Annotated in this window: 103 protein-coding genes and 2 tRNA genes; 50 read left to right on the top strand and 55 right to left on the bottom strand. The window is 61.2% G+C overall.

Annotated features, from left to right (window positions below; all coding sequences use genetic code 11):
• A partial coding sequence (gene uvrA / locus ACFE72_RS08115) for an excinuclease ABC subunit UvrA (protein ID WP_375412569.1) occupies positions 1–2,317 on the bottom strand: 2,317 nt, incomplete at its 3' end.
• A gap of 354 nt (positions 2,318–2,671) precedes the next feature.
• On the opposite strand from uvrA, the gene ACFE72_RS08120 reads away from it, so the two are divergent.
• On the top strand, positions 2,672–3,166 hold the full coding sequence (locus tag ACFE72_RS08120) for a single-stranded DNA-binding protein (RefSeq protein WP_375412570.1): 495 nt from the start codon (positions 2,672–2,674) through the stop codon (positions 3,164–3,166).
• Positions 3,167–3,553: 387 nt separating this feature from the next.
• Positions 3,554–6,304: a DNA gyrase subunit A gene (gene gyrA / locus ACFE72_RS08125; protein WP_375412571.1), complete on the top strand. Its 2,751-nt coding sequence runs from the start codon at positions 3,554–3,556 to the stop codon at positions 6,302–6,304.
• A gap of 351 nt (positions 6,305–6,655) precedes the next feature.
• On the opposite strand, the gene ACFE72_RS08130 is transcribed toward gyrA, so the two are convergent.
• Positions 6,656–8,560: a potassium transporter Kup gene (locus ACFE72_RS08130; protein ID WP_375412572.1), complete on the bottom strand. Its 1,905-nt coding sequence runs from the start codon at positions 8,558–8,560 to the stop codon at positions 6,656–6,658.
• Positions 8,561–8,739: 179 nt separating this feature from the next.
• Positions 8,740–8,988 (bottom strand): hypothetical protein, encoded by a 249-nt coding sequence (locus ACFE72_RS08135; RefSeq protein WP_375412573.1) that lies wholly within the window; start codon positions 8,986–8,988, stop codon positions 8,740–8,742.
• A 281-nt stretch (positions 8,989–9,269) separates the two neighbouring features.
• Between ACFE72_RS08135 and coaD the strand changes: the two genes are divergently transcribed.
• From coaD to tgt, 6 genes are all read left to right on the top strand, one after another.
• Entirely contained in the window at positions 9,270–9,773 is a 504-nt protein-coding gene (gene coaD, locus ACFE72_RS08140; protein ID WP_375412574.1) for a pantetheine-phosphate adenylyltransferase, read from the top strand.
• A 74-nt stretch (positions 9,774–9,847) separates the two neighbouring features.
• Positions 9,848–10,390: a peptidylprolyl isomerase gene (locus ACFE72_RS08145; RefSeq protein WP_375412575.1), complete on the top strand. Its 543-nt coding sequence runs from the start codon at positions 9,848–9,850 to the stop codon at positions 10,388–10,390.
• A gap of 6 nt (positions 10,391–10,396) precedes the next feature.
• Positions 10,397–10,831: a hypothetical protein gene (locus ACFE72_RS08150; RefSeq protein ID WP_375412576.1), complete on the top strand. Its 435-nt coding sequence runs from the start codon at positions 10,397–10,399 to the stop codon at positions 10,829–10,831.
• On the top strand, positions 10,807–11,271 hold the full coding sequence (locus tag ACFE72_RS08155) for a peptidylprolyl isomerase (RefSeq protein ID WP_375412577.1): 465 nt from the start codon (positions 10,807–10,809) through the stop codon (positions 11,269–11,271). The genes ACFE72_RS08150 and ACFE72_RS08155 overlap by 25 nt, the downstream gene beginning before the upstream one ends.
• A gap of 107 nt (positions 11,272–11,378) precedes the next feature.
• The gene (gene queA / locus ACFE72_RS08160) at positions 11,379–12,461 is read left to right on the top strand and encodes a tRNA preQ1(34) S-adenosylmethionine ribosyltransferase-isomerase QueA (RefSeq protein ID WP_375412578.1); all 1,083 of its coding nucleotides are present in this window, start codon (positions 11,379–11,381) and stop codon (positions 12,459–12,461) included.
• On the top strand, positions 12,458–13,591 hold the full coding sequence (tgt, locus tag ACFE72_RS08165; RefSeq protein ID WP_375412579.1) for a tRNA guanosine(34) transglycosylase Tgt: 1,134 nt from the start codon (positions 12,458–12,460) through the stop codon (positions 13,589–13,591). Before queA ends, tgt begins: the two co-directional genes overlap by 4 nt.
• Positions 13,592–13,603: 12 nt before the next feature.
• Here the strand turns inward: tgt and ACFE72_RS08170 are convergent, their stop codons facing one another.
• Positions 13,604–13,819 (bottom strand): hypothetical protein, encoded by a 216-nt coding sequence (locus ACFE72_RS08170; RefSeq protein ID WP_375412580.1) that lies wholly within the window; start codon positions 13,817–13,819, stop codon positions 13,604–13,606.
• Positions 13,820–14,028: 209 nt separating this feature from the next.
• On the opposite strand from ACFE72_RS08170, the gene cysK reads away from it, so the two are divergent.
• Both cysK and ACFE72_RS08180 read left to right on the top strand, forming a co-directional pair.
• On the top strand, positions 14,029–15,012 hold the full coding sequence (cysK, locus tag ACFE72_RS08175; protein ID WP_375412581.1) for a cysteine synthase A: 984 nt from the start codon (positions 14,029–14,031) through the stop codon (positions 15,010–15,012).
• Positions 15,013–15,014: 2 nt separating this feature from the next.
• A complete protein-coding gene (locus ACFE72_RS08180; protein ID WP_375412582.1) occupies positions 15,015–15,254 on the top strand; it encodes a BrnA antitoxin family protein in 240 nt (79 codons plus the stop codon).
• A 23-nt stretch (positions 15,255–15,277) separates the two neighbouring features.
• Here the strand turns inward: ACFE72_RS08180 and ACFE72_RS08185 are convergent, their stop codons facing one another.
• Entirely contained in the window at positions 15,278–16,114 is an 837-nt protein-coding gene (locus tag ACFE72_RS08185; protein ID WP_375412583.1) for a DMT family transporter, read from the bottom strand.
• Positions 16,115–16,365: 251 nt separating this feature from the next.
• Between ACFE72_RS08185 and ACFE72_RS08190 the strand changes: the two genes are divergently transcribed.
• Together ACFE72_RS08190 and ACFE72_RS08195 are read left to right on the top strand one after the other, a co-directional pair.
• Positions 16,366–16,764 (top strand): RidA family protein, encoded by a 399-nt coding sequence (locus ACFE72_RS08190; RefSeq protein WP_375412584.1) that lies wholly within the window; start codon positions 16,366–16,368, stop codon positions 16,762–16,764.
• Positions 16,765–16,795: 31 nt separating this feature from the next.
• Positions 16,796–17,008: a hypothetical protein gene (locus ACFE72_RS08195; protein WP_375412585.1), complete on the top strand. Its 213-nt coding sequence runs from the start codon at positions 16,796–16,798 to the stop codon at positions 17,006–17,008.
• 37 nt (positions 17,009–17,045) lie between these two features.
• On the opposite strand, the gene ACFE72_RS08200 is transcribed toward ACFE72_RS08195, so the two are convergent.
• The 3 genes from ACFE72_RS08200 to ACFE72_RS08210 all read right to left on the bottom strand — a co-directional run bounded on the left by ACFE72_RS08200 (position 17,046) and on the right by ACFE72_RS08210 (position 18,677).
• Entirely contained in the window at positions 17,046–17,609 is a 564-nt protein-coding gene (locus ACFE72_RS08200; protein ID WP_375412586.1) for a hypothetical protein, read from the bottom strand.
• Complete coding sequence (locus ACFE72_RS08205) at positions 17,554–17,913, bottom strand: hypothetical protein (RefSeq protein WP_375412587.1); 360 nt, start codon at positions 17,911–17,913, stop codon at positions 17,554–17,556. Before ACFE72_RS08205 ends, ACFE72_RS08200 begins: the two co-directional genes overlap by 56 nt.
• 167 nt (positions 17,914–18,080) lie before the next feature.
• Positions 18,081–18,677, bottom strand: a complete 597-nt coding sequence (locus tag ACFE72_RS08210) for a formyltransferase family protein (protein ID WP_375412588.1) — start codon at positions 18,675–18,677, stop codon at positions 18,081–18,083.
• 417 nt (positions 18,678–19,094) lie between these two features.
• Here ACFE72_RS08210 and ACFE72_RS08215 point away from each other — a divergent pair, with 417 nt between their 5' ends.
• Both ACFE72_RS08215 and ACFE72_RS08220 read left to right on the top strand, forming a co-directional pair.
• The gene (locus ACFE72_RS08215; RefSeq protein ID WP_375412589.1) at positions 19,095–19,832 is read left to right on the top strand and encodes an autoinducer binding domain-containing protein; all 738 of its coding nucleotides are present in this window, start codon (positions 19,095–19,097) and stop codon (positions 19,830–19,832) included.
• Between the two features lie 81 nt (positions 19,833–19,913).
• Positions 19,914–20,528 carry an acyl-homoserine-lactone synthase gene (locus ACFE72_RS08220; RefSeq protein WP_375412590.1) on the top strand — a complete coding sequence of 205 codons (615 nt, stop codon included), beginning with the start codon at positions 19,914–19,916 and terminating at the stop codon, positions 20,526–20,528.
• A gap of 566 nt (positions 20,529–21,094) precedes the next feature.
• Here ACFE72_RS08220 and ACFE72_RS08225 read toward each other — a convergent pair.
• The gene (locus ACFE72_RS08225) at positions 21,095–21,829 is read right to left on the bottom strand and encodes a LuxR family transcriptional regulator (protein ID WP_375412591.1); all 735 of its coding nucleotides are present in this window, start codon (positions 21,827–21,829) and stop codon (positions 21,095–21,097) included.
• 720 nt (positions 21,830–22,549) lie between these two features.
• Here ACFE72_RS08225 and ACFE72_RS08230 point away from each other — a divergent pair.
• Positions 22,550–22,996 carry a DMT family transporter gene (locus ACFE72_RS08230; RefSeq protein WP_375412592.1) on the top strand — a complete coding sequence of 149 codons (447 nt, stop codon included), beginning with the start codon at positions 22,550–22,552 and terminating at the stop codon, positions 22,994–22,996.
• 6 nt (positions 22,997–23,002) lie between these two features.
• Here ACFE72_RS08230 and ACFE72_RS08235 read toward each other — a convergent pair whose 3' ends face one another.
• Positions 23,003–23,632, bottom strand: a complete 630-nt coding sequence (locus tag ACFE72_RS08235) for an FMN-binding negative transcriptional regulator (protein WP_375412593.1) — start codon at positions 23,630–23,632, stop codon at positions 23,003–23,005.
• 399 nt (positions 23,633–24,031) lie between these two features.
• Here ACFE72_RS08235 and ACFE72_RS08240 point away from each other — a divergent pair, with 399 nt between their 5' ends.
• Positions 24,032–24,772, top strand: a complete 741-nt coding sequence (locus tag ACFE72_RS08240) for an outer membrane protein (RefSeq protein WP_375412594.1) — start codon at positions 24,032–24,034, stop codon at positions 24,770–24,772.
• A 240-nt stretch (positions 24,773–25,012) separates the two neighbouring features.
• Here ACFE72_RS08240 and ACFE72_RS08245 read toward each other — a convergent pair.
• The 3 genes from ACFE72_RS08245 to ACFE72_RS08255 all read right to left on the bottom strand — a co-directional run bounded on the left by ACFE72_RS08245 (position 25,013) and on the right by ACFE72_RS08255 (position 28,700).
• Positions 25,013–25,088 (bottom strand) — tRNA-Lys (locus ACFE72_RS08245).
• Between the two features lie 139 nt (positions 25,089–25,227).
• Complete coding sequence (locus ACFE72_RS08250; protein WP_375412595.1) at positions 25,228–27,909, bottom strand: glycosyltransferase; 2,682 nt, start codon at positions 27,907–27,909, stop codon at positions 25,228–25,230.
• Positions 27,910–28,091: 182 nt separating this feature from the next.
• Positions 28,092–28,700: a beta-1-3, beta-1-6-glucan biosynthesis protein gene (locus ACFE72_RS08255; RefSeq protein WP_375412596.1), complete on the bottom strand. Its 609-nt coding sequence runs from the start codon at positions 28,698–28,700 to the stop codon at positions 28,092–28,094.
• Between the two features lie 271 nt (positions 28,701–28,971).
• On the opposite strand from ACFE72_RS08255, the gene ACFE72_RS08260 reads away from it, so the two are divergent.
• Positions 28,972–30,570, top strand: a complete 1,599-nt coding sequence (locus tag ACFE72_RS08260) for a beta-(1-6) glucans synthase (protein ID WP_375412664.1) — start codon at positions 28,972–28,974, stop codon at positions 30,568–30,570.
• On the opposite strand, the gene ACFE72_RS08265 is transcribed toward ACFE72_RS08260, so the two are convergent.
• Both ACFE72_RS08265 and ACFE72_RS08270 read right to left on the bottom strand, forming a co-directional pair.
• Positions 30,530–30,910: a hypothetical protein gene (locus ACFE72_RS08265; protein ID WP_375412597.1), complete on the bottom strand. Its 381-nt coding sequence runs from the start codon at positions 30,908–30,910 to the stop codon at positions 30,530–30,532. The two genes, ACFE72_RS08260 and ACFE72_RS08265, sit on opposite strands and share 41 nt — an antisense overlap.
• Positions 30,911–31,025: 115 nt before the next feature.
• Positions 31,026–32,216: a hypothetical protein gene (locus tag ACFE72_RS08270; protein ID WP_375412598.1), complete on the bottom strand. Its 1,191-nt coding sequence runs from the start codon at positions 32,214–32,216 to the stop codon at positions 31,026–31,028.
• Between the two features lie 274 nt (positions 32,217–32,490).
• Here ACFE72_RS08270 and glmU point away from each other — a divergent pair, with 274 nt between their 5' ends.
• Positions 32,491–33,846: a bifunctional UDP-N-acetylglucosamine diphosphorylase/glucosamine-1-phosphate N-acetyltransferase GlmU gene (glmU, locus tag ACFE72_RS08275; protein WP_375412599.1), complete on the top strand. Its 1,356-nt coding sequence runs from the start codon at positions 32,491–32,493 to the stop codon at positions 33,844–33,846.
• On the opposite strand, the gene ACFE72_RS08280 is transcribed toward glmU, so the two are convergent.
• Complete coding sequence (locus ACFE72_RS08280) at positions 33,843–34,037, bottom strand: hypothetical protein (protein ID WP_375412665.1); 195 nt, start codon at positions 34,035–34,037, stop codon at positions 33,843–33,845. The two genes, glmU and ACFE72_RS08280, sit on opposite strands and share 4 nt — an antisense overlap.
• A 219-nt stretch (positions 34,038–34,256) precedes the next feature.
• Here ACFE72_RS08280 and ACFE72_RS08285 point away from each other — a divergent pair, with 219 nt between their 5' ends.
• Positions 34,257–35,297 (top strand): LysR family transcriptional regulator, encoded by a 1,041-nt coding sequence (locus ACFE72_RS08285; protein ID WP_375412600.1) that lies wholly within the window; start codon positions 34,257–34,259, stop codon positions 35,295–35,297.
• Here ACFE72_RS08285 and ACFE72_RS08290 read toward each other — a convergent pair.
• Together ACFE72_RS08290 and ACFE72_RS08295 are read right to left on the bottom strand one after the other, a co-directional pair.
• The gene (locus ACFE72_RS08290) at positions 35,260–35,481 is read right to left on the bottom strand and encodes a hypothetical protein (RefSeq protein ID WP_375412601.1); all 222 of its coding nucleotides are present in this window, start codon (positions 35,479–35,481) and stop codon (positions 35,260–35,262) included. The two genes, ACFE72_RS08285 and ACFE72_RS08290, sit on opposite strands and share 38 nt — an antisense overlap.
• 32 nt (positions 35,482–35,513) lie before the next feature.
• Positions 35,514–36,233 carry a GNAT family N-acetyltransferase gene (locus ACFE72_RS08295; protein WP_375412602.1) on the bottom strand — a complete coding sequence of 240 codons (720 nt, stop codon included), beginning with the start codon at positions 36,231–36,233 and terminating at the stop codon, positions 35,514–35,516.
• Positions 36,234–36,408: 175 nt separating this feature from the next.
• On the opposite strand from ACFE72_RS08295, the gene ACFE72_RS08300 reads away from it, so the two are divergent.
• From ACFE72_RS08300 to ACFE72_RS08320, 5 genes are all read left to right on the top strand, one after another.
• Positions 36,409–36,858, top strand: coding sequence for a helix-turn-helix domain-containing protein (locus tag ACFE72_RS08300; protein WP_375412603.1), 450 nt, complete (start codon positions 36,409–36,411; stop codon positions 36,856–36,858).
• 7 nt (positions 36,859–36,865) lie between these two features.
• Complete coding sequence (locus ACFE72_RS08305; RefSeq protein ID WP_375412604.1) at positions 36,866–37,243, top strand: helix-turn-helix domain-containing protein; 378 nt, start codon at positions 36,866–36,868, stop codon at positions 37,241–37,243.
• A gap of 688 nt (positions 37,244–37,931) precedes the next feature.
• Entirely contained in the window at positions 37,932–38,633 is a 702-nt protein-coding gene (locus tag ACFE72_RS08310) for a Crp/Fnr family transcriptional regulator (RefSeq protein ID WP_375412605.1), read from the top strand.
• A 318-nt stretch (positions 38,634–38,951) separates the two neighbouring features.
• Entirely contained in the window at positions 38,952–40,778 is a 1,827-nt protein-coding gene (gene glmS, locus ACFE72_RS08315; protein ID WP_375412606.1) for a glutamine--fructose-6-phosphate transaminase (isomerizing), read from the top strand.
• A 232-nt stretch (positions 40,779–41,010) separates the two neighbouring features.
• Positions 41,011–41,787, top strand: a complete 777-nt coding sequence (locus ACFE72_RS08320) for a DUF502 domain-containing protein (RefSeq protein WP_375412666.1) — start codon at positions 41,011–41,013, stop codon at positions 41,785–41,787.
• Positions 41,788–41,951: 164 nt separating this feature from the next.
• Here ACFE72_RS08320 and recG read toward each other — a convergent pair whose 3' ends face one another.
• Positions 41,952–44,060, bottom strand: coding sequence for an ATP-dependent DNA helicase RecG (gene recG, locus ACFE72_RS08325; protein WP_375412607.1), 2,109 nt, complete (start codon positions 44,058–44,060; stop codon positions 41,952–41,954).
• 227 nt (positions 44,061–44,287) lie between these two features.
• Between recG and ACFE72_RS08330 the strand changes: the two genes are divergently transcribed.
• Together ACFE72_RS08330 and mfd are read left to right on the top strand one after the other, a co-directional pair.
• Positions 44,288–44,575 (top strand): succinate dehydrogenase assembly factor 2, encoded by a 288-nt coding sequence (locus tag ACFE72_RS08330; RefSeq protein WP_375412608.1) that lies wholly within the window; start codon positions 44,288–44,290, stop codon positions 44,573–44,575.
• Positions 44,572–48,090, top strand: coding sequence for a transcription-repair coupling factor (gene mfd, locus ACFE72_RS08335; RefSeq protein WP_375412609.1), 3,519 nt, complete (start codon positions 44,572–44,574; stop codon positions 48,088–48,090). Before ACFE72_RS08330 ends, mfd begins: the two co-directional genes overlap by 4 nt.
• Positions 48,091–48,204: 114 nt before the next feature.
• On the opposite strand, the gene ACFE72_RS08340 is transcribed toward mfd, so the two are convergent.
• From ACFE72_RS08340 to ACFE72_RS08350, 3 genes are all read right to left on the bottom strand, one after another.
• Entirely contained in the window at positions 48,205–48,600 is a 396-nt protein-coding gene (locus ACFE72_RS08340) for a PRC-barrel domain-containing protein (protein WP_375412610.1), read from the bottom strand.
• 98 nt (positions 48,601–48,698) lie between these two features.
• Positions 48,699–50,201 carry an AMP-binding protein gene (locus ACFE72_RS08345; protein ID WP_375412611.1) on the bottom strand — a complete coding sequence of 501 codons (1,503 nt, stop codon included), beginning with the start codon at positions 50,199–50,201 and terminating at the stop codon, positions 48,699–48,701.
• Positions 50,202–50,205: 4 nt separating this feature from the next.
• The gene (locus ACFE72_RS08350) at positions 50,206–51,969 is read right to left on the bottom strand and encodes an extracellular solute-binding protein (protein WP_375412612.1); all 1,764 of its coding nucleotides are present in this window, start codon (positions 51,967–51,969) and stop codon (positions 50,206–50,208) included.
• Between the two features lie 331 nt (positions 51,970–52,300).
• Here ACFE72_RS08350 and ACFE72_RS08355 point away from each other — a divergent pair, with 331 nt between their 5' ends.
• Positions 52,301–53,122, top strand: a complete 822-nt coding sequence (locus tag ACFE72_RS08355; protein WP_375412613.1) for an invasion associated locus B family protein — start codon at positions 52,301–52,303, stop codon at positions 53,120–53,122.
• A gap of 117 nt (positions 53,123–53,239) precedes the next feature.
• Here ACFE72_RS08355 and hspQ read toward each other — a convergent pair whose 3' ends face one another.
• On the bottom strand, positions 53,240–53,572 hold the full coding sequence (hspQ, locus tag ACFE72_RS08360; protein ID WP_375412614.1) for a heat shock protein HspQ: 333 nt from the start codon (positions 53,570–53,572) through the stop codon (positions 53,240–53,242).
• 121 nt (positions 53,573–53,693) lie between these two features.
• Between hspQ and ACFE72_RS08365 the strand changes: the two genes are divergently transcribed.
• Positions 53,694–54,644 carry an AEC family transporter gene (locus tag ACFE72_RS08365; protein ID WP_375412615.1) on the top strand — a complete coding sequence of 317 codons (951 nt, stop codon included), beginning with the start codon at positions 53,694–53,696 and terminating at the stop codon, positions 54,642–54,644.
• Here ACFE72_RS08365 and ACFE72_RS08370 read toward each other — a convergent pair.
• Positions 54,616–55,845 carry a UbiH/UbiF family hydroxylase gene (locus ACFE72_RS08370; protein ID WP_375412616.1) on the bottom strand — a complete coding sequence of 410 codons (1,230 nt, stop codon included), beginning with the start codon at positions 55,843–55,845 and terminating at the stop codon, positions 54,616–54,618. The genes ACFE72_RS08365 and ACFE72_RS08370 overlap by 29 nt on opposite strands.
• 136 nt (positions 55,846–55,981) lie before the next feature.
• Here ACFE72_RS08370 and pcsA point away from each other — a divergent pair, with 136 nt between their 5' ends.
• The 3 genes from pcsA (at position 55,982) to ACFE72_RS08385 (ending at position 58,494) form a co-directional block, all read left to right on the top strand.
• Positions 55,982–56,716 carry a phosphatidylcholine synthase gene (pcsA, locus tag ACFE72_RS08375; RefSeq protein ID WP_375412617.1) on the top strand — a complete coding sequence of 245 codons (735 nt, stop codon included), beginning with the start codon at positions 55,982–55,984 and terminating at the stop codon, positions 56,714–56,716.
• The gene (locus ACFE72_RS08380) at positions 56,713–57,435 is read left to right on the top strand and encodes a TerC family protein (protein ID WP_375412618.1); all 723 of its coding nucleotides are present in this window, start codon (positions 56,713–56,715) and stop codon (positions 57,433–57,435) included. The genes pcsA and ACFE72_RS08380 overlap by 4 nt, the downstream gene beginning before the upstream one ends.
• 84 nt (positions 57,436–57,519) lie before the next feature.
• Positions 57,520–58,494 carry a quinone oxidoreductase gene (locus tag ACFE72_RS08385; protein WP_375412619.1) on the top strand — a complete coding sequence of 325 codons (975 nt, stop codon included), beginning with the start codon at positions 57,520–57,522 and terminating at the stop codon, positions 58,492–58,494.
• A gap of 85 nt (positions 58,495–58,579) precedes the next feature.
• Here the strand turns inward: ACFE72_RS08385 and ACFE72_RS08390 are convergent, their stop codons facing one another.
• Both ACFE72_RS08390 and rimO read right to left on the bottom strand, forming a co-directional pair.
• Entirely contained in the window at positions 58,580–59,776 is a 1,197-nt protein-coding gene (locus ACFE72_RS08390; protein WP_375412620.1) for an acetylornithine transaminase, read from the bottom strand.
• A 225-nt stretch (positions 59,777–60,001) separates the two neighbouring features.
• Positions 60,002–61,327, bottom strand: a complete 1,326-nt coding sequence (gene rimO, locus ACFE72_RS08395; protein WP_375412621.1) for a 30S ribosomal protein S12 methylthiotransferase RimO — start codon at positions 61,325–61,327, stop codon at positions 60,002–60,004.
• Positions 61,328–61,440: 113 nt separating this feature from the next.
• Here rimO and ACFE72_RS08400 point away from each other — a divergent pair, with 113 nt between their 5' ends.
• The 5 genes from ACFE72_RS08400 to ACFE72_RS08420 all read left to right on the top strand — a co-directional run bounded on the left by ACFE72_RS08400 (position 61,441) and on the right by ACFE72_RS08420 (position 67,248).
• Positions 61,441–62,031, top strand: a complete 591-nt coding sequence (locus tag ACFE72_RS08400) for an ANTAR domain-containing response regulator (RefSeq protein WP_375412622.1) — start codon at positions 61,441–61,443, stop codon at positions 62,029–62,031.
• Positions 62,028–63,200 (top strand): CmpA/NrtA family ABC transporter substrate-binding protein, encoded by a 1,173-nt coding sequence (locus tag ACFE72_RS08405; RefSeq protein ID WP_375412623.1) that lies wholly within the window; start codon positions 62,028–62,030, stop codon positions 63,198–63,200. The genes ACFE72_RS08400 and ACFE72_RS08405 overlap by 4 nt, the downstream gene beginning before the upstream one ends.
• A 321-nt stretch (positions 63,201–63,521) precedes the next feature.
• The gene (locus ACFE72_RS08410) at positions 63,522–65,309 is read left to right on the top strand and encodes a NirA family protein (RefSeq protein ID WP_375412624.1); all 1,788 of its coding nucleotides are present in this window, start codon (positions 63,522–63,524) and stop codon (positions 65,307–65,309) included.
• Positions 65,306–66,910, top strand: a complete 1,605-nt coding sequence (locus tag ACFE72_RS08415) for a sulfite reductase subunit alpha (RefSeq protein ID WP_375412625.1) — start codon at positions 65,306–65,308, stop codon at positions 66,908–66,910. The genes ACFE72_RS08410 and ACFE72_RS08415 overlap by 4 nt, the downstream gene beginning before the upstream one ends.
• Before the next feature lie 185 nt (positions 66,911–67,095).
• Positions 67,096–67,248 (top strand): hypothetical protein, encoded by a 153-nt coding sequence (locus ACFE72_RS08420; RefSeq protein ID WP_375412626.1) that lies wholly within the window; start codon positions 67,096–67,098, stop codon positions 67,246–67,248.
• Here ACFE72_RS08420 and ACFE72_RS08425 read toward each other — a convergent pair.
• Genes ACFE72_RS08425 through pxpB form a run of 3 tightly spaced genes read right to left on the bottom strand, consistent with a single transcriptional unit; the run spans position 67,245 to position 69,815 of the window.
• Positions 67,245–68,015: a LamB/YcsF family protein gene (locus ACFE72_RS08425; RefSeq protein WP_375412667.1), complete on the bottom strand. Its 771-nt coding sequence runs from the start codon at positions 68,013–68,015 to the stop codon at positions 67,245–67,247. The two genes, ACFE72_RS08420 and ACFE72_RS08425, sit on opposite strands and share 4 nt — an antisense overlap.
• Positions 68,016–68,043: 28 nt before the next feature.
• Entirely contained in the window at positions 68,044–69,090 is a 1,047-nt protein-coding gene (locus ACFE72_RS08430; RefSeq protein WP_375412627.1) for a biotin-dependent carboxyltransferase family protein, read from the bottom strand.
• A complete protein-coding gene (gene pxpB, locus ACFE72_RS08435) occupies positions 69,087–69,815 on the bottom strand; it encodes a 5-oxoprolinase subunit PxpB (protein WP_375412628.1) in 729 nt (242 codons plus the stop codon). The genes ACFE72_RS08430 and pxpB overlap by 4 nt, the downstream gene beginning before the upstream one ends.
• Positions 69,816–70,049: 234 nt before the next feature.
• On the opposite strand from pxpB, the gene ACFE72_RS08440 reads away from it, so the two are divergent.
• Together ACFE72_RS08440 and ACFE72_RS08445 are read left to right on the top strand one after the other, a co-directional pair.
• Entirely contained in the window at positions 70,050–70,748 is a 699-nt protein-coding gene (locus tag ACFE72_RS08440; RefSeq protein WP_375412629.1) for a ribonuclease activity regulator RraA, read from the top strand.
• A gap of 25 nt (positions 70,749–70,773) precedes the next feature.
• The gene (locus ACFE72_RS08445) at positions 70,774–71,181 is read left to right on the top strand and encodes a cupin domain-containing protein (protein WP_375412630.1); all 408 of its coding nucleotides are present in this window, start codon (positions 70,774–70,776) and stop codon (positions 71,179–71,181) included.
• Between the two features lie 120 nt (positions 71,182–71,301).
• On the opposite strand, the gene ACFE72_RS08450 is transcribed toward ACFE72_RS08445, so the two are convergent.
• The 7 genes from ACFE72_RS08450 to ACFE72_RS08480 form a co-directional block, all read right to left on the bottom strand.
• Positions 71,302–71,640 (bottom strand): hypothetical protein, encoded by a 339-nt coding sequence (locus ACFE72_RS08450; RefSeq protein WP_375412631.1) that lies wholly within the window; start codon positions 71,638–71,640, stop codon positions 71,302–71,304.
• Positions 71,641–71,769: 129 nt separating this feature from the next.
• Positions 71,770–73,194 carry an amidase gene (locus tag ACFE72_RS08455; RefSeq protein ID WP_375412632.1) on the bottom strand — a complete coding sequence of 475 codons (1,425 nt, stop codon included), beginning with the start codon at positions 73,192–73,194 and terminating at the stop codon, positions 71,770–71,772.
• Between the two features lie 71 nt (positions 73,195–73,265).
• A complete protein-coding gene (locus ACFE72_RS08460; RefSeq protein WP_375412633.1) occupies positions 73,266–74,255 on the bottom strand; it encodes a hydroxyacid dehydrogenase in 990 nt (329 codons plus the stop codon).
• A gap of 34 nt (positions 74,256–74,289) precedes the next feature.
• Entirely contained in the window at positions 74,290–75,390 is a 1,101-nt protein-coding gene (locus ACFE72_RS08465) for an ABC transporter ATP-binding protein (RefSeq protein WP_375412634.1), read from the bottom strand.
• A gap of 5 nt (positions 75,391–75,395) precedes the next feature.
• Complete coding sequence (locus ACFE72_RS08470; RefSeq protein WP_375412635.1) at positions 75,396–76,310, bottom strand: carbohydrate ABC transporter permease; 915 nt, start codon at positions 76,308–76,310, stop codon at positions 75,396–75,398.
• Positions 76,310–77,248 carry a carbohydrate ABC transporter permease gene (locus tag ACFE72_RS08475; RefSeq protein WP_375412636.1) on the bottom strand — a complete coding sequence of 313 codons (939 nt, stop codon included), beginning with the start codon at positions 77,246–77,248 and terminating at the stop codon, positions 76,310–76,312. The genes ACFE72_RS08470 and ACFE72_RS08475 overlap by 1 nt, the downstream gene beginning before the upstream one ends.
• Positions 77,249–77,408: 160 nt before the next feature.
• Positions 77,409–78,749: an ABC transporter substrate-binding protein gene (locus ACFE72_RS08480; RefSeq protein WP_375412637.1), complete on the bottom strand. Its 1,341-nt coding sequence runs from the start codon at positions 78,747–78,749 to the stop codon at positions 77,409–77,411.
• A 447-nt stretch (positions 78,750–79,196) separates the two neighbouring features.
• On the opposite strand from ACFE72_RS08480, the gene ACFE72_RS08485 reads away from it, so the two are divergent.
• Positions 79,197–79,850, top strand: a complete 654-nt coding sequence (locus ACFE72_RS08485; protein WP_375412668.1) for a Spy/CpxP family protein refolding chaperone — start codon at positions 79,197–79,199, stop codon at positions 79,848–79,850.
• Here the strand turns inward: ACFE72_RS08485 and ACFE72_RS08490 are convergent, their stop codons facing one another.
• The 3 genes from ACFE72_RS08490 to ACFE72_RS08500 all read right to left on the bottom strand — a co-directional run bounded on the left by ACFE72_RS08490 (position 79,851) and on the right by ACFE72_RS08500 (position 80,872).
• Positions 79,851–80,072 carry a hypothetical protein gene (locus ACFE72_RS08490; RefSeq protein ID WP_375412638.1) on the bottom strand — a complete coding sequence of 74 codons (222 nt, stop codon included), beginning with the start codon at positions 80,070–80,072 and terminating at the stop codon, positions 79,851–79,853.
• Positions 80,073–80,193: 121 nt separating this feature from the next.
• Positions 80,194–80,460, bottom strand: coding sequence for a hypothetical protein (locus tag ACFE72_RS08495; RefSeq protein WP_375412639.1), 267 nt, complete (start codon positions 80,458–80,460; stop codon positions 80,194–80,196).
• Between the two features lie 322 nt (positions 80,461–80,782).
• Positions 80,783–80,872 (bottom strand) — tRNA-Ser (locus ACFE72_RS08500).
• A 236-nt stretch (positions 80,873–81,108) separates the two neighbouring features.
• Between ACFE72_RS08500 and ACFE72_RS08505 the strand changes: the two genes are divergently transcribed.
• From ACFE72_RS08505 to ACFE72_RS08535, 7 genes are all read left to right on the top strand, one after another.
• The gene (locus ACFE72_RS08505) at positions 81,109–82,047 is read left to right on the top strand and encodes a septal ring lytic transglycosylase RlpA family protein (protein ID WP_375412640.1); all 939 of its coding nucleotides are present in this window, start codon (positions 81,109–81,111) and stop codon (positions 82,045–82,047) included.
• A gap of 159 nt (positions 82,048–82,206) precedes the next feature.
• Positions 82,207–83,397 (top strand): D-alanyl-D-alanine carboxypeptidase family protein, encoded by a 1,191-nt coding sequence (locus tag ACFE72_RS08510; RefSeq protein ID WP_375412669.1) that lies wholly within the window; start codon positions 82,207–82,209, stop codon positions 83,395–83,397.
• A gap of 2 nt (positions 83,398–83,399) precedes the next feature.
• Positions 83,400–84,092 carry a dTMP kinase gene (gene tmk, locus ACFE72_RS08515; protein WP_375412641.1) on the top strand — a complete coding sequence of 231 codons (693 nt, stop codon included), beginning with the start codon at positions 83,400–83,402 and terminating at the stop codon, positions 84,090–84,092.
• Positions 84,089–85,135, top strand: a complete 1,047-nt coding sequence (locus ACFE72_RS08520) for a DNA polymerase III subunit delta' (RefSeq protein WP_375412642.1) — start codon at positions 84,089–84,091, stop codon at positions 85,133–85,135. The genes tmk and ACFE72_RS08520 overlap by 4 nt, the downstream gene beginning before the upstream one ends.
• 66 nt (positions 85,136–85,201) lie before the next feature.
• Positions 85,202–86,770, top strand: a complete 1,569-nt coding sequence (gene metG, locus ACFE72_RS08525) for a methionine--tRNA ligase (RefSeq protein ID WP_375412643.1) — start codon at positions 85,202–85,204, stop codon at positions 86,768–86,770.
• 4 nt (positions 86,771–86,774) lie between these two features.
• Complete coding sequence (locus ACFE72_RS08530; protein ID WP_375412644.1) at positions 86,775–87,551, top strand: TatD family hydrolase; 777 nt, start codon at positions 86,775–86,777, stop codon at positions 87,549–87,551.
• Positions 87,548–88,345, top strand: coding sequence for an MBL fold metallo-hydrolase (locus ACFE72_RS08535; protein WP_375412645.1), 798 nt, complete (start codon positions 87,548–87,550; stop codon positions 88,343–88,345). The genes ACFE72_RS08530 and ACFE72_RS08535 overlap by 4 nt, the downstream gene beginning before the upstream one ends.
• 79 nt (positions 88,346–88,424) lie before the next feature.
• Here ACFE72_RS08535 and ACFE72_RS08540 read toward each other — a convergent pair whose 3' ends face one another.
• The 12 genes from ACFE72_RS08540 to ACFE72_RS08595 form a co-directional block, all read right to left on the bottom strand.
• Entirely contained in the window at positions 88,425–90,071 is a 1,647-nt protein-coding gene (locus tag ACFE72_RS08540; RefSeq protein ID WP_375412646.1) for an acyl-CoA synthetase, read from the bottom strand.
• A 21-nt stretch (positions 90,072–90,092) separates the two neighbouring features.
• Positions 90,093–91,979 (bottom strand): TRAP transporter large permease subunit, encoded by a 1,887-nt coding sequence (locus ACFE72_RS08545; protein WP_375412647.1) that lies wholly within the window; start codon positions 91,977–91,979, stop codon positions 90,093–90,095.
• A gap of 9 nt (positions 91,980–91,988) precedes the next feature.
• Positions 91,989–93,008 carry a TRAP transporter substrate-binding protein gene (locus tag ACFE72_RS08550; RefSeq protein WP_375412648.1) on the bottom strand — a complete coding sequence of 340 codons (1,020 nt, stop codon included), beginning with the start codon at positions 93,006–93,008 and terminating at the stop codon, positions 91,989–91,991.
• A 605-nt stretch (positions 93,009–93,613) separates the two neighbouring features.
• Positions 93,614–94,507 carry a diiron oxygenase gene (locus ACFE72_RS08555; RefSeq protein ID WP_375412649.1) on the bottom strand — a complete coding sequence of 298 codons (894 nt, stop codon included), beginning with the start codon at positions 94,505–94,507 and terminating at the stop codon, positions 93,614–93,616.
• 21 nt (positions 94,508–94,528) lie between these two features.
• A complete protein-coding gene (locus ACFE72_RS08560; protein WP_375412650.1) occupies positions 94,529–95,335 on the bottom strand; it encodes a hypothetical protein in 807 nt (268 codons plus the stop codon).
• Positions 95,332–96,180 (bottom strand): SAM-dependent methyltransferase, encoded by an 849-nt coding sequence (locus ACFE72_RS08565; RefSeq protein ID WP_375412651.1) that lies wholly within the window; start codon positions 96,178–96,180, stop codon positions 95,332–95,334. The genes ACFE72_RS08560 and ACFE72_RS08565 overlap by 4 nt, the downstream gene beginning before the upstream one ends.
• 1 nt (position 96,181) lies before the next feature.
• On the bottom strand, positions 96,182–96,649 hold the full coding sequence (locus tag ACFE72_RS08570) for a MaoC/PaaZ C-terminal domain-containing protein (protein WP_375412652.1): 468 nt from the start codon (positions 96,647–96,649) through the stop codon (positions 96,182–96,184).
• Between the two features lie 10 nt (positions 96,650–96,659).
• Positions 96,660–96,938 carry a hypothetical protein gene (locus ACFE72_RS08575; protein ID WP_375412653.1) on the bottom strand — a complete coding sequence of 93 codons (279 nt, stop codon included), beginning with the start codon at positions 96,936–96,938 and terminating at the stop codon, positions 96,660–96,662.
• A gap of 291 nt (positions 96,939–97,229) precedes the next feature.
• Positions 97,230–102,473 (bottom strand): AAA family ATPase, encoded by a 5,244-nt coding sequence (locus tag ACFE72_RS08580; protein WP_375412654.1) that lies wholly within the window; start codon positions 102,471–102,473, stop codon positions 97,230–97,232.
• Between the two features lie 70 nt (positions 102,474–102,543).
• On the bottom strand, positions 102,544–103,767 hold the full coding sequence (locus ACFE72_RS08585) for a S8 family serine peptidase (protein ID WP_375412655.1): 1,224 nt from the start codon (positions 103,765–103,767) through the stop codon (positions 102,544–102,546).
• Between the two features lie 89 nt (positions 103,768–103,856).
• On the bottom strand, positions 103,857–105,059 hold the full coding sequence (locus ACFE72_RS08590) for a trypsin-like serine peptidase (protein ID WP_375412656.1): 1,203 nt from the start codon (positions 105,057–105,059) through the stop codon (positions 103,857–103,859).
• 261 nt (positions 105,060–105,320) lie between these two features.
• On the bottom strand, positions 105,321–106,124 hold the full coding sequence (locus tag ACFE72_RS08595; RefSeq protein ID WP_375412657.1) for an enoyl-CoA hydratase/isomerase family protein: 804 nt from the start codon (positions 106,122–106,124) through the stop codon (positions 105,321–105,323).
• Between the two features lie 110 nt (positions 106,125–106,234).
• On the opposite strand from ACFE72_RS08595, the gene nthA reads away from it, so the two are divergent.
• Genes nthA through mazG form a run of 4 tightly spaced genes read left to right on the top strand, consistent with a single transcriptional unit; the run spans position 106,235 to position 108,735 of the window.
• The gene (gene nthA / locus ACFE72_RS08600; RefSeq protein ID WP_375412658.1) at positions 106,235–106,864 is read left to right on the top strand and encodes a nitrile hydratase subunit alpha; all 630 of its coding nucleotides are present in this window, start codon (positions 106,235–106,237) and stop codon (positions 106,862–106,864) included.
• A complete protein-coding gene (gene nthB, locus ACFE72_RS08605) occupies positions 106,861–107,520 on the top strand; it encodes a nitrile hydratase subunit beta (RefSeq protein WP_375412659.1) in 660 nt (219 codons plus the stop codon). Before nthA ends, nthB begins: the two co-directional genes overlap by 4 nt.
• Positions 107,520–107,897, top strand: a complete 378-nt coding sequence (locus ACFE72_RS08610; RefSeq protein WP_375412670.1) for a nitrile hydratase accessory protein — start codon at positions 107,520–107,522, stop codon at positions 107,895–107,897. Before nthB ends, ACFE72_RS08610 begins: the two co-directional genes overlap by 1 nt.
• A 22-nt stretch (positions 107,898–107,919) precedes the next feature.
• Entirely contained in the window at positions 107,920–108,735 is an 816-nt protein-coding gene (mazG, locus tag ACFE72_RS08615) for a nucleoside triphosphate pyrophosphohydrolase (protein ID WP_375412660.1), read from the top strand.
• Between the two features lie 99 nt (positions 108,736–108,834).
• On the opposite strand, the gene ACFE72_RS08620 is transcribed toward mazG, so the two are convergent.
• From ACFE72_RS08620 to ACFE72_RS08635, 4 genes are all read right to left on the bottom strand, one after another.
• The gene (locus ACFE72_RS08620; protein WP_375412661.1) at positions 108,835–110,271 is read right to left on the bottom strand and encodes an NAD-dependent succinate-semialdehyde dehydrogenase; all 1,437 of its coding nucleotides are present in this window, start codon (positions 110,269–110,271) and stop codon (positions 108,835–108,837) included.
• 130 nt (positions 110,272–110,401) lie between these two features.
• The gene (hflX, locus tag ACFE72_RS08625; protein WP_375412662.1) at positions 110,402–111,781 is read right to left on the bottom strand and encodes a GTPase HflX; all 1,380 of its coding nucleotides are present in this window, start codon (positions 111,779–111,781) and stop codon (positions 110,402–110,404) included.
• Between the two features lie 23 nt (positions 111,782–111,804).
• Positions 111,805–112,053, bottom strand: coding sequence for an RNA chaperone Hfq (gene hfq, locus ACFE72_RS08630; protein WP_006020546.1), 249 nt, complete (start codon positions 112,051–112,053; stop codon positions 111,805–111,807).
• 555 nt (positions 112,054–112,608) lie between these two features.
• Entirely contained in the window at positions 112,609–113,979 is a 1,371-nt protein-coding gene (locus ACFE72_RS08635) for a sigma-54-dependent transcriptional regulator (protein ID WP_375412663.1), read from the bottom strand.
• Between the last annotated feature and the right edge of the window lie 184 nt (positions 113,980–114,163).

Consider the following 114,163-nt stretch of genomic DNA (forward strand, 5'->3'; position numbering starts at 1 on the left):
AGGTCGCAGGGTTCGATCGCGGGGTGCGGCCGATCGGCGACTGGTCGATGTCGATGATCTTGTCGATATGCTCCAGCCCCTCGATGCGGTCGTGGGGCGCTGCGCCTTCGCTGGCGTTGTTGAGTTTTCGCGCGATCGCCTTGTAGAGCGTGTCGATCAAGAGCGTCGACTTGCCGCCGCCGGAGACGCCGGTGACGCAGGTGAACAGCCCGAGCGGGATTTCAGCCGAGACGTTTTTCAGATTGTTGCCGCGGGCGTTGACCACCTTGATGGTGCGGCGATGGTTCGGCGGCCGCCGCTCCGGCACGTCGACCGAACATTCGCCGGTAAGATATTTGCCGGTCAGCGACTTTGGATTGCGCATGATCTCGGCCGGCGTGCCCTGCGCCACGATATGGCCGCCATGCATGCCGGCGCCGGGGCCGATGTCGAGCACGTGGTCGGCGAGCCGGATCGCGTCCTCGTCGTGCTCGACCACGATCACGGTGTTGCCGAGGTCGCGCAGCCGCTTCAACGTATCCAGCAGCCGCGCATTGTCGCGCTGGTGCAGGCCGATCGACGGCTCGTCCAGCACATAGAGCACGCCGGTGAGGCCGGAGCCGATCTGCGAGGCGAGGCGGATGCGCTGGCTCTCGCCGCCCGACAGGGTGCCGGAGGCGCGCGCCAGGGTCAGGTAATTGAGGCCGACGTCCAACAGGAACGACAGCCGCTCGCGGATTTCCTTCAGCACCCGCGCGGCGATCTCGTTCTGCTGGGCGTTGAGCGCTTCCGGCACGGTCTCGAACCATTCACCGGCTGATCGCACCGACAGTTCGCTGATCTCGCCGATATGCTTGCCGCCGATCTTGACGCACAGCGCCTCCGGCTTGAGCCGATAGCCGCGGCAGCCTTCGCAGGGCACGTCGGAGAAATATTTGGCGAGTTCCTCGCGCGCCCATTCGCTCTCGGTTTCGCGATAGCGGCGGTCGATATTGGTGATGACGCCTTCGAACGGCTTCTTGGTGTCGTAGGAGCGCACCCCGTCTTCGTAGGAAAACTTGATCTCGTCGTCGCCGGAGCCGTGCAGGAGGGCGGCCTGCGTCTTCTTCGGCAGGTCCTTCCATCTGGTTTCCAGCGTGAACTTGTAGAACTTGCCTAGCGCCGTCAGGGTCTGGATGTAATAGGGCGAGGACGATTTCGCCCACGGCGCGATGGCGCCGCGGCGCAGCGTCAACTCCTTGTCGGGAATGACCAGCTCTTCGTCGACATGCTGCTCGACCCCGAGGCCGCCGCATTCCGGGCAGGCGCCATAGGGATTGTTGAAGGAGAACAGCCGCGGCTCGATTTCCGGAATCGTAAACCCGGACACCGGGCAGGCGAATTTCTCCGAGAACAGGATGCGCTCGGGGCCGCTCTTGTCGTGGATCTTTGCGGTTTTCTTTTTTTCACCCTCGCCTGCAAGGGGAAAGTCGGCCCGCAACGCCGGGGTGGGGTCACCGTCCGCAACCGGACCTGCACCCGACCGCTTCGCGCTCGACCTCCCCCTTTCAGGGAGAGGAGAAGAAGAGGGGGACGGCGCATCGGCATATTCGATCACCGCCAGCCCGTCCGCCAGCTTCAGCGCGGTCTCGAAACTTTCCGCCAGCCGCTGGCCCATGTCCGGCCGCACCACGACACGATCGACCACCACGTCGATGTCGTGCGGGAATTTCTTGTCGAGCACGGGCGCATCCGCGAGTTCATGAAAAGTGCCGTCGATCTTGACGCGCTGAAATCCCTTCTTGAGATATTCCGCCAATTCCTTGCGGTATTCACCCTTGCGGCCGCGCACCACCGGCGCCAGCAGGTACAGCCGCGTGCCTTCCGGCAGCGCCAGCACCCGGTCGACCATCTGCGACACGATCTGGCTCTCGATCGGCAGGCCGGTGGCGGGCGAATAGGGCACGCCGACCCGCGCCCATAACAGCCGCATGTAATCGTAGATCTCGGTGACGGTGCCGACGGTGGAGCGCGGGTTTTTCGAGGTGGTCTTCTGCTCAATCGAAATGGCCGGCGACAGGCCGTCGATCTGGTCGACATCCGGCTTCTGCATCATCTCCAGGAACTGGCGCGCATAGGCGGAGAGCGATTCGACGTAACGCCGCTGTCCCTCGGCATAAATGGTGTCGAACGCGAGCGACGACTTTCCGGAGCCGGACAGGCCGGTGAACACCACGAGCCTGTCGCGCGGAATTTCCAGATCGACGTTCTTGAGATTGTGTTCGCGCGCGCCGCGGATGGTGATCGCGCGCATCCCCGACCCGGCCTGCTGACGCTTGGCCCTTAGAATTTCGTCCATGATCGGCATTTCCAGACGCGCTTGCGCCGCATGAGGCGTGCATCGCCCGAACCTCGCGACGTGCCGCCATATGGATGGAGTATCCGAAACGTAGGTAGAACCGGCCGCGATTTCCAGTGCCGCGTTGCAGCCATCAACCGTTTGTTGGCCACGGCCTGGCGCGTTCCCGAAAAGCCCGAATCGGCCTGAAACTCCTTGCTCCGTGATCACCTGTATGATAGAACAAAAACAGAACAATGTAAAATGTCCCAGCACCACCCGTATTGGAGCGTGGACAACTGCCTGGGCCCCCGCGCAGTCGCGGATGCGAAGGGGTAGGGTGCTTCAGGCAAGCGATAGTATGGAGAGTTTGAGATGGCGGGTTCGGTCAACAAGGTCATTCTGATCGGCAATCTGGGAGCCGATCCTGAAATCAAGCGAACCCAGGACGGCCGGCCGATCGCCAATCTGCGGATCGCGACGTCGGACACCTGGCGCGACAAGAACACCGGCGAACGCAAGGAAAAGACCGAGTGGCATCGCGTGGTGATCTTCAGCGAAGGCCTGTGCAAGATCGCCGAACAGTATCTCAAGAAGGGTGCCAAGGTGTATATCGAAGGCCAGCTACAGACGCGGAAATGGACCGACCAGAGCAACGTCGAGCGATATTCGACCGAAGTGGTGCTGCAGAATTTCAATTCCACGCTGACCATGCTGGACAGCCGCGCCGGCGGCGGCGGTAATTTCGGATCCGACGACTCCGGCGGAGATTTCGGATCGGGTGGTCCTTCCGGCGGAGCGCCTCGCCGCGCCGTAGCCGCCGGCGCAAGCTCCCGCAACAGCGACATGGACGACGATATTCCGTTCTGAGAACTCCGCGTTTCTCGTGCTCCGGACGCATTTGCACCACGGTTTTGCTTCGGCTTGTCGGCGCGCAGCGCGCCCGCACGGCGGGGTGCGCTGAAGAGCGGGGTCCGTCATGAACGCGTGCGTCCGGTATGGGCTCGGCGGAGCGGCATGATCGGCGATGCTTTGCGTCGCCCTGGAATGCCCGCCCCGCATCCGGGAGACGAGATTTTTTGCTGCCTCGTAACGGCGCTGCGCGGCGCCGGAACGGCGCGAAATCCCGCTATGTCAGATAGCGCCTAAGTATTTGTAAAAACGAAGGGAAAAAGCCCCTGCCGAGAGCTGTTCGAGGTGGTTTTTCGACCCCCGATACGCTATATGATTCTTAGCAAAAATTGACCGGATTCCCCCTTGTCGGACACTGACGATACAAAACCCGGAGAGCCGCCGGCTCATTCCGATATTCGGCCCGTTTCGATATTAGACGAAATGAAACGCTCCTATCTCGATTACGCCATGAGCGTGATCGTGGCCCGGGCGTTGCCGGATGCGCGCGACGGGTTGAAGCCGGTGCACCGGCGGATTCTGTACGCCATGTACGAAAACGGCTTTGAGTGGAACAAGCCGTACCGCAAGTCGGCGCGTACCGTCGGTGACGTGATCGGCAAATATCATCCGCACGGCGATCAGTCGGTCTATGACGCGCTGGTACGCATGGCGCAGGATTTCTCCATGCGCGTGCCGCTGATCGACGGGCAGGGCAATTTCGGCTCGGTGGACGGCGATATGCCGGCGGCGATGCGCTACACCGAGTCGCGGCTGACCAAGGTGGCGCAGTCGCTGATCGACGATATCGACAAGGATACCGTCGACTTCCAGGCCAACTACGACAATTCGGAACGCGAGCCGACGGTTCTGCCGGCGAAATTCCCGAACCTGCTGGTCAACGGCGCCGGCGGTATCGCCGTCGGGATGGCCACCAACATCCCGCCGCATAATCTCGGCGAAGTCATCGACGCCTGCACCGCGTTGATCGACGATCCCGCTCTGGGCATCGACGACCTCATCAACATCATCCCCGGACCGGATTTTCCGACCGGCGGCATCATCCTCGGACGTCAGGGCATCCGCTCGGCCTATCATCTCGGCCGCGGTTCGATCGTGATGCGCGGCAAGGTGTCCATCGAGCCCGCCCGCAAGGATCGAGAAGCGATCATCATTTCTGAAATTCCGTACCAGGTGAACAAGGCCACCATGGTCGAACGCATCGCCGAACTGGTGCGCGACAAGAAGATCGAAGGCATTTCGGATTTGCGTGACGAATCCGACCGCGACGGGTTTCGCGTCGTCATCGAGCTTAAACGCGACGCGGTGCCCGAAGTGGTTCTGAACCAGCTCTACCGGTTTACCCCGCTGCAGACCAATTTCAGCGCCAACATGGTGGCGCTCGACGTCGGTCGGCCGCAGGTGATGAACCTGAAGGACCTGCTAGGGTTGTTCGTCGCCTTCCGCGAGCAGGTGGTGTCGCGGCGCACCAAATTCCTGCTCAACAAGGCGCGCGACCGCGCCCATATCCTGGTCGGCCTTGCCATTGCGGTGGCCAATATCGACGAGATCATCCGCGTGATCCGCACCTCTCCGGACCCCAACACGGCGCGCGAAACCCTGATGGCGCGCGACTGGCCGGCCAAGGACGTCGCCGCGATGATCACGCTGATCGACGATCCCCGCCACCGGCTCGCCGCCGACGGCACCGCGCGGCTGTCGATGGAGCAGGCCAAGGCCATTCTCGACCTGCGGCTGCAGCGGCTTACGGCACTGGGCCGCGAGGAAATTTCCGAGGAACTCGACAAGCTCGCGCTGGAGATCGCCGACTATCTCGACATCCTGCGCTCCCGCGCGCGCATCCAGAGCATCATCAAGGCCGAGCTTCTGGCGGTCAGGTCCGAATTCGCCACGCCGCGCAAGACCGTGATCATCGACCAGGAGAACGAGGTCGAAGACGAAGACCTGATCCAGCGCGAGGACATGGTGGTGACGGTGTCGCACGCCGGCTATGTCAAGCGGGTGCCGCTGTCGACCTATCGCGCGCAGAAGCGCGGCGGCAAGGGCCGCTCCGGCATGCAGACCCGCGACGAGGATTTCGTCAGCCGGCTGTTCGTGGCCTCGACCCATACGCCGGTGCTGTTCTTCTCGTCGCGCGGACAGGTCTACAAGGAAAAGGTCTGGCGGCTGCCGGTGGCGCCGCCGAACGGCCGCGGCAAGGCGCTGATCAACATCCTGCCTCTCGAACAGGGCGAGCGCATCACCACCATCATGCCGCTGCCCGAGGACGAATCCTCCTGGGCCAATCTCGACGTGATGTTCGCCACCACCGGCGGCAACGTCCGCCGCAACAAGCTGTCGGACTTCTCCGATGTGCGCCGCTCCGGCATCATCGCCATGAAGCTCGAAGACAACGAGGCGATTGTCGACGTGCAGATCGCCAGCGAGAAGGACGACGTGCTGCTCACCTCCGCCGACGGCCAATGCATTCGCTTCGCGGTGGGCGACGTGCGGGTGTTCCAGGGGCGCTCGTCGATGGGCGTGCGCGGCATCAACCTTGGAGAAGGGGACCGCCTTATTTCTCTGTCGATCCTGCACCACGTCGACGCCACCGCGGACGAGCGCGCGGCATATCTGAAAAAGGCCAACGCGGTGCGCCGCAGCGCCAACGCCGACCCGGACGAGATCGCGGATGCAGAACCCGAGGCCGAGGAGACATCGGGGGCGATCGAGCTTGGCGAGCAGCGTTACGTGGAAATGTCGGCCGCCGAGCAATTCGTGCTGACGATATCCGACCGCGGTTTTGGCAAGCGGACGTCGTCCTACGAATATCGAACCACCGGACGCGGCGGCAAAGGCATTGTCGCGATGGACAATCGCGAAAAGGACGGCAGCATCCGCGCCAAGATCGGCCGGCTGGTGGCGTCGTTCCCGGTCGACGAGTTCGACCAGCTCATGCTGGTGACCGACGGCGGCCAACTGATCCGCTGCGGCGTCTCCGACGTCGGCATCAAGGGCCGCAAGACCCGGGGCGTCATCGTGTTCGACACCGCCGAGGACGAACACGTGGTGTCGGTCGAGCACATCGGCGAGGAAGAGAACGGCAATGGCGGGTAGGCGGCGCCACGTGCATCGCCGTCATCCTGAGGTGCTCGCCGTCTCGGCGAGCCCCCGGAGGATGCGCCGCAGCCGCTGCTGGCCATCATCCTTCGAGACGCCGCGCAAGCGCGCGGCTCCTCAGAGCCTGACCGAAAAAACAGTCAATATTTCGCTCGCCGCGGGTTGAAAATGGTCCACTTTCGTCATGGCCGGGCTTCGTCCCGGCCATCCACGTCTTTCTTGCTTCAGCGCCTTTGCGACGTGCATGCCCGGCACAAGGCCGGACATGACGAACCAATGGCGACGCCTGATGTCATTGGATGCTTTTCGGTCAGCCTCTCAGGATGACGGCGGCATGTATGGCGGCAGCTAAATCTCGATCTCGGTCCCGAACTCCACCACCTGCCGTGTCGGCACGCCGAAGAACGCCGCGGAGCGTTCGGCGTTGCGCTGCAGGAAGGCGAACACGGTTTCGCGCCACACCCACATGCCGGGGACGTCTTCGCGCGGGATGATGGTTTCGCGGCCGATGTAATAGGTGATGTCGGAAAGATCGATGCCGGGCAGCTTGCCCTGGCCGCAGGCGAGACTCAACCCTTCCCAGATGGTCGGGTACTGCATGAAGCCGTAATGCAGGATGACGCGGGTGATGCCGGGGATCACTTCGATGACCTCGGCGCGGTCTTCGTCCGATATCCGCGGCGCCTCCTCGATCAGCACGGTGACCAGCACGACGCGCTGATGCAGGACATGGTTGTGCTTGACGAATTGCGTCAGCGCCAGCGGGACGCCCTTCGGCGCCGAGGCCAGGAACACCGCGGTGCCCGGAAGCCTCGCATGGCACCTGCTGATGGCGGTTTCCACCAGGTCCTCTTCCGGCTGGCGCAACTTGGCGCGGGCGCGCTCGACCAGCTTGACGCCGCTGCGCCAGGTCAGCATCAAGAACGCCACGACGGCGGCGAGCACCAGCGGAAACCAGCCGCCCTCGAAAAATTTCGCCGAATTCGCCGCAAAGAAAATGCCGTCGATCACGAAGAAGAAGCCGTTGCACGCAATCACGATCAGCGGCGGATAACCCCATTGGATCGCCACCAGCGCCGCCAGCAGCGTGGTGATCGCCATCAGCAGCGATACCGCGATGCCGTAGGCGCCGGCCAGCGCATCGGAGGTGCCAAAGCCGAGCACCGCGCCCAGCGTCGCCGCCGCCAGCATCCAGTTCACCAGCGGCACGTAGATCTGGCCGATCGAATGGCTGGTGGTGTGCTTGATCTGCATGCGCGGCAAAAAGCCGAGCTGGATCGATTGCTGCGTCAATGAAAACACGCCGGAGATGATGGCCTGCGATGCGATCACCGCCGCCACCGTCGCAAACGCCACCAGCGGGTAATGCAGCCAGTCCGGCGCAAGCTGGTAAAATGGATTTTCCAGGGCCGTCGGATCGGTGATCAGCAGCGCCGCCTGGCCAAAATAGTTCAGCACCAACGCGGGAAGCGCGATGGCGAACCACGCCAGCCGGATCGGCACCCGGCCGAAATGACCCATGTCGGCGTACATGGCTTCACCCCCCGTCACCGCAAGGAAAGCGGCGCCGAGGATGGCGAAACTGACGTGGAAATCCTGATGGATCAGGAAATTGAACGCATAAAACGGGCTTACCGCGGCGAGCACACCGGGCGATTTGACGATGCCGTGGATGCCGAGCAGGGCGATCACCAGAAACCATGCCAGCATCACCGGTCCGAAGATGTTGCCGATGAAGCCAGCGCCTTTCTTCTGCACCAGAAAAAGCCCGATCAGGATGACGACGGTCAGCGGCACCACGGCCGGCGCCAGCGACGGCGCATCGACCTTCAGGCCTTCGATCGCCGACAGCACGGATATCGCCGGGGTGATGGCGCCGTCGCCGTAGAGCAACGCGGCGCCGATCAGGCCCACGATCAGCAGTTGCGCGCGCCAGGTGCCGGCTTGCGCGTTGCGCGCCGACAGCAGCGCCAGAAGCGCTACGATGCCGCCTTCGCCGCGGTTATCCGCGCGCAGGATCAGCAACGCATACTTCATCGAGATGATCAGGATCAGCGCCCACAGGATCAGCGACACCACCCCGAGCACCGCGGCGGATGTGAGCGGTCCGCCGTGGGTCGCGGCCTTGGCGGCTTCCTTGAGCGCATAAAGCGGGCTGGTGCCGATGTCGCCATAGACCACGCCGAGGGCACCGATGGTCGCGGTCAAAGGAAGGGCGGAGGAGTGCGACGCTGCGGCGGGAATGGAGGTCATTGGCGATCCCCAGAACGGTCGCGCCAAGCCTAACCGGGCGCGAAAGCGCAGTCTGCGACGCGCTGAGGCAAATTGCTATGGAATTTCTACTTTCGTCGATGCTGGAATCAGAAACCGCCGGACGAGGCCGGCGGTTCTGGGCTTGGAGGTCCGGCGGGCATGCCGGATGGGAAAATGGTTCAGCGGCGTTCGGCGGTCACCAGGCGGGCTTCGCGAACCAGCGTTTTGGAGCCGGGGACGCGGAGGCAGGACGCCTCGATGTTCGGCCAGGATTGCTGCGCGCAGCCGCCGGAGCGGACATCCAGCCGGTCGGCCTTGGCCAACGGAGCAGGCACGCTGGCTTCCACCTGAGGGGCGAAGCCGGGCAGGACGGTGAGCGCGGCTGCAATGAACGCAGCAATGGCGATTGCGGAAAGTGCCTTGATCATGACGATCCCCTGTCGTGGGCCTTGGCGGCCCGTCGTTTCGTTAACGAATTGATACCCAGCTCCGGTTTCAGCCTGTCTTCGCGATCCCGAATTATGGTTTCGTCGCGCCGGAGATTTGTTTCGTCGCCCATCCCGGGATGAAACAATCCGCCGGCCTTGCAGAACAGACGCGCCGCCCCGGCGATGGTTCGAAAGCGACTGAAAAATAAAAGCCTGGCCGATGCGGGCAGGCGCTGGAACCATCCGCTTGCGAGCTTACGCGCGGCAAGGTAGACGGGTTTATGCCTCGTATTGCCCTGTATCCCGGCTCTTTCGACCCCGTCACCAACGGCCATCTTGATGTCGTCCGGCGAGCGGTCGGACTGTGCGACCGGCTTATCGTCGCAATCGGGGTCCACCCCGGCAAAAAGCCGTTGTTTTCCATCGAAGAGCGGCTGGACATGGTCGAGGCGGTCTTTGCCCCGGTTGCATCGGTCGCCGGCTGTGCCTTCGATTGCACGACTTACGACAATCTCACCATTGCCGCGGCGCAAAAGAGCGGCGCCGCCATCCTGATTCGCGGCCTGCGCGATGGCACCGACCTCGACTATGAGATGCAGATCGCGGGCATGAACGAAACCATGGCGCCGGACGTGCAGACCGTGTTTATTCCGGCCTCGGTCGGCACTCGCCCGATCACCGCCACACTGGTGCGCCAAATCGCGGCCATGGGCGGTGACGTCTCGGCTTTCGTTCCCGAGGCGGTGGCGTCCAGGCTGAAAGCCAGATTCGCAGGTAGCGCGTAGTCCGCGAAGCGGACAGCGGTTCTGCGATAAATACGCGTGACTTAATGTTCCGTCCTCTCTGATCCGGAGTTTTCATGGTTCGAATTCTTGCCGTTCTCGCGGCGCTGGTATACGCGGTTCCCGCAATGGCGCAGCCGCTGCCCGCCAATCTCGACAAGACGAATGCGGTCGTCATCGACACCACCAAGGGCCGCATCGTCGTCAAGCTGCGTACCGACCTTGCGCCGCAGCACGCCGAGCGCATCAAGACGCTGGCGCGCGAGGGCTATTACAACAACGTGCCGTTCCACCGCGTGATCGACGGCTTCATGGCGCAGACTGGTGACGGCAAGAATTTCAACGGCACCGGCGGCTCGAAATATCCCAACCTGACGGCCGAATTCTCCAACGTGCCGTTCAGGCGCGGCATTGTCGGCATGGCGCGTTCGGCGAGCAACGACTCGGCGAACTCGCAGTTCTTCATCATGTTCGGGGACGGCTCGTTCCTGAACGGCAAGTACACGGTGGTCGGCGAAGTGGCGTCGGGCATGGATGTCGTGGACAAGATCAAACGCGGCGAACCGGTCCAGGATCCCGACAAGATGGTGAAGGTGCAGGTCGCATCCGACATCAAGTGAGCGGCGGTGGCGCGGTTCCGCAAGCTTCCGCTTGGGCTCGCGGTCTCGCTGCTGTCATGGATTGCGACAGCCCATGCCGAACCAGGGCAGGTTGACAACATCAAGGAAGCGTTCGCGCGCTTGCGAACGTGCTGGAAACCGCCGCCGGCATCGCAAGCCAATCCGGACGTGGAGATCACCGCGATCGTGACCTTCACGCGTGACGGAAACATCCTCGGGCACCCGAGAATTACCTATGAATCCGAAAACGCTACGGATAATGACCGGCTGCTGTATCGCATCGCCGTCATGGAGGCGTTGCAACGCTGCACGCCGATGCCATTTACCGGAGGGATGGGCGGCGCCGTAGCCGGCCGGCCCTTTGCAGTCCGATTCCAACTTCGCAAACCTCCACCCAAACCGATAGAGAAGAGAGCATGGCTGACAACGACAATACGTTGATCCTCGAAACCACCCAGGGACCCGTCACCATCGAGATGCGGCCCGATCTGGCCCCGGGCCACGTCGCGCGGATCAAGGAACTGGTGCGCGAAGGATTTTATGACGGTATCGTATTCCATCGCGTGATCGACGGGTTCATGGCGCAGACCGGATGCCCGCAAGGCACCGGCACCGGCGGATCCGGCAAGAAGCTCAAGGCCGAATTCAACAAGGAGCCGCACGTGCGCGGCACCGCATCGATGGCGCGCGCGGCGAGCCCGGATTCCGGCGACAGCCAGTTTTTCATCTGTTTCGGCGATGCCGCGTTCCTCAACAACCAATACACGGTATGGGGCAAGGTGACTGAGGGCATGGAGAACGTCGACAAGATCAAGCGCGGCGAGCCGGTGCAGAATCCCGACAAGATCATCAAGGCGCATATGGCCGCGGACGCGGCTTGACGTCGCTCGTCATGCGCGGGCTTGGCCCGCGCATCCATCCATCTTCACAAGAGTCTTACGAAGCGTGATGGATTGCCGGGTCAAGCGCGGCAATGACGAGTTCAGTGATGCGCACCGATCTCTTCGACTTCGAACTTCCAGCCGGCAGCATCGCACTGAGGCCGGCGAGCCCGCGCGATTCGGCGCGCATGCTGGTGGTGCAGCCCGGCGGGGTATTGCGGGATCAGGGCGTTGTCGATCTACCGCAATGGCTGCGGCACGGCGATCGACTGGTGGTCAACGACACCAGGGTGATCCCGGCGCAACTCAGCGGCCGCCGCATCGGCCGCGGCGCCGAAGCGAAAATCGCGGCGACGCTGATCGAGCGCCTCGACGGTTCGCGCTGGCGGGCACTGGTCAAACCGGCCAAAAAACTCGATGAGGGCGATATCGTCCGCTTCGGCAGCGAGGGAAAAGTATGCCTGCTCGGTCATCTCGATGCGCAGGTCGAGCGCAGGGGGGCCGACGGCGCGATCACCCTGTCGTTTTCATTCCACGGGCCGGCGCTGGATCAGGCGATCGCCGATCTCGGCGCGCCTCCGCTGCCGCCTTACATCGCCTCCAGGCGGGCGCCCGATGAACGCGACGCAGCCGACTACCAGACCATGTTCGCCGCTCATGAAGGCGCGGTCGCGGCACCCACGGCCGGCCTGCATTTTACGCCGGGACTGGAGCAGGCGCTGTACGAACGCGGCATCGGCATCAACCGGCTGACGCTCCATGTCGGTGCGGGAACATTCCTGCCGGTCAAAGTCGAGGACACCACCGCCCACAGGATGCATTCGGAGTGGGGCACAATCGGACGGGAAACCGCCGATGCACTTAACGCGGCGCGCGCCAACGGCGGTCGGATCGTCGCCGTCGGCACCACGTCGCTGCGGCTGCTGGAAAGCGCGGCGGCGGAAGACGGCACCATAAGACCGTTCGCCGGCGACACCGCGATCTTCATCACCCCCGGCTATCGCTTTCGCGCGGTCGATATCCTGATGACCAACTTCCATCTGCCGCGCTCGACGCTGTTCATGCTGGTGTCGGCCTTCAGCGGCATGGACGCGATGAAGCAGGCCTATCGCCATGCGATCGCCGGCGGTTACCGGTTCTATTCCTATGGCGATGCCTGCCTGTTGTTTCATGATAAACCGGCCGCATGAGTCTTCCCAATCATTTCGAGCTGCTGCATTGCGACGGCGCCGCCCGTAGCGGGCGGCTGACGACGCCCCATGGCGTGGTGCGGACGCCGGCCTTCATGCCGGTCGGCACCGCCGGCGCCATGAAGGGCATGCACTGGCGCGAGGTGCGCGACGCCGGCACCGACATCGTGCTCGGCAACACCTATCATCTGATGCTGCGGCCGGGGGCCGAGCGCATCGCCGCCCTCGGCGGCCTGCAGGCATTCACCGGCTGGAACGGGCCGATGCTGACCGACTCCGGCGGTTTCCAGGTGATGTCGCTGTCCGAACTGCGCAAGGTGAGCGAACGAGCGGTGACTTTTCGCTCGCATATCGACGGCGCCAAGGTCGAACTGTCGCCGGAACGCTCGATCGAGGTGCAGCGGCTGCTTGGCGCGGATATTGTCATGCAGATGGACGAATGCATCCGGCTGCCGGCAGAGCCCGGCGATATCGAGCGCGCGATGCAGCTGTCGCTGCGCTGGGGCGAGCGCAGCAAGCGCGCATTCGAAAGCGCTCCGGACGGCGCCATGCTGTTCGGCATTGCGCAGGGCGGCGACGTAGCGGAGCTGCGACGGGCCAGCGCACGCGGAATGGTCGATACCGGTTTTCACGGCTATGCCATCGGCGGCCTTGCGGTAGGCGAACCGCAGGCAGTGATGCTGGCGATGATCGGGGAGGTCGCGCCGATCCTGCCGCGGGATCGGCCGCGCTATCTGATGGGCGTCGGTACCCCGGAAGACATCCTGGAGGCCGTGGCCCGCGGCATCGACATGTTCGACTGCGTGATGCCGACCCGGAACGGGCGCCATGGCGTCGCATTCACGCGGTTCGGCGCGGTCAATTTGCGCAACGCGCGCCACGCCGACGATCCGCGGCCGCTCGATGCGGAAAGCGCATGGCCGTCGACGCAAGGCTGCGCCCGGGCCTACCTGCACCACCTCATGAAGGCCGGCGAAACGCTGGGCGCGATGCTGCTCTCTGAGATCAACGTCGCTTATTATCAGGATCTGATGCGCGGCATTCGCGAAGCAATTTCGCAAGGAACCTTCGAACAATTCCGTGACCGGACCCGCGCCGACTGGGCGCGGGGCGATATCACGCCGCGCTAAACCTTGCTGACGTCAATTGCGCCCAAACCGGCCGAACGAATGCTTGGTCACGAAACCGTAACCGCAGGTATCGCAGGTCCACAAATAACTGACAGCGTTATCGGACAGAAATGCGGACGCTTCGGCGGCTACCATTGAATCGGCGCAAACGACACAAACCGGCAGATCGCTGCCGCGCGGCGCGGAACGAGGCACACCGGTCGACAGCACTTCAGCAATCGCTGGCATCGTGACCTCCTCGGATTCTGGTCTGCCACCAAACATACACTGCGTTGTTTGACGATGTCGCAACACAAATGCGTTCCTTTTAGGAATTCTTGGATTTTGCAATGCAGCGAATGGGAGCCCGGGCGGCGGTTGCATGCGCACGCGCTTCGGCGCAGTCTGACTCAAGCTTTCCGATCTGTCGCATCTTTGTTCGCCAAAAAGGATTCACCATGGATATGCCGTCGGCCACCAACGCGACGCCAACGCATCGGCCCGGGCGCGGGCGGGTTTTCGACAGCATCGTCGAGGCCGTCGGCGATACTCCGATCGTACGCCTGCGGAAATTGCCGCAGCAGCACGGCGTGAACGCGACGATTCTCGCCAAGCTGGAATATTTCAGTCCGGCGGCGAGCGTGAAGGACCGCATCGGCGCCGCCATGATCATCGCAATGGAGCAGGCCGGCGTGATCGATGCCGACACCGTGCTGATCGAGCCGACATCGGGCAATACCGGGATCGCGTTGGCCTTCGTGGCGGCGTCGCGCGGCTACCGCTTGAAACTGGTGATGCCGGACTCGATGTCGATCGAACGCCGCAAGATGCTGGCGTTTCTCGGCGCGGAAATCGTCTTGACGCCGGCGGCGCAGGGCATGAAGGGGGCCATCGCGACCGCCGAAGAAATGGTGCGCACGACCACGAACGCGGTGATGCCGCAGCAGTTCAAGAACCTCGCCAACCCCGCAATTCACCGCCGCACCACGGCGGAAGAAATCTGGAACGACACCGGCGGCAAGCTCGACGTCTTCGTCGCCGGCGTCGGCACCGGGGGCACCATCACCGGGGTCGGCCAGGTGCTGAAGCCGCGCCAGCCATCGCTGCGGATTGTCGCGGTCGAACCGGAAGAAAGCCCCGTGCTGTCGGGCGGCACCCACTCGCCGCACAAGATCCAGGGTATCGGCGCCGGCTTCATTCCGGATGTGCTCGACCGTTCGGTGATCGACGAGATCGTCAGGGTCAACAGCGCGGCGGCGATCGACATGTCCCGCGCGCTGGCCCGCACCGAAGGCATTCCCGGCGGCATTTCGTCGGGCGCCGCCATCGCCGCCGCGCTGCAAATCGGCAAGCGGCCGGATAGCGCGGGTAAAACCATTCTGGCGATCGTGCCTTCGTTCTCGGAGCGCTATCTGTCGACCGTGCTGTTCGAGGGAATTTGATCATGCCGGACCAACCGAGGCGGCCGCGAACCCTGAACGACGCCCGTACCGAGGCCGAGGCAGCGTTCAAGAAAACCACGACCAGGGCCGCCGAGGCGCCGCCGAAAAAGGCCGCGCTTCCCGGCGTCAAGGAGCTCGTGTCGTTGCGGATCGACCAGGACGTGCTCGAACACTTCCAGGAGGGCGGTCCGGGCTGGCAGGACCGCATTAACGACGCGTTGCGAAAGGCGGCGGGAAAGTAACATCTCGCGCGCGGGCCGATGCGTCAGGTCCGGGCGCCTGCGGCTGGACCGGCGGTCTTCAGGTTGAGCAGGTTGCCGGCCAGGATCAGCGCGGCTCCAAGGACCGTGAACCCGTCCAGGCCCTCCGCATAGATCAGCCAACCTGCCATGGCAGTGAGCGGAACGCGCAGGAAGTCCATCGGCACCACCACCGTCGCATCGGCATGGACCATCGCGCGCGCCAGGCAGTAATGCGAAAATGTGCCGCAGAACGCGATCACGACGATCCAGCCCCAGGCGTAGGCGGACGGCCAGTGCCAGGCGTAAAGCGCCGGGATAAAGCCGGCGGTGCCCTGAATGACAATCATCCAGAAGATGATGCGCAGCGTCGATTCGGTCCGCGTCAGGGACTTCATCATGGCGATCGAGGTGCCGAAGCCGACCGCCGCGCCCAGCGCGATCAACTGGCCCGGATTGATCTCGGTGACGCCCGGTCGGACGATGACGGCGACGCCGACAAGTCCCAGCATGATCGCGAAAACTTTCCAGACGGTCATGCGCTCGCCAAGGAAGCTGGCAGCCAGGATGGCGGTCCAGATCGGCATGGTGAATTCGATCGAAACCACCTGGCCCAGCGGAATCAGCGTCAATGCGAAGAACCAGCCGAGCTGCGCGGCATAATGGACGAGGTTGCGTCCGGCGTGCTGAAGCGGCCGCGATGTCTTCATCGCCGCCAATCCCCCGTTGAGGCGGATCAGCGGAACCAGCATGAAGAAGCCGAGCACCGAGCGCAGCTCCATGATCTCGAAAACGTTCAGCTCGCGCGTGGTCTCGCGGCCGGCAACCGCCACGATCAGCATCAGCGTGAGCCAGCCGGCCATCCACAGCGCGGCTCTTGGTATGGAAGGGCTTCGATCCGTCAACGGCGAGGTCCGGGGTTTGCCTTGCCGCGTCGCGCGCAACATTCGAGGCGGGAGTGAGCGATGCCCTTATCGGCGACCCCACCGCTTTGCAACGCTCAAATCTGCCGATGCTGCGATGCGCTGGCCGATTCAATATGGGATCATCGGGCTGATCGGTGTTAAAACCGATTGTTCCGGCACTGCCGGACTTCGCCTTTGGAGATTTTCTCATGCGTGTCTTGCAGCCGGCCGAGTGGTCAAAACCCCGCGGCTTTTCCCATGGCGTCGTGGTCGACGGCCCGGGCAGGTGGATCATGCTTGCCGGCCAGACCGGAGGCAACGAAAAGGGCGACTATTCAAGCGATATGGCCGGGCAGGTGGGTACCGCCCTGAAACGCATCGTCAAGCTGCTAGATGACGCCGGCGCCGGGCCCGAGCACATCGTTCGCCTGACATGGTACCTGACCAGCAAGGAGGATTACGAGGCGGCGGGCGGCGGGATCGGTGCGGCATGGAAGGAGACCCTGGGCCGCAACTTTCCACCCTCGACCTTGCTCTACGTCTGCGGACTGGTCGATGCGCGCGCCAAGGTCGAGATCGAAGTCACGGCGTTCGTGCCGGCGACATAATCCCAGACTGTTACGACAGGATATACGACAGATGACCGAGCAAGCACAGCGATCCACGTCCGCAGATTTCGTTACCGCCTTCGCGACCGGCTGGCCGGAAAACCAGCCTGACGTCATGATCCTGTCGTTGACCACGCAAAAAGGCATTCAGGATTTCGCACTCAACAGGGAGCAGGCCCTGTTGATCGCCAAAACCATGAAGGAAACCGCAGCCCAACTGGAAAAACGCAAGACCGGGAGCTGATGGCCGCCGCTCCCGGGAAGACGCCGAGCGCTCGGATTTACGAGCGCGTCAGCGAAATCGACGCGCCGCGGAACTGGCTCTCCGCCCGGATGACGACGGACTGCTTGTTGCCGGTTGTTCGCAGCGTAATGTTCGCCGTGAACCCCGGCGAACTCGCAACGATCTCGAAATTACCGCCGCTGCCGCGTCCTTCGAGGTTGCCGCTGACGCCCCGGCTGGATTCGCTCCACGTTCCCGACAGCGATCCGCCGTTGGCGACGACGTTGCTGGAAAGATTGAACCGGTAGCTGTCGCTGGCGCAGTTCAGGCTCTGATTGAGGGTCTTGCCACCCGCGCCGACGGCGTAAGTCGCCCGGCACCGGATGCGTTCGCTGGATCCGTCATCCAGTGTTACGGTGCCGCCGCCCGACCATGTCCCCGCCATTCCGGCAAACGGGCCTGATTGGGCATAACCGATCGAGGGAGCGCCTAAGGATGCGAGCGATACAGCGGCCGCAGCAAGCAGCGGCCGCACTGCACCACAGATCATCGCTGGCCAGAACGCCTTATTGACGGGAAGCTTCCCATCGGCCGCTACACGCAATTCCACCAGACGCCCCATTCCATTTTCCCGATCCGCTGTTGCCGCTAAGCTGGCCGTTTGCATGAGCACCGGAGATGGAAACGCGAACATTGCCTTCCCGTCCGACACTGCCGGAAACGTCTGCACCGGCAGCGGAAACCTTACCATCGGCAACGGTGAGAGGATAGCGTGCCGACGGCTCGCACGATCCCGTCTTGGTCACGATGGTCACGCTCCACAGCCCGTCATATGGCGACTGGGCGACAGCGGGGACGGAGGCAACCGCAGCCGCAGCCACGACGAAGGTAGAGACAAAGCCGGTACGAATGCGGTCAAGGCGCATGAATCATATCCCCGAGGTATGCGATGCGGCAGCTTATGGGCAACCAATGTGTCCAAAATTTGCTGCATCGCGTCAAACAATATCGTTGCACCCGACATCAATCAACCTGGTTCCTTTACGTTCCACTGCCATGAGTTATTTACGTTAATCCCGCAGCGGGCGAACGCTCAATGCGTATCCGCAAGTGCGGGCGCCCTGGTGGCGAACTGCTCGTCCTGCGGCGTGGCGGGTAGCGTTTTGTGGGCCTTGGCGTAGTCGATCACCTCGGCCAGCAGCTTCTGCCCCAGCGGCGCCAGTGCACGCTCCCACAATTCCCGCGCGGTTTCGCCCTTTCGCACAAAACACCATTCCTGCGCAGCAATGGCGCCGGCATCCATGCGGTCGGCCAGATGATAGACCGTGCCGCCCGCGATCGGATCGCCTTCGCGCACCGTCCACTCGATCGCGGCAATACCGCGATGCCGCGGCAGCAGGGAGGGATGGTAGCCTATCCCTCCCAGCCTGGCCGCGCCGAGGGCTTCCTTGCTGATCCGGGCGTGACTGTGGGCGGTAACGATCAAATCGGTATCCGCGGCGATTTCGTCGGCCACGACCCGTTTGGGATCGGCCTGCACCGTCACCTCGATACCGGCGGCATGCGCTGCGGCGGCCAACCGGTCGCCGGCGTCGGCGACTACCACCCGGACGATCTCGACCCCGCGGCTTCGCAGCATGTCGAACGTCGTCACGCCGAAGTGGCGGGAGCCGACGAGAGTGATGCGCATGATGTCGTTCCGTTAGCGGGCAGGTGAGCGTGCGGACGGCCCATGTTAGCCTTGCCGCGTCGTTGCGTCGATAGCACACGGCAAATGCACGTAAAGCGGCGTCGCTCCGGGTTATCAACAGGACGCGGCGGGGAGGCTGACCAAGTCGAATGCTGCATCAGCCGAAGAAACAATCTTTGGTGTACAACCTCGCTAGCCGTGGATAAGAAGTTGCCATTTTACCGCCGCTAATACCATAGACAGCCGAAATTGCAGATGTTCTAATTCTATCTTCGTCTGCACACATTGGAAATAAATCGAAGCCAGCATCAAGGTACGAACAAGCAAGGTCGTCTGGACCTGCGTAGCAGTTACATCAACCGTATGTAGTCTGCCGGGAAAGCACTCGATTCGGGATCTTACATCTGGGGCCGTACAATGGGGTCTTTACGAGGGAAGCATTTTCAGGCGGCTCTTGACGCCATCGAATCCATTGGACAGGCAGAAACTTCTTCGGATGTCTGCGGTGCAGTTTCTGATTTGACCGGATCGTTCGGCTATAACCATATCTGCTTTCTTACATCCTGTGATTGCAAGGAGCAAACTTTTGATGATAGGGTTGTGCTGAAGCTCTGGCCAAGAGCATGGGCGGAGCAATATTCATTATCGAACTTCTACGCATTCGATCCAATCGCGCCGCGCATAAGACAGCGGCCCGAATCGTTCACTTGGGCCGAGATCTACCCAAGCAGCACCAACAAAATAGCTAATTCTATTATGGAGATAGCGACAACTGACTATGGTTTAAAACACGGATTGTGCATCCCCGTGCACGGCATGAACGGTTATCAGGCGGGGGCATCTGTTGCGGGACGAGAAGTTGAAGGTACGCAAGAAGCGCGTGCGGCGATCGAGCTTGTTACGATGTATGCGTTCAATCGCCTGACAATAATAAAATCGCGGCAGCCAGCGAAACCCATGGTTCTTACCCCGCGCGAGCGTGAAGTAATGACTTGGGTGGCTGCAGGAAAGACAGCATGGGCTACGAGCGCAATTCTGAAGATTTCCGAGGATACTGTGAATAAAATGGCCTCCACAGCGATGCAGAAGCTGAACGTACACACCCGGGCACAAGCAGTCGCCGAATGTATAAGACGCGGTGAGATCGAGCTCTAAGTGTCAATAACATGCCCACGTAATGGCCTGATGCTTTAACGAAGTTAAAAACTCTCTCGCAAGAGGCGGGGGGAGTTTTTGATGATCCGAGTGGTTCATAGCGGCAACAAGAGCCGATTTGCGAAACTACTGGATCGTCAGTTCCGGTTGCGGCACGAGATATTTGTGAAAGGCCGCGGCTGGAACGAATTTGAAGTCGACGGCATCTACGAAAAAGATCCTTATGACGACGAATTTACCTCATATGTCATTGCTGTCGATCAGTCAGACAATGTCGCAGGGGGGTTTCGGTTGTATCCGACGATTCTGCCTCACATGCTTTCTGAACAATTTCCAAATTTAGTCGATCGCCATATTATTCAACGAAGAGATTTGCTGGAATTAACGCGTTTCGCAATGCGCAAAACAGAACGTCGAAGCTCGCACTATTTTGAGCTCTTACTCGCCATTCAAGAGCATGGCCTCGCAGAAGGCTTGATGGGTTATACCTCGGTCATCAACACGTTGCGAATCCCTGTCCTCCAAAGTTTTGGCTTTGATATCGAGCCGCTTGGACTTCCCCAAACGATAGACGGCGAGACAGTAATTGCCGTTCTTTTCCACGTCAGTGAAGATTGTTTCTCCCGTGTCCGCAAGGCGGTCAACATCCATACATCCGTCTTGGAAAGCACGATCATGGAACGTCAGATAGCGTGAGGTGAGCCATGCCCGATCTAAAAGTAGTTGAAGGCGGAAAGGACGAGGACTTGGCAATGGTCCTCATGCGCGCGATTAGACTGGCTGAGTCATGTCGGTCCAGTACAACTACATATCTTCTCAAAATGGCGCTGCTGAACGAAGGTATTCGACTCGCGGCCGATCTCTCGAAAAAAGAGGCGGTTCCAGCGGTCCGGAGCGAGACATCTTCTGCATTGAACGCGAATGCCGCCAATGTTGACCGGACAGTAGGCTGTCAGTTGCCTAATCTCCTTTCTGCTCGGCGAGTAATCGCTCGGCCAAGGTAATCACTCGCAGTCGATCATGCGTATCCTGAAGCTTGCGAAACGTACTTGTCAACCGAAGGCCCTGCTCAACAAGCACATCTGACCGCAAGCTCTCCTTTTGCGATGGCTTTGATTTTTCCGACATCATTCGACCCCAAATCAGTAATGTCGACGCGCCGCGCTAAATTGAGGTTCGCCATCAATTGTAGACGCACTCGACGATGCGAAGCATTCGTCATCGAAATTATCTTGACGATTCCTTGAAAGCGGAATTGACAATCAGGGTATAATTTCGCCGCGGCGGATGGATTCAGCCACGACTTGCGCCCGGGTATGGGCGTCGAGCTTGCGCATCGCAGAGGCGATGTGCTTGTTTACGGTATCTTCGGCTATTTTGAGAATACTGCCGGTATCCCAGGCCGTTTTACCGGCAGCTGTCCACCGAAGCACCTCCCGCTCGCGTTCCGTCAGTATTCCGCGTTCCCTGCGTGTAGATTTGAGGTTTGCCAGACGATTGAATGCGTAAATTCCTATCAATTCTAGAGTGGCATTCACCTCCATCCCGTCCTCGACGTCAAATCCGGCCAACGAAATTGCAGCATGAAATCCGTCCAGACCGTGAATAGGAACGCAGAACCCGCACCGCATACGATAGTCGCTGGAGGAGATGATCATTACTGATTTTGCAAGTTGATCATGCGCCGGAATTGGAGCCTCCAGCCATTTAAAGGCTTTGGTCTGTATCCGGGCAAAAGCAGCCACAGGGTCATGAGCGTTAAAATTCGATTTTCGATATTGCTCAAGCCAACCCTGCGGCCAGCTGACCAATAGCGCTTTCTGCTCAAAGGATTGCCGATGAACGGTTGGAGCAGATACGCAGCATAAATGCTGATAGCCAAAAGATGCGATAGCTTGAGCAAACTGGTGCCGAAGAGCTACTTCAGTGTCAGCGCGATTGAATTGCTCGATGGCGTCCAATGCCGCTTGGAAATGACGTCGTTGGAATGCTGCCATCTCCAGAATCCCCCTTATGGGATCAGCAAGGGCAAAAGATTCGGCGCCGTTCTACCTTGCGTTCCTTACAGCTTATTCGGCAACTTTTTGTATTAGAAATCAATGACCATCAAGCAATGTGGCTTCATCGAATCCGTGTCCAGGCCGGATGCCGACCCCCCACGGCCGGTTTGCATTTCCGATAAAAGCAGTAATTATCTCAATAAATCAATGTTTTATCAGTATCTCCCTTGCAATTCCCCGTTGTACATCGTTTCTAACTGTTGCGTGTGCATGAGCCGGTTTGTGGCGACCGATGCGGTGGACGTGACGAAGCGGGCAACGCCACGGCGGCCGAAGCCATACTCGCCGACCAAGAGGCGAGGGGCCTCGGGGCGCGGAGGTGATCTACCGGCGCCGCCTGACGATGTTGTTGATCACGGCGGTCGAAATGCGTTCAGTGCCCGCTCAGCGCCAGCGTCTTGACGGGATGCAGCAAGGCCTGGATGCGCAGCAGCATCGCATGCACGCACCCTCAGCCCCCCCCCCGGCAGGAAGGACAGCCTTTATTGGCGCTCGTCCGACAGCGGCCGGAGCCCGCTCGGCGAACCGGCCGCGCAAGCTTCGACAGAAGCATATAAGGTCGGGATCAATATCCTTATCACGGCTGCCACTTCCGCACCTGACGCGGCAAATCCGGCCCGGATAGTGAGAGCTGAACTCGAACCGTCGAGCATTCCCATGCGAAATTTCGTGGTTTCCGCCGTTTTGGCAGTAGGTGCCGGGGTAAGCGTTCTCATCCAGCAAGTCTTGAACACGAACCTTCGCGCCGACCTTGGCTCGGCTGCCTGGTCCGGCCTTGTCAGTTATGCGCTCGGCATTGTCTGCATGCTATTCCTCGTGGCCGGTCTGCGTGACCCTATCCCCTCCGGTGCGGTCATTGCAGGCGTGCGGTGGTGGGCCTGGAGCGGAGGGCTGTTCGGCGCAATCTTCATCGGACTTGCGATCGTTCTCGTTCCGAAGCTCGGCGGCGCAGCCTTCATCGCGCTCCTGGTCGCCGGCCAGATGATGGCTGCATTGGCGTTCGATCATTACGGATGGCTCGGCATACCACGGCGGCCAATCGATCTTCCGCGCGTGATCGGCGTTGCTCTGTTGGTCGGCGGCGTCGTGCTGATCCGCCGATAAGCGGCTCTACTGGCGAAGCCGTTCGGCCACGATCTCGGCCATGGCTGCCGATCGGCCTTCAGCCCGCAGGCCGCTGACCACCGTCCGGCGGTCGTGTTCAGAACGGTTCTGGCTCACCTTCCACTTGCCTTCGATCCGGCTGATCGGAATTTCGAGGCCGACGATGCCTCGGAGTTGCGAAGTGACGAACGTCTCCGGCGCATCGGTCACGTTCCAGGGCTCCGCGCGCGTCCGCTCCTGCTTTTTCGTGAGCTCGTCGGTCTGGACGCGAAGCCATTCGAAATCGTCGATGACCTGAGGCGTACCCCACACCAGCACGACCACGTAATTCCACGTCGGCAGGACTTCGCCATGCTCCGCCTTGGAAGCGTACCAGGACGGCGTGATGTAATGTTCCGGTCCCTGGAAGATCACCATCGCTTCCTGTCCTCGGCGCAACATGCCGAGCTGATCGTTGCCCTTTGCCATATGAGCGCGCAGCACCCCTTTGTCGCCGCGATCAGACGCGATCGTGAAGGGCACAAGGTTGGCGTCCAGACCACCCGCCGCCGTGACAAGCGTTGCGAGCGGATGATTTCGAATCAACGCATGCATCACGTCAATGCGATCTTCTCGAAAAGCAGGCGGTCGGTACATGTGGCACCTCCACGAGGCCTCGCCCCACCCGTGCCGGCAAAAGTCGCAAGGAAAAAACCGGAAGTTCCAGAGGTACCCCGTTCATGTACTCGCTCCGGCCCGGCGAGCAGCGCTTGAATGGGCCACCATTTCATGGGGAGACCGCGATATACCCATGGATCATCCTAGCGCAAGCCGGGATCGGAACCAATGGTCTTGCGCGGCTGCTTTCTTGCTGGCGAACTTCGGCAAGGGCGGCAGTTCTCCTATTGTCCCCAGAATAAGTGAGCAATTTTATACACTGAGCATCGACAAGTATTATCCGTACTGCGGTTAATTAGTCACAGGATTATGCCGCCGATCGCGATACATTGTCTCAAGCAATTTCAATTGTGAAATGCTCTTCCGTGGGAGTAAGCGATGAAAAAGGTTCTTCTTAGTACCGTCGGGCTATTGGCGCTATCGCTATCAGGGCCCGTGGTTGCTGCCGATATGGCAGCGCGCCCGTACGCTAAGGCACCGATGATGGCGCCTTCGCCGATCTATAACTGGACCGGCTTCTACATCGGCGGCCACATTGGCGGCGCGTTCAGTGACAACAACAATAATTTCGGAGCGACCGTTACCGGCGGCAACGACAACGATGGTCGGTTCCTGGGCGGTGTTCAAGTTGGTGGCGACTATCAATTTGCAAACACGAGTTTTGTAGTTGGCGTGGAAGGTCAGTACAGCTGGCTCGACCGCAACAACAACAATGCTTTTGTGTTTCCCGGCGGCTTCAGTTATTTCCACAACCAGCGCGCACTTGCTTCGGTCACCGGCCGGGTAGGCTACGCCTGGGGTCCGGCTCTCGTTTACGCCAAGGGCGGTTATGCCTATTCCGATTCCCGCGATCAAGTGTCTCTGGCAGGGGCGCCCGTCGCTTTCAACTTCGATCGCAGGCACCGCGACGGTTACACCGTCGGCGGCGGTATAGAATACATGTTCACTCCGAATTGGTCAGCCAAGGCAGAGTACATGTATTATAACTTTGATCGCAGCACTTTCGTCACGCCAGTCGCGCTGGCCCCGTTCGGAAGCTTCCGCGATGACGAGCATACGTTCAAGGTTGGCCTGAACTATCGCTTCGGCTGGGCTGGCCCCGTCGTTGCGCGCTACTGATCAATTTAGAACTTAGCCAACGAAAGCCCCGGAGTGTCCGGGGCTTTTTTGTGCGTTCATGGTTCCGAAGACCCGGACGCATGGGCGGCCTCTGCAACGAGGCGGAGGCTACTCTGGAGGCTGGACGACGGCGATGAATGGCGGAGCGACGGCGCCGACGCTCTTGGTGTGTGCAGCAACAAGAGGATCAAAAGGCGCGGATGAGCGGCTCTTGCAAAATATTGAAATGCCTCGATTAATTGGTGAGCGCGGAGGGACTCGAACCCTCGACCCCATGATTAAAAGTCACGTGCTCTACCGCCTGAGCTACGCGCTCACTTGCCGCGCTGTGTAGGGGGAGGGCTCTTGCGGGTCAATAGCCCGGCGGCTTGTCTGCACCGCGGTGGAAAGCAGGATTTGGACGCATTTACAGTTCATTAGCGAGGCTTCTGATCGATCCCCGGCGGTCGGTCCGCCTAGCCGGCTTCCCGATGGATTTCCGATGCCACCGGCTGCGACGTCCCGATCGCGGTCGGCATCGTCACCGGACGCAGCCCGATCAGTTCGGCGGTCCGCACGCCGGTGTTGCGCCAGAACGAAAACGCGTTGATTCGGGAGTTTTCCAGGATCGCGATTGCGACCGCCGACAGGAACGGCAGGCTTTCCAGCACCAGCACGGCCGCGAAGACGTAGATCTCGCGGACTTCCTTGAAACTGTTGGTGACGATCAGAACGGCGGCGCCGACCAGCAGCAGCACGCCGATTACCGCTTCCCAGAACGCCTGGAATTCGACCGACATGATCGAGAAGCCGCCTTTGGACGTGCGCGCAAAGGCCAGATGTTCGGTGATGAGACCCTGGGCCACCGCCCGCGACACCGTCCATTGCACCGACATCGCGGCGACCATCGCGCCGAGCATCTGGCCCGTCTTTACAGGAACGCGGAGCCGGTACAGCGCCACAAAATGGATCAGCGAAACCAGGAAGGCGGCGATGATCGGCAGGGTCAGGATCTTGTCAGGGATCGCAATGTCGGCGAAGGCGACGATCGGCACCCAGATCAGGTTCAGGATGGCGACGAGAACGCCGAGGCTTTCGGCGCCGAGCCAGTTCAGCCATCCCAGCGCGAATTCCCGCTTCTGATCCGGCGACAACCGGCTCGCGCCGGGCAGGAAGCGGCGCCAGTGCTTTTTGACGATCTGGAAACCGCCATAGGCCCAGCGGTGGCGCTGCTTCTTGAACGCCTCGTAGGTGTCGGGCAGCAGGCCGTAGCCGTAGCGGTCGTTGGTGTAATGCGTCAGCCATCCATGCTCGATGATCGCAAGGCCGAGGTCGGTATCTTCGCAGATGGTATCGCCGGCCCAGCCGCCGGCCATGTCCATGGCGGCGCGTCGGATCAGGCACATCGTGCCGTGAACGATGATGGAATTGGTCTCGTTGCGCTGGACCATGCCGATATCGAAGAAGCCGGCATATTCGCCGTTCATGATGTAATGCATCAAAGATCGGTCGCCGTCGCGATGGTCCTGCGGCGCCTGCACCAGACCGACCCGCGGATCGGCGAACGCCGGCACCAGTTCCTTCAGCCAGTCCGGCTGCACCACATAGTCGGCGTCGATAATGCCGATGATCTCGGCATCGGCCGCGGTGCGGTCCATGGCGATCCGCAGGGCGCCGGCTTTGAAACCGTCGACCTTCTCGGCATTGATGAACTTGAAACGCTCGCCGAGCGTGCGGCAGTGGTCCTGAATCGGCTGCCAGAACTCCGGATCGGGCGTATTGTTGATGATCACCACGCATTCGAAATTCGGATAATCCAGCCGCGAGACGGCATCGAGCGTCTGCTTGAGCATATCCGGCGGCTCGAAATAAGCGGGAACGTGGATCGAAACCTTGGGCAGCGTTCCGCTGCAATCCGAAGCAGCCATCGGCACCATCGCCAGCCCCTTGACCAGCAGCCGGCGCGGGCTTCGGCCAAAGGCGATGGCGGCAATCTCCTCAATCCGGGCCATGGCGATCAGCACCAGCGGCACCAGCAGGATCAAACCAAGGGTCAATGCGAGCGCTGATCCGAACACAAAATAATGCCCGGTCCAGTAGGCGAACACGGTCGCAACCCATGCCCCGACGCCATTGGCCGCCGCCGATAGCACCAACGCCTGCATGACCGTAGGACGGACCAGCCGGAGAATCGGCAGCGACATCAGGACGCCGACCAGAAGCGCGATACCGGCGAGTTTCCAGTAAGCCGGGTCCTCGACCGGGCCGGTCCACGCAAATTTGGGCTCGCGCGCGGCGTTCAGGATGCCCCAATAGGGACCGACGCCGCCCTCGAAGAATTTCCACGGCTGATCGATCGCCTCGACGATGTTGTATTCCATGCCGATAGCTTCGGCGCGGCTGACGAAGGTTCGCAGCGTCAGCGCCTGTTCGAACGGCCCCGGGGTTCCGTTTTTCAGATTATAGCCAGCGCTGGGCCAGCCGAATTCCGCAATCACGATGCGCTTGCCCGGAAAAGCATCGCGCAGTTTCTGATAGATGATCAGCGCCTGGTCCACCGCCTGCTTTTCCGAAAAGCCCTCCCAATAGGGCAGGATGTGCGCGGCGATAAAGTCGACGGACGACGCAAGCTCTGGATGTTCGATCCAGATGTTCCAGATTTCGCCTGTCGTTACAGGTACGTTGACCGATCCCTTGACGCGCTGAATGAGCTTGATCAGATCGTCGATCTTCTGCTCGCCACGGTAGATCGTCTCGTTGCCCACCACGATGCCGTTGACGTTGCCGTTACGCTTGGCAAGGTCGATCGCCGAAAGCATCTCGCGTTCGTTGCGGTCGACATTCTTGTCGATCCACGCCCCCACGGTGACCTTCAGGCCGGCCTCATTGGCGATTGGCGGCACCAGTTCGACGCCGCCGGTCGACGAATAAAGCCGGACCGCGCGCGTCAGCGGCGCCAGCGTTTTCATGTCGGCGCGGATTTTGTCGGCGTTGGGGATATTGTCGACGTCGGGATGACCCGTACCGTCGAACGGCGCGTAGGAGACGCTAGGCAGGATACCCCTGAAATCGGGGGCCGGCTGTTTCTCCCGGAGTACACCCCAGAGTCCCGCATGAGCGGCGGTTACAAACACCAGAACGGCGACGACGGCGCGCATCGCGACAAGACCATAGGGGCGAGCAGGACAGTAGCGGACCCGTCCCCGAGGCCCGACCAATACGCTGGCAGATCAGCATAACTCCGCCGCGTGATTTAACAACTCATATGACGCCATGGCGTTTTGAGGGCGGCAGTTTGAAACCAGAAGAGTTTCCAGACCCCTGCCGCCGGCGGACGGGATTATTTTGCCGAAGCGGCGGGAGCCGCGGCCGCGGGCGTCGAAGCCGCGGCAGGCGCGGCAACCGGACTCGCTGCGGCGGTGCCGGCGGTCGAGGGTGCGGTGGATTGCGCGGCCGTGGCGGCCTGCGGCTGGGCGCCAGGATTGATCCAGCAGGCGTGAACGCGTCCGCTCAGACTTTCCGGAGCCTTGGGATCGGTAGCCTTGGGATCGATGGCGCCGAAGCGAACCAGGCAGCGGAACGTGGCCTGGACGTGGCCGCCCGGGCAGCCAAAGCGGTCATAAAGATCGAGATGACGGAACGCGGTGTCCAAATCGTCGCGCCACATCAGGACCACGACGCGGCGGCCGAGCCAGACGCATTCCGGATTCCCCGCGGGGCCGTTGATGGCCTGCGAAGCCTCGACGAACTCGTCGGTCTTGCGCTGACTGTCTCTGGCCGCATCGGCGGGAGCCGCGGGATTTGCCGCCGCGGGCTTGCCGGACTGATCCTGCGTGCGCAGGTCGCCGCTTTGGGCGAAGGCGCTGCCAAAACCGATCAGCAATGCGAAACCGGATGCGGCGAGGCGGCGCGTCACCGCATTCTGGAATTCGAACACCCGCTGACGCATAAAATCCCCGATTTGCTGCCTGCTCGCGGCACATTCTGGCACGGCCGTTGATGCCGTTCAAATGGGTCCCCATTGCGGCGGGGACACTTCCGAATCCCATGGCGGACATTTTGCATTTTGTCCAGCAAAGCCGTAACTTTATCGCGTCGTGGTAAAGCGGCCGCGGCCGGAAGACGGTGGTCGTCAGAAAGCCGCCCTTGGCAGACGAGCGGCGACCGGGTAATCGACGAGCTCTCTCAAGAGGACGGAACCGATTTCCTTTCGCACGCCGCTGGCGCTTCTTCTGCTATCTCTCAGCGCGATTGCCGCGGCGTGGTGGTGGTTGGCCACGCCGGTCACGCTGGCGCGCGCGCCGATCGATCCCGCAGCCAAGCTGCTTTGCGTTTCCTACGCGCCGTTCCGCGACGCCCAGACGCCGCTGCTTGCGACGACGCAAATTCCGCCCGAACAGATCGCCGAGGATCTGGCGCAGCTTGCCAGAATATCCAGTTGCGTCAGAACCTATTCGCTTGAAAATGGTCTGGATCGGGTTCCGGAGCTGGCCGACAAGGTCGGCCTCAAGGTGATCCAGGGTATCTGGCTCGGCAGCAACCGGCTCAAGAATCTTGCCCAGGTTTCCACGGCAGTTGCCTTGAGCAAGGAATACCCCGGGGTGATCACTTCGCTGGTTGTCGGTAACGAGGTGCTGCTGCGCGGTGAAATGACCACCTCCGATCTCGCCGCCGTCATCCGCTCGGTCAAGGCGCAAGTCACGGTTCCCGTGACTTACGCCGACGTCTGGGAGTACTGGCTGCGCAACCGTGAAATCTACGAGGCGGTCGATTTCGTCACGATCCATATCCTGCCGTATTGGGAGGACTTTCCGATCCGGGCGAAATACGCGGCGGCTCACGTCGACGCCATCCGCAAGCGCATGGCGGTTGCGTTTCCCGGCAAGGAAATCCTGATCGGGGAAACCGGATGGCCGAGTGCCGGGCGTATGCGTGAGGCGGCGCTGCCGTCGCGCACCAATCAGGCGCGCGTCGTTTCGGAAATTCTCGATCTGGCGAAGCGTGAGAATTTCAGGGTCAATCTGATCGAAGCCTATGACCAGCCGTGGAAGCGCCAGCTCGAGGGTACCGTGGGCGGTTACTGGGGTCTGATCGATTCGGCGCAGCGCGCGCTGAAATATCCGCCAGGCGAACCCATCAGCAACTACCCGTTCTGGAAGCTGCAGATGGGATCCGGAATGGCGTTGAGCATGCTGGTGTTCGGCGCTGCGTCACTGACTTTGAGGCGCCGGCCATGGACGCCGCGATTGCTGTCCTGGGTCGCGGTCGCGGCGTCGGCGACCGCGAGCGGCATCCTGCTGGGGGTGGCCGGCGATAAAATGTTCTACGAAAGCTATGGGTTCGGCGGCTGGCTGGGCTGGGGCTTGCTGCTGGCTGCGGGAATGGCCGCACCGCTGCTGTCGGCCAATGCCTTGATGTCCGGGCGTGCGCTGCCGACCTTTCTCGAACTGATAGGCCCGCGCGAGGGAAGGACCCGATCGGCCCTGACGATGGCATTGGGCCTGACCTTGATCGTGACAGCCGTGATCGCGGCAGAAACCGCGCTCGGCTTCGCGTTCGACCCGCGTTACCGCGATTTTCCGTTCGCCGCGCTCACCATGGCGGTGGTGCCGTTCTGGATGCTGATGCTTCTTAACCGTCCGCAAAGCGGCAAGCGCCCGATCACCGAAGCGGTGTTCGCAGGATTGTTTGCAGGAACGGCGGTTTACACGCTTTTCAACGAGGGGCCCGAGAACTGGCAGTCGCTGTGGACTTGCGCGCTGTATATCCTGCTCGGCGTCACGCTGTGGCAGGCGCGGGGCGCGCAAAGCCCAAAATAAGCAGCCCGATTGCGACGCCGGACAGGCCGATATTGTAAAGCACGATGCCGAATCCGGCGGCGATCAGGCCGCCGGTCAGCAGCACGATCGAGGGCCGGATCACATGCAGCGTCGCGATGATAAGCGCGACGATTCCGAACACGGAATTGCGAAACAGGTAGGTGACCAGAAGCCGGGTCTTGCAGAGCAAGGTCTGCAGGCCGGCATCGCACGCCAGCGCCACGGTCGAAAACTCGACCGCCAGGTAGCGTAAATAAAGGGCGTAACCGACTGTCAGGAAACCGACGATCAGCAGCCACTGCACCTGATACGGGGTCAGCCGGAACGGATCTTTTTTCATGTCGCGAATATGGTTGGGATGACGCGGCGGGACAAGCACGTTATCGCTGCTGAAAAGCTTCCTTCATCACCTGAACTGCCTGCTCTAACTATCTCAGATCAGACGACTCCAGCCATTATCGCGCGCCGAACAGCGACGATGCGGCCGCAGCTTTGGGCTTTGGCGGCTCCTCGGCGCCCCCGCGCTTTGCGCCCGCCCGTTTGCGCGCCGGCCGCGCCCGCGGAGCCGGATCACCGCTCTTCATGGCAAGGCGTTGACCATCGAACACGGATGTCTCGCAGGAATGCTGACTTTCGATCAAGGTAGCGCAAATTTTCGCAGCCGCAGCCGCATTGCTCAACGGCCCCGCGACCAGCCTCAACTGCATGCCAAGTCCGTTATTGCGTTCCTGCAGGACGATGATCGGCCGCAGCGAGGTGATGACTGCGGCATTTGATTTGAGCAGGCCCCGCCACAGCACCCGCAGGCCGTCGATCGAGTTGGCGCCACCCAGGTCGACCCCGAATTCGGTATGCTGGGCAGCGATTTCGGACGGCGCTTTCGCGGTAACCGGGTCGGGAACCGCGGGCGCAGCGGCCAGGGCCTCCGGTATAGGGTCGGCGGTAGTAATCCCCGGGGGGTGTTCGGTTAGCTTTGCGGCGGCAGGGTCCGGCGGCGCCATCATCGACCTGGAGGTCATCAGCGGCGTTGCCGGCGCCGCGGCGGGCGCGTTGGCGGGCTTGCTCTCCGCCGCCGGGGCTGAAATGGCCGGCGGAACGGAGTCGGGCTGGCGCGCGGCAACGTCGCGCGGTTTGTCAGTGAGGGATGCAACCGTCGTGGCCGGAGGGGCGGCGACCGGAGCGGGATTTTGCGAAGCGGACGGCGGTTCCGTTGGGCTTGACGAGGCCATGCCGGCTTGTAGCGATCCGGCGCCGGAATTCTGGCGAGCGATCGAGCCCGTCACGCTGTCCAAGCCCTGCTCCAGCACGGTGACACGCGAGTACAACCGGTCGCGATCGCCGCTCAGGGTGTCGATTGCCGACGCCAGCCGGCGGGCCTCGTTCTGGCTTTCCCTAGCGACCGACTGGATCTGCTGCGACTGCCGCGTCAAATCGGCGGATACGATCTGGTCGCGCTGCAATCCGATCGATGACTGACTGGCCAGCACCGCGACGACCACGGCTGCAACCGATCCGACACCCCACGACCCCAATCGCCAGAGCGAGCGCCGGTCCAGATCGTCTTCCTCGGCCAAAAACCCCGTCAGCCAGCCGCCGGAATTGTCGGTGTCGAAGCCATCGGTCAAATGATCGGGTTTTTCAGTCATGCGACGTCTGCGGCCCTCCCGAGCCCCCGCGAATCACCCCTCGAACAATATCAGGAAACAAGGTTGGAGCTTAAAGTCCGGCGCTTTTCCGCTGGCGAATCGGTTTCCTCTCCGGTTGAAAACACTTATGACGGCGGCGGCGCGCCTCGCGCTCATTGTCATTCCGGGGTGCCGCCAGCGTGAACCCGTAATCCGGACCTACCTCACTTCCGGATTCCGGGTTCGCTCGCTTGTGCGAGCACCCCGGAATGACGGTAAAGGTCTGAGGAATCGAATGACGGGCAGAACCAGCCTCACCATCGTACTCGCGGCCGGCGAGGGCACGCGCATGCGGTCTTCAACCCCGAAAGTTCTGCATCCGGTGGCCGGTCAATCGCTGCTGGCCCATGTGCTTCGCGCTGCGCCCGATGGCCCCGGAGCGGCGCTCGCGGTTGTCATCGGACCGGACCATCAGGCCGTGGCGGACGAAGCCAGACGCGCGCGCCCGGGTACATCAACGTTCGTGCAGCGCGAGCGGCTCGGCACCGCACATGCGGTCCTTGCAGCCAGGGAAGCCATCGCGCGCGGCGCGGACGATCTGTTGGTGGTGTTCGGCGACACGCCGCTGATTTCCGCCGCCACATTGCAACGGATGCGGGCGCCGTTGCAGGACGGTGCGGCATTGACGGTGCTCGGCTTTCGCGCCGCCAATCCCACCGGCTATGGCCGGTTGCTGGTTGAGGGCGGCCGCCTGGTCGCGATCCGCGAGCAGGCCGACGCCAGCGCCGAAGAGCGAAAGATCACCCTTTGCAACGCCGGCGTGATGGCGTTCGACGGCCACCGCGCGCTGCAAATTCTGGAAAAAATCGGCCATGCCAACAGCAAGGGCGAGTATTATCTCCCCGACGCGGTTGCCATCGTCCGCGACATGGGATTACAGGCCGCCGTGATCGAAACCAGCGAGGACGAAGTGCGCGGCATCAACACCAAATCCCAGCTCGCCGAGGCCGAAGCGGTGATGCAGGCGCGGCTGCGCCAGGCGGCGCTCGATGCCGGCGTGACCATGATTGCGCCGGATACGGTCTATCTCGCCGCCGATACGACGTTCGGTGCCAACGTGACCATCGAGCCGTTCGTGGTGATCGGCCCCGGCGTCAGCATCGCCGATGGCGCGGTGATCCACGCGTTTTCCCATATCGTTCAGGCCAGCATCGGCAGGAACGCCTCGGTCGGTCCCTACGCCCGGCTGCGGCCGGGAACGGCGCTGGGGGAGGGCGCGCGGATCGGCAATTTCGTCGAGACCAAGGCCGCGGTCCTCGAAGCCGGAGTCAAGGTCAATCACCTCAGCTATATCGGCGATAGCCATATCGGCGCGGGCGCCAATATCGGCGCCGGAACCATCACCTGCAACTATGACGGCTTCAACAAACACAAGACCAGCATCGGCGCCGGCGCCTTCGTCGGTTCCAATACCTCGCTGGTGGCGCCGGTGAAAATCGGCAGCGGCGCCTATGTCGGTTCGGGATCGGTCGTTACCCGCGACGTCCCCGACGATGCGCTTGCGCTGGAGCGCAGCACGCAGACGACCCGCGCCGGCTGGGCGGCGCGGTACCGCGACATGAAGATGCGCGACAAGTCCGCCAAAACCTAATCGTCGGAAAATTCCGAGAACAGCGCGCGGGTGAGACGCCAGCCGCGGGGCTTGGCCAATTTCGGCTTTTCGCTGGCGTCGTGGTGGATGATTTTCGGCTGAGTCCGCCCGCTGCGGAACGGTGGCGGCCAGTGCGCCAGGCGGATCCGTCCGGCCCGCGGTTGCGGGAAAGCGAAAAAGCTGCCGCCCAAGTTTTTTGGTTCAGGCCTGTCCGTCACGGCTTAACGCCTCCCGGGCGAGCAAGCGTTGAGCAGAAACATTGACAAACGGTTAAATGAGCTTGGCTCGTAGCGCTCGCATCCGAAGCAAGGTTTGGGAGGCGTAATATCGAGCCATCGTAATGAGTGGACTCCTGGCCGACGGCACGGATAAGCTGTACGGAGATCGCCGCATCTACTCTGAGGAACGCCATGCTTCCGTTCGACGAGGAACAGGACTCGTTCAACAAGAGCCCGCTCGATGAAGAGGCCCTCCTGAGCGGACAGTTCTGGGGCGAACTTCGCGTCTTTCTTGCCGTGGCCAAGACCAAGTCGTTCAACCGGGCGGCGGAGATGACCAACACCAGCCAGCCGACCGTAAGCCGGCAAGTCAAGCGTCTTCAGGACGTGGTGGGTTCACAGCTCTTCATCTCCACTCCGCGCGGCGTCAAGCTCACCAAAAAAGGCGAAGCGCTCGCCCGCGCCCTGTCGCGACTCGATCACACCCTCCATTCCATCACCAGCGATTTGAAGGCCGAAACCCTTGAAGCAGAAGGCACCGTGCGCGTCAGCATCACGGATGGACTGAACGCGCTGTTTGCCGCTCCGGCGCTGGTTGGGTTCTCCTTGCAATATCCCAAAATCCAACTGCATCTGAAAAGCCCGCTTAACATGATGAACTTGCACGAAAATCAAACAGATATGATGATCAGCATCATTCCGAGCAAATCATCCGGCATCCAATTTAAGCGCTTGGGCCAACTCCATTTCGTGCCCGTGGTTGCAAAAGACTATATTCGAAATCACGGTTTGCCGACGCGCAACAATCTGGAACAGCATTTTTTCATTCAATCTGAGTACTATCTTGCGAGGACCGGTCTGTGGGATGGTTGGCAGCATGCCGTAGCGCGTGGGCGCATTGTACATCACTGCGACAACAGCTTTGCATATGGAATGATGGTGAAGACAGGACTCGGAATTGGGATGCTTGGCACTTATGCTTTGGTAGAGCCATGCGCCGTCCCGCTGCAAATCGACCTGAGGGTTTCGGTTCCTCTTTATCTGATTGCGCTCACTGAGCGTCTGAATGCTCGTCCGGTTCGGCTGGTCTTTGACTGGCTTAGCGAAATTTTCGGTAGCGATAACCCTTGGTTTAACGACGAATTCAAACTAGCGAACCCGCCCAGCAAATACGATGCTGGTTTCAGGAAGATGTTCAATCTTGAAGGGAATGATGGAAACAATTCTGGCTGATATGTTCTGCGATTTGTAGGTATGTTTTGCCGACATCGTCGAACAATTCGGCTAAATCCAGACCGACCGCCGCTTCCTCTTCAAACAGCAGTTTCTGAAACATCACCTGATGGATGGCGACCACTTGCTTGAGATGCGATCGGTAAAAGTCCAAAGTTATGCTCGCTTTCAATTTTCTGGTCAACGATCGCTCCAAGAATTACTTGGCCGATCTTTCTACGCGACAGCTTCGTAGCTTGAGGGCGCATCCCAAGATCCCTCAACTCGAAATAGGACGGCTGAATCGGTGCAAACCGAGATCGCGTTGGCTGGAAGGGTCAGTTCCTTGACCAACTCGATGTAAGGTTCGGCGTGGCCGTCAAAGTAGATCGGCTTCTTTCCTTCCACGTTTCTGAAGCCGAGGATCATCCGCCACAGCCGTGCATATTTTGGCTGCGCGTGAGTAATAACTCGGTCGTATCCTTTACGCGCCACGTGATCGAATGAAAAATCCGCAACCGCCTTCAAAGTATGGATGTTGCGATACGCCTTGCGAAAAGAGGTGCGCTCAAACTTAGCGAAATCCTTGAACCACCTAATACGCAGGGTACCAATCGGTTCGTCGTTCGAATAGACAATGACATGAGTTGCCTGGTAGTCGTTACCATCGAATTCATGCTGCGCGGGAACGCCGTGCTCTTCCATGAAACAGATGGCGCGGATCGCGTATGCGTGAAGCAACTGCTCCTGCGTTGTCACCACCTGAGCGCGGATTTGATTGTGTGTCGCAGCGACGGTCCGCACGTTATGTTCCAACTCTGGCCTCCTCACCGCGTCAAGTAGGGAAGAGTAAATCGGACGGGTTCGGTATCCGGAAGGCGGCAAAACGTACTGCCGTTCTACACCAGCGTTGAACTGGCCAGCGGCAATCGCCTCGATGATGAACCAGCGGTACAACGCCAGCGTGCGGAATTATCCCGCAAAATCGCGGATAACTTTAACCTGCGCGCGCGATCTTGGATGAGCAGGGTCCACCGCACTATCTAAAAAACAGCAGAACAACTGGAGAAGGCGGTGATCTAAGATTGCACCACATCCACAAGCTCTGCCGCAGGTCGTGCAATCTCTTCCAATGAACAAACAGACGGATGGGTTCGGAAAACCTCGAGGCGCTGACACGAAGAAATGGCGGCCCAATGCTGCAGACAACCAAGTCGGTCAATCCATTCGCGCGCATCGGTTGATGGCGGGCATGTCCCAGACCGAGCTCGCAAAGCAACTGGGAGTATCATTTCAGCAGGTGCAGAAATACGAAAAAGGCAAAAACCGGGTAGGCGCGGGGAGGCTTCCCCGGATCGCCGAGATACTGAACATCCCGGTCAGCGCTTTCTTCAACGAGGATTCGGCTGCGCCGGCCGGCAAGGTGACGGCAGGCGCCAGTCCGCTCAAATTCATTACAGACCCGACGGTGGTCAAATTGCTCACCGCCTATGCCGAAATTACCGATCGTTCGACCCGGCGCCATCTTAGCGCACTGGTCGAGCGCATTGCCAAATCGACCACGAAAAAATCGCCGAGGTAGGAGCAACATGAGCGAGAAACATGACACGGCCGATATCGACGCCTTGATCGGGGAGCGGGTGCGGTCGAACCGCATTCACGCCAATATCAGCCAGAACGTTCTGGGCGAGGCTCTCGGCGTCACGTTCCAGCAGGTTCAGGATTATGAAACCGGCGCCGATCGAATCGGCGCCGGACGGCTGCTTAAGATCGCGGAAGTACTCGAATGCGATGTCGTGAATTTTTTTGACGGCATTAATGGCGGCGGGATCGGCGCGGGCACGCCGTTCGCCAAATTCATGAGTGCGAAGGAAGGTGTCGCCCTTGTCGAAGCCATGTTGAAAATCGAAAATCCGGCTTTGCGCCGCATGGTCATCGATATCGCTGAAAAACTTGCTGAGCGATAGCTGCTCCGCAACCGCAGCGGCAAGGCAGGGGTCGCAGTCGGCGGCATGCTTTGGATCGAATCTGATCGACGGGCTGCTGCGGGCTCAACTCAAAATCGCGCAGAACCAAAGGGAACAAGTGCAATTTCCACGGCAAAGGTTTGATAGGCGCGGGAAACCAGCGAATTTGTTTCCGCTGCATTTTCGCAACGCTTTTGTTTAACTAAGTCCGGCAGCGAACCGACAAATCACGCTTGCTGTTTCTAGATTGAAGGATCACCGCTCCGCGCGCGGCTTCTGTCGGTGACTGTGGGTACGGTAATACTCTCGCCTGATCAGAGCAGGGTATTATGCTTTCTTCGTTCTTAACGCCGATCGAGCGACCGCTCTGTAAAAGATGCGGCACGCGCATGATGCTCGCCCGGGTCTTGCCCCGCCGGGATCGGGGGGAAAAGCGTTACTTCGAGTGCGGGAAATGCAATTTCATCGAGGCTGTGGTTATGCCCGATCCCATGAAGTCGGCTTCGGCCGGTTGGCTGAACGGCGAATTACATCCCCCGAAATGATCTCCCGGATGAGGCCATGTTTAAAAATAAAGCTGGCTTTGTTGGATTAGGAGCTTACAGGTCGTTCATTAGCGGCAGACCGCACCAGGCGCCGCTGACTGAGAGTCGGTCATGCTCCCGCCTGTAGGACGGGACCGCCTTCGATGCACGCCGGAAACCTGCTGCTCGCTTCGCTTTCGGCGGGCGATGCCGCTGCCTTAAAGCCTCACCTCAATGTCATTCATCTCGAACATCAAAAGGTGCTGTTCGAGGCGGGCGATCCGATCAATGTCGTTTATTTTCCTTCCAGCGCGATCATATCGCTCGTTGTCGGCTTATCGACCGGTGAGATGATCGAGGCAGCCATGGTCGGCAGGGATGGCGTAATCGGAGCTTCAGCGGCGCTTGACGGCAGGATTTCCCTCAGCCGGGCGATCGTGCAACTGGAAGGAGCCAGCCTTACCTGCCAGGTCGATGTGCTCAAGGGCGCGGCACTGCAGAGCAGTACGCTGCTATCGAAGCTCATCCGGCACGAGCAGACCCTATACGCACAGGCACAGCAATCGACCGCCTGTATGGCGGCGCACGCCGTCGAGGCACGGCTTTGCCGATGGTTGCTGCGCGCCAGGGATTTGTCCGATAGCGACACGCTTTCATTCACCCAGGAGCTCCTTGCCGAGATGCTGGGCGTCCGAAGGACCAGCGTCACTCTGGTCGCGCATTCTCTCCAACAAGCCGGAATGATAAAATACGCGCGCGGCAAGATCCAGATTTTGAACCTCGAAGGGCTGCGCGAGACCGCCTGCGAGTGTTACGAGACCGTCAATTCCCATTATCGAGCCTTGCTCGGTGCGACAGCGGCCTGATCGCTCGGCCGAGAGTCGTCGAATAAGGCGAACGTTCCTTCAGCAGCGACGCGATAGCTAAATTTCTTGCCGTTAACTGGATTTCTGTCATGTACCCGACGAAAGGCGTAAATCAGCCCCATCATCGAGCGGTCCGTGGCTCATACCGGTGACCGAGAGTGTTTGCGCTCCCGCCCAGTCGTGACAGTATGTTAAGCTTGCTGTTTAACGCTGTCTCAATCCGCAATAATTATTGAATACCTGGACGTCGGCGTTTCTCGTTAAGAGGGGCCCGCGCCGGTTCAGGCGGTTTTCTTCGATTGGGAGCTGTTGATCCGCATGTGCGGCATTGTCGGGATTTTAGGACGCGGCCCGGTTGCCGGGCAACTGGTGGATTCGCTCAAGCGCCTGGAATATCGCGGCTACGATTCCGCCGGTGTCGCCACGCTGGAGGGTACGCATCTGGAGCGCCGCCGCGCCGAAGGCAAGCTGCGCAATCTCGAGGCGCGGCTGCAGGCGTCACCGTTGTCAGGCCATACCGGCATCGGACACACGCGCTGGGCCACCCACGGCAAGCCGACCGAAAACAACGCCCATCCCCATGCCGCCGACAACGTCGCGGTGGTGCACAACGGAATCATCGAAAATTTCCGCGAGCTGCGGCTTGAGCTGGAGCGACAGGGCGCGAAATTCTACAGTGAAACCGATACCGAAGTCGTGGCGCATCTGGTCAATTCCTACATCGCAGCCGGATCGTCGCCGGCGGATGCGGTGAAGGCCTCGCTGCCGCGGCTGCGCGGCGCGTTCGCGCTGGCGTTCGTGTTCAACGGTCACGAAGACCTGCTGATCGGGGCCCGCAAGGGATCGCCGCTGGCGATCGGATATGGCGATGGTGAAATGTATCTGGGCTCGGACGCCATCGCGCTGGCGCCGTTCACCGATACCATCAGCTATCTCGAGGACGGCGACTGGGCGATTTTGACCCGCGAAGCGGTCTTGATCCACAACGCGCATGGCGACCCCGTCAAGCGCGATGTACTCAAATCCGGCGCGTCGTCGTTCCTGGTCGACAAGGCGAATTACCGCCATTTCATGGCCAAGGAAATTCACGAACAGCCGGAAGTCGTCGGCCACACCTTGGCGCGCTACGTCGACATGGCGACCGAGCGGGTGGCGCTGCCGATCAAACTGCCGTTCGATTTCCGCGACATCCAGCGCATCTCGATCACCGCCTGCGGCACCGCCAGCTACGCCGGTTATATAGCCAAATACTGGTTCGAGCGCTTAAGCCGGCTGCCGGTCGAGCTCGATGTCGCCTCCGAATTCCGCTACCGCGAAGCGCCGCTGCGCAGGGGCGACCTAGGCATCTTCATTTCGCAGTCGGGCGAAACCGCCGATACGCTGGCCGCGCTTCGCTACGCCAAGGAGCAGGGGCTGCACACGCTGTCCGTGGTCAACGTACCGACCTCGACCATCGCCCGCGAAAGCGAGACCGTGCTGCCGACGCTGGCGGGACCGGAAATCGGCGTCGCCTCGACCAAGGCCTTTACCTGCCAGTTGATGGTGCTGGCCGCGGTTGCGGTAGCCGCAGGCAAGGCGCGCGGCGAATTGTCCGATCTGGACGAAGCCAAGCTCGTCCACGGCCTGGTGGAAATCCCGCGCCTGATGGCGGCCGCACTCGCCACTGAGCCGCAGATCGAGAAACTGGCGCGCGACATCGCCAAATCCAAGGACGTGCTCTATCTCGGCCGCGGCACCAGTTATCCGCTGGCGCTGGAAGGCGCGCTGAAACTGAAGGAAATTTCCTATATTCACGCCGAAGGCTATGCCGGCGGCGAACTCAAGCACGGGCCGATCGCGCTGATCGACGAGAATATGCCGGTGGTGGTGATCGCGCCGTTCGACCGCGTGTTTGACAAAACGGTTTCCAACATGCAGGAGGTCGCGGCGCGCGGCGGCAGGATCATCCTGATGACCGACGCCAAGGGTGCCGCCGAGGCCACGGTCGAGTCGCTGGTGACCATCGTGATGCCCGACATGGCCGCGACCTTTACGCCCATGGTTTATGCCATCCCGGTGCAGCTTCTGGCCTATCATACCGCCGTCATCATGGGCACCGACGTCGACCAGCCGCGCAACCTGGCGAAATCCGTCACTGTGGAATAGACCAATGATCTAAGCCGCTTCGTCATGCCGGGCCTTCAAAAGTCTGCTAGAACGTGATGATGTTAAGTCGCAACGCGTCATTGCGAGGAGCGAAGCGTCGAAGCAATCCAGTCCGCCCTTGCGGCGCTGGATTGCTTCGCTTTGCTCGCAATGACGATTCAACAAAAATGCAATCACGCCTTGGAACGTCCGGGCAGCCGTGCTGCGCCCGCGCGTTGACCGACCCGGAACTCTGATGAATCGCAATGACTTGCCTCCGATTATGCCTCCGGGCGAGCTTCCGCCGGACGTCCCGCGCGGTTTCATGGCCCGTTTCCGGACCTATTTTCTTACCGGCCTCATCGTCGCCGGTCCGATTGCGATCACCTTCTATCTGACCTGGTGGTTCGTGACCTGGGTCGATGGCCTGGTGCGGCCGTTCGTTCCCGTGGCCTATCGGCCCGAGACCTATTTGCCGTTCGGATTGCCGGGCTCCGGGCTGATCGTCGCAGTGATCGCGCTGACGTTGCTCGGTTTCCTCACCGCGAACCTGATCGGGCGGACGCTGGTCGATCTCGGCGAAAAACTGCTGGGGCGGATGCCAGTGGTGCGCGCGATCTATCGCGGCCTGAAGCAGGTGTTCGAAACCTTGTTTTCCGGCTCGGGATCGAGCCTTCGCCGGGTCGGTCTCGTTGAATTTCCGGCGCCCGGCATGTGGTCGATCGTGCTGATCTCGCAGTCGCCAAGCGTGGAGATCGCCGCGAGCCTTCCCGGACAGGATGAGCATATCTCGGTATTCCTGCCCTGTGCGCCGAACCCGACCACCGGCTTTTTCTTCTATGTGCCGAAGAGCAAGCTGATCGAGGTTGAGATGAGCGCGGAGGATGCCGCGACCCTGATCATGTCGTGCGGCGTGGTGCAGCCGGGTTCCGACCCGCAGAAGCGGATCGCGGCGCTGGCGGAGACGGCAAACGCGGAGCGCGCGGCAAATGCATCGGCGCGGCAGCCGGAGCCGGCGAAGGCGGATTGACCCGTCGTTCCGGGCTCGGGCTTTGCGCCCCGTACTGACGACTGTCAAACGATCCCGCCGATCAACGGAATCGCCTCATCTCGCTCGAACAGATCCAGTTGGTAGGGTACTTCCCCGCTTGCGTCCGATAGGTTTCGTTCCGCTCTGCCCATCCTACAATTTGCCTATCCCGCCCCGATCAGCGGCAGCGCCTCGTCGCGTTCATACAGATACAGCAAACAGCGCAACGCCTCGCCGCGTTCTCCGGTCAGCTTCGGATTGCTTTTCATGATGCGCAGCGCTTCGTCGCGCGCCTGGACGATCAACTGCCCATGCACGTCGGAGCGCGCGATGCGGTAGCCGGGCAGGCCGCTCTGCCGGACGCCGAGCACGTCGCCTTCGCCGCGCAGTCTCAGATCTTCCTCGGCGATGCGAAAACCATCGGTGGTTTCGCGGATGACCTTCAGCCGCGCCGTGGACATTTCGTTGAGCGGCTCCTTGTATAGCAGCAGGCAGGTCGAAGCCTCGGAGCCACGGCCGATGCGGCCGCGCAACTGGTGCAGTTGCGCCAGCCCAAACCGCTCGGCGTTCTCGATCACCATGATGGTGGCGGCGGGAACGTCGACGCCGACCTCCACTACCGTGGTCGCGACCAGCAGTCCGATTTCGCCGCCGGCGAACTGCTCCATGATAGCGTCTTTCTCCGCACCCTTCATCTGGCCATGCACGAGGCCGACGCGGTCACCGAAGCGCTGGTGCAGGCTTTCATATCGTTCTATCGCATTGGTGAGATGCTCGACGCCCTCGGCCTCGGATTGTTCCACCAGCGGACATATCCAGTAGACGCGCTTGCCGGCCTTCAATGCACGGCCGACGGCATCCGTTACGTCGTTGATGCGGCTTGCCGGCACCGCGCGGGTGTCGACCGGCTGCCGACCCGCGGGCTTCTCGCGCAGTTCGGAGACATCCATATCGCCGAAATAAGTCAGCACCAGCGTGCGCGGTATCGGTGTGGCGCTAAGCACCAGCACATCGACGGCCTCGCCCTTGGCCGTCAGCGCCAGCCGTTCACGTACCCCAAAGCGGTGCTGTTCGTCGACCACCGCCAGCGCCAGCGCCTTGAAAATTACGTCGTCCTGGATCAGCGCATGGGTGCCGACCAGCAGATCAATCTCGCCCGTCGCGAGCCGTTCGAGCAATATGCGGCGCTCCTTGCCCTTCTCGCGTCCGGTCAGGATCGCAACCCGCAGGCCAGCGCGCTCGGCGAGCGGCGTGATGGTCTTGACGTGCTGGCGCGCCAGAATTTCGGTCGGCGCCATCAGCGCGGCCTGCCTGCCGACTTCGGTCACCGCCGCAGCGGCCAGCAACCCCACCACGGTCTTGCCGGAGCCGACATCGCCCTGCAGCAGCCGCAGCATCCGTACCGGCTGGCGCAAGTCATCCGTGATGGCGGCGGCGGCCTGTTGTTGCGACGACGTCAGCGCATAGGGCAGCGCGTCGATGATTTTCTTGCGCAGGTGACCGTCGCCGGAGTTGCGGTCGCCGGCAGGGCGGCGCAGTTGCGCGCGAATCAGGGCCAGCGCCAGTTGTCCCGCCAGCAGTTCATCGAACGCGAGCCGCGACCAGAACGGACGATCCGGCAGGATATCCGTCAGTTCGACCGGGTTGTGCACCCGGCTCAGTGCCTCCGCAATCGGCGGAAACTTGCAACGCTTGATCACCTCGGGACTGATCCACTCCGGCAGATCGGGTATTTTTTGCAGCGCCTGCGCGACGGCGCGGCGCAGCGAGCCCAGCGCCAGTCCTTCGGTGAGCGGATAGACCGGATCGATGCCCGACAGTTTCGAAAAACTATCTTCGTCCAGCACGCGATCCGGATGCACCATCTGCGGCATGCCGTCGAACAATTGGACCGTGCCCGAGACATATCGTTTGGCGCCGACCGGCAGCAGCTTTTCGACGTAGCCGGGCTGGGCGCGGAAATAAGTTAGAACTACCGCGCCGGTGTCGTCGCTGACGTAGACCAGATGCGGCGCGCGCGAGTTGCGTCCCGGCGTCGGACGATGGCGGTCGACGGTCACTTCAAGCGTCACGATGGTGCCGGGAGCCGCATCGCGGATTTTCGGCCGCGCGCGACGGTCGACCACGCTCGCGGGCAAATGCAGCAGCAGATCGACCAGGCGCGGCGTTTCAGCGCGGCCAAGTAAAAACCGAAACAGCTTGTCCTGCTTCGGCCCGACGCCGGCGAGGCTGGTGACCGACGCGAACAGGGGATTGAGCAGGGCAGGGCGCATCAGGAAACCTAAGACCGTTCCTGTTTGTCATGCCCCGCTTTAGGCCGGCCATCCACGTCTTTTTTGCAGCCAAGACGTGGATGACCGGAACAAGCCGGGCCATGACGGTCCTTATGATTGTTCGCTTGGCACTCATGCCGAGAGAAGGGCTGACATTGGCGGTTACCAACGCTATATCAACCCCGCCCGGCACGTCCGGGCTTTTGGCGTTCGGACGGATGGGATAGATGACGGGATCGACACGATCAAGCAGCGGCCTCGACGACCGCCGTAAGCGGCTGCTGTTCCGCTGCTGGCATCGTGGCACCCGCGAGATGGATCTCATTCTTGGCCGCTTCGCGGACGCCGCCATCGCCGACCTTACCGACGCCGAATTGGGCCAACTGGAGCAGTTGATCGAGATGCCCGATCCCGATCTCTATGCCGCCCTGAGCAGCGACGTTTTGCTGGCGCCGGAGTTCCGGACTCGGCTGTTCGACCGCATCAAGTCATTCCCCGTGGACCCCGACGTATGAAATCGCCGACTAAATCTCCAGCGGAATTGCTTAGTCCCGGGCGCGCGCTGACCCTGGCCAATGTCGCTGAGGGCGCCGAAGGCCTGGTCATTTCCGATCTTGCGCGCGCAGTCGCGGCGCGGCCGGAACCACCGGCGGTCAGCCTTGCCGTGATCTGCCGTGACGGTCCGCGCATGCAGCAACTGGCGCGCGCGCTGGAATTCTTTGCGCCGGATGTATCGGCGATGCAATTCCCGGCATGGGATTGCCAACCCTACGACCGCGTATCTCCCCATGGCGGCATCCTGGCACAACGCCTGACTATGCTCGCACGACTCGCGCGCCTGAAAGGTAGCGACAAGCCGCTGATCGTGCTGACCACTGTCAACGCGATTCTGCAGCGGGTGCCGGCTCGCGATGTGATCGCAGCACAGGCGCTGTCGGTGGCGCCCGGCCATGTGGTGCCAATGGACTCCATCGTCGCCTGGCTGGAGCACAATGGCTACAACCGCTCCTCGACGGTGCGCGAGCCCGGCGAATACGCCGTGCGCGGCGGCATCCTCGACCTGTTTCCGGCAGGGCTGGAGCAGCCGGTACGATTCGATTTCTTCGGCGATACGCTGGAATCGATCCGCAGCTTCGATACTGAAACTCAACGCACGCAACTCGACATGCGCGCACTCGATCTGGTTCCGATTTCGGAATTTCAACTGGTTACAGAAACCATTCGCCGCTTCCGCATGGGCTATGTCGCAGCGTTTGGCGCGCCGGAGCGCGATGATCCGCTATATGAGGCGGTCAGCGAAGGCCGCCGCCATCCCGGCATGGAACACTGGTTGCCGCTGTTTCAGGAGCGGATGGACACGCTGTTCGATTATCTGGGTAACGCGCCGATGGTGATCGAACCGCAGAGCGAAGATGTGGCGCGCGAGCGCTTCACGCAGATCAATGATTACTACGAGGCGCGCCGCGAGGCGATGGGGCAGCGCGGCGGCGGCGCCGTCTACAAGCCGCTGCGCCCGGATCGGCTCTACCTCAGCGACGACGAATGGGCAAAACGCCTGGACGAAGCCGCCTTGGCGCGGCTGACGCCGTTCGCGGTGCCGGACGGCGGCACTGGCGTTATCGATGCCGGCGCACGGCAGGGTCGTAATTTTACGCCGGAACGTGCCGACAGTTCGATCAACGTATTCGAGGCCGTGGTCGCCCACGTACAGGCGCTGCAAGCCCAGCGCAAGAAGGTGGTGATTGCGCTGTGGAGCGAAGGCTCGCGCGATCGCATGGCCAGCATGCTGAAGGACCACAGACTGCTCAACCTTACCAGCGTCAATTCCTGGCGCACGGCGCAGGCGACGCCGCGCAACGAGGCGATGCTTGCCGTCGTCGGCATGGAATCCGGGTTCGAAACCGATAATGTCGCCGTCATCAGCGAGCAGGATATTCTTGGGGACCGGCTGGTGCGGCCGCGCAAGGCCAGCCGCAAGCTCGACAATTTCATCTCCGAAGTCACCAGCCTTGCCGCCGGCGACCTCGTCGTCCACGTCGAGCATGGCATCGGTCGCTTTGTCGGATTGCAAACGCTGGAAGTAGCGGGTGCTCCGCATGACTGTCTCGAGCTGCACTACGCCGCCGACACAAAGCTGTTTCTCCCGGTGGAAAATATCGAGTTGTTGTCGCGCTACGGTTCCGATCACGCCAATGTCGAACTCGATCGTCTCGGCGGCAGCGGCTGGCAGGCGCGCAAAGCCAAGCTGAAGAACCGCATCCGTGAAATTGCCGGCGAATTGATCAAGATCGCGGCCGAACGGCATCTGCATGAAGCGCCGAAAATGCCGGTGCAGCCGCACATCTATGACGAATTCTGCGCGCGTTTTCCATACGAGGAAACCGAAGACCAGCTCGGCGCCATCACCGCCACGTTAAAAGATCTCGAAAGCGGCCGGCCGATGGACCGCCTGATTTGCGGCGACGTCGGTTTTGGCAAGACCGAGGTCGCGCTACGGGCGACCTTTGCTGCAGCGCTTGACGGCAAGCAAGTCGCCGTCGTGGTTCCCACCACGCTGTTGGCACGGCAGCACGCCAAAACCTTTACTGAACGGTTTCGGGGCTTTCCCGTGCAGGTCGCACAAGCCTCGCGCCTGATTGCGCCGAAGGAATTGACGCAGGTAAAAAAGAACATTGCGGACGGCGCCGTCGATATTGTGGTCGGCACCCATGCGCTGCTGGGCAAGTCGATCAAGTTCAAGGATTTGGGCCTGTTGATCGTCGATGAGGAGCAGCATTTCGGCGTTTCGCACAAGGAGCGGCTGAAGCAGTTGCGCGCCGAGGTGCATGTCCTGACGCTGAGTGCCACGCCGATTCCCCGGACGCTGCAACTGGCACTTACCGGCGTGCGCGATCTATCCATCATCGCGTCGCCGCCGGTCGACCGCCTCGCGGTCCGCACATTCGTGGCGCCCAGCGACCCCCTGATGATCCGCGAAGCGTTGCTGCGCGAGCGCTATCGCGGCGGCCAGGCATTTTACGTGGTGCCGCGAATCGAGGATCTCGCCGGCGTCAAGGATTTTCTCGACAAGCATGTACCGGAGATGAAAGTCGCGGTGGCGCACGGCCAGATGGCGCCGACGGTGATCGAAGACATCATGTCGGCATTCTACGACGGCAAATATGATATCCTGTTGTCGACTACCATCATCGAGTCCGGCCTCGACATCCCCACCGCCAACACGCTGATCGTGCATCGCGCAGACATGTTTGGCCTTGCGCAGCTCTACCAGTTGCGCGGCCGGGTGGGGCGCTCCAAGTTACGCGCCTATGCGCTGTTCACGCTGCCGGCACAGCAGAAGATCACCGCACAAGCCGAGCGGCGGCTGAAGGTGCTGCAGTCGCTGGAAACCCTCGGCGCCGGATTCCAGCTCGCCTCGCACGATCTCGATATCCGCGGCGCCGGAAATCTGCTCGGCGAAGAACAGTCCGGTCACATCAAGGAAGTCGGATTCGAGCTTTATCAGTCGATGCTGGAAGAGGCGATCCTCAACCTCAAGGCCGGTGTTGTTGAGCCCGTCGCAGACCGCTGGTCGCCGCAGATCACGGTCGGCATGCCCGTGCTGATTCCGGAAGAGTTCGTCGCCGACCTTGCGGTGCGGCTGTCGCTATACCGGCGCTTGGCCGATCTCGACACCGACGACGAGATCGATGATTTTGCCGCCGAATTGCGCGACCGTTTTGGGGTGCTGCCGGACGAGGTGCGTTATCTGTTCAAGATCGCTGCCATCAAGGGGTACTGCCGGCGCGCCAATGTAGAAAAGGTCGATGCCGGACCAAAGGGCGTGGTCGTCACCTTCCGCGACAACAAATTCGCCCAGCCGGAGCGGCTGGTATATTTCATCCGGCAACATGGACAGGCAGCCAAGGTGCGGCCGGACATGAAAGTTGTGTTCTTGCAGGAATGGGAGACGCCGGAGGAACGGCTGATCGGAACTACGGAGATCATGCGGCAACTGGCAAACCTGGCCGAGGATCGCAAGGCGGCGTAATGGGCCCGTAGGGTGGTTAGCGCCGAAGCGCTTAACACACCAAACTACACCGGTTGCAAGCCAATGCGGCGAGTTACGGCGCTTCGCGCCTAACCGACCCTATGGGCGCCCCGCCTACTTCGGATATTTGAATTCCGGCGCGGCCTTCAGCGCATCCTTGGTGGTGTTCATCGACGCCAGCCACTTGTTGTTCTTGCTGTCGTAGCGAACGTTGACGGATGACGGCGATACCGCAACATAGCGCTCGCCCATCCCGAGGAAGCCGCCGACCGACAGGATCAATGCGTCGATCTGATGGTTCTTGATGGCCAGATCGGCAATTTCGCCGACCGATTCGTCCTTCTGATTGTAGACATTGAGACCTTTGAGTTTCGACGAAAACATTTCGTCTTTCGACACCGTCGAGAATTTGGCCTCCGCCGGCGCGGTGCCCGTCGTCTTGGCGTCTTCTGCAAATGCCGGAACGGCCAACATTGCGACGGAAGCGGCGATTAATGCAATCTTCTTCATGATGTCCTCCAGTGCAGGATTATTGATGGTCGGACAATGCGAGGCGGGAACAAACGTTCCGCAATTCAGCTTGACGTTTCAGAACGCGATTCGTGGCGTCAGCCGCCAGGCGACTGATCGCGAAATGCCTCCGACATCAATGGGTTGAGGCCAAGTGCTGAGAGCGCTTCTCGAGCCCGGGCGTTATCTTGGGCGCGGCCGGCAAAGCGGTGACCGCTGAGGCGGTCGGGCAACGCCGTTAACAATGCGCCCTGACCGAGCCGCCTGGCCCATTCCTGCAGGTCATGCGCAAGAAAACGGTAGCCGCCGACAGCCACGATTCCCGCCGGCGGTGCGGTGATGCAGAGCGCGCCACTGGCCCGGTCCAGCCGCGCGGCATAGCCGGTATCGACGTAATCGAGCGGCGGCTGCGCGATCGGCGACTTGCCTGCGGGAGTTGACGGCGCGTAAGCGGCGACTGGAATCATCGGGCCCCGCAACGCCAGCGTTCCCTTTGGAGTGAGAAGGACTTCACCGGTGGTCGAGGCGTCGACGGCGGCGCGCGGCGCCGTGTGGGGACCCGGCTTGATCAGGAGCGGCGCGCCATCATCGGCGCGCCGGGCGCCGAACAGCCCGGCTTCGCCGAACAGATAGACGTCTGTCAAAGCGGCCTGTTCGCCCGGCCATGCCGGCGACGAGGCGGCCTGTTCAGGCGCACGCCACAGCCCGATGACATGGCGCAGCGCCGGGAAGTTCGACAGTATTCCGGCCTCGGCAAGACGCAATGCCAGCGGCGCAGGCGCAACGAGGACATCGCAGGCCTGCTCGCCGATGTGCTGTTCCAGCACGCCGGCATCGAACGGATGATGCAGCACCAGCGCGCCGCCGCTCAGCAGCCAGATCACCAGCGAGGACGCGATCCCCGCGAACGAAGACGGCGCGAACGCGGACAGGACGGTCGCGCCCTGCGGTATTTCGCTTTCAAGAAAGATCGCAAGACCACCGGCAATCAAATTCAGATGCGTGCGCGGCACGGCGCGGAAACCGTCCGCTGTGACGTCAAATGAAATAATTGCTGCACGGCGGCCATCCTGGATGGCCGAGGGGGAGGGTACCGGCCCATTGCCCATCACGTCCTCGAGGGAAACCATGCCTTCCGGCAGATCGGTGCCAAAGCCGCAGACATGGCGGATCGAAAACGCCTCGACTGCGGCATTCATCGCAAGATCGGCATGGCTGACGCCGTCGATCCGGCTCATGGTCACGACGGCGCGCGCGCCGGTGCGATTGAGCGCCACCGTCAACTCCGCCTGCCGCCACAACTGCGGCAACAGCGCCACCACGAGCCCTGCGCGATGTGCCGCCAGCACTGTCAGCACGAATTCGATGGTGTTGGGCAGTTGAACCGCAATGACCGAATTCGCCGGCAATCCTACCTCGACAAAATGCGCCGCCAATGCCGCAATCAAGCGCTCGGCCTGTGCAAACGTCAGGCGCCGCGGCGGCTGCCCGGTGACGCGCGACTTGTCGAGGGGATCGGCCAGCGCCGGCGCGTCCGGATGGCGCGCCAGCAGCCGGCGAAATAACCCGTCAAGCGTTGGTGGTGCGACGGTCTGGATCACAGGATCACTTCCGGCTGGGTTCGGGCTTCCGCCACCAGGTTTCCGGCAGATATCCGGATAACGCGGTGGCTGCAGGCCGTTCTATACGATTCCAGCGCGCGATCCATTGCTCCTGCGCGTTGTACATCGGAATTGCGTAGAAGCCCGACATCAGGACGCGGTCGAGCGCCCGCACCGCCGAAACAAATTCCGGATGCTCGCGGGCTTCTAGCATGGTCGCGATCAGGGCGTCGATGGCCGGATCCTTCGCGCCCATGTAATTGCGGGTACCCTGATTGTCAGCGGCTTGGCTGCCCCAGTAGAAGGATTGCTCGTTGCCCGGCGAAAGCGACTGATCCCAGCGATTCTGGATCATGTCGAAATCGAACCCGAGCCGCCGCTGATCGAACTGCACCCCGTCGACCGCGCGCACCGAGGCCTCGATACCAGCGCGCTTGATGTCGCGGGCGAATGCCAGCGCGATGCGTTCCTGATCGCGCGTGGTCACCAGAATTTCGAAGCTGAGGGGCGTTCCGGTTGAGCGCTGCCGCAACACGGTGTCGTCCAGATAGTATCCAGCCTGCGACAACAGCGCCAGGGCGTTGCGAAGTGCGGCCCGATCGCGGCCCGAGCCGTCGCTGACGGGGAGGCGCCAGATTCCGTGGAGAATGTCCGGCGCTATGCTGGACGCGTAGGGTCTTAGCAACGCGCGCTCGCGGTCGTCGGCGGGGCGGGCATAGGCCGACAATTCAGAGCCAGCGAAGAAGCCGCCGGCGCGCTTGTACAGCCCGAAGAAATAATTGCGGTTGATCCATTCGAAATCGAACAACAGCGTCAACGCCTGTCGGACGCGAATATCGGCAAAAACCGGCCGCCGCGTATTGAACACCAGGAATTCCGAGGGTTGCGGCATGCCGGTCCGGATGACATCGCGGATCACCTCGCCGCTGCGGGCGGCCGAAAAATCATAACCATCGTGCCAGCGAAGCGGCTCGGTTTCGACCCGAAAATCGTACAGGCCGCGCTTGAACGCTTCGAATGCGCCGTTGGCCTCGCGGTAGAAATCGAGCCGGATCTCGTCAAAATTCCAGAGGCCGCGATTGACCGGCAGGCTGCGGCCCCAGTAATCGGAATTCCGCGTCAGCGTCACGCTGGCGCCCGGCCTGACTGACGTGACCCGGTAGGGGCCCGACCCCATGGGGGCCGTCATCGAGGTTTCTTCAAAGGCCGCCGCATCGACGGCATGTTTTGGCAGCACCGGCATCAAGCCTAAGATCAGCGGCAATTCGCGGTCATTGGCGCCACCAAAATCGAACCGCACGGTGCGCGCATCCAGTGCTTCCGCCTTGACCACTTTTGCGTAGTACAGGCGGTGATTGGGACGGCCCTTGTCGCGCAGCAAAGCCCACGAAAACAGCACGTCCTCCGCAAGCACCGGCTGGCCGTCTGAAAACCGAGCCTCCGGATCGATACCGAAGCTGACGTATGATCTCGCGTCGTCGGTTTCGATGCTTTTCGCAAGCAGACCGTAGAGCGTGAATGGCTCATCATTGCCGCGCGCCATCAGACTCTCGACCACGAAACCGCGGATCTGCTGGACCGCAAGTCCGCGAACGATCAGGGGATTGAGGCTGTCAAAGGTGCCAAGCAGCCCTTGCACGAGCCGTCCTCCCTTGGGCGCATCGGGATTGACATAGGGCATATGAGTGAAGCCGGCCGGCAACGCCGGCGCGCCATGCATGGCAAGGGCATGGCTCGACAAAGCGGCGGCAGGGTAGATGATAACCATCGACAGCATGCCAAAAGCAAAGGCGACAATGGGATGCGTCCGGCGCGGATCGCGCCGCCGCGTTCGCTGTACAAGTCGCTGGTTTGATTCGCTTGCGCTCACAACGAAATTTTACCATAGCCGGTAACGCTAAGGCCAATGCCGCGGTCGTTAAGACGGTTGTCGGCATTGATCTTTTCGCCCGCCGCTGTATTGAAGGCGGGCAATTGACCATGACAACGCGACCTGTCACGCAACCGCCTCATTTGGCAAAGAGACAGCCGCGGCAGGCTGGCAGGTTCCGGCGCCTTCGTCGCGGTTCGAGCGCATCGTTCAGAAAGGGCTTTCCGCAATGAATTTTCGTATCTTGGCCGCGCCGGTCTGGCCGCGCGGGCGGGTTCTGGCCTCGCTGGCCGCAACGGCATTGACCGCCGCATGCATCATTCCCGGCGCCCAGGCCCAGACACCCGCGCCAGCGCCCGGTGCGCCGGCGGCTGCTCCAAAGGCGGCCCCGAAGGCTGCGCCCAAAGCCGCCCCGAAAGCGGCGCCGGCCCCGGCTCCGACCGCGCAGGCGCCGGCCGCGCCTGCTGCCGGTACCCCGGCCCCGGGTGGCCAGCCGGCCGACCAGGTTCAACTGATCTACGCGCCATGGACCAAGTTCTGCCTGAAGGGCCAGGATGCCGGTGCCAAGCAGGTTTGCTTCACCGGCAAGGACGGCCGGATCGAATCAGGCCAACCCGTCATCGCCGCCGTGATCATCGAGCCCGAAGGCGAGCCGAAGAAGATCCTTCGCGTCACGCTTCCGCTCGGCATGCAGCTGGTTCACGGAACCCGCATCATCGTCGATAGCAATCCACCCGCGCAAAGCCCCTACGTGATCTGCTTCCAGAACGGTTGCATGTCGGATTACGACGTGACCGCGGAGCTGCTTGCTAACCTGAAGAAGGGGCAGAACCTGGTGGTACAGGCGATCAATTCCAACGGTGCCCCGCTGACGCTGCCGCTGCCGCTCGCGGAATTCGCCAAGGCCTATGATGGGCCGCCGACCGACCCGAAGGTTTTTGAGGAAACCCAGAAGAAATTGCAGGAAGAGTTGCAGAAGCGCGCCGCTGAAGCGCGGGCGAAGCTTGAGGCCAACCAGCCCGCGGGCGCCGCCAACCCCGCGGCGAAATAATCGAATTTTCGCGCAGCTCAAAGGCGCTCCGGCCGGGGCGCCTTTTTATTGAAATTTCAGTACATGATCGGAGCGAATCGCTCTGCTCGTCCAGTCAATAATGCCGGGGACCTGCGCTTAATTCAGCGACGGATTGCGCGGCCGATAGCTGCCGGATTTGTCCTTGATGAAGATTTCGGCGACCTGCGAATGCCGGATCGGTTCACCCGACTCGTCGGGCAGGAGGTTCTGCTCCGAAACATAGGCGACATATTCGGATTCAGAATTCTCGGCAAGCAGGTGGTAGAATGGCTGGTCCTTGTGCGGCCGTACGTCCTCGGGAATCGAAAGCCACCATTCCTCGGTATTGTTGAATTCCGGATCGATATCGAAGATCACGCCCCGGAATGAGAAAATCCGGTGGCGAACGATCTGCCCGATCTGAAATTTGGCGGTTCGCGTTTTTATCATAAATCGTCGAATAGACCATGATTGTGGCCGATGCTAGGGGCTACCGACGAATTAACGGCTCCGCCGTCCACCCGCCAATCGCCTGATTCGCGGCGAAACAGAGAAAAAAGACGTTTCGCCGATGGTCGACATCCTGAACCTCGCGCTGCCGTATTTCGGGCTGATCTTCATCGGGTTCGCCTGCGGCAAATCGAAAAATCTGCCCGAAGCCGGCCTCGACTGGATGAATTTCTTTCTGCTCTACGTGTCGCTGCCTGCTTTGCTGTTCGGCATCATGTCGAAGACGCCGTTTGCCGAACTGAACAACCCGCCGTTCCTGGTCGCAACTACGCTCGGCACCGCCAGCGCGTTCGTTCTGGCGATGTTCGCCGGACGATTGCTCGGGCGCCTCTCGTTGCGTGAAATGGCGCTGGCCGGCCTGTCCGGCGGATATGGCAATATCGGCTATATGGGCCCGGGCCTTGCACTCGCTGTGCTCGGCGCGAAGGCGGCGGCTCCCACTGCTCTGATCTTCTGCTGCGACAGCATCTTTTTGTTTTCGATCGTGCCGCTGCTGATTGCATTCACCGGCGAGCGCCGTCCCATGCGTCACACCGTCGCGATCATGCTCCGTCAGATCGTACTCAATCCGCTGATCATGTCGGCTTGCGCCGGGGCGCTGGCGGCAGCCCTTCACCTCGATTTTCCGGTCGCAATCATGAACACGCTGGCGTTTCTGCAAAACGCCGCGGCGCCGGTAGCGCTGTTTGTGCTCGGCGTTACCGTGGCACTGCGGCCGTCCGGTCGCATCCCGTGGGAAGTGCCGGGCATTGTCGCGGTAAAACTGTTGATCCACCCGCTGATCGTGTTCGCGCTGATGTTGCTGTTCGGGCCGTTCCCGCCGGAGTGGGCGGTAACCGCCGTGCTGATGGCATCACTGCCGCCGGCCCTGAACGTTTTTGTGATCGCCCGGCAATTCGACACCTGGGTCGAGCCGGCCTCGGTCGCAGTGCTGATCGGAACCTTCACGTCCGTCATCACGCTCACCAGCGTGATGTGGCTGATCAAGTCAGGTCAGTTGGCGTTTCCGTAAGTCGCCGGGCAGGCCGCCACGACGGCGCCAATCCTTCGCGCATGGCAAGACGCCGAAGCGGCCCCAGCGCGCCGATCAGATGCAGTCCGGCCGCACGTAACGATTGCACCGGCAGAAAATCCGACAGCAGCGAGCGGTTGGCCATATCGATCACGAAGGTTCGGCTTTCGATGTCGGAACGTCGCGCCCAGTCAAATTGCGACAACAGCCCCGGCGAACCGGGATCTTCCCCCTGGAGCATTGCTCCACACGCCATGTCGGTAATATCGATGGCATCGCGCAGTCCCATATTGAGGCCTTGCGCGCCGATCGGCGGCAGCACATGCGCCGCTTCGCCCACCAGCGCGATGCGGTTTTTTGCGAAGTGCGTCGACTGTTCGATCGCAAGCGGGAACAAGTGGCGGCCGGGCTCGATGTGAATGCGCCCGAGAATCGAATGCGACTGCCGTTCAACGGCATCCGACAAATCGTCGTCGCTCAGCGTCATCAAGCGTCCGGCTTCGCTTGGCGTCGTCACCCACACCACGCTGCAGCGATCTGCCGGCAGCGGCACGAATACGCAAGGCCCTTGCGGCGTGTGAAGTTCGGTCGAATTGTTTTGATGCGGCCGTGCGTGAGTGATATTGAAGGTCAGCGCGGTCTGGCTAAGGTCGCGGCGCTTGACATCGATGCCGGCGGCCTTGCGACAAAGCGAATGCCGGCCGTCCGCGCCGACCACCAACCTTGCGAAAAGCAAGTGTCCGAGCCCGGTGCGGACAGCGGCGTTCGAATCATCGGGGCTTACGCTTTCAGCCTCGCTATCGTACCGGATCAGACTTACCAGCTTGGCGGCACGCTCCTCCAGCGCCACCATCAGCACCCGGTTTTCGATGTTGTAGCCGAACGCGTCGAGGCCGATCTCCTGGGATGAAAAACGCACTTCCGGCGCGCGGATCAGGCGGCCGGTGTCGTCCACCAGCCGCATCACCTGCAGCGCCGCCGCCTGGTCTGCGCAATGGCGCCAGACGTCCAACTGCTCGAGGAAATCGATCGAGCCGCCGAGCAGCGCTGTGGTCCGGTTATCGCCATATGACGCGCGCCGCGCGATCAACGCAGTTTTTACGCCGACGTCGGCGAATGCGATTGCCGCCGCAAGTCCGGCCGGACCACCGCCGATGACGGCAACGTCGTAAATTTCCCGCTCTGCGGATATGTCGCCCATCAACGGACAATCGACCTTTGCTGCCGCATTTTCAACCCCGGCACTGCCGGAACCAGTGTTCCCTGCGATCCGCGCGGCGGAACGCCGCAAGCCTGGATGTGCACTTTCAGGCGATTCCTGATATGCACGCCAGCACATGACCCCGGCAGACCAGCATGACACTTTATCCGCATCCCGCACCGTGCGCGCGGCGGCATTCTCTGTGCACATCTTCACGGCGATGGGCGCGGGAATTGCCCTGATCGCGTTGCTGGAGGCGGTGCGAGAGCATTGGGCTGCGATGTTTGCCTGGCTTGGTACCGCGCTTGTGATCGACGCACTCGACGGACCTCTCGCACGGCGACTCGATGTTGTGAGGATGCAGCCGGACTGGTCGGGCGAGGTGCTCGATCTCGTGGTAGATTTTGTGACTTATGTGTTCGTGCCGGCCTATGCGATCACTGCGAGCGGCCTGCTGTTGCCGCTGGCCGCGCCGCTGCTCGGTGCGGGCATCGTCGTCACCGGTGCGCTATACTTCGCCGACCGGCGCATGAAGACGCCCGACAATCATTTTCGCGGATTTCCGGCTTTGTGGAATGCAGTCGCATTCTATCTGTTCCTGCTGCGGCTGTCGCCGGCGCTTTCGAGTCTCATCGTCGCACTGCTCATTGTACTGACCTTCGTGCCGTTTAACGTCATTCATCCTGTTCGGGTCGAGCGCCTGCGCGGGTTGACGCTGTCGCTGATCGGGCTCTGGGCCGTACTCGCCATCATTACACTCATCTATGATTTCAACGTCGCCACGCCGGTGGCGGTCGCCCTGTGCGTAATCGCGGTTTACGTTGTGGCAAGCGACGCCGTGATCCGCCTGCTGAAGTCGGCCGCCGCATGATGGACCTGTTGACAAGCCCGGAAGCCTGGGCGGCGCTGTTGACCCTGACGGCGCTGGAGATCGTTCTCGGCATCGACAATGTGATCTTCCTGTCGGTCGTTGTCTCGCGCATTCCGGAAAAGCAGGCAACCCGTGCGCGCCGGATCGGCTTGGCGCTGGCGCTGGTGTTCCGCATTCTGTTGCTGAGCCTGCTGGTATGGCTGATCGGGCTGACCGCTCCGGTCATTACGTTGACAAGCGTCGCGTTGTCATGGCGCGACATCATCCTGATCGGCGGCGGGCTGTTTCTCATCGCCAAGGCGACGCACGAAATTCACACTGAAGTCGAGGCGCGCGACGAGGAAGGCGAAGCCGGGCCGGCGGCCGGCGCGTTCTTCTGGGTGATCGTGCAGATCATCGTTATCGACATGGTATTCTCGCTGGATTCGATCATTACCGCGATCGGCATGGCGCAGGATCTCGAAATCATGATCGCCGCGGTGATTATCGCCTGCGTGATCATGTACGTGTCGTCAGGCCCGGTCGCAAAATTCGTGGCCGAGCATCCGACCACCAAGATGCTGGCGCTGGCATTCCTGGTGCTGATCGGCGTGGCACTGGTAGCGGACGGATTCAAATTCCACATCCCGCGCGGCTACATCTATTTCGCTATCGCCTTTTCCGCTGCTGTCGAGGCCTTCAACGTGCTGGCTAGGCGCAACCGCAAAAAGGCCGCCTGACCATCGCATTCCGGGATGGCGGTGTTGACAACTATGCCTCAATGGCTATCGCTGGACGCAAGAAAATCGCAGGGAGAATGTGCAATGACCAAGGCTGTGCGCGTACATCAGGTCGGTGGGCCGGAAGTCCTTACCTATGAAGCCGTCGATGTGCCGGCGCCGGGAACCGGCGAGGTCCGTATCCGGCAGCACGCCGTCGGCCTGAATTTCATCGACGTGTATTTTCGCACCGGCCTCTATAAAGCGCCGTCGCTGCCATTCATCGCCGGCAACGAAGCCTCCGGCGAGGTCCTCAGCGTAGGGCCTGGCGTCACCAATTTTCATCCCGGCGACCGCGTCGCCTATTATTTCAACCTCGGCGGCTATGCCAGCGAACGAAACATTCCGGCCGACAAGCTGGTCAAGCTGCCCGATCACATCACCTACGAGCAGGGCGCGGTGCTGATGCTGAAGGGGCTGACGGTGTGGTACCTGCTGCACAAGACCTTCAAGGTCGAGCCGGGACATCGGGTTCTGATCCATGCCGCGGCCGGCGGCATTGGCCTGCTCGCGAGCCAGTGGGCCAAGGCGCTCGGCGCGCATGTCATCGGCACCGTCGGCTCCAAGGCCAAGGCCGATCTGGCGCTGGCGAATGGCTGCGATCACGTCATTCTCTACAACGAAGAAGATTTTGTCGCACGAGTAAAGCAGATCAGCCGCAACGAATTGTGCGACGTCGTCTATGACGGCGTCGGCAAAACCACGTTCCCGGGCTCGCTGTCCTGCCTGAAACCGCGCGGACTGTTCGTCAGTTTCGGTAATGCGTCAGGCCCGGTGCCGCCATTCTCGATCGCCGAATTGAACAACCATGGCTCGCTGTTCGCAACACGGCCGAAGCTGAACGACTACGTCGGCAAGCGTTCGGAGCTGCTCGAGGGCGCAGATACGCTGTTCGCCGCGGTGATCAACGGCAAATTGCACGTACCGATCAATCACGCTTACGCCTTGAAAGATGCGGCCAAGGCGCATATCGACCTGGAAGGCCGGGCGACGACGGGGGCTACAATTCTGAAGCCGTAAAGCCAGGTTCGGGAAGCGAAACGACGAAGCAATCCAGTGAGCGTTCTGGATTGCTTCACTGCGCTCGCGATGGCGTTTGACATCGTCAGGCCACGCACCTTGCCACGCCCATTTTCGTCAGGATCGCATCCAGCCCGTCGGTCATCTCGATGATCTCGTCGCGGGTGACGTTGAGCGCCGGCATGAAGCGCAGCGCATCGGCTTGCGGAGCGTTGAGCAGCAGGCCGGCCTCCATTGCTTGGGCGACGATCGCAGCGGCGATCGGGCGCTTCAGATCGAGCGCAAGCAGCAGCCCTCTGCCGCGTACCTCGCCGAGCCCGTGGCGTGCCGATATCCGTTGCAATTCGCTCGCCAGAAACAAGCCGGTACCGGCTACCGATTTCAGAAAGTGGGGCATACCGATCTGGCCTAAGACTGCGAGTCCTACGGCGCACATCAGCGGATTGCCGTTGAAGGTGCCGCCCTGATCGCCAGGCTGGAAACACGAAGCCGCTTCGGTCGCGAGCAGCGCGGCAAGCGGAACGCCGCCGCCGATGCCCTTTCCGAGAGTCATGATATCCGGCTCGATCCCGGCGTTTTCGTAGTGAAACAGCTTGCCGGTGCGTCCGAAGCCGGTCTGGATTTCGTCGAAGATCAGCAGCAGGCCGTGCTCTGCGGTCAGCGTTCGCAACTCGCGCAAAAATTCGTCCGTCGCAGGCCATACGCCGGCTTCACCCTGGATCGGCTCCAGCATCACCGCGACGGTCGTGTCGTTGATCAGCGCCTTTACGGATGCGATGTCGTTGAGCTTGGCTTTCGGAAAACCGGGCACCTTGGGCTCGAACAACGGCTCGAACGCTTTCTTCCCCGATGCCGACATCGTCGCCAGCGTCCGGCCGTGAAACGCGCCGTCGAACGTGATGATCTGGTACGCTCCATCGCGGTGCAAAGCGCCATATTTACGGGCCAGCTTGATCGCCCCTTCATTGGCCTCCGCGCCCGAATTGGCGAAGAACACCCGGTCGAAACAACTGTGATCGACCAAGGCCTTCGCCAGTTCGAGGCTGGGTGCGTTGTAAAAGGCCGGGCTCGGCGTCAACAGCAGTTTCGCCTGCTGGTTCAGCGCCTCCGCGATCACCGGCGGCGAGTGGCCGAGACAATTCACCGCCCAGCCCTGGATAAAATCCAGATAGCGCTTGCCGGCGTCATCCCATAGCCAGGAGCCATCTCCGCGGACAAATACGGCAGGCGGCCGCACCGTAATCTCCATCAGGGCGTCAAACGGATGTGGGACAATGGTCATGTCAAGCTCCTGCGGTTGAGTGGAAAGCCGGCCAAACGCAAGAAGGCCGCACTGTGGGGTGCGGCCTTCTCGAAAACTCGAACTGTGTATCTATTCAGCTCTGTCGTCGGACACGGCGCGACCCATCATCGTCGAACGAGCGACGACGGAAAGCTGCGCGGGAGATGGTCCGGTTTGAAATCATGGCGCGCCACATACCTTCGAACGGCAGGCGCTGTCAAGCGCTCAAAACCCCGCGACTGAGCCGTGCAGATCGTATTCATCCGCACGTTCGATCTTGGCGGTGACGATTTCGCCGATGCGGAGCGGGCGCCGGCTTGACAGATAGACCGCGCCGTCGATCTGCGGCGCGTCGGCTCTGGAGCGACCCCTCGACACCGTCGGGCCGACTTCATCGATGATGACCTGCTGACGGCTGCCGACCTTGCGCTTCAGGCGACGCGCGGAAATTTTCTGCTGCCGCGCCATCAGCGCATCCCAGCGTTGCTGCTTGATTTCCTCATGCACGGGATTGCCGAGCGCATTCGATAGGGCCCCCGCGACCGGCTCATACTTGAAGCAGCCGACGCGATCGATCTCGGCCTCGTCGAGCCAGTCGAGCAAATAATTGAAGTCAGATTTGGTTTCTCCGGGAAAACCGACGATGAAGGTCGAGCGCAGCGTCAGCTCGGGACATTCCTCGCGCCATTTCTTGATCCGCGCCAGCGTCCTGTCCTGCGCCGCCGGCCGCTTCATTGCTTTGAGGATTTCCGGACTTGCGTGCTGAAACGGAATATCGAGATAGGGCAAAATCTTGCCCTGCGTCATCAGGCCGATGACCTCGTCGACATAGGGGTAGGGGTAGACGTATTGCAGCCGCACCCAGGCGCCGAATTCACCGAGTTCGCGCGCCAGATCGAAAAATTTCGCGCGGACCTCACGGTCCTTCCACGGGCTGGCAGCATATTTCAAGTCGACGCCGTACGCCGAGGTGTCCTGCGAAATTACCAGCAACTCCTTGACGCCGGCGTTGACCAGTTTTTCGGCTTCGCGCAGCACATCGTTCGCCGGACGCGACACCAGATCCCCGCGCAGTTTCGGGATGATGCAGAAACTGCAGCGGTTGTTGCATCCTTCGGAAATCTTCAGGTAGGCGTAGTGCCGGGGCGTCAGCCTGATGCCTTGCGGCGGCACCAGATCGAGATGCGGGTTGTGCAACGGCGGCAGCGCGCGATGGACGGCGTCGAGCACGCTTTCATACTGCTGCGGCCCCGTGATCGACAGCACGCCGGGATAGGCCGCCTCGATCTGTTCGGGTTCCGCGCCCATGCAGCCGGTGACGATGACCTTGCCGTTCTCCGCCATCGCTTCGCCGATAGCGCCCAGCGATTCCTGCTTGGCGCTGTCGAGAAAGCCGCAGGTATTGACGATCACAAGGTCGGCGCCATCGTGCTTGCGCGCGAGTTCATAACCTTCGGCGCGCAGGCGCGTGATAATGCGCTCGGAATCCACCAGCGCTTTGGGGCACCCCAAGGACACAAAGCTTACTTTGGGCGCGGCGGCCTGTTGCATGTTGGGTGATGCCTGATTGATGGGCAGGAGCTAGTCCCAATTGCTCATAATTACAAGACTTTAAGCCGCCTTTGTGCGTGCTATGGATGGTTTTGCTGCAATGCGGGTGATTGATGGGTGCCGAGTCGTCTCCTAAAATCGTCATCGTTGACGAAAGCCCGGTCCGGGCCGCGATCCTTCAGGAGGGACTGCGGGAAGCGGGGTTTTCCGGCGTCACTCACATCAGCGAAATGCACAACCTGCTCGCCCGGATCTACGCGCTCGATCCCGACGTCATCCTGATCGATCTGGAGAACCCGAGCCGCGACGTGCTGGAGCAGATGTTCCAGGTCAGCCGAGCGGTGCGGCGGCCAATCGCGATGTTCGTCGATCAGAGCGATGCCGCGTCAATCCAGGCCTCGGTCGATGCCGGGGTTTCGGCCTATATCGTCGACGGATTGAAGAAGGAGCGCATCAAGCCGATCCTTGACCTCTGCATTTCGCGCTTCAATGCCTTCTCCAAGTTGCAGGACGAACTCGCGCGCACCAAATCGGCGCTGGAAGATCGCAAGGTGATTGATCGCGCCAAGGGAATCCTGATGAAGCTGAAGGGGCTTACGGAAGATGAGGCCTATGTGCTGCTGCGATCAACCGCGATGCGCGAGAAGAAGAAAATCGGCGATATCGCCCAGTCGATCGTTACCGCAGCGGAGCTGCTGAAATGACCGGTCTACCGCTCTGCATCGGGTTCATTCCACTGGTCGATGCGGCTGCATTGATTGTAGCGGTAGACAAGGGATTTGCCGCGGCAGAAGGACTCGACATTACGTTGGTGCGCGAAGTGTCATGGTCGAATGTTCGCGACAAGCTCAACATCGGCCTGTTCGATGCCGCGCATCTGCTGGCGCCGGTGGCGATTGCCTCAAGCCTCGGGCTTGGCCATGTCAAGGTGCCGATCGTGGCGCCATTCAATCTCGGCCTCAATGGCAACGCGATTACCGTATCGCCGGCGCTGCATGCCGCGATCATGGGAGAGATCGACGGCAACCCATATGACCCTATGGTAACCGCACTGGCGTTGTCGCGCGTGGTTGCTGCAAGGCGCACGAGCGGCGCCGAGCCGCTGACCTTCGGCATGACATTCCCGTTCTCGACCCATAATTATCAATTGCGGTTCTGGATGGCCGCAGGCGGAGTCGATCCCGATGAAGATGTTCGTATGGTAGTGTTGCCACCGCCTTACATGGTGGAAAGCCTCGCCAACGGACATGTCGATGCCTTTTGCGTCGGCGCGCCGTGGAACTCGGTCGCGGTCGATCTTGGTGTCGGTCACATCCTGCATTTCGTTTCGGACATTCTGGTGCGCGCGGCAGAGAAAGTGCTGGCTGTCAGACAAACCTGGTCCGAGAAAAATCCGGCCGTTCTGGCCGCGCTGATCCGTGCGCATGTTCGCGCCGCTGAATTTATCGAAGATCCGCAGAATCGCGCCGAAGCCGCACAGATTCTGGCCCGCTCCGACCGGCTCGACGTAGCTGCCGATGTTATCAAGCGCACCCTGGACGGCCGCCTCAAGATTTCACCGGACGGAACCATGCGCGAAAGCGGCCGCTACCTGCTGGTGGGGCGGGAAGGGGCCGCACGGCCGGATCCGCTGCAAGCCGCGTGGCTCTACACGCAGATGGTGCGCTGGGGGCAGGCCTCCGTCACTCCGGAAGCCCTCGCCATCGCCAAGTCGGTGCTTCGGCCCGACCTTTATGATGCCGCCGTGGGTTCCGACCGAGCCGCCGTAAAGGGCGGCTCTGACGCCATCGGCGCGTTTGCCGGTCCGGTATTCGATGCCAACGATATTGCCGGCCATCTGGCGGCGTTCAAAATCAGGCGCGGCAAGTCCTGACCGCCCGTCTGGCGCGATCGCGAGCCTCGGTGCCCATGGGCTAGTTTTTAGGCTTGGTGCCCGGGAATCGGCTTAAGCGCTGATTGATCCTTCTGGGAAAGCGCTGATTCTAAACGATTTTTCAAATGGACAGGGTGGCACACAACTTGAATGTTGCAGTGCAGCCAGCCGTCATCGATGCCCGCTGGCATTCGCAAAGATGGATTTCCGCAGCAACGAGGCTGGTCGGACCGTTCGCTCGGAATTCAGTCAATTTCCGCGTGATCGGAGTCCGTTCCCCGTTCAGCCGCCTCAGTGGCAGCAGGAGCTTCGTCGTTAGAAATGAAAATCGATACCCTCTCCCTCGACTTTACCGATGAGCAGAAGCGCTACCTTGAAGGTTTTACCTCTGGGCTGCAGGTCAGCCGCGCCGGACGTAGCCAAGGCGGTGCTGCAACAGGCAAGCTCAGTAGCGAGCCGACCGGTCCGGATGCCGCGCATATCAAGGCGCAGGACAGGATAATCGCCAGCGGCAAGAAGCTCTCCGACCCCGAGAAATACAAGCGCGACCAACATCCGTTCGATGCCTATCCGCGGCTGAGAGAGCAGGCGCTGACCAATGCCCCGCCATCGCCCGTGGATAACTTTCGCTGGCGCTATTATGGCCTGTTTTACGTGGCACCCGCGCAGGACTCCTATATGTGCCGGTTGCGAATTCCGAACGGTATCCTCAAGCACTGGCAATTCACCGGGATGGCCGAGCTGGCCGAACGCCTGTGCGGGCCGTTTTGCCACGTCACCACCCGCGCCAATCTTCAGGTGCGTGAAATTCCGCCGAAGCACGCGGTCGAATTGATCGAAGGCATCCAGGATCTCGGCCTGTGTTCGCGCGGATCGGGCGCCGACAACATCCGCAATGTCACCGGCACGCCGACTGCCGGTATCGATCCGCAGGAATTGCTCGACACGCGCCCCTATGCGCGGGAATGGCATACCCACGTCCTCAACGATCGTTCGCTGACCGGACTGCCGCGCAAATTCAACGTCGCTTTTGACGGTGCCGGCAAGATCGCGGTGCTCGAGGACACCAACGACATCGCTTTCGCGTCAATAAGGGTGAACCATGGTTTTGGCGTCGAGCCCGGCATCTGGTTTGGCTTGGGAATCGGCGGCATCACCGGCCACAAGGATTTTGCGAAGCAAACCGGGATCGTTGTTAAGCCGGCCGATGCCACAAAAGTCGCCGACGCCATCGTGCGAGTATTCATCGATCTCGGCGATCGCACCAACCGTCTCAAGGCGCGTCTGAAGTACGTTATCGACGGCATGGGGATGGAAAAGTTTCTGCTGCTCGTCGAAGAAAAGATGGCGCAGCCGTTTACCCGCGTTCCACCGGAGGCCCTGGAACCGCGCCCGGCGTTCAACCGCACCGCGCACATCGGCGTCCATAGGCAGAAGCAGGACGGCTTCAACTGGATCGGGGTCGCGCTGCCGCTGGGCAAGGTAACTTGCGACCAGATGCGTGGCCTCGCCAGGATCGCCGCCGATCTCGGCGATGGCGATATCCGTCTCACAGTCTGGCAGAATCTGCTGATATCAGGCGTAAACGATTCCAATGTTGCGCTGGCAACTGCCGCCATCGAGGCGCTCGGGCTCGCGGTGAAGACCACCGAAGTCCGAGCCGGATTGATCGCCTGCACCGGCCGTGCCGGCTGCAAATTCGGTAATGCCGATACCAAGCGCACCGCCGCGGCGATCGGTGACTGGTGCGACACGCGCCTTGAAGTCGATACACCGATCAACATCCATCTCACCGGTTGTCATCATTCCTGTGCGCAGCATTACATCAGCGATATCGGAATGATCGGCGCGCGAATCTCGATCGAGGACAGCGACGACACCGTCGACGGCTTTCATATCCTGGCTGGCGGCGGGTTCGGGCCTGAGGCCGAGGTTGGGCAGGAAGTCTATCGCGACGTGAAATCCGAAGACGCGCCCGCGATCATCGAACGATTGTTGAGAGCATATCTGACGAACCGTACGTCGCCGGATGAAACCTTCCTGACCTTTGCGCGCCGCCACGACGGCGAGACGCTGCGCAAGCTCGCCGATGCGGAGACTTCGTCATGAACCAGATGACGCCCCCACCCAAGATCGAAATCATTCCGTCGAGTGCGCCGTTTTCGGAAGCCCAGCGCTCCTGGCTGAACGGGTTCTTCGCCGGATTGCTGTCGACCGACGCTCCCGCACCCTTGTCGGCGGAGCAGGGCACCGCCGTGCTGCAAGGGCAATCCGGCGATGGCGACGATGGCGAGGCGCCCTGGCACGACCAGACCATGCCAATATCGGATCGCATGAAACTCGCCGAGGGCCGCCCGTTGCGGCGCCGGATGATGGCGGCAATGGCACAGCAGGACTGCGGTCAGTGCGGCTACAACTGCAACGACTATTCCGACGCGATCGTCAGCAAGTCAGAACCGCGGCTCAACCTTTGCGTCCCGGGCGGCAAGGAAACCGCCCGGATGCTGAAGATGCTCAATGAGGAACTGGAGAAGGCGCCGGCGGCTTTACCCGCCGAGGTCGCGCCGCCCGCATCGGCGCCGGCCATATCGGTCGAACGAGGCCGGTCGCGCGACAATCCTGCGCCGGCGACGTTCATATCACGCCGTCTGCTCAATAAATCCGGCTCGGAAAAGGAGACGTGGCATATCGATTTCGATCTCAGCGGCTCCGGTCTTGATTATGTCGTCGGCGACTCCTTCGGCATCTTCGCCCGAAACGATCTTGGTCATGTCGATCAGATCATCGCGCTGCTCGGCGCCTCGCACACCACGCAGATTCGCGGCAAGACTCTGCGCGAAGTTCTGCAGAGCGAGGTATCGCTGGCGCCGGCACCTGACAGCCTGTTCGAGCTGCTGTCCTTTGTCACCGGCGGCGCGCGGCGTGAGAAGGCGCGGGCTTTGGCGCAAGGCGAAGACCCGGATGGGGATGCCACGACACTCGACGTGATGGCGGCACTGCAAAAATTCTCCGGCGTGCGGCCGCATCCTGAAGCCTTTGTCGAGGCGCTCGAGCCGTTACAGCCGAGGCTCTATTCGATTTCTTCCTCGCATAATGCGACGCCGGGCAAGCTGTCGCTGACGGTCGACTGCGTGCGCTACGTGGTCGGCAAGCGCCGGCGGCTTGGCCTCGCCTCGACATTCCTTGCCGAGCGCATCAATCCCGGCGATGAGGTTAAGGTCTATGTTCAGAAAGCGCACGGCTTTGCGCTGCCACCGGACCCGAAAACGCCGATCATCATGATCGGTCCCGGCACCGGTATTGCACCGTTTCGCGCCTTCCTGCACGACCGCCGGGCGACCGGGGCGCTTGGCAAGAACTGGCTGTTTTTCGGTCACCAGCGCAGCGACTGCGACTTCTTCTATGCCGACGAACTCAACGCCATGAAGACATCGGGCTTGCTGACGCGGATGTCGCTCGCGTGGTCGCGCGACGGCGACAAGAAATTCTACGTGCAGGATCGCATGCGCGAGGTCGGCCGTGAATTGTGGACCTGGCTTGCGGAGGGCGCCAACGTCTATATCTGCGGCGACGCCAAGCGGATGGCGAAAGATGTCGAACGCGCGCTGGTCGACATTGTCGCCCAGTTCGGCGCCCGCTCGACCGATGAGGCGATTCTGTTCGTCGCCGATCTCAAGAAAAAAGGTCGGTTCCAGCAAGATGTCTATTAACTGGAACCAAATGGAACCAAACTGGAGAAAATTGGAGCGAATAACATTCTTGTCTGGAATCTTCAGGTAGAATTTTCATCTGCCAACTGCTCGCCGACGGCGTCGGCATCATTATTTTCCCGCCTGGCTTGCGCTTGGCCGAAATCGGCATTCCTCTAACGTTTATGCTGCGTTGGAGATCGATTATGCGCGAACTATCCGCGGAGGCCCGTTTGCATTTTTACGCGCGCTCGCTGTCCAGCCGGGCGGGACGCGGCCTGCACACCGCCGCGCTCTACGGCGCATTGGCTACGATCGCCGCCGTCATTTTCGGCACGCTGTCGGTTCATCCATTCTAATTCGGCATCCTGAACGGGGCCACCTCAATTCCGCCGTCCTTCAACGCCTGGCGGACGGCCCGCGCGATATCCACGGCACCCGGCGTATCGCCATGAATGCAAACCGTGTCGGTGCGCATCTTGATGACTTTGCCCGTCACCGCGACCACCGCGCCATCCTGCACCATCCGCACTACGCGCTGCGCGATCTGAGTGACATCATGCAACACCGCGCCGGGCTTGCGGCGCGATACCAGCGAACCATCGTCCTCATAGGCGCGGTCGGCAAATACCTCGTGCACCATGGGCAGATCAACGGCTTCGCCAGCCTGCACCAGCCTGGAGTTCGCCAGCACCACAAAAATCAGGGTCGGATCGACCGACCTGATCGCGTTGGCGATCGCGCGTGCGGTCATGTCGTCCTCGCAGGCGACGTTCGACAGCGCGCCGTGCGCCTTGACATGGGTCACCTTGTGGCCGGCCGCGGTCGCGATCGCCTGCAATGCGCCGATCTGATAGGCAACCAGGTTTTCGACCTCCGACGCCTTCATGCCGGGCACCGGCCTGCGGCCGAAGCCGTGCAAATCGCGGTAGCCGGGATGCGCGCCGATGCTGACGCCGCGAGCTTTGGCCAGATCCACCGTCCTGCGCATGATGTCGGCATCGCCGGCGTGATAGCCGCAGGCAATGTTGACGGAGGTGGCGAGATCGATCATGGCGGCGTCGTTGCCCATTTCCCATGGTCCAAAACTTTCGCCGAGGTCGCAGTTCAAATCGATTGTCATGATGTCATGTCCGCTTGAATGATTCTTGTCGTTAGTCGTGTGCATCCGCCCGCAGTTGAATCTGCCACGTCCGCGGGTCGAATGCATTGACGGCGGCACCGGCAACATTGGCGCTTGTCAGCGCCGCAATATCGAGAACCGAACCCGGCGCGTCATGAACGTGGTCCGGCAGGGTACGCAGCAGTTCGGCGAACTTGCGTGCTTCCATCTGCGCTTCGGCCATGCCGACAGCTTTGAAACGAAAGCTGCGGCCGGCGGATAGCTGCGCGAACCGACCGAGATCGGCCGATATCACGGTCGCAATCTTGGGATAGCCGCCGCTGGTGCCGCGGTCCGGCATCAGCACGATCGGCGCGCCATTGCCCGGCACCTGGATGCTGCCGTTCACGGTGCCGTCGGAGACGATATTGTGGCCGTACAGATGCCTGATCACGGGGCCTTCGAGCCGATAACCCATGCGGTCGCTGGTTGCGGATATCTTCCAGTCGCTCTCGAGGAACAACTTCTTGGCATCGCCGAACTCGTCATCCTGCGGACCCATCACGACGCGGATTGGCCCTTCCGGAGCAGCCGGGAGATCGATGCCGCGCTCGGTCGCGCCGCTCGCCGCTTCCACCTTTAAAATATCGCCCGCCTGCAGCGGCCGGGGGTAGGGACTGCCGAGCCCGGCACGGGCGTTGACCGCAAGGCTGCCGAACATCGGCTCGCCCAGCACGCCGCCTTCGACCGCGAGATAGCTGAAGGTGCCGCCCCGGGCAACCCCAAGCGTCAGGCTTTCACCATCGGCCAAAGTCATCGACATGTTGAAAGTGACTGCGCGTTTGGCGATGTCGGCATTGCGTGCCGCGCCTGCGAGTGCAACCCGCACCGCCCCCTCACGCGCGATAAAACTAGCGCCGAGCGGCCCGACCTCGACGGCCGCCGTAAACAGCGGGTTGCCGACCAGGCAGTTTGCAGCCGCAAGCGCCACCCGGTCCATTGCGCCGCTCGGTACGAGCCCATAGCGCTGCGCCCCGGCGCGTCCGCCGTCCTGCACCGAACTTGCTGGACCGATCGCGGTAATGACAAGCTGGCTCATGACGCCAACTCCGCGACGAGTTCGCCGCTTTCTGCGGCCCGATCCTGTTCCGCAAAGATCTTGGCGTCCACGGCGGAGAACGTCACGGCATCGCCGGGCTCCAGCAGGAAAGTCGGATCGCGATGCAGTTGATAGGTTCTAACCGCGGTCCGTCCGAGCAGATGCCAGCCACTCGGTCCCGCCAGGCACTGCACGCCGGTCTGCACCCCGCCGATCGAAATCGTGCCTGCCGGCGTCAGCAGTCGCGGGTTCTGACGTCGCGGCATGTGCAGGAAGTTCTCCAAACCACTAAGATAGGACCAGCCCGGCGTAAACCCGATCATGGCAACGCGATAATCTCCGGCGAGGTGACGCGCCACGATATCGTCAGGAGTTGTATCAAGCGTCCTCGCTACATCTTCGAGATCGATGCCATGCTCGCCCCCATAAGTTACGGGAATACGCCATCGCCGCATAGCAACCGTCGGCGGCACAGGCAGTTGTGCCAAGGCCACCAGTCTTTCGCCGAGCGCCTCGAAGCCGATCTGAACCGGATCATAGTGTACCAGCAGCGAGCGATAGGTCGGCACCGTTTCGGTTACCCCCGCAATCTGCTCGCGTGTCAAGATGCGATCGAGTGCCAGCACCCGCTGGTTGGCCGTGTCATCGATCTTGCGGCTGAATTCCACCGTGATGGCGCTGTCGCCACTGGGCAGAATGCGGGGCGGGGAGAGGGTCGCGGCCATGGCCTCAAGACTCTGGTGCGGATGTCCAGCCATAGCGCGTTTTGATCCGAAGTGGAATCCGCCTCGCACAAATAAGCTTGCGACTTCAATAAATTAATTCGTATAGGAGAGATAAGATAGCGTGATCGCTGCCGATCCGCCGGGAGGGTTTTTGGCTGCGGATTCACGCCCCTTGACGCGATGCTCCCGCCCCGCAAGATGCGCCACTCAATTCTCACCGGAGCAGACCTGCCAATGCCTCTCAGCCCAGCAGCCGCCGCAACCCTTTCGCGCGTTTCCACCGCGACCATCACCACCGTGCTGCTCAAGAAGGGGCTGCGGAACGTCTGGCTGCGGGGCTCGCGTCCACTGCGGCCGGGGCAGCCGCGGATGGTCGGGGAGGCGTTCACGCTGCGGTTCGTGCCCGCGCGCGAAGACCTCGCCACGCCGGAATCATGGTCGTCGCCGATCTCCACCCGCACCGCGATCGAAGCGATGCCGGCGGGCTGCATCGCGGTGGTCGATGCCATGGGCGTCACCGACGCCGGCATCTTCGGTGACATCCTGTGCGCGCGCATGGTCAAGCGGGGCGTCGCCGCGCTGGTTACCGATGGCGTGGTGCGCGACCTCGAGGGCGTACTGGGCACCGGCCTGCCGGTGTGGTGCGATGGTTTCGCGGCGCCGCCCTCGGTCGCCGGCCTCACCTTCGTCGGGTGGGGCGAGCCGATCGGCTGTGGCGGCGTCGCGATCTTCCCGGAGGACATCATTGTCGCGGATCAGGACGGCGCCGTGGTTATTCCGAAAGCGTTTCTCGATCTCATTCTGGCTGAAGGAGCGGAACAGGAGCGGATGGAGGCCTGGATTGTGGATCAGGTCAACAGCGGCGCGGCGCTACCCGGCCTGTATCCGATGAATGCTGATACCAAAGCACGCTACGCGGCCACAAAGAAGTAACAACCTTACAAAGAGAGGAAAGGCGATGGACATTCATCCCGCAGGTTCGCGGCCGACCCGACGGGCGTCGAGCGATTGGTTTACCGGGACGGTCTGGCAAGATCCGATCAACACGCCACCAGCTCCGGCGCGAGTCAATTCCGCTCGCGTCGCATTCGAGCCAGGCGCACGCACCGCGTGGCATACCCATCCGCTCGGGCAGACGCTTTTTGTCATTTCCGGCGCAGGCCGGGTGCAAACCAAGGGCGGCCCGGTCCGCGAAATCCGGCCCGGCGATACGGTCTGGATTCCGCCTCATGAAAAACACTGGCACGGCGCTTCGCCTGCCAACGGAATGGTTCACATCGCGATGCATGAATCGCTGGATGGAACCCACGTGACGTGGATGGAACACGTGACCGAAGAGGAGTATTCCGTGACCGCCGACGGCTGACCCTGGCGCTCAACATACCGGGCTGTGCGCACCTTGCGCGGATTGAAGGATGGCTGCCGCAGGTGTTGCCGTCCTTTAGACGCCCGCGGCGGTGACGATTTCATCACCGGTATTCAGCCATCAGTCTTCTGTGGATGCCGGTACGTCTCGGGCAGCCATTTCGCGTTTGATGCCTTCAAACCGTTGCCGCGCTTCGCTTTCGCGCTCGTCGACGAATTTGATCGCGGCGTCTTTCGGCATCGGCCCGCTGCTGATCGGCGACGAATTATCGCCGATGGTCTCGTCGACGAAATAGTCGTCATTGCCGTCGCGCCGCACCGTCCATTTGAAACGAATGGCCTGCAACGGGCCGGGGCCGGTTTTGGAGTAACCATCGGCTTCGATCGGTTCGGCGGCGCTGGCTTTTTCAGCAACGGCTTCGGCATCCCGAAAGGAGGGGGTTTCCGGCTTGTCGAGCATGCTTGCGATGGCCGCAAGCGCATGATCGGTCGGGTCGATTTCGCTCAAGACACAGTCTCCAGAAGCCGCACGCATCCGCTATCGCCATTTAGCGGCCGGATTCTTCTATCCCGAATTCCTGTGGCTTTTTTAAGCGCAAACCGGCGGACGTCTGTCCTTCCACGGCCGCTGCTGTTCGAGCTGAGCCGCGAGGCGCAGAAGCGTTGCTTCGCCGCCCAGGCGGGCTGCGAACATCATGCCCAGGGGCAGCCCTGCCGCATTCCAGGCCAGGGGTACCGACATAGCGGGCTGGCCGGACATGTTGAACATGCTGGTGCCCGGCATATAGCGCCGCAGGATCGGAGCGATATGCGACAGATCGTTCGACATCGTATTGAGTTCGCCGACGCGCAGCGGCGGCGAGCATAACGTCGGCGACAGGAACACGTCGCAGCTTTCAAAGAACGTCGCGAGGCTATGCAAGATCTGGAAGGCGTTCTGTTGCGCCGATACATAATCGACCGCGCTTTGCTTCTGTGCATTATGTGAGCTTGCCAGCGTCAGTTTTTCAAGATCGCTGTCGGTCATCGCGCGTCCGAACCGTTGCTCGGCGAGCCGTACTGTCAACGCGGTGTTGGCAGCCACAATGGTCGACATTATCACGGCGGGGTCGGCGGGCAGAAATGGCGCTCGTTCCTCGACATGGTGACCGACGCCCGCAAGCATCGCAGCCACGTCACGAACCGCGGCAGCGATTTCGGGATCGATAGCATCGCCATATGGCGACTTGTCGGTGAATGCGATGCGCAATTTTCCGGGATCGCGTCCGACCTCCTGCGCGAAAGGCCGTTCCGGCGGCGGTGCGACGTACGGGCTCGATGTTTCAGGGCCTTGAATGGCGTCCAGCATCGCCGCGCTGTCGCGCACGCTGATGCTCAGCACATGGCCGCAGGAAAACCCGCCCCAGCCTTCACCGCGATCGGGACCAAGTGGATTGCGGGCGCGGCTTGGCTTCAATCCGAATACGCCCGATGCCGACGCGGGAATGCGGATCGAGCCGCCGCCGTCGCTGGCATGCGCGAGCGGGAGAATGCGCGCGGCGACGGCCGCGCCGGCACCACCGGACGAGCCGCCCGAGGAATGCGCGAGATTCCAGGGATTCCGGGTCGGGCCGAACAGCCGCGACTCGGTGGTCGGCATCAAACCGAATTCCGGGCTCGAGCTCTTGCCGAAGATGGTCACGCCGGTAGCAAGGAAGCGCTGGGCGAGAGTGCCGGAATGATCGGCCACATTGTCCTTGTAGACGCTCGCGCCCGAGGTGGTCCGCGTACCCTCGAGAAGATCAAGATCCTTGAGCAGAAATGGCACGCCGGTGAAAGGGCCATCGGGAAGCCCGTTATCGATCTGGCCTCGCGCGTAGTCATAATGCCTGACGACCACGGCATTGATCTGCGGGTCGATCTTTTCGGTCCGCGCAATGGCCTCGTCCAATAGCTCTCGCGCGCTGACCTGTTTGGTGCGGACGAGATCGGCAAGGCCGAGTGCGTCGTAGCTGCTGTATTCCTTGATCGCCATGAATGTTACCCGCACAGATGACGGTGATCGTCCAAGTCAGATTATCGACAGCGCAGGGCTATCGCCGTTCATCAGCCAAGTACGTCCTGATTGATGACGTTCTGCCGGATTGGTTCGCCGTCAAGCGCGCTGAGAATATTGCGGGCGGTTTGCTCGCTCATCCGGTCGACCGCTTCGCGGGTGACGCCCGCCACGTGCGGCGCAATGATGACGTTGGGAAGTTCAAACAGCGAATGCCCGACCGGCGGCGGCTCCTGTTCGAAAACGTCGAGACCGGCGCCTGCGAGTCTGCCGGAAACCAGCGCATCGTGCAGGGCCGGTTCATCGATAATGCCGCCGCGCGCGGTGTTGACGAGGTAGGCCGTAGGTTTCATGCGCTGCAGGCGGGCGGCGTTGAACATGCCGACGGTCTCCGATGTTTTGGGGCAATGGATGCTGACGAAATCGGATCGCGGCAACGCCGCATCGAGGTCGGCGACCGGCTCGCAGCCGGCGGCTTTGATCTCGTCGGCGGCTTTGTAGGGATCATAGACCAGGACCGTCATTTCCATGGCGAGGCAGCGTTTGGCCGTGCGCGTACCGATACGACCGAAACCAACGATCAGAACGGTCTTGCCGAACAGATCGAACGGCAGCTTGCCAAGACGCGTGCCCCAATCGCCCTGCTTGACCAGCGCGTGCATCTCCACGGCGCGCTTTGCCAGCGTCAGCATCATGAACATGGCCTGCTCGGCGACAGACGGAGAATTTGCCGTGCCAGCGACCATCAGCGGGACCTTGCGGCGGCTCAGCGCGGGAACGTCGACGGCATCGTAGCCGACCCCGATCCGCGTCACCACCCTGATGTCCTTCGAAGCTTCGAGTTCGGGCTCGCCGAAGCGGGTCGCTCCCAGCGCCACGCCGTGAACCGGCGCATGCTGCTTGAGCATCGCCTCGAAATCGACTGCGGATATCATATTGGGGAATTCGACGATTTCGATATCGTCGCGGTCTTTGAAGAGTTCGCGTCCCTTCGGAGAGAAAGATTCGGTGATAAGAATTTTCTTCTTGTTGGTCGCCATTCCCCGCACCCTCAGCCTTTCTGTGTTGCGTCCGTCAAATGACGGCGCCGCTGGCTTCATTTAGCAGGTGCATATTGTTGAGGTCCACCGCCAATCGGAGCGGGGCGCCATCCCGGGCACCGGCATTGGGGCTGACCCGTCCGCAGACCTGGACTCCCTCCAGCGTAAAATAGATCAGCGTCTCCATTCCCATCGGTTCGGTTACATCAAGCATGGCTACGAAGTTCTCGATCCCGGGCTCGGCATGCACGCTCGCCTCGGTGATATGCTCGGGACGCAGTCCCAGAAGCAGTTTCTCGTTCCGCGCAACACTCTGATAGCGCGCCGCGCGTTCCGGCGGCAGCGGAAAGGAGATAAGGTCGGTCAACCGGATCTGCAGCTTTCCGGAAACGTCTTCGAGCCGGCAGGGGATGAAATTCATCGCCGGCGAGCCGATGAAGCCCGCCACGAAGCGGGTCGCGGGCTTGTGATACAGTTCGTTCGGGGTGCCGATCTGCTCGATACGTCCATGGTTCATGACCACCACGCGGTCGGCTAATGTCATTGCCTCGACCTGGTCGTGAGTCACATAGACGGTGGTCGTGCGGACTTTCTGGTGCACTTTCTTGATCTCGATCCGCATCTGCACCCGCAGCTTGGCGTCGAGGTTGGAAAGCGGCTCGTCGAACAGGAACACTTTCGGATTACGGACGATGGCGCGGCCCATTGCAACGCGCTGGCGCTGGCCACCCGATAACTGCTTCGGCTTCCGGTTCACCAGTTCGGTGATATCGAGCATGCGGGCGGCTTCGTCGATACGCGTCTTGATCTCGGCCTTCGGATATTTTTTCAGGCGCAATCCGAACGACATGTTCTCCGCGACGGTCATGTGCGGATACAGCGCGTAATTCTGAAAGACCATGGCGATGTCGCGGTCCTTCGGCGGCACGTCGTTGACGACGTCGCCGCCGATCATGATGTCGCCGTCGGTGATGTCCTCGAGGCCCGCAATCATCCGCAATGTCGTCGACTTGCCGCAACCTGACGGCCCGACCAGCACCACAAACTCGTGGTCTGCGATATCAAGGTCGATGCCGCGCACCGCTTCGACATCGTCGTAACGCTTTACGACCTTACGCAACGACACATCGGCCATGTATGTTAACCCTTTGTCGCGCCGGCAGTGAGACCGGCGATGTAGTAGTCCATCAGGAACGCGTAGATGATGAGCGGCGGCGCCGCGCCGAGCAGGGCGCCGGTCATGATCTGTCCCCAGTTGAAGACGTCGCCCTTGATCAGGGTGGTGATAATGCCGACCGGCAGCACCAGCTGATCCGTCGAGGTGGTGAAAACCAGCGGATAGAGAAACTGCGCCCATGAAACCGTGAAGGCGAAGATCGTCGCGGCGATCAGGCCGGGCAGGGCTACCGGTATGAAGATGCGCGTCAGGGTCTGAAACCACGAGGCGCCGTCGATGATCGCGGCTTCGTCGAGTTCCTTCGGGATGGATGCAAAATATCCGATCATGATCCAGGTGCAGAACGGTACAGTAAGCGTCGGATACACGATCAGCAGCACGTACCAGCGGTTGATCAACTGGATCCCGGTCAGATCACCGAATACCGCGAACATCTTGAACAGCGGGATAAACAACAGCGTATCGGGGATGAGGTAGGTCAAAAACACGCCGGTCGCGAGCGTCGCGGAGCCCCAGAACCGCATGCGTGCCAGGGCGAATGCCGCCGGAACGCTGATCAGCATGGTGATGGTGACCACAAAGATCGAGACCATGGCCGAGTTCCAGAAGAACCGCAGAAACTGGTTCGATGTCAGCAGTCCGACATAGTTCGACAGCGTCGGATGGAACACCCACCAGGGGTTTGTTGCCGCCGAAATTTCGGCGCTGCTTTTAAGCGACGTGATCAGCATGTAAAGCGGCGGCACCAGCGAAAAGATCGCAAACAGCGTGAGGAAAAAATACGACCAACGAAGCGCCCAGGTGCGGTCGCGGCTCATGCTGCCATATTTGATCGTGCGGGTCGGTGCGGCCTTGTCGAGCGCTATCGTGCTTGCCATCAGGCTTCGTTCCCGCGTTTGTTGATGTCCCGCAGAATGAAGATCGCCGCGATCGCAAGTATTGGCACCATGAACAGGGAAACGCTGGCGCCGAGCGGGATATCGCTGCCTTCGATACCGATCCTGAAGGCCCAAGTCGCGAAAATGTGGGTGTGATCGAGCGGGCCGCCCGCAGTAAGGATGCGCACGATATCGAAGTTCGCAAAGGTTACGATCAATGAAAACAGTGTCGTGATGGCGATGATGTTGCGCATCATCGGCAGCGTCACATACCAGATGCGCTGCCACCAGTTGGCGCCATCGATCGCCGCGGCTTCGTACAACTGGTCGGGCACCGATTTCAGCGACGCCAGATACATGATCATGAAGAACGGCGCGCCATACCAGACATTCACGAGAATAACCGAAAAGCGCGCCCAGCTCGGATCACCGGTCCAGGCGATCGGTCCGATGCCGAAGAACGAAAGCGTGTAGTTAAACGCGCTGTACGACGGGTCAAACAGCCACAGCCACGCCAGCGTGCTCATTGCCGGCGGAATGACCCACGGCACCAGCAGCATTCCCCGCCACTTGCGCTGGCCTTTGGCAGGAATGTTGTGGACGAAGTGCGCGACAACGAAGCCGATCAGTGCTTTGAATACGACCGCCGAAATTGCGAAGATGCAGGACTGCTGGACCACAAGCCAGAACGTCTCGCGCTTGAACAGGAATTGAAAATTTCCAAGTCCGACAAAGCGCTGCATCGACTTGTTCAGCGTTGCAAGATGCAAGGAATAGAAAGCGGGATAGATAACCAGAATTGCGATCAGAAGAATCAGCGGCAGCGTCATCAGGAAGGCCGCGGTCGACTTCCGCTTCAACGTGGTCCGCAAACTGGCGCGCTTGCGTGCCGCCCGCGCCGGGGCAACGCTGTTGGGTTGAAATGTGACATCAACCATGATTCACCTTCCTCGCAGGTTTCGCGTCGCCGGGCAGATTTCCAGCCGGATCAGAAGCCTCACGCCGGCTCCCGATCGTATCGACGTAACCGCGTCATTGCGGACATCGGACGCAGCGGCCATCCAGTCGGGCGGCCGGCCGTCGCGCCGAAATCCTGCGTCAGCTGCGCATGTAGCCTTCGCACTCGCTCTCTGCCCAGGCGAGCGTCTTCTCCATCGCTTCGCCCTGATGGTATCGCAGGCACATCTTGGTGAGGATGGCCTGCGAGTAGATTTGCTGGGCAATCTTCGGAGGCGCTGGAGACGCAGCGATCGACAGCGTCTGGTGCTTGTACGGATTTGGATAGTGGTAGAGCGTTCCCTTCGGCGGACCTTCCTCGGCCCAGGTCTTCAACGTGGTGAGTTTCTCCCACGCCGGCAGGTCATAGCCGCCGCTGGCTGTGACAAGCTTCTCGATGGAAGCGGGCTGCGACAGATGAACCAGCAGGTTCTTGGCCGCCTCCTTATTCTTGGAGAAGCTCCAGATGCTCCAGAAATAAGGGAGATACGGCGCAAACCGGCCTTTCGGTCCGGCAGGGAAGCCGTGGGTCCAGCATTGTTCGGCGACCTGCGGAGCGTCGCGCTTGGCGACCGCCCAGGCGCTCGGCGGATTCATGATCATGGCGCCCTTGCCCGAGACCAGCCACTTGTTGTTCGAGGCATCGTCCCATGCCGCGACATCCGGCGGCAGGAAGGCGATCAGCTTCTTGTAGAATTCAAGAGCCTGGCGTACCGCGTCGGTCTTGATCGTGAGGTTGCCCTTGGCGTCGACAAGTTCTGCGCCAAAAGCCTGAAAAAACGCACCGGCAGTGTCGACGTTGTCAGGAGTTTCACCGAGACCGATGCCGAATGGGAAGCCGCCCTTGTGGCAGGCCTCGGCCGCCTTCAGGAAGGTATCCGTCGTCCAGTTGTCCGCTTTGGGCGGGCTGCCGGCCGGGTACATTTCCTGAACGTCGATGTTGGCATATTTTTTCATCAGGTCGATGCGGGAGCATGGCCCCTTGATCTGGCTGCCGATGCAGGACGGAACACCCAGCCACTTTTCGCCGGCCTTGCCGAGATACTGCGCGGTGCCATTGACGTCGCCGTTCTGCTTGATAAGTGGCGCCATAATGTCGTTGACGGACTCCAACTGCTCGGCATGGGCGTGAGGCCACCAGCTCGGCATGGCGAGGATATCGTGGCCGGATTTTGCCTGGGCTTCGGCGGCGATGGTCAGCAGGTTTTTATTGCCCTGGCTTGGGATGTAGTCGACCGAAACGTCGACCTTCTCTTTTTCCGCCCATTCATTGATGAGATCAGTACATGCCTTGTTGGCGCCGGGCACCCAGTGATCCCAAAAACCCATCGACAGTTTGCCGGCCGCATGCGCCCCTCGAAGGTAAGGCGCGGTTATTAATGCTGCGGACGTTAGCGCCGTGGCAGCTACGAATTGCCGGCGAGAAAGCTTCCTGCGAGACATGGTATCCTCTCCCTGGTGAGCCAATCGTGATGAGCGAAATTCGGCTGTTTGTTATTTCTCCATCTGCCAGCTCGGCCGTGATCGGTCGCTGCTGGTCGCCGTGGAGATTTGATTTGGCGATCAGAGCAGAATTGCCGGCATCTGTCGAGAAATCTGCTTGATCCGCCTCTAGAACTTACGTTGCGTGTGGTCATGCTGACTAACGGACATCGGCTGATGACGGATACTGCGGTGCACATAGCGGCGTATCGCAACCATCTGCGCGGATTGTCGCATGTTGAACGCCGACACAATGCTGCGCTCGGCCCGTGGACTTACACGATGCGAAAACGGTAGTGTTAATAACCAGCCAGCAGACGAGCATCAGCCCGACACCGAGGACAGCCATTGATGACCAGGACGAGATTGCCGACGCTTCGCAGCCAAAGATTGCATACCGCGCTGGCTATGGGAGCCTTGGTGCTTGTCGCTGTATCGCCTTTCGCGCGTGCACAGGGATTGGTCCAGGGTGTTCAACAGGGAGCGCAGGCCGGCAACAAGGCGGCCGGACCGGTGGGCGGCGTGCTGGGTGGTGCGATCGGCGGCGTGGTCGGCGTTGTTACGGGCGTGCTCGGAGTTCCCGGCAACACTTCGCAAGCACCACCGCAGCCCGCAGCAAAACAAACCAATCCCGCCAAGGCGACCAAGGCTGCAAAGGGAGCCAAGGCGGCCAATCGGACCGTTGCACAGCCAACGGAGGCGCCGCTGACTGCGGAACAGATCGTCGCCAACAGCGACGCCTATATCGATCGGATCAAGACCGAACTAAAGTTGACGCCCGAGCAGGAGAAGAATTGGACCGCCTTCAACAGCGCGATGCACTACCTCGGTCACAATGGCGCCGATCGCTTGAACTTGCGAATTGCGCGCGCGCAACGGGATCCTCCCGACGATATCATCGACCAGATGCGCAACGAAGCCCAGTTTCTCAACGACCGTGCCGTCGATCAAAGGAACGTCGCCGACGCGGCCGAGCCGCTGTTTGCGAGTCTCGATGCAAAGCAAAAAGCGATATTCATCGAGCAGATGGTCCGTTTGAGCCGCGAGCGCGGACTCGACTGATCAATCGCCGCCGCGCAAGTCAAAAGCACCCAAACGATATTCGCCAACGGCTTCGGCCGGGTTCTGCATGACCAGCGTGAAGGCTGCATCTGGATGCTGTTCCCATACCGCCAGATCTTCCGCGGTAATCGTCAGCCAGCCAAACGTGAAGAGGTATCGGCCCGGTTCGGCAGCTCGCCCAACCTGTGCCCAGCTGACTTTATGGACCGCCGGATCAATCACATTGCATCCGTCTTCAAGGCGTGGCTGAGCAGACGAAGACCATTTGAAAACGCCGGCGGACCGATAATCACGCTGACGGCGCGGCCGCGAGGAAAAAGAGGGCCGAAGCCCTCTTTATCGATCAGTAGCGGCCATAACCCCGGCGATATCCGTAAGCATAGCCTCCGCGGCGAGCACCGTAAGCGTAGCCGCGACGGACGCCGTAGCCGTACCGGTAGGCGGGCGCAGTGCGGATACAGCCGGCCGGGCCGCAGACCAACGCAACGCTTTCAACGTTTGCGGCCTGGGATTGACCGAGAGGCGCGAGCGGCATGGCTGATGCCATTCCGGTCGTCAGCGCCGCAGCGCCGAGTGTGACAAGTCCGGCAAGTGCAAATCTAAGTTTCATGGTTCCCCTCCTGTGGGAGCTAAAGTATGGCACACCCTAGGAGGTTGAATGTGAATGAGGGATGAGCAGACGAGGAGACCTGCGGCGAACATTGTGGCGCGCTTGTGTTACGCGCGACATCGTGCCGACACTGGATTTATTCGGCCGATCAGAGACAGGGCTGACGGCATTTGGCTCGTCAGCTTCATGCACTATGATCTCGGATACTTCGACCTGGAGCAAAAAACCTTGCAGCCCCTCGACAACCCGTTCGGCACGAGGTTGTCACCCATGTCCTAGGTACGTGGTGTTACCTATCTGTCCGGGCTGGACACGTGAGATATGGCGGAAGGGGTGGGATTCGAACCCACGGTACCCTTGCAGGCACGCCGGTTTTCAAGACCGGTGCCTTAAACCACTCGGCCACCCTTCCATCGCGCATCTCTTGGGGGAAGGCGGCGCCGATTGCAAGCGACAGCTCGATTTCCGCGTTTACGAACGGGGCGGAAACGAACAGCAACCAATCCTTCACCACGTCCGTGCACACCCCATTTCCGCCGCGTTCGCTCTGCGATATGCTCATACCTTGATGCGGAGATGGGGCCGCGTCGAGAAAGCCGCTGCTAAGCGCCGAGTAGGCAGGCGGCCGGCGGAATGGTATTTGGGCGGATGGGGATTCGACGATCAAATCGGATATGCCGGGCAGTGCGGGCCGCTACGGTGGCGGGCGCCTGCCTCCTGCTTGCGAACTGCGCGCAGAACGGAAAATTCAGCCGCGTCGATCCCAAATACGGCGTTTCCAGCAGCCCGCGGGTTGTCGCCTTCGGCGAGCCCGTACCCAAGGGCGGAGGCACCTACCGGGTCGGCAAACCTTATACCGTTGCAGGCCGGGTCTACGTTCCGGAAGAAGACACCGGTTATCGCGCGGAGGGCATGGCCTCCTGGTATGGCGATGATTTCCACGGGAGGCTGACCGCCAATGGCGAAGTGTTCGACATGGCCTCGTTGACGGCTGCGCACCCGACGCTGCCGATGCCGAGCTATGCCCGGGTGACGAATCTGAGCAACGGCAAATCGCTGATCGTCCGGGTCAACGACCGCGGGCCATACCATGGCAACCGGCTGATCGACGTCTCCAACCGGGCTGCGGAGTTGCTTGAATTCAAAGGCAACGGCGTAGCACGCGTACGGGTCGAGTACGTCGCGCGCGCTCCGCTGGAGGGATCCGACGACCGCCAACTGGTTGCAACGCTTCGTACCGGCGTGCCGGCGCCATCGCCCTCAACGGTACGGATTGCGTCCGCCAGACCGTTCATTCCGGATATCCCGGCACAAGGCCGCGCCATCCGTGGCGAGGTTCCGATGCCGGAGGGACGGCCATATACCCTCGGCAATACCGGCGCGGACCTGGCGTCGATCAATGCAACATCGGAAATGTCGGCTTCCGGCCGCGTGCGTTCTGGCGGGCGGGCCCTCGAAAACCCGCGCGCGGTGGTTTATGAAAATGATGGCGCCTATGCGCCGTCAGGCGTCAGACCCGTCTCCGCCTATGCGCCGGTCGACCCGCGTGGGCCGAGCGAGTTGCTGTCCGGACGCGGATTGTATTAGGCCAGTGGCCGGTTAAGCCTGAATCCTGACAAGCGATCGGCGTAAGCTCGTGTTGTTTACATCGCCGCCAACTGTTAGAACGCCGCGTCAGGATATCCGCGCATGTCCCTAATTTTGTTCAAGTATAATGTATTTCCTGTGGCAACCAAGCGCGGCATAATGGCTGGCCTGATTGCGATCTGCATTGCCTGCGGCTGCGCAGCCTATGCTGCCAACCAAAGTGTGCAGGGCGCCAAGAAGGAGGATGGCGGCTATGACACAGATGCGCCCACCGCGATCCTGATCGAAGCCGGCAGCGGCAGCGTGCTGTTCGAGAAGAACGCCGACGAGTTGCGAGCGCCGTCCAGCATGATGACGTTGATGACCACCGAAGTGATGTTCCGCGCCATCAAGCAGGGCGACATAAAACTCACCGATCAATACCTGGTCAGCGAGAATTCCTGGCGCAAGGGCGGCGCCCCGGCCGGCGGTCCGACGATGTTCGCGGCGATTCACAGCAGGGTTTCCGTGGATGACCTGCTGCGTGGCGCAATCATCCAGAACGGCAACGATTCCTGCATGATCCTGGCGGAAGGGTTTGCCGGCAGCGAAAAGGCATTCGCCGAGGCCATGACCAAGCGCGCCCGCGAACTGGGCTTGATGCAGTCCAGCTTCGCCAATTCGAGCGGCCTGCCCGATCCCGGCAACAAAATGACGGTGCGCGAGCTGTCGAAACTGGCCCGTTACCTCATTCAGACCTATCCGGATTTCTACAAACTATTTGGCGAGCGCGAATTCACCTGGAACAAGATTCGCCAGCAGAACCGCAACGCGTTGCTCAATTCCCTCGAAGGTGCCGACGGACTTAAAAGCGGATACAGCAAAGAGGGCGGCTACGGCATGGTCGGTTCGGCCGTTCAGAACGGAATGCGCCTGATCGTCGTCGTCAACGGCGTTGACGATCCCGACGATCGCGTAACCGAGGCGAAGAAATTGCTTGAATGGGGATTCCGCAATTTCGAGGCGAGGACGTTGTTCGCGGCGCAGCAGCCGGTAGGCTATGCCCAGGTGTTTGGTGGCGAGAGCCGGGCCGTCAAGCTTGTAAGTCCCGAGCCGGTCAAGGTGATGGTGCAGAAGAACGGCACCGACAAGTTGATCGCCCGGATCGTCTATAAAGGACCCGTGCGGGCGCCGATCGAACCCGGTCAGCGGGTTGGTATTGTCAAAGTCTGGCGCGGTTCCAATGTCGCCGTTGAAGCTCCGGTTTATGCAGCGGAATCGGTGAGCGCCGGTTCGACGGTGCGGCGCGCAATCGATGGCGCCAGCGAACTGGTGATCGGGATGTTCCGCGCGGGCGCCGAGAAGCTCTGAAAATGGCCGCGGCGGGCGCCAAACAGGGCCTGGGACGTGGACGGTTCATCACCTTCGAGGGTGGCGAGGGGTCCGGCAAGTCGACGCAAATCAAAATACTCGCTGAACGGCTCGACGGCACCGAGTTGCGCACCATCGTCACCCGCGAGCCCGGTGGATCGCCCGGTGCCGAAATCGTCCGTCATCTGCTGCTATCCGGGATCGGCAAGTTGCTCGGACCCGAGACGGAAGCCTTGCTGTTCGCGGCGGCACGCGATGATCATGTGCATGCGCTTATCAGGCCGGCGTTGGACCATGGCATTTGGGTACTGTGCGACCGGTTCTCGGACTCGACGCGGGTCTATCAGGGCAGGCTGGGAAAGGTTGATCCCGGAGTTCTGAACGCCATGCAACGCGTCACCATCGGCGATCTCAAGCCCGATCTGACGATCATTCTCGACGTTCCCGTGGAAGTCGGCATGGGCCGCGCCGCGGCGCGGCGCGGCTCCGGTACGCCGGACCGGTTCGAGGGAGAGGCCGCTGAATTTCATGAAGGCTTGCGCGACGCCTATCGGCAGATTGCCGCGGCGGAGCCGGACCGATGCATACTGATCGACGCCAATGCCGCCGCAGGGATGGTGGCGGCCAGGATCTGGACCGAGGTCTGCGACCGGTGCCTCTCATTCGATGTTTCGAAAATGGTTACCCACGCATGAGCGCCCGCCGGGTTGAGACGTCCACCGCGGCCACGCACCCCCGGGAAACCATGTCGTTGTTCGGGCATCGCGAGGCTGAGTTGACGTTGCTGAACGCCTATCGCAGCGGCCGAATTGCGCATGCGTGGCTGATCGGCGGTGCGCAGGGCACCGGCAAGGCTACGCTGGCCTATCGGATGGCGCGGTTCGTGCTCGCGCATCGCGATCCTCTGGCGCCGGATGTGCAAGCCGCTGCAACGCTCGAGATCAGCCGATCCGATCCGGTAGCTCGTCACGTCGCCACCGGCGCCCATGGCGGATTGCTGAGCCTGGAGCGCACGCTCAACGACAAGGGGGTGATGCGCACCGTCATCACGGTCGATGAAACCCGGGAGACGATTTCATTCTTCGGTTCGACCGCGGCGGCGGAGGGCTGGCGGGTCTGCATCGTCGACACCGTCGATGAACTGAATGCCAACGCCGCCAATGCGCTGCTGAAAGTGCTCGAGGAGCCGCCACGGCGGTCACTGTTCCTGCTGGTCAGCCACGCGCCGGCGCGGGTGTTGCCGACCATTCAATCACGCTGCCGAAAACTGCTGTTGCGGCCGCTTTCCGCCGCCGACGTCATCCGCGCCGCGGCCGAAGCCACACAGAAGCCGGTCGATGATCCCTCGCTCGCGGAAGCGGCGGCGGCGGCGGACGGGAGCGTCGCGCGGGCGCTGACCTTGCTCGGTGGCGACGCGCTCAAGCTGCACCAGCGCACGGCGGCCCTGCTGAACAGCTTACCTCGCGTCAATCCCCGAGAGCTTCACGACCTCGGCGACTCGCTCAGCGGCAGCGATCGCGCGGTGCTGGGGACCTTCATCGACAGCGTCGATCGCTGGATCGCAGAGCGGCTGCGGTCCGACGACGCCAATGCCAACGCAAATCTTCCGCGCCTTGCGCGGTTGGCGGAGGTGTGGGAAAAGATCGGCCGCGCCGCGCGGGATACCGCTGAATACAATCTAGAGCGAAAACCGCTGGTTTTTTCGGTGTTCGGAATGCTTGCGGAAGCGATCCGATAGCCTACGCAACGACGATTTCGCGCAACCCAACTCACTGGTTCGATCGAAGGTTCCTAAAGCACAGTCATGGCGCCCGCAACCGATCCAACCCGACCGACCTATTTTCTGACCACGCCGATTTTTTATCCGAACGGCGTGCCGCATATCGGTCACGCCTATACTGCCATGGTGACCGATGCGATCGCCCGTTTTCAGCGGCTTGACGGGTTCGACGTGCTCTTCCTCACCGGGACCGACGAGCATGGCCTGAAGATGCAGCAGACCGCGATCGCGGAAGGCCTCGCGCCGTTGGCGCTGGCAGACCGCAACTCCGCGCGCTTTCGCGAGATGATGACCGCTCTCAACATTTCATATGACGATTACATCCGGACCACGGAGCCGCGCCACGAACGCGCCTGCCAAGCGCTGTGGACGGCAATCGAAAAAAACGGCGACATCTATCTCGACAAATACGCAGGCTGGTATTCGGTTCGCCAGGAAGGTTATTTCGACGAGAGTGAAACGGTTCTCGGCGACGACGGAGTCCGCCGCGAACCGCTGGGCTCGCCGGTCGAATGGACCGAGGAGGAATCCTATTTCTTCCGCCTGTCGGCCTATCAGGACAAATTGCTCGACCTTTACGAGCGCGTGCCCGATTTCGTACTGCCGCGCGAACGGTTGAACGAGGTCGCCAGCTTTGTCAAAAGCGGCCTGCAGGACATTTCAGTCTCGCGCACCACCTTCGACTGGGGCATCAAGGTGCCCGGTGCGCCCGGACATGTGATGTATGTGTGGATGGACGCGTTGACCAATTACATCACCGCCGCCGGCTATCCGGACGTCGATAGCGCGAGGTTCAAGCGCTACTGGCCGGCAAATCTCCACGTTACCGGCAAGGACATCGTTCGCTTTCATGCCGTCTACTGGCCGGCATTCCTGATGTCGGCCGGTGTCGCCGTTCCACAGCGCCTGTTCAGTCACGGTTTTTTGCTGAACCGCGGCGAAAAAATGTCGAAATCGGTTGGTAACGTCGTCGATCCCTTTGCCATGGCTGATCAATACGGTGTCGATCAAGTGCGCTATTTCTTCATGCGTGAGGTATCGTTCGGACAGGACGGTAGCTACAACCACGAGGCCATCGTCGCGCGGACCAACGCCGATCTCGCCAACGATCTTGGCAATCTGGCGCAGCGCTCACTCTCGATGATCGCCAAACAATATGACGGCGTGCTGCCGAAACCGGGTGATTACACCGATAACGACAAGGCGATCCTGACTCAGGCCGACGCCATGATCGGGCTTGCACGCACTGCCATGAGCACGCAGCAGATTCATCATTGGCTTAATATCGTCTGGGCTGTTGTCGCCGATGCCAACCGCTATTTTGCGGGCGAGGCGCCATGGGCGCTGGCGAAGACGGATCCACCGCGCCAGCGCACCGTGTTGTACGTGACCGCCGAGGTCATCCGGCAGGTTGCGATTTTGGTGCAGCCGGTGATGCCGGCATCGTCGGCGAAGCTGCTGGATAGTCTTGGCATTCCCGCGGACGCGCGCGGCTTCGCGGCGCTCGGCGGCGAGACGCGTATCGAAGCGGGAACGAAATTGCCTGCGCCGGTAGCGGTCTTCCCGCGTTACGTCGAACCTTCGGCGGCGTAACAAGATGCTTGTCGACAGCCACTGCCACCTCGATTTTCCGGACTTTGCTCCGGACCTCGACGCCATCGTCGCGCGTGCCGAGACTGCGGGAATAGGGCGTATCGTGACGATCTCCACGCGGGTCAAACGTCTCGATGCCTTGCTGGCAATCACTGCCCGTTTTCCCAATGTCTATTGCTCGGTGGGTACCCATCCGCACCATGCCGATGAGGAAGATGGGATACCTGCGGACCGGTTGATCGAACTCACGAGGCATCCGAAGGTCGTGGCTCTGGGTGAAGCAGGGCTGGACTATTTCTACAAGCACGGCTCGCCCGAAGCACAGGAGCGCGGTTTTCGGACGCATATCGCCGCTGCGCGTGCCACCGGACTGCCGTTGGTCATTCATACCCGCGACGCCGACGAGGACTGCGGCCGTATCCTGGAAGACGAGATGGCGAACGGAGCGTTTCGCGCCGTGCTGCATTGCTACACCGGTGGCCGTGAACTGGCCATGAAAGCAATCGCTCTGGGCCTGTCGATTTCATTCACCGGTATCCTGACCTTCAAGAAATCCGGGGCGCTGCGCGATCTGGCGGCGGAGCTTCCGGCCGACCGCATCATGGTGGAAACCGACGCGCCCTATCTTGCGCCCGGCAAATTTCGCGGCAAGCGCAACGAGCCGTGCTATGTGGTGGAGATCGCCAAGGTGCTGGCGGAAGCGCGCGGGGTCTCGCTGGATGACATTTCGCGACAGACAAGCGAAAATTTCCTGCACCTGTTCAGCAAGGTGCCGGCATGACGCTGACGCTGACCATCCTGGGCTGTGGATCTTCGGCCGGCGTGCCGCGCCCGGCACTGGGCTGGGGCGCCTGCGATCCGAACAATCCAAAAAACCGCCGCCGCCGCTGTTCGCTTCTTGCCGAACTGGTATCGAATGACGGCATTACGCAGGTCCTGATCGATACCTCTCCGGACCTGCGCGAACAGTTGATCGATGCGGATGTCGATCACATCGACGCGGTATTTCTCACCCACGAGCACGCCGATCAAACCCACGGCATCGACGATCTGCGCTCGGTGGTGCTACATCAGCGCAGGCGTATTCCGGTCTATCTGAATCAATCGACCGCGGAGCATATCCTGCTGCGGTTCTCTTACTGCTTTGTGTCTCCGCCCGGCAGCGACTACCCGCCAATCCTGGACTCCCATTCGATCGAAGCCGGCGAAAGCCGGACCGTCGCAGGGAAGGGCGGTTCGCTTTCGCTCTCCGCGTTCATCCTGCAGCACGGCAACATCCCGGCACTCGGCTACAGGATCGGCAACGCCGCCTATACGCCCGATGTCAGCGACATCCCGCAACAGAGCTGGCCGGCACTGGAAAATCTCGATCTATGGATCATCGACGGCCTGCGTTACACAGGCCATCCCAGTCACTTCAGCGTCAACGACGCATTGTCCTGGATCGACCGGTTCAAGCCGAAACGCGCTGTGATCACCAACATGCATTCCGATCTGGACTACGACGTGCTGCGCCTCAGCCTGCCGCCGCATGTGATTCCGGCCTATGACGGCATGCGGCTGACGCTGGATTAAGAGTGCCGTGCCCCGGATGCGGCGCAGCGTTCGTCACGCTGCTTGGCAAAGCCGTCACGGCGCTGGCTCTGACTCGAGACTACGCCGAGATCGCCGTCGCCGATTTGACCTGGTCGCGCAGCATGAACTTCTGTATCTTGCCGGTCGATGTTTTCGGGATGACTCCGAACACCACCGTCTTCGGGGTCTTGAATCCGGGCAACTGGGCGCGGCAGAACGCAATGATATCCGCCTCGGTCGTGCTGGCATTGTCTTTCAGTTCGACGAACGCGCAGGGTACTTCGCCCCATTTCGCGTCGGGCTTGGCCACCACCGCTGCGAACAGCACTGCCGGGTGCTTGTAAAGCACGTCCTCGACTTCGACCGAGGAAATGTTCTCGCCGCCGGAAATAATGATGTCCTTGGAGCGGTCCTTGATGATGACGTAGCCATGTTCGTCGAGCACGCCAAGGTCGCCGGTGTGAAACCAGCCGCCGGCGAATGCTTCTTCCGTGGCTTTTTTATTTTTCAGATAACCTTTCATCACGATGTTGCCGCGGAACATCACTTCACCGACGGTCTCGCCGTCGCGAGGCACCTGCTGCATCGTCTCGGGATTGATTACGGCCACGCCTTCTTGCAGCGGATAGGATACGCCCTGGCGCCGTTTCATTTGCGCGCGCTCCTCGGCGGGCAGGTCGTCCCAGCCCGGTTGCTCAGCGCAGACCGAAGCAGGGCCATAGGTTTCCGTCAGCCCGTACACATGCGTCAGCTTGATGCCGATACTTTCCGTGCCCTCCAGAACCGCGACCGGAGGCGCAGCACCCGCGATCAAACCGATAACGGGCCGGGCGGCCGTCGCCTTCGGCGCATCCGGCGCGTTGATCAGGGTGTTATAAACGATCGGTGCGCCGCACATGTGGGTGACGCCGTGCCTTGCGATCAACTCAAAGATTTTAGCCGGATCGACCTTGCGCAGGCAGACGTTGATGCCGGCGGCGGCGGCGACGGTCCAGGGAAAGCACCAGCCGTTGCAGTGAAACATCGGCAGGGTCCACAGATAGACGGGGTGTTGGCCGAGATTGCCGGCAAGAATATTGCTGACGGCGTTGAGATAGGCACCGCGGTGGTGGGTAACGACCCCCTTGGGATTTCCCGTGGTCCCCGAGGTATAGCTCAGCGCAATGGCGTCCCATTCGTCCTGGGGCGGTATTGCGGTAAATCCCGGATCGCCTTGGGACACCGCGTCCTCGTATTCAAGCTCGCCGATCCGCTTTCCGCCGGGATAGGCCGCGTCATCGACGTCGATAACTACCGGCGTTGGCGCCGCCATCAGGGTCAGCGCTTCCGAGATCACGTCGGCGAATTCCGGATCGACCAGAATGACCTTGGCGCCGCCGTGGTTGAGCTGAAAGGCGATGGTATTTGCTTCGAGACGGATATTGAGGGTGTTGAGCACCGCGCCGGTCATCGGCACGGCGAAATGCACTTCGTTCATCGCGGGAATGTTCGGCAGCATCGCGGCGACCGTATCGCCGGGGCCGATGCCACGTTGCGTCAGGAAGGACGCGAAGCGCCGGCAACGCTCGTAGGTCTGGCCCCAGGTAAACACACGATCTTCATATACCGTGCTGGCAAGGTCTGGAAAAACGGCGCCGGTGCGCTTCAGAAAGCTCAACGGCGAGAGCGGCACGAAATTCGCCGGCGTCCTGTCCAATCCGACGCCGTAATGTCCTTGGTCACTCATCGCTTCGGTCCATTTCGTGGCTCACAGAAATCCGATTGAAATCCAAGGGAATATCGCAACGATAATCAAGCCCACCAACAGCGCAAGCAAATACCCCATGATCGGACCGACACCTTCGGCGGGATCGACCCTTCCGATCGCGCAGGCGGCGTAATAGCCGACGCCAAACGGCGGTGCGAACAGACCAATTCCCATCGCAAGGATCACGATCATCGCGTAGTGGACCTCGTGGACGCCGACCAGACGCGCCACCGGAAACAGCAGCGGGCCGAACAGCACGATCGCCGGAATTCCCTCCAGCACGCTGCCGAGAACCACGAAAACGACGATCGACACCGCGATGAAGGTCGCGGAACCGCCGGGCAGGCCGGTCATTGCGGCGGCCAACGCGCGCGAAAAGCCGGACTGGGTCAGCCCCCAGGCCATGCCGGTGGCGGTGCCGATGATCAGCAGGATTGCGCCGGACAGGCACGCGGTTTCGACCAGCATCGGCAGCAATCGCCGCCAGTCGAAATGACGATATATCAGAAGCCCGACCACGAGCGCGTAGACGATGCCGATGGTTGACACCTCGGTCGCGGTTGCGATGCCCTCGACCACCGCATAACGGATCACGAACGGCAGCGCCAGCGCGGGCAGGGCGATGACAAAGGATCTGACGATCTCGCCGCCCTTCGCCCTCTTGACATGGCTGAGGTCCTCATTGCGATAGCGCCACCACACCAGCGCCGACAGCGTAATCGCCAACACCACGCCCGGCAGCAGCCCGCCGGTGAACAGCGCGGAGATCGAGACGCCGGTCACCGAGCCGATGGTAATCAGCACGAGACTCGGCGGAATGGTTTCGGTCTGCGCGCCGGTCGCCGCCAGCAGGCCGACGAGGTCGCCGGGCTTGGCGCCCCGCGCCTTCATCTCCGGAAACAGCACCGGAGCGACCGCGGCCATATCGGCGGCTTTCGAACCGGAAATGCCCGACACTAGGTACATGGCGCCCACCAGCACATAGTGCAGGCCGCCGCGGATGTGGCCGAGCAGGCTTGCCAGGAACGCAACCATGGCCCGCGCCATGCCGGTCATCTCGATCAGCAATCCTAAGAACACAAACAGCGGCACCGAAAGCAGGATCAGGTGACTCATGCCCTCGTCCATGCGGCCGACCAGAACCATCAGGGGCGTTCGCGTCGTCAGCGCCAGATAACCGAAGATCGCCAGCCCAAACCCGAATGCGATGGGCACGCCGGCGAAAACGCAGAAGCCGGTCACGCCGACGAAGAAGATAATCAGATTGATATTGCCAAGCGGACGCAGCCACGGCTGCGCCAGCCAGAATACCGCGATCAGCACCGCCACCGACAGCGCCGCGCCCAGCAATGTGCGGGCGTCACCGGTTTTAGCCAGCCGCAAAAATGCAAACAGCGCCATCAGGCAGATGCCGACCGGCAAGGCGGCGGCGCGCCAGATGTTGGGAATTTGCAATGCTGGCGTGGTGATGAAGCTTTCCTCATACGCATATTCGGCGGCCGGCCAGGCGATCAGCAGCAGGAATGCCAGCGCCGCGCAGGTCGCAACCACATCGAAATAGGCGCGCGTGGCAGGCCCGGCGCTGGCGACCACGGCAGTCATCCGCATGTGCTCGGCACGGCGGAATGCCACCACCGCGCCCAGCATCGCCAGCCAGAGGAACAGGATCGATGCCAGTTCATCCGACCAGATCAGCGGGCGGTGCAACCCGTAGCGCGCGACCACCCCGGCAAACAGGATGACGATTTCGGCGACCACCAGGAACGCAGCCGGACCTTCGACGAGCAGTCCAAGGTAGGTATCGAGCGACGCCGCCAGCGGCCGGCGGCGAGGGGACCCGGAGGCCGCCTCGCCGCCTGTTGCTCGCGAGAGTTCGGCGTGCACCATGACAACCCGTTACGCCAGTTTGCCGACGGACTTCTCCAGCAGCTCCCAGGCCTGGTCGCCGTATTTACCCTTCCATTCGGAATAGAAGCCGGCGGCACGCAGCTTGTCCCGGAACGGCGCCACGTTCGGCTGGTTGAAGACCAGGCCTTTGCCGGTAAGTTCCTCGCGCACGGTGGCATTGAGCTTCGCGGTATCGCCGCGTTCGTTTACCGCCGCCGCGTTGATGTTCTTGGCGACGATGGCGCGCACGTCTTCCGGTATTTTCTCCCATGCGCGCTTGTTGGCGAGGAACCAGAAACCGTCCCACATGTGGTTGGTCAGCGAGCAGTATTTCTGCACTTCGTAGAGCTTTGCCGTCGAAATCAGCGCAAGCGGATTTTCCTGACCTTCGACGATCTTGGTCTGCAGCGCGGAATAGACTTCGTTGAAATTGATCGAGGCCGGTGAAGCATCGAACGCCTTGAACATCGAAGTCCAGAGCGGCGATACCGGTACACGGATTTTGAAGCCCCTGTAATCGTCCGGTCCGTTGATCGGCTTGGTGGATGACGTGGTCTGGCGGAAGCCATTGTCCCAGATTTTGTCCATGACAACGAGATTGGCCTTGGTGATTTCGCCGCGTACATAGGCGCCGAGATCGCCGTCCATCGCTTTCCAGACCGCGTCGTAATCCGGAAATGCGAAGCCGATGCCGTTGATCGAAGCCGCCGGAACCAGGGTGGCGAGGATCAGACCCGATAATGTGAAGAATTCGATGCCGCCGGAACGGATCTGGCTCAGCATGTCGGTGTCGGACCCGAGCTGGTTATTCGGGAAAATCTGCAGGTCAAAGCGACCGTTGGTTTCTGACTTGATCGCGGCTGACATCTCCTTGGCGCGAGTGTTCAGCGGATGCGAGTCCGGCAGATTATTGGCGTATTTGTAGGTAAATTCGGCTTGCTGGGCACGCGCGACCAACGGCGCGCCGACGCTGCCCATCACCGCGGATGCCGCGGATGCCTTTAACAGCGTGCGTCGTGAAAAGCTCATCTGGTTGTCTCCCTGATATTTTCTTATGAGGCGGATCATACGGACCCGGCGACGCCGGGTCATCAGCCATCTCGCGATGGCTTATTGCAGCGTCGGACCGGCGCGGCAATATCGGCCGATGCCGGACATCAAGCCTTTGGCACGCAAGGTGCGGTATCGGCCAATGAACGCGTTGCAATCAGTTTTGGTCCGACACTCTTGTGATTAATGCCAATTTCGCGATAAGTTATTGATTTAGCTTATTATATAAATATTCCATAATATAGCTTATGCGAATTAGATATGTAGGTGCAAAGCTAAAATGTCAGCCCTGAGCAAAGTTGGAATGTCAGTCTTCTGCCTCCTGGTGAGGTTTGGAGGCTGCGGATCCGATGGGCATGGTGCTGATGAGCAAGCGAGAGCTGAATCGGATTGATGTACTGGCGCGGCTTGATGGCGGTCGGCTGACGACCGCGGCGGCAGCCGATCTGATGCGGCTCACCCTGCGACAGACCCATCGGTTGTTGAAGCGATACCGCGATGGCGTGCGGGCCGATGACGTGATTACGATGAGCCGGCGCGCGCCGAGTGCCGATCGGACATGCCGAAAAACCCCGGCATTGAAGTCAATTCAGGCAAGACATGTCGGTAAGCATCCCCTGTCGTTGGAAGAATATCGCGGTTCGCTTGAACCATTGCTCATGGTATTCGACGCGCTCGGGCGACTTTCGCAGTTTGTTGCGCAATGTCGCAGCGTTTGGCATACCGGTCGATTGGACGATGCCGGCATCTTCATATGCCCGCGTATTGTACATAAGCCCTATGAAATATTGAAAAATCCGACTCAGCATGTACTGAACTCGATCAGCTGCAGCTCCGCTTGGATCGCTAGCAGTCAAATCGTTGAACAGGATTTTGACCACATCCCTTCCAAATGAGATGTGACGCGATTCATCGATATGATGCTGGTGGTTAACCTCCCGGACGATTTCGGGAACAGAGGGATTCTCACCGACCTTATGGTTGTAGAAGTCAACGTACTCTTCGAAGATAAGCGTGCTCGCGAACGTGTACAGGTCGCGCTCGATCGGGTTTTCAATTGAGTTGTGCGGCAGCGGCACATTTGGATAGATGCGATCGGCATAATCCAGGCAGAACTTCGCGAAAAACCACATATGCGCGTTTTCTTCGGCCATGAATATATGCAGATATTCCGTGATATTAACGTAACGCTTCTCGTACATACACCGCACCACGAACTTTAAGGCGTCCTTGATTCCGTGAACGTTTAGGCTGAAGAAATTGATGCACTCCCATTGGCTGAGTGCGATGATCTGTTCTTTTGACATTCCATCGTGAATGGCGGTGCCATACGTCGTCAGCAGATCTTCGTCACACCACATCACGCTACGGTCAATCTGCGCAGGCCAGTTGAATCTCGTATAGGGATCGTAGTGCCCCTTGGTTGAGAGTCGCTTCAGCCGGTCCAGCAGCGCGGTGTCGAATTTGGCATCAGACATGAGCGATATCCTCTTCCAAAGTCACGGATCGGCGCTCACGTCTCGTGCCGAGGCCAGGGCATTGAGCGCTTTTCGGGGCTCGGAGAACACGCTCCGAAGCATACTCAGCCAGCGGTCGACGCCGAATGCCACGCAACTCGTACAGATAGGTTTCCCATCGAGCGAGATATTGAACTTGTTGCCAAAGTATGCGCGGTGTATGTTCAGAGAAGAGATTGCATGCCCTTCAAAAACGACCTCCGTCTTCGTGGGTAGTGCTCTAGACAGGGTTGCCACAGAACTGGTGCTATCGAAAAACGGATCGTTCGCGACTTCCATCGAATGGGTGATACCTAGCCGATCAAGAAAGCCGCTTATAATATCCCGGCCGGTGTTGATATGATCCGTTGCACCCGTCGATTCACCCAGATAGACAAATTCCTTCATTGTAAAGTTGTGAGCGCGGAAGCTATCCAGCGGCTTGTCTTCGAATCTGTAGCATCGTGCTTCACAGCCAACGACGCATGGGCGGTTCAATTTGGTGTCGCGCCGTTGAAGATAAACCTTGTAACAAGCAGCAGGAAGCAGACCGAATTGTAGACGGCCGCCGAAAGTGGTTTCCGCGAGGGTGTGCTTACCGTCGGAAAATCCCTGGTGGTGCTCCGGGGGAATTGAGCACATCAAACACGTCAAATGGGGAAAGTTTCGCGGATATCCGAGTTCCGCCAACTCATTGACATCCAACAGGCTGTCGAACTCCGTAAAGTACTCCGGGGCTATGCTGAACAAACGATCGAGCTTCGTCTGCAGTTCTCGCTTCACCTGACTCCACTCGCCGTCGACGTTCATTGCGGGTCCTCACACTTGCCACACCGCGGCGCCGCCTGAATCAGCCAGTTGCGAGCGACGCCGGGAACGTCTCGTGACGCCACCTTATAGGGCCAACGTCCCTCCCCCGCGCCGGGTTCGCCAGGTTGCTTGACGCAGATGCAACACCAGCCAGCGGCCTTCAGAAATCGTTCTGGACTATCCGTTCCGAAGCGCCACGGCACCCCGTCTCGCTCGAGCTTCTGCAAGAACGACCTGCTGAAGGGGCTGTGCAGAAGTGTTTCGCTGGTCATATCCGCAACAAGTCGACTACCCGGGGCGCTAGCCGAGAGCAAAGTCTTCAGAAGCCCTTCGACCTGAGCCGGCGTTAGAAAGAACAGCAGCCCTTCGGCCAGCCAGAATGTCGGGTTGCTTCTGTCGAAGCCCGCACTTAGCAATCGCTCTATCCAGTTGTCCGCAAAATCGACGGGCACCGCAGTGACAGCGACGCCAGGCTTTGCCCCATTTTTTTGGAGCCTCTGCGCTTTCTCTTCGAGGAGTGCGGCATGGTCCAACTCAAAGACATGCGCGCCCTCGGGCCAAGCAAGACGATAGACGCGCGTATCCATCCCCGCGGCCACCATGACGACCTGTTTGATCGGTGACGCGGACTCGCAGTTCGCGTTACAGGCATCATCGAAAAACCGCGTCCGAATGGCCACAAAGTCTTGGACCCCGCCGCCACTATATCTTTCGAGCAACTCGAACCCGTCCGGCATGGCGAGATGCTTCGCCAACTCGTCATGAAAAAGAGAACCCTGCGCCCGCTCGTGTTCCCTGGCCCGAATTGCCGCCGTCCACTGCGCAGTCAACGACACAGGTTGCATCTTATAGTTCCGTGCTGGGGATCGGCCGCGTCCTATACCGGCTCTGTAGAATCAACGAGAGCACAGGCCCCGCGTCACCTGGACGATGCAGCGCGCCCTTTTTGAAGACGGTGACGATGTCGCGTCGGAACGCACTGTGTTTGAGCTCGATTACTTCGACACTGCCCGTCAGCACGTCGTCCGGCCGGACTGGAGCACGCCATCGAAGCTCATCCACCCCGGGCGATCCCTCGACTGCGGCGTCCGTGAGCATGTGATCGACGTATAGTCGCATCCAGATCGCAGCCGAGTGCCACCCGCTGGCTACCAATCCCCTAAATACGGACTTTTCCGCAGCAGAGGCTGAAGTATGATAAGGCTGCGGATCAAATTTGGTGGCAAAGTCGATAATGTCCGAAGCCGATATGCGATACTCCCCAATCGAAAATTTTGCGCCGACGCTGAAATCGTCTGCGAATTTCGGAACCATTGTCACACCCTCAGAAATGGGACAACGAGCTGCTCGTAACATGCTCCCGGTGCGGGTCCGTTGCCGGGAAGAAGGTTGTGACAATGCGATCGATTGATCGAAAATCGTCGATATTCAGATTCTCGACATCGATGGCCATGCCGCTAAGGGCTTCGATCAAATGAATGAATTCACGGAATCGAAGGGAGTCCAGAATGCCCTTTTCGATCAAATCGTCCCCATCACTGAAGACAACCGGATCAGGGCGGTCACCCTGCAGAAAGGTACGTAATTCGGTCCTGGGGTTCATGCTCTGTTCCTCCGTTCGGGGCGCCTCAGTTAATCGCGCACTCATGGAGGTCGCGTTCAACCCTTTTTCGATTGGTTCTAATCAGTTAAATCAATCGTGGGCTTTTTTGCTAAGTCAAATTATGGATGCAGCTTACATTCACAACTACAGCGTGTCAATTGGGCGATGGCAATCAAATGCTGATAAATTCCGACTTGCTATCTGGTGACGATACTCGGTCAAAGCGTTTGGCAGCCATAGCTCCTGAAGCCACCAAAGGACCGAGTGCAGTCCATTGCAGAGCCGCACCGCTCACGCGGCCTGACGCTTGACGAATTCGATCTCCGCCAACAGGGTTGCGGTTGCAGTTGCGGCATCCGCCGTTCCAGCGCACGCAACGTAGTGCGCGGCCCATCTTGCTGCACAAGCCAAGGTGCCCTCAGCGCTCTGCTGCGCTACATCAAAAACGGCGCGCCAAACGCTAATGACCGCGGTCGGATCGCCTTCGGTCTCGATAGGCAAATATACAGCGGCGCAGGTAACCGCTTCCGTGAGATATGCCGCGACCGGAAGCCGTTCCAACAGGGAAACGGCCAGCGCTGGCTTGCCCTGCTCCAGTGCGGCAACGATAATCTCATACAGCGCCGAAGTGCGATCCCCGACGTCGGCAAGGGCACCGCAGAGGTCGATTCCTTTCTTCCATATCTGGTCGTCTTTCATGAGCCAGGAAACATTCGCGAACAGTATTTTCAGCAATCGGTCGATTGAATAATGCCAGCCCTGCTCCCGCTCAAGTTCCGAACCGATGTCATCAAACAGCTGCTGCAGCGATTTTAAAGCCGCGCTGTCCTCCAGCACATGCGCGAGCAGGACGAGATAAGTACGGGCTTCCAAATGTCCCGCTTTGTCCTCCGTACGTTCGCGCAAAAATGCCAGCACCTGCGCGGCATCGTCTTTTCCGCCGCACTTGGCCAGTTCGAATGCAGCCTGGGCGATCTCGGCATCGTTCGAGATGTAACGATCGGCTTGCATCAAGGCCGTAATAATTGCCGTCCATGCACGACAAGCGGTTTTTTTATCGCGGATCTCTGTCGCAGTCTGGAAAATTCGCCTGCGATCAGGAATATTCCATGCGACCTTGCCTAGAGCCGCTTCCAGCATGGCAAAGAGCTCATCGCCGGATAACCAGGATTTGTCGAGACGAAGCAGGAACAGAACGGCATCGGCCCGCTCCGCCGGATCAAGGTCGGGCAGAATATCCAATGCGCGGCTTCGGCAGACGGCAGCGAAATCCGGCGACACCTTCTCGGCGTATCCGGCAACGTTGGCGATCGCCCCGAAGCGATTGACCGGCTGCCCTTCGTTCATGGCAATCTGCAAGGCTTCGCCCAACGCGTTCTCCGCCTGGGCTGGATCGTGCGCCAGGTTTTCTGCAATCGTTCCAAGCGCCTGACCCTTTCGCCACGGGGAGAGCCCGTCCAGATATTGCAGAGCGACTGCGGGGTCGATCCGGCTGAGCGCGACCGCGGCTTCGTATACCAAACGGTCGTATGAATCCTCGACCTCGTCGTCATCGGCGTCCTCCGGAAGGTCTTCCTGCGCGAAGTGTTTGAGCCGTGCTAGCTGGGCCTGGACCGCGGTCTCGATGCATTCGACCAGCGCACTTTTCGCGACGGCTGCATCAACCTTGGCCCGTCCGATATCGAGCAGGATCTCTGCATTCATCGCCGGAGAACCGGCCCGGCCGACGAACTGCCGCGCCGAGGCGATATCGCCGATGTGTATAGCAGCGGCCGCGATCGTGATATGGAATTCGTCCAGCGGCAATGGCGATGCACCAAGCTGCGCCCAGGCGTGTTCGGTTCCACGCGGAAGGTTTGCCACGACCCTGCCTCGCGCGTAGGGGTCGGCGACGGCCGCAAAGAGACGCGACACGTCCTTGTCGTCGAGATCGATCGCTTCGTCGGCTACAATGTTGGCAATATGCCGGGCCGGGTCGCCCGGAACGCGTCCCTGGTCGCGACGCTCCAGAACGTCGAGCGTCCGCCGAACGGCTTCTGACGCAAGGCCCGGGCAATCGCATTTTCGCGCTAGCCGTGCAAGGGTTCGCACCGCGGAGGGGTTCGCGGCGATGCCGCAGCCAGGCACGACTGCATCGACCGACCGTTGCAGCAGATCGGGGATCGGAAAACCCGATCCCGCTTGCATGCCGGCCAAGGTCAACGAATATTCAAACCGCTCGCCCGGATCGCGGATGTGGTCGACCGCGGCGGTCATGATTGTGACGAGTTCGGATCGATATTCCGGCTTGAGGTCGAGAACGGCATTGCATGCCTCAAAACGTTTTTTCGGCTCAGCTATCGACGAGAGAGCCTGGAGCGACTGATCTGGCTTGGCCGCGAACAACTGGCGCAATCCCCTCCTGAAAAGGGCAAGACCGTGTGCGGTGAACTCGCCGCGGTCGAGCAGCCGTGAGACGGCGGCGGAGTCGCAATCCTTGTCGGTACAGGACCACATCGCGATTGCCGCGGTTGCGGCATCGTTCTTGATTTGGCTGGTTAGTTGTCCGGCCGTCCCGGCATTGCCACTGCGGATATAATGTACGGCCAACGCCGCGGCATAATCGTCCAAGATCAGCGGGGAAATCGGTACGGGCACGGGCAGCGCCATAGGCAGGGTCGTCAAATCGAGTTGGATCCGGTGTTCCAAGGCAAGTGTCAAAATACCTGATAGGGTCGTGACCTTGGTGTGCGATGAATCGACGATTTCGGGGCAGCGGGTGAGCGCGACGTCCAGGGCTTTCTGCAAATCATAATGCGCGAGTTCTGCCGTCGCTTGGTTCAGCGCCTGCCCCGCGCCGCGGTTGGAGGCGTCCTTGTCGAAAGCGGTCTGCGCGGCGGCCATGACCTCCTCGATCATCCCCAGGCCGGCCTCCGGATCGATCTGACGCAGCAGGGGACTGACCGCGATCACAGTTCCGTAGTACTCAGCGCCGCGACTCCGGTTGATGGCCTTATCGATCAGGCGCCGGGCAAACTCGGGCTGGGTGGCACCCACGGTTTTGGCAGCTTCGACCAGCGTGTCGAAGCGGGTGTACTTGTCGTCGATGCGGTCGGCGAGCGAGAGGGCAAACGTGCTGTCGCGATCCATCAATTCCCACGCGGCTCGCTGCAAATGGTCCTTCGCCTCCGCCCCGACCTTGGCGGCCAAGGCGAGGGCTCGGTCAGGGTCGCGATAGCGAACGAGCAGCATGTCGATAAGCGCGGCAGCGCCATCGCGCACGGATTGCCGCGCGCGGATCTCGAGCAGCAACGCCCGGTCGAGGGCGCTCAACCCGATGCTGTCGCCATTCTGCAGGGCTGCTTCAGCAACCAGAAGAAGCTGCCCAAATCTTACCTCCTGATTGCTGACGGACGTCGCACGGCTGATTGCAAGTTCGAACAGCTTTCGCGCCGCGATCATCGCGATGCCGCCATTGAGGGCCTCCTGTTCGATCGCATTCCTCACCTGCGCCGTAACCAGCAACATGCGGACGACTTTCGGCGCGTCGTTGCGGCTAAGGGCCATCCCCAATGCCCGGCCGACGTCCGTCAGAACGCCTTGCCGGCCAGCCGGCGCCAGAGTCTTTGCATGCAGAAAATCGTGGTCGATCGTCGCGATCAACTCGTCATAAGCCTCAAGGGTTGCCAGGTGATAGGAAAGGTAGTTGAAGGCATACGGCGCCTGGTTTGCCCGCCAGTTGCGGCAGTAGTCCAGCAACCACATTTCGGCCTCGTGCAGTTCGTCAACGGCAAACGCCTTGCGGATGCCGTCGCGCAATCGCAGCGGGGAAATCAGATAGCGCTCGTTGAGTTCATCGGTTGGGTTCTTGGGCCGTTCGGTGATGAAATATCGGCGTATCGCCGAGATAAGCGCGCCCAGCAGAATCGGATTGGCGCCATTTACGCCCTGCAGGATCGACCTCAACTGCTGGCGCGAAAGCCAGTCCTGAGCGATGACCAGAACGCGAAGAATAGCAGAGGCGATTTCCGCCGCAACGATTGCCTGCGCATGCAGCGCCGCAGGAATGAGGGAAAGTAGCTTCTGACCTTGCAAGCCGTTGACCTGGCGACCGATGTAATCCTGAGAGTCTGCCGGCAAATCGTCGGGAATGGTAACTGGGCCCGGCTTGCTCGCCAGTTCTTCGACCAGGAAGCGAAGGTAGAACGGTTCGCCGTTGGTCTTGGCGATAAGATCTTCGAGGAGCGTCTTTTCACAGGCGAGATCGGTTCTTGCGAGCAGCCTGAAGAGTTCGGAAACGTCCTCGGACGCCAGCCCCTCCAGCTTGACGGTTTTGGGTTGCGTCAGGCCGAGCTCGACCGTGGGCATGATCGAACCCTGACGGAACGAGATTAGGTAGCGGCAAGCGGGATGAGCACGGCGAAATAATTCGGGCTGAATCAGCTTCTGGCTCCCCTCGCCGGCCGATTCATCGAGGCCGTCGATAGCAATCACGAGCTTGCGGCCGGGCTGGATGCGCTGCGCCGCGCTTACCTGCAGACGGAAAAATTCATCTTTCAGATCGGCCAGCGGCAACCCGGCATAAGAGCGCCTCGGTCCCGGGTGACCGGCTAATTGCGCGCATAGACTCTGCAGCATGGATGTTGCGGTGTGCTGCTGATCCTCCTCCCGCACGAAGTGGTAGACCCAATCCTGATGGCGCTCCAAGAGTTTGGCCATCAAAGCGCTCTTGCCATAGCCGGCCGGCGCCTCGATCACGAGATGGGCGGAAGCGTCGGCCTGCTGCAACCAGGCTTCAATCTCGGCAATGGACTTGACGCGTCCGACAAAGTTGTTCCGAAGCTGGTCGACGAGGGTCGCCTGCACCCGGTAGTCCAGTGTGGTAACGGGAATGCCGAGCGCCGTGCATAGCGACGCGGCGTCGATAAAGTTTGCGACCCTACGGTCGGGATCCCTGCTCGCTTCGGCCGTGATCCCGACGATCGCATCCTGGATCGGGTCGTAAACGCCGGACCCGCTGTACCCTTTTTCGACGACAGCGCCTGCCAGGACGCTGCCGTCAAACTGGCCGTATCCGCCCGGCAGCGAGCCGACGATCTTGCCGACGGCATATTCGCCCCTCGGGTGACTCCGCCATGCGTTGCCGTCCAGCCTGGAACGAAAGCCATAAGCCCTGGGACCGGTTTCTCCAGGTTGCGTGAGATTGTGCCGCCGCAGGGTGGCGGCCTCGACATCTGCGGGTACTTCCTGATCAGCACCGAGAACAATCACCGCGACGTCCGATGGTTTTACGGTCGTCGCACGGATCTTTGGAAACCACCGGTTGCCGTCGACCGTTCCAGTGCAGCACGCCTGATTATCGGAGAATGGAAAGCAGACCGACACGGTTGCGCCGGCCGCAGACTCCGAGGTGCCGAGCCCAAGAACGTCCCGAACGACATGGGCACAGGTTACGATCTCGCGCCCACTCACAACGACGCCCATGCCGAAGACCCGCGGTTGCAGGCCATTCTGACCGGCCGGGATGATGGCGCAAACACCCATGCGCTCGGTCATCCGGTCGCTCCGGCACGGGACGCATCGGGTCCAACAAGGATGCCAAGCCTCTGGCAGGAAACTACGACCGTCAACCCGGGTCCTTCTCTCGTTGGGGCGCGCGCACGACGCCCATGCCGACGTCCTGCCACGTTTGACCGGGAGTCGGGCTGACGTGGCGCTCGACGGCCTGCTGCACGACTTTGGCCCACCCCTTCGGCCGTTTGCCTTCCGGAAATCGCTCTTGCGTCCATAGGGCAATCACTCCGGCTACGTGCGGGGTCGCCATGCTGGTGCCGCTGTCCGGCTTAAGGCCTCCGCCAAGCTTGGCGGACAAAATCGCGACGCCCGGGGCCGCCAGAACGCAGCCGGTGTTCGAAAACCTAGCCACGGCAAAAGGCGCATCCCGTTTCTGCCCCGACGAAACCGCTCCAACCGAAATGAAGCCGTCCCCCGCGCCGGGGTTTGCGACCGGCACCGTCAGACGCGGATCCTCGTGGCGGCGGCTTTGATTGCCGGAGGCCGCCACCAGCAAGGCCCCGCGCCCCTGCGCGACACGTGTCGCCACCAGCGCCGCCAGCCGGTCGAAAAGCCTGATGTTTGTGCGATAGTCGTCTAGCGCGCGGAATGTAGCAATATCCTGAGGATAGCCTTCCTGCTGCATGTACCGATCGACGGCGCGCTTGAAGTTCAGCGACAACGACATCGAAATAACGTCAGCCCGCTCTCGTAAGGCCCAGTCGATCGCCTCGAACAGCGCTTCCGTGGTCCCGCCTTGCGGACCCAGAACCTTGCCGATGAGGACGTCCGTCACTCCCGGTGCGACGCCAATACGCCTGCCATCCACTGGACGCCCGAACAATGTTCCGGCCACATGGGTGCCGTGTCCGTGGGTGTCGGGGGCGGAGCCGGCTACACCCTTCTCGTTTACAGTGAAGTCCATCAGATTGTCTTCGAGCCTAAGACCGGCGAATGCCGGGTGCGACGAGTCGATCCCGGTGTCGAGGATCGCTACCTTTACCCCATGGCCGTCCCGATGACTTGTCGTTGCGCCGATCGCTTCAAGGCCCCACAAGGTCTGCGCGGCGGCGCTATCGGCCGCCTCGCCTGTGGGCTCGATGAGTGTGAAGGGCATCGAGGGGACGACATCGGCAATCTCCGGATTCCGACGCAAGTCCGCAGCTTCATGGTCTCGCAGTTCTTGCGACCGGCCCGTGAACGGCAGTTGCGGTTCGTGGTCGCCTCCCGCCGACACCGGCTCCATGAAAGGGTCTTCGTCGGTGTCGTGACGCTTGCTGAGGACGAGGTATTTCATTCTATCCGCTCCTCAAGGCCGATACAGGACAAAACGCCACCAACCGGACAATGGGGCGGCCGTCGTGATCTGCACGACGCCGTTCACGCTCAATTCTCGATGGGCACACCAATATTTCGCAGCGCATCCGCCGCCTTGTGCAGCGAAACGGCATTGTTCGCGCTCAGGGTGGCGCCCGCGAAATGCAGGCCGAACCCCGGAGCGCCCTCGTCCTTCCAGGCAAACACGAGTGAGCCCGACGCGCCCCCAAACGTCGTCGCGTCATGGGAAAGCACGCGCGCGAAATTATCTCCTGTCACGGCACCTGGACCTTCCATGAATCGTCCCGGAGCAACCCGTTTCACCCCGAAGCGGTTGCCGAACAATGTCTTGATCACGAACGTCCAGTCGATCGTCGCTCCGGGAGGCGTGGCAGTGTCCGGCTCGCCGGGGAACCCTATCGTGACCAGCGTGGGGCTTGCACCATTGGCGAAGTCTGCCTCCGCGCTCAGCTGGATCGGCTTTGCAGGAAGGGCGCCGCCGCTCTGGTTAAGTGGCTCGACACGCATTACCACGGCATCGAGACCCGCAAAGCCGCGTCCAAAACCTTCGGGCAATCGCACTTCCTTCACGCGAAAACAATTCTGCTGCGCTGTCGATGTTTCACCGTCGAAGTCGATGAACAGATCTCCGGTGACGGTAAGCAGCTTGCTGTCGCCTTCCATGGCCACACCGAAACGCGTCCGCGCATCGTCGACGACGTGATAGTTCGTCAGCACGTATCCGTTGTCGCGATCCACCAGCGCGCCCGTGCCGATGAAGTTCGACGCATTCCCGTTGGCGGGCTGGACACGGCCAACGCCGGCCGCCAGTTGCTTGAGCGTCGGCGCGAAGGCGATCATGTCGGCGCGCCAGTCGAGCAGGAATGGATGGTTGGGATCGAAATTTCCGCCGTTGCGCAACAGGAAGCTTGGCCGCGATCCATCGGTAACAACAATTGCCTCCAGGGAGACGACGTCGTCAGCGGTCATGCCGGTTGCACCAGGCTGTACCAATTTTTTCAGCGCCGGCTCGCCGCTTTCGAGAAGGGTCTTCAACGCCTTCCTGAAATTTTCCTCGTCGCCCTTTTCATCGGCCGGCATTCCCTGGAGCACCGCATCCACCCGGGCAAGTACATCGTCCGGGTGCATGGCGCCCGCCGCGGGCGTCTCCTCTACGGACTCGAGCCCGATATCGTCGAATCCCGCAGGGGGTCGCCGAGCGAGAATCCCGCGAATATGTCGTGCGCGCGTATCCAGGGATGAAGTGACCATCTGCGTTTCCTTATCGCGTCGATGCAGCAGTTCTGGTCGTGAAGCACGTCACGGTCATCAAGACGGAGATTTCCCGGCGCTGTCGGGCGCCTCACATGGGCGACTTAAGAATCGGCACCAGGACGTTGATCAATGCGTGTAACGGCCGAACTGCCTAAATCAATGTCGATAATCTCGCGTAAGTTGTAAGGCTTGGCAAGCCGGATTTGGCCGCTGCAGAGTTCGGCCAACACCGGAAAAGGCGCCGGCAGCAACCCGTGCTTAGCGGCCGCTGAAGCGCGGCTTGCGCCGGCCGAGGAACGCGGCCACGCCTTCGCTGTGGTCCTCGGTCAGGCTCGCCAGCGCGAACTGGTCGACGTCCATGTGAGCCGCGAGATCGTCGAGCGCATAGGCCAGCCGGTTGACGGTCAGCTTGGTCATGGCCACCGATAGCGGCGGCTGCACGGCGACCTTTGCCGCCAGCCCCATCGCGGCGTCGAACGCCTTGCCGGGTTCGGCCAACTGTTCGACCAGGCCCCACTCATAAGCCTCTGCCGCCGAAATGCGCTGGTCCGCCAGGATCACCGCCTGCTTGGTGCGGGCCGGGCCGATCAGATGCAGCATGCGCGGCACACTCTGCCAGCTCATGTTCATGCCAAGGCCAATCTCGGGCACACGCATATGGGCATCGTCCGCCATGACACGAAAATCCAGCGCCACCGCCAGCGCCACGCCGCCGCCAATGCAAAACCCCTCAATGGCGCCGATGGTGATCTGCTCCATATCCTGCCAGGCGCGCGTCAGCCGCGGCCCGAGCTTCAGGTGCCGGCGCAGCGCGCCGAGGTCCATGGTGGCGCGCGACCGGCCCTCGGCATCCTTCAGGTCGAACCCGGCGCTGAAGGCTTTTGCCCCGGTGAGCACCACGACCGAGGTGCTGCCGTCGTCCTCAAAACTGCGCGCCGCGCCGGTCAATTGCCGCAGTGCTTCCGGCGACAGCGCGTTGATGCCATCGCCGCGATCGAAGCGCACCACCGCAATGCGGCCTTCCGGGCCGAGGCCTTTTTCGATGGTTACAAAACCAGTCAACGCTCGGGCCTGCTGTTGCCGAAATGCCATGCGCCAGCCCGGCGCGGCATGCAAGGAAGCTAGCAGAGTCTGCGGCTCGACATACTCTTATTTTCCCCTATCCTGTTGCCATGACCAGCCACGACCATCATCACGACGATCACGAGCATTCGGAACTATCCGAAACCGAGCTGCGCGTGCGCGCGCTTGAAACCATCCTCACCGAAAAAGGCTATGTCGATCCAGCCGCGCTCGATGCAATCATCCAGGCCTATGAAACCAGGATCGGTCCGCACAACGGCGCGCAGGTCGTCGCCAAGGCCTGGACCGAGCCGGCCTTCAGGCAGGCATTGCTGGAAGACGCCACCAAGGCCGTAAGCACGCTCGGCCATGTCAGCCGCGTCGGCGATCATCTCGTTGCTGTCGAGAATACGCCAGAGCGTCACAACATCGTCGTGTGTACGCTATGCTCGTGCTATCCATGGGAAATGCTGGGCTTGCCGCCGGTCTGGTATAAGGCCGCGCCCTACCGGTCGAGGGCCGTGAAGGACCCTCGCGGCGTGCTCGCGGATTTCGGCGTCGACCTGCCCAAGGAAACGGAAATTCGGGTGTGGGATTCCACCGCCGAGACACGGTTTCTGGTGTTGCCGATGCGCCCCGCGGGCACCGAAGGCTGGAGCGCGCAGCAGCTTGCCGAACTGGTCACCCGTGACTCCATGATCGGCACGGGATTCCCCAAAACGCCGGGGTCGGCGTCTTGAACGGCGTGCACGACATGGGCGGCATGGACGGCTTCGGCAAGGTGGAACCCGAGCCCAACGAGCCGGTTTTTCACGCAGGATGGGAAGGCCGCGTCATGGCCATGGTGCGCGCAATGGGCGCGCAGGGTGCCTTCAACATCGACACGTCGCGTTTCTACCGCGAGATGCTGCCGCCGCAGGTCTATCTGGCCAGTTCCTATTATGAAAAATGGTTGCTTGGCCTCGAGGATATGTTGATTGCAAAGGGCTACGTCGCGGCCGACGAGGTCAAGAGCGGCCACGCACGCGCGGCAGCAAAGCCCCTCAAACGCGGACCATTCAAGCTCGATGACGTCGAGCGCGTGATGGCGCGCGGCAAGTTCGGCCGCGCTGCAATTGCGCCGGCGAAATTCAAGGCCGGCGACCGGGTGCGCGCCAGGAATATCCATCCCGCGACGCATACCCGCCTGCCCCGCTATGTGCGCGGGCATCTCGGCGTGATCGAGCGCAATCATGGCTGCCAGGTGTTTCCCGACAGCGCTGCCATCGAAGCCGGCGAGAATCCGCAATGGCTTTACACCGTCGTGTTCGACGCCGTGGAGCTATGGGGTCCGGATGCGGACCCAACCGCAAAAATTTCCATCGATGCATTCGAACCATATCTGGAACAGGCATGATGGACCGCGCCGCGGCCGAAACCGCAACTGCCTTGGTGCCAGGCATTCCCCGCGACGCCGAGGGCGCGGTGTTTCGCGAACCGTGGGAGGCGCAGGCGTTCGCGATGGCGCTCACGCTGCATGCCCGGGGGCTGTTCACCTGGAATGAATGGGCAGCTTCGTTGGCCGACGAAATCAAGCGCGCGCAGGCATCCGGCGATCCGGATACCGGCGAGACCTATTACCGGCACTGGCTGGCCACGCTGGAAAAGCTGATAGCAGCGAAGGGCATCGCGACGCCGGATACTCTGCATCGCTATCGCGACGCCTGGGATCATGCTGCCGACCGCACGCCGCACGGACAGCCCATTGAATTGAAGCCGGAAGATTTCCGCTGACGGCACATCCCCAAGAGCCCCGATGACCCCTTCCCGCGATATCTCGGTGCTGCTCGACATCATGGCGCAACTGCGCACGTCCGGCAGCGGCTGCCCGTGGGACCTCGAACAGAATTTTTCGAGCATCGCGCCCTACACCGTCGAGGAAGCCTACGAAGTCGCCGAGGCCATCGCGCGCGGCGATCTCGACGACCTGCGTGACGAACTCGGAGATCTCCTGCTGCAGGTGGTGTTTCACGCCCAGATGGCGGAAGAGCAGAATGCGTTTTCTTTCGGCGACGTGGTCGAAGCGATCACGCGCAAGATGATCCGCCGGCATCCGCATGTGTTTGCCGACTCCGGCGGAGGACTGACGCCTGCGGATGTAAAGGGCGCATGGGATCGGATCAAGGCCGAGGAGAAAGCAGAGCGCCATGCGCGCTGGCCCGAATCCGCTGCCTCGCATACGTCGCTGCTCTCAAGCGTCAAGGCCGGGCAGCCGGCGCTTGCGCGCGCGACGGAATTGCAGCGTAAAGCATCCAGCGTCGGATTCGACTGGAACGATCCGCGCGCGGTGCTGCACAAGATCCGCGAGGAGGCGGACGAGATTGAAGCTGCCCTCGACCGCGGCGATGCGGCTGAACTCGCGGAAGAGACCGGGGATCTGCTGTTCGCGCTGGTCAACCTCGCGCGGCACGTCGGAGCCGATCCAGAGATGGCGCTGCGCGGCACCAACGCCAAGTTCGAGCGAAGGTTCGCCTACATCGAGCGTGCGCTGGCGGCACAGGGGCGCGCGCTGCAGGGCGCATCGCTGCAGGAAATGGATGCGCTGTGGAACGCGGCGAAGGGAACGGAGTGACGAAGTCATTCGGTCATTGCAAGGAAAGCGAAGCAATCCGGAACCGCGCACGCGGAAACAACTGGATTGCTTCGTCTCCTTGCAATGACGGCGTGAGCGTTACACCCCCGTTTGCGTGATAAACTTGGTATTGAAATAGCCGTCCATCGCCTCGGTGCCGCCTTCGGAGCCATAGCCGGAATCCTTGACGCCGCCGAACGGCACTTCGGGTAACGCCAGCCCAAAGCTGTTGATCGATACCATGCCGCTTTCGATCGCGGCTCCAATCGCGGTTGCGGTCTTGGTCGAACTAGTGAAAGCGTAGGATGCGAGCCCATACGGCAGACGGTTGGCTTCTTCCGTCACCTCGTCGAGTGTCGAAAACCGCGAGATCAGGGCCAGCGGCCCGAACGGCTCCTCGTTCATGGCGCGGGCGTCTTTCGGTACGTCGCTGACCACCGTCGGCTCGTAGAAATAGCCCTTGTTGCCGACGCGATGCCCTCCGGTCTCCAACTTTGCGCCCTTCGCCACGGCGTCCTGCACCATGCCCTCGATGGCGTTGACGCGGCGCGGGTTGGCGAGCGAGCCCATCTTGGAGTCGGCATCCATGCCGTTGCCGACCTTCATCGTCTTTGCCCCCTCGACGAACTTGTCGACGAATTCTCTGAACACGTCGTCCTGCACCAGCATCCGGGTCGGTGAAATGCAGACCTGTCCGGCATTGCGATATTTCGCCGCCGACAGGATTTTCGCCGCCGCCGACACGTCCGCATCATTGAACACGATGGCCGGCGCGTGGCCGCCCAGTTCCATGGTGGCCCGCTTCATGTGCAGGCCGGCAAGTGCGGAAAGCTGCTTGCCCACCACCGTGGATCCGGTGAACGATATCTTCCGAATAACAGGGTGCGGAATGAGATATTCGGAAATCTCGGATGGCACGCCATAGACCAGATTGATGACGCCGGCGGGAACGCCTGCATCGGCAAAGGCGCGGATCAACTGCGCGGGGGAAGCCGGAGTTTCTTCCGGCGCCTTGACGATGATCGAGCAACCCGACGCCAGCGCCGCCGAGAGCTTTCGCACCACCTGGTTGATCGGGAAATTCCACGGCGTGAACGCCGCGACCGGGCCGACCGGCTCCTTGATCGCCAACTGGTAAATGCCGGGGCCGCGGGCCGGAATCACCCTTCCATAGGCGCGCTTGGCTTCCTCGGCGAACCATTCGATCACGTCGGCGGCCGCCATGGCTTCCATCTTGGCTTCGCCGAGCGTCTTGCCCTGCTCCATGGTCAGGAGCGGCGCGATTTCGTCGTTGCGCTCCCGCATGATTGCCGCGGCCTTGCGCATGATCTTGCAACGCTCGAACGCCGACACCGCGCGCCAGACCTTGAAGCCCGCGGCAGCCGCCGCCAGCGCCTCGTCGAGATCGGAACGGTCGGCGTGCGCGACAGTGCCGATGGTCTCCTCGGTGGCCGGATTGAGTACGTCGATGGTGTTGCCGGATTGGCTCGGACGCCATGTGCCGTTGATGAATAACTGGGTGTCGGAATAGGCCACAAAAATCTCCCTGATTTTTTGCGCTTTGGTTGGGCGGCATGGAATAGTGCCGGGCGCATCCGGGTCAAGTGTTTCCTTTGCAGAGCCGTTCTGCGCGTCGTCGCCGCGAAGGCTGGACCCATGCACCGTGTCACAGCGCGTGCGGCACCGCGTCGAACCGGTTGACCACGATGTCTCGCTTGGTTTCATCGACGCGCACCGTCATCGCGAAGCGTCCGTCGTTGAGCTCCTTGTTGAGCACTTCCGAATTGCGGTGCAGCCAGCTGATCCCGGCTCCGTCGGACGCATCGATCGACAGGTCCAGCGTGATCCGGGTCGCAGCGAGCCGCTGTTCGATCGCGGCCAGCAGGGCATCGATGCCCTCGCCGGTTTCCGCTGAAACCAGAAAACACGGACGTTCCGGCGGGCGGCGTGCGGCGATGTTGGTCAGGTTCTCCCGCTGCTCCGGTGTGAAGCGATCGATCTTGTTCCAGACTTCCAGGATGCGCGCGCCCGCATCCGGGTCGATGCCGAGCTGGCGCAGCACCGCGTCGACGTCGCGTTGCTGCGCTTGCGCGTCGTCGTGCGAGATGTCGCGGACATGGAGGATAACTTCGGCCTCCATTACCTCTTCAAGCGTGGCGCGGAACGCCGCGACCAATTGGGTCGGCAGATTGGAGATGAATCCGACCGTGTCCGACAACATCGCCTTGCCGCCATGCGGCAGGCTCAAGCTCCGCAGCGTCGGATCGAGCGTGGCGAACAGCATGTCGGCAGCCTGAACCTCTGCGCGAGTCAGCCGGTTGAACAGCGTCGACTTTCCGGCATTGGTGTAGCCGACCAGCGCCACCACGCGATACGGCACGCGCTGCCGCCCGGCACGGTGCAGCCGCCGTGTCGCCTGGACCTTCTTGATTTCGTTCTCGAGCCGGATGATGCGGTCGCCGATCAGGCGGCGGTCGGCTTCGATCTGGGTTTCACCGGGGCCGCCCATGAACCCGAAACCGCCGCGCTGCCGTTCCAGATGGGTCCAGGACCGCACCAGGCGGCTGCGTTGATAATTGAGATGCGCCAATTCGACTTGCAGCGCGCCTTCCCTGGTTTTGGCGCGGCGGCCGAAGATTTCCAGGATCAGCCCGGTGCGGTCGAGAACCTTGGTATTCCACGCCTTTTCCAGGTTGCGCTGCTGGATGGGCGACAGCGCGCAGTCCATCACCACGAGTTCGATTTCCTGACCGCTGATGAGGCCGACGATTTCTTCGACCTTGCCCTTGCCGAGATATGTTGCCGGTCGGACCTGGCTGATCGGGGCGATGATCGCATCCGCAATCGTCAGATCGATCGCGCGCGCCAGACCTTCCGCTTCCTCGAGCCGGGCTTCCGAATTGCGAACGGCATGCGGATCCATTTGCGCGCCGGGGTCGCCGCGGCGCATCCGCAAATAGGGACCGATGACGATCACCCGCCCGGTCTGTTCGCCCCTCGCCGGCCGCGGACGGTCGGCATCCCCATCAAGATTTCGGGGTTCCAATCAAACGTCTTTCACGCATGCGCTCAAGCTGGAGCATCCTCGCCGCCTTCGAACAACTGGATCGGAGCGCCGGGCATGATGGTCGAGATCGCATGCTTGTAAACAAGTTGCGAATGACCGTCGCGCCGCAGCAGCAGACAGAAATTGTCGAACCATGTGACAATGCCCTGCAGTTTCACTCCATTGACCAGAAAGATCGTCAATGGCGTTTTGGTCTTGCGAACGTGGTTGAGGAAAGTGTCTTGTAGATTTTGTGCGCGGTCTGCCGCCATTGTTTTTATCCCGCATCTCTTTTTTATTGAACCGATTTCGGCTCTTATTGGGAGCTTATCCGGCTGCCGGGCTTCCCCTGAGATCCCCCTCCGAGGGCCCGGCAGGCACAATTAGACGGCAGGCGTGGTTTTTAGGCAAGCGGGTTCGCGCGAAAGTTATTGCGAATGGAGGGCACAATGTCCGGTAAATGTTTGAAAGAGAAGGAATTTCTCGCAGGATTGCATCAGGGATTTCTCCAGCCGGGCGGTATTACCCCACCGAGCGCCTTCAGCTCGAAGTGCAGCGCCGAGCGCTCCATGCCGGCAAATTCCGCGGTGCGCGAGATGCTGCCGGAAAAGTGCTGATCGAGGCGATCAGTTCGTTGGGCGCAATAAGCACCGCGCATTGCGCCACCGGCGTTATGGTTGCCTCATGCCGAATTATCGCCGCGCCGTTTGGACGCTGCTGCCTGATGAAGCCGATTTTCGCTGGGCGACGTCTCGGCGGCGGCCAGCTTCGGCGAGCTCATTTGGGAGCGTAGGGCGCAATGCGCTTCGCTTATTGCGCCCTACGAACTACCCCACTCCGAGCGCCTTCAGCTTGCGGTGCAGCGCCGAGCGCTCCATGCCGACGAATTCCGCGGTACGCGAGATGTTTCCGGAAAAGCGGCTGATCTGGGCGATCAGGTAGTCGCGCTCGAACACCTCGCGCGCCTCGCGCAACGGCAGGCCCATGATGTGTTCGCCGTTATTGCTGGTGGGCATCGCCGGGACCATCGAACCGACGTCCTGCGGCAGCATGTCGGCGGTGATGATCACTTCGGGTCCGCCGCCGGCGAGAATCATCACGCGCTCGACGTTGTTGCGGAGCTGGCGCACGTTTCCCGGCCAGACATGCGATTGCAGCACCGCCATCGCGTCCTCTCCGATCTGGCGCTTCGGCAAGCCGGTCGTGGCGGAAATCTGGTCCATGAAATAACCGATCAGCTCGGGAATATCCTCGCGGCGCTCGGACAGCGGCGGCACCCGGATTGGCACCACACTCAATCGATGAAACAGATCCTCGCGGAATCGCCCTTCCGCGATTTCCTCTTCCAGATTGCGGGCCGTGGAGGAGATGATACGGACATCGACATGGACTTTTGCAGTGCCGCCGGAGCGCTGAAAGGTCTGGTCGACCAGCACGCGCAGGATCTTGTTCTGGGTTTCGCGCGGCATGTCGGCGACTTCGTCGATGAACAGCGTGCCGCCGTGGGCTTCTTCCAGCGCGCCGGCTTTGCGGGCCTGCTCGCCATTGGATTGCTCGATGCCGAATAATTCGACTTCCATGCGTTCCGGCGTGATTGCGGCCGCATTGATGACGACGAACGGTCCTTCGGAGCGTGGTGATGCGTGATGCAGCGTGCGTGCGGCCAGTTCCTTGCCGGCGCCGGACGGACCGACGATCATGATGCGGCTGTTGGCCTTGGCGGCGCGGTCGATGGTCTGACGAAGCTGGTTCATGCAGGCAGAGCGGCCCATCAACGTGCTGGACGCCGGCGCGAGCTGCTTTAATTCCTTCACTTCACGCTTTAGCCGCGACGTCTCCAGCGCTCGCGTCGCCACCAGGATAAGGCGGTCGGACTTGAACGGCTTTTCAATGAAATCATAGGCGCCGCGCTTGATCGCCGCCACCGCGGTTTCGATGTTGCCATGACCGGAAATCATCACCACCGGGAGTTCGGGGTGGTCGCGTTTTACCGCTTCAAGCAATTGCAGGCCGTCGAGCTTGCTGCCCTGCAGCCAGATGTCGAGGAAAACAAGATGCGGGCGCCGGTTGGAAATTTCGGCCAGCGCCGAATCGCTGTCGCGCGCGGTTCGTGTGGTAAATCCCTCGTCGTCAAGAATCCCCGCAACCAGATCGCGGATATCAGCTTCGTCATCGACAATCAGAATATCATTCGCCATGGGTCACCCCCCTGTGCTGTCAGCTGCCTGTTGCGGCTTTGCTTCTTGTTTCGTCGTTGGTCGCACCGGCAAGGCCTCCGGTTTCATCTTTTACTTCCGTTGCCTTGCCGTTCGGATTGAGATCGGCGGCCGGAGCCTTGCCGGACATCGCAAAGCGCAGCCGCATCCAGGCCCCCCGCCCGCC

The organism is uncultured Bradyrhizobium sp. (assembly GCF_964252615.1).
GTDB lineage: Bacteria > Pseudomonadota > Alphaproteobacteria > Rhizobiales > Xanthobacteraceae > Bradyrhizobium.

What these genes read in the sequence shown, in the direction of transcription:
- ACFE72_RS08120 (WP_375412570.1), top strand. Translation starts at nt 2,672, where the DNA reads ATGGCGGGTTCGGTCAACAAGGTCATTCTGATCGGCAATCTGGGAGCC.
- ACFE72_RS08130 (WP_375412572.1), bottom strand. Translation starts at nt 8,560, where the DNA reads ATGACCTCCATTCCCGCCGCAGCGTCGCACTCCTCCGCCCTTCCTTTG.
- ACFE72_RS08135 (WP_375412573.1), bottom strand. Translation starts at nt 8,988, where the DNA reads ATGATCAAGGCACTTTCCGCAATCGCCATTGCTGCGTTCATTGCAGCC.
- coaD (WP_375412574.1), top strand. Translation starts at nt 9,270, where the DNA reads ATGCCTCGTATTGCCCTGTATCCCGGCTCTTTCGACCCCGTCACCAAC.
- ACFE72_RS08145 (WP_375412575.1), top strand. Translation starts at nt 9,848, where the DNA reads ATGGTTCGAATTCTTGCCGTTCTCGCGGCGCTGGTATACGCGGTTCCC.
- ACFE72_RS08155 (WP_375412577.1), top strand. Translation starts at nt 10,807, where the DNA reads ATGGCTGACAACGACAATACGTTGATCCTCGAAACCACCCAGGGACCC.
- queA (WP_375412578.1), top strand. Translation starts at nt 11,379, where the DNA reads ATGCGCACCGATCTCTTCGACTTCGAACTTCCAGCCGGCAGCATCGCA.
- tgt (WP_375412579.1), top strand. Translation starts at nt 12,458, where the DNA reads ATGAGTCTTCCCAATCATTTCGAGCTGCTGCATTGCGACGGCGCCGCC.
- ACFE72_RS08170 (WP_375412580.1), bottom strand. Translation starts at nt 13,819, where the DNA reads ATGCCAGCGATTGCTGAAGTGCTGTCGACCGGTGTGCCTCGTTCCGCG.
- cysK (WP_375412581.1), top strand. Translation starts at nt 14,029, where the DNA reads ATGGATATGCCGTCGGCCACCAACGCGACGCCAACGCATCGGCCCGGG.
- ACFE72_RS08180 (WP_375412582.1), top strand. Translation starts at nt 15,015, where the DNA reads ATGCCGGACCAACCGAGGCGGCCGCGAACCCTGAACGACGCCCGTACC.
- ACFE72_RS08185 (WP_375412583.1), bottom strand. Translation starts at nt 16,114, where the DNA reads ATGGCCGGCTGGCTCACGCTGATGCTGATCGTGGCGGTTGCCGGCCGC.
- ACFE72_RS08190 (WP_375412584.1), top strand. Translation starts at nt 16,366, where the DNA reads ATGCGTGTCTTGCAGCCGGCCGAGTGGTCAAAACCCCGCGGCTTTTCC.
- ACFE72_RS08195 (WP_375412585.1), top strand. Translation starts at nt 16,796, where the DNA reads ATGACCGAGCAAGCACAGCGATCCACGTCCGCAGATTTCGTTACCGCC.
- ACFE72_RS08200 (WP_375412586.1), bottom strand. Translation starts at nt 17,609, where the DNA reads ATGGGGCGTCTGGTGGAATTGCGTGTAGCGGCCGATGGGAAGCTTCCC.
- ACFE72_RS08205 (WP_375412587.1), bottom strand. Translation starts at nt 17,913, where the DNA reads ATGCGCCTTGACCGCATTCGTACCGGCTTTGTCTCTACCTTCGTCGTG.
- ACFE72_RS08210 (WP_375412588.1), bottom strand. Translation starts at nt 18,677, where the DNA reads ATGCGCATCACTCTCGTCGGCTCCCGCCACTTCGGCGTGACGACGTTC.
- ACFE72_RS08215 (WP_375412589.1), top strand. Translation starts at nt 19,095, where the DNA reads ATGGGGTCTTTACGAGGGAAGCATTTTCAGGCGGCTCTTGACGCCATC.
- ACFE72_RS08220 (WP_375412590.1), top strand. Translation starts at nt 19,914, where the DNA reads ATGATCCGAGTGGTTCATAGCGGCAACAAGAGCCGATTTGCGAAACTA.
- ACFE72_RS08225 (WP_375412591.1), bottom strand. Translation starts at nt 21,829, where the DNA reads ATGGCAGCATTCCAACGACGTCATTTCCAAGCGGCATTGGACGCCATC.
- ACFE72_RS08230 (WP_375412592.1), top strand. Translation starts at nt 22,550, where the DNA reads ATGCGAAATTTCGTGGTTTCCGCCGTTTTGGCAGTAGGTGCCGGGGTA.
- ACFE72_RS08235 (WP_375412593.1), bottom strand. Translation starts at nt 23,632, where the DNA reads ATGTACCGACCGCCTGCTTTTCGAGAAGATCGCATTGACGTGATGCAT.
- ACFE72_RS08240 (WP_375412594.1), top strand. Translation starts at nt 24,032, where the DNA reads ATGAAAAAGGTTCTTCTTAGTACCGTCGGGCTATTGGCGCTATCGCTA.
- ACFE72_RS08250 (WP_375412595.1), bottom strand. Translation starts at nt 27,909, where the DNA reads ATGCGCGCCGTCGTCGCCGTTCTGGTGTTTGTAACCGCCGCTCATGCG.
- ACFE72_RS08255 (WP_375412596.1), bottom strand. Translation starts at nt 28,700, where the DNA reads ATGCGTCAGCGGGTGTTCGAATTCCAGAATGCGGTGACGCGCCGCCTC.
- ACFE72_RS08265 (WP_375412597.1), bottom strand. Translation starts at nt 30,910, where the DNA reads ATGAAAAAAGATCCGTTCCGGCTGACCCCGTATCAGGTGCAGTGGCTG.
- ACFE72_RS08270 (WP_375412598.1), bottom strand. Translation starts at nt 32,216, where the DNA reads ATGACTGAAAAACCCGATCATTTGACCGATGGCTTCGACACCGACAAT.
- glmU (WP_375412599.1), top strand. Translation starts at nt 32,491, where the DNA reads ATGACGGGCAGAACCAGCCTCACCATCGTACTCGCGGCCGGCGAGGGC.
- ACFE72_RS08285 (WP_375412600.1), top strand. Translation starts at nt 34,257, where the DNA reads ATGCTTCCGTTCGACGAGGAACAGGACTCGTTCAACAAGAGCCCGCTC.
- ACFE72_RS08300 (WP_375412603.1), top strand. Translation starts at nt 36,409, where the DNA reads ATGAACAAACAGACGGATGGGTTCGGAAAACCTCGAGGCGCTGACACG.
- ACFE72_RS08305 (WP_375412604.1), top strand. Translation starts at nt 36,866, where the DNA reads ATGAGCGAGAAACATGACACGGCCGATATCGACGCCTTGATCGGGGAG.
- ACFE72_RS08310 (WP_375412605.1), top strand. Translation starts at nt 37,932, where the DNA reads ATGCACGCCGGAAACCTGCTGCTCGCTTCGCTTTCGGCGGGCGATGCC.
- glmS (WP_375412606.1), top strand. Translation starts at nt 38,952, where the DNA reads ATGTGCGGCATTGTCGGGATTTTAGGACGCGGCCCGGTTGCCGGGCAA.
- recG (WP_375412607.1), bottom strand. Translation starts at nt 44,060, where the DNA reads ATGCGCCCTGCCCTGCTCAATCCCCTGTTCGCGTCGGTCACCAGCCTC.
- ACFE72_RS08330 (WP_375412608.1), top strand. Translation starts at nt 44,288, where the DNA reads ATGACGGGATCGACACGATCAAGCAGCGGCCTCGACGACCGCCGTAAG.
- mfd (WP_375412609.1), top strand. Translation starts at nt 44,572, where the DNA reads ATGAAATCGCCGACTAAATCTCCAGCGGAATTGCTTAGTCCCGGGCGC.
- ACFE72_RS08340 (WP_375412610.1), bottom strand. Translation starts at nt 48,600, where the DNA reads ATGAAGAAGATTGCATTAATCGCCGCTTCCGTCGCAATGTTGGCCGTT.
- ACFE72_RS08350 (WP_375412612.1), bottom strand. Translation starts at nt 51,969, where the DNA reads ATGGTTATCATCTACCCTGCCGCCGCTTTGTCGAGCCATGCCCTTGCC.
- ACFE72_RS08355 (WP_375412613.1), top strand. Translation starts at nt 52,301, where the DNA reads ATGAATTTTCGTATCTTGGCCGCGCCGGTCTGGCCGCGCGGGCGGGTT.
- hspQ (WP_375412614.1), bottom strand. Translation starts at nt 53,572, where the DNA reads ATGATAAAAACGCGAACCGCCAAATTTCAGATCGGGCAGATCGTTCGC.
- ACFE72_RS08365 (WP_375412615.1), top strand. Translation starts at nt 53,694, where the DNA reads ATGGTCGACATCCTGAACCTCGCGCTGCCGTATTTCGGGCTGATCTTC.
- ACFE72_RS08370 (WP_375412616.1), bottom strand. Translation starts at nt 55,845, where the DNA reads ATGGGCGACATATCCGCAGAGCGGGAAATTTACGACGTTGCCGTCATC.
- pcsA (WP_375412617.1), top strand. Translation starts at nt 55,982, where the DNA reads ATGACCCCGGCAGACCAGCATGACACTTTATCCGCATCCCGCACCGTG.
- ACFE72_RS08380 (WP_375412618.1), top strand. Translation starts at nt 56,713, where the DNA reads ATGATGGACCTGTTGACAAGCCCGGAAGCCTGGGCGGCGCTGTTGACC.
- ACFE72_RS08385 (WP_375412619.1), top strand. Translation starts at nt 57,520, where the DNA reads ATGACCAAGGCTGTGCGCGTACATCAGGTCGGTGGGCCGGAAGTCCTT.
- ACFE72_RS08390 (WP_375412620.1), bottom strand. Translation starts at nt 59,776, where the DNA reads ATGACCATTGTCCCACATCCGTTTGACGCCCTGATGGAGATTACGGTG.
- rimO (WP_375412621.1), bottom strand. Translation starts at nt 61,327, where the DNA reads ATGCAACAGGCCGCCGCGCCCAAAGTAAGCTTTGTGTCCTTGGGGTGC.
- ACFE72_RS08400 (WP_375412622.1), top strand. Translation starts at nt 61,441, where the DNA reads ATGGGTGCCGAGTCGTCTCCTAAAATCGTCATCGTTGACGAAAGCCCG.
- ACFE72_RS08405 (WP_375412623.1), top strand. Translation starts at nt 62,028, where the DNA reads ATGACCGGTCTACCGCTCTGCATCGGGTTCATTCCACTGGTCGATGCG.
- ACFE72_RS08410 (WP_375412624.1), top strand. Translation starts at nt 63,522, where the DNA reads ATGAAAATCGATACCCTCTCCCTCGACTTTACCGATGAGCAGAAGCGC.
- ACFE72_RS08415 (WP_375412625.1), top strand. Translation starts at nt 65,306, where the DNA reads ATGAACCAGATGACGCCCCCACCCAAGATCGAAATCATTCCGTCGAGT.
- ACFE72_RS08420 (WP_375412626.1), top strand. Translation starts at nt 67,096, where the DNA reads ATGCGCGAACTATCCGCGGAGGCCCGTTTGCATTTTTACGCGCGCTCG.
- ACFE72_RS08430 (WP_375412627.1), bottom strand. Translation starts at nt 69,090, where the DNA reads ATGAGCCAGCTTGTCATTACCGCGATCGGTCCAGCAAGTTCGGTGCAG.
- pxpB (WP_375412628.1), bottom strand. Translation starts at nt 69,815, where the DNA reads ATGGCCGCGACCCTCTCCCCGCCCCGCATTCTGCCCAGTGGCGACAGC.
- ACFE72_RS08440 (WP_375412629.1), top strand. Translation starts at nt 70,050, where the DNA reads ATGCCTCTCAGCCCAGCAGCCGCCGCAACCCTTTCGCGCGTTTCCACC.
- ACFE72_RS08445 (WP_375412630.1), top strand. Translation starts at nt 70,774, where the DNA reads ATGGACATTCATCCCGCAGGTTCGCGGCCGACCCGACGGGCGTCGAGC.
- ACFE72_RS08450 (WP_375412631.1), bottom strand. Translation starts at nt 71,640, where the DNA reads ATGCTCGACAAGCCGGAAACCCCCTCCTTTCGGGATGCCGAAGCCGTT.
- ACFE72_RS08455 (WP_375412632.1), bottom strand. Translation starts at nt 73,194, where the DNA reads ATGGCGATCAAGGAATACAGCAGCTACGACGCACTCGGCCTTGCCGAT.
- ACFE72_RS08460 (WP_375412633.1), bottom strand. Translation starts at nt 74,255, where the DNA reads ATGGCGACCAACAAGAAGAAAATTCTTATCACCGAATCTTTCTCTCCG.
- ACFE72_RS08465 (WP_375412634.1), bottom strand. Translation starts at nt 75,390, where the DNA reads ATGGCCGATGTGTCGTTGCGTAAGGTCGTAAAGCGTTACGACGATGTC.
- ACFE72_RS08470 (WP_375412635.1), bottom strand. Translation starts at nt 76,310, where the DNA reads ATGGCAAGCACGATAGCGCTCGACAAGGCCGCACCGACCCGCACGATC.
- ACFE72_RS08475 (WP_375412636.1), bottom strand. Translation starts at nt 77,248, where the DNA reads ATGGTTGATGTCACATTTCAACCCAACAGCGTTGCCCCGGCGCGGGCG.
- ACFE72_RS08480 (WP_375412637.1), bottom strand. Translation starts at nt 78,749, where the DNA reads ATGTCTCGCAGGAAGCTTTCTCGCCGGCAATTCGTAGCTGCCACGGCG.
- ACFE72_RS08485 (WP_375412668.1), top strand. Translation starts at nt 79,197, where the DNA reads ATGGGAGCCTTGGTGCTTGTCGCTGTATCGCCTTTCGCGCGTGCACAG.
- ACFE72_RS08495 (WP_375412639.1), bottom strand. Translation starts at nt 80,460, where the DNA reads ATGAAACTTAGATTTGCACTTGCCGGACTTGTCACACTCGGCGCTGCG.
- ACFE72_RS08505 (WP_375412640.1), top strand. Translation starts at nt 81,109, where the DNA reads ATGGGGATTCGACGATCAAATCGGATATGCCGGGCAGTGCGGGCCGCT.
- ACFE72_RS08510 (WP_375412669.1), top strand. Translation starts at nt 82,207, where the DNA reads ATGGCTGGCCTGATTGCGATCTGCATTGCCTGCGGCTGCGCAGCCTAT.
- tmk (WP_375412641.1), top strand. Translation starts at nt 83,400, where the DNA reads ATGGCCGCGGCGGGCGCCAAACAGGGCCTGGGACGTGGACGGTTCATC.
- ACFE72_RS08520 (WP_375412642.1), top strand. Translation starts at nt 84,089, where the DNA reads ATGAGCGCCCGCCGGGTTGAGACGTCCACCGCGGCCACGCACCCCCGG.
- metG (WP_375412643.1), top strand. Translation starts at nt 85,202, where the DNA reads ATGGCGCCCGCAACCGATCCAACCCGACCGACCTATTTTCTGACCACG.
- ACFE72_RS08530 (WP_375412644.1), top strand. Translation starts at nt 86,775, where the DNA reads ATGCTTGTCGACAGCCACTGCCACCTCGATTTTCCGGACTTTGCTCCG.
- ACFE72_RS08535 (WP_375412645.1), top strand. Translation starts at nt 87,548, where the DNA reads ATGACGCTGACGCTGACCATCCTGGGCTGTGGATCTTCGGCCGGCGTG.
- ACFE72_RS08540 (WP_375412646.1), bottom strand. Translation starts at nt 90,071, where the DNA reads ATGAGTGACCAAGGACATTACGGCGTCGGATTGGACAGGACGCCGGCG.
- ACFE72_RS08545 (WP_375412647.1), bottom strand. Translation starts at nt 91,979, where the DNA reads ATGGTGCACGCCGAACTCTCGCGAGCAACAGGCGGCGAGGCGGCCTCC.
- ACFE72_RS08550 (WP_375412648.1), bottom strand. Translation starts at nt 93,008, where the DNA reads ATGAGCTTTTCACGACGCACGCTGTTAAAGGCATCCGCGGCATCCGCG.
- ACFE72_RS08555 (WP_375412649.1), bottom strand. Translation starts at nt 94,507, where the DNA reads ATGTCTGATGCCAAATTCGACACCGCGCTGCTGGACCGGCTGAAGCGA.
- ACFE72_RS08560 (WP_375412650.1), bottom strand. Translation starts at nt 95,335, where the DNA reads ATGAACGTCGACGGCGAGTGGAGTCAGGTGAAGCGAGAACTGCAGACG.
- ACFE72_RS08565 (WP_375412651.1), bottom strand. Translation starts at nt 96,180, where the DNA reads ATGCAACCTGTGTCGTTGACTGCGCAGTGGACGGCGGCAATTCGGGCC.
- ACFE72_RS08570 (WP_375412652.1), bottom strand. Translation starts at nt 96,649, where the DNA reads ATGGTTCCGAAATTCGCAGACGATTTCAGCGTCGGCGCAAAATTTTCG.
- ACFE72_RS08575 (WP_375412653.1), bottom strand. Translation starts at nt 96,938, where the DNA reads ATGAACCCCAGGACCGAATTACGTACCTTTCTGCAGGGTGACCGCCCT.
- ACFE72_RS08580 (WP_375412654.1), bottom strand. Translation starts at nt 102,473, where the DNA reads ATGACCGAGCGCATGGGTGTTTGCGCCATCATCCCGGCCGGTCAGAAT.
- ACFE72_RS08585 (WP_375412655.1), bottom strand. Translation starts at nt 103,767, where the DNA reads ATGAAATACCTCGTCCTCAGCAAGCGTCACGACACCGACGAAGACCCT.
- ACFE72_RS08590 (WP_375412656.1), bottom strand. Translation starts at nt 105,059, where the DNA reads ATGGTCACTTCATCCCTGGATACGCGCGCACGACATATTCGCGGGATT.
- nthA (WP_375412658.1), top strand. Translation starts at nt 106,235, where the DNA reads ATGACCAGCCACGACCATCATCACGACGATCACGAGCATTCGGAACTA.
- ACFE72_RS08610 (WP_375412670.1), top strand. Translation starts at nt 107,520, where the DNA reads ATGGACCGCGCCGCGGCCGAAACCGCAACTGCCTTGGTGCCAGGCATT.
- mazG (WP_375412660.1), top strand. Translation starts at nt 107,920, where the DNA reads ATGACCCCTTCCCGCGATATCTCGGTGCTGCTCGACATCATGGCGCAA.
- hfq (WP_006020546.1), bottom strand. Translation starts at nt 112,053, where the DNA reads ATGGCGGCAGACCGCGCACAAAATCTACAAGACACTTTCCTCAACCAC.
- ACFE72_RS08635 (WP_375412663.1), bottom strand. Translation starts at nt 113,979, where the DNA reads ATGGCGAATGATATTCTGATTGTCGATGACGAAGCTGATATCCGCGAT.